The sequence below is a fragment of the Klebsiella sp. HC6 genome, from assembly GCF_022605325.1.
In the GTDB taxonomy this organism is placed as follows: Bacteria; Pseudomonadota; Gammaproteobacteria; order Enterobacterales; family Enterobacteriaceae; genus Klebsiella; species Klebsiella terrigena.
The window spans coordinates 1,988,606-2,103,948 of record NZ_CP093276.1; the positions used below are offsets into that span (position 1 = coordinate 1,988,606).

A 115,343-nucleotide genomic window follows, 5' to 3' on the forward strand; every position below is an offset into this window, starting at 1 on the left:
GCGGCATTATTAACGGTATTTTAAATAGCGCGACAGTGAATAACCGGCAGCGTAAATCCGCCGGTATCCCGGGGAAAAGTGCAGAGGTTCAGACGCGAAAGCATTTTGCTGACCTGACAGGGAATATTCCAGCTTTATTTCAGTTCGCCGTTTCTGTTGGTCATTACGGGCCAAAACCTTGCGACAGCGCCGCGGGCGGCCGGGATTGCGCCATAGGGTATATCACGAATGAAAGAGGATGGGAGAGAGCATTTTGTGATACCCGGCGCCCGGGCGGGCTGAGAATATCTTTTTATTTGCCGACGAGTTGGCGGATACGGGCGGCAGGAGAGCTTATCGCCTGATGGCAATCCGCAGCATTGACGGACAACGGGGCGGCCGAAAGTCCGGCCGCCCGCAGCGGAATTAGCTAAAGACCACCTGCGCCCAGCGGGCCAGACCGGCGGTGACCGAGCCAAAGTCATCGCCACCGGCAACGGGAATACCCGGCAGATGGGCCGCCAGCGCTTTCTTGATCAGCGGGGAGCGGGCGCTACCGCCGGTCAGATAGATGACGTCCGGCGTTTCGCTGCTGCTGTCCAGCGCGAGCTGAACCTGCTCCATGATCCGCGCCAGCGGCTGGTTCAGCGCGGCTTCCAGTCCCTGCTGGCTGATGGCCGTCGCCAGGTCGGCGCTGATAAACGGCAGTCCGGCGGTGACGCTATCCTGCGCGGAGAGGGCAATTTTGCTCTCCTCGGCACCGCGTACCAGGCGATAGCCGAGGCGCTGGCGCCACACCTTGGTCAGCAGCGCGACCTTCTCGCCGTCGCGGGCATCGCGGACTAAATCGTTGAGCAGCCTGCCGTTGGCGCTGCTGTAGAAATCCGTCTGCGCCGGGACGTCGTTAATCGCCACCGCGTTCCACCACGGCAGAACCGGCAGGGCAATCCCTTTTTCGGTTTCGCCGCCCATGCCGAGCAGCGGCATCAGGCATTTAAAGGCGAGGGCGATATCAAGATCGTTCCCGCCGACGCGACAGCCGCTGTGCCCCAGCAGGCTCTGCTGGCGATCGGCCTTTTGACGCCACTCCGGGCCCATCAGCAGCAGCGAACAGTCGGTGGTACCGCCGCCGATATCGACAACCAGCACGCGCTTTTCCGCGCCGAGCGTGGCTTCGAAATCCAGCCCCGCGGCAACCGGCTCAAACTGAAACACCACGTCGCGGAACCCGGCGCGCTGCGCCGCGCGTTCAAGGATCCCCTGCGCCTGGGCGTTAGCCTCATCGCCGCCGAGGCCCTGGAAGTTAATTGGCCGACCAATGACCGCCTGGTCGATGGTCTCCGAAAGCTGGGTTTGCGCCTGCTGCTTAATATGGACCATCATGGCGCAGACCAGATCTTCAAACAGCGCGACCTGCTGCGGCTTCAGGCCGCTGGCGCCGAGGAAGGATTTCGGCGATTTGACGAAGTACACTTCCTCCGGGTCATCGACGTACTGGTGCAGGGAGGCGAGGCCAAACTGCACGCTGCTATCGAGAACCTCGATATCTTCCTCGCGGTTAAAGTTCATCGCGCGGCGCAGCAGCGCCTGATTTTCATCACCGTTGGTCGGGACGCTATGATGCCGGTAGAGCCACTCGCTGACCGCTTCGCGGGTCGGCGCAGAGAGCATTGAAGGCAGCAGCTTGCTGCCGTTTTCCAGCGTTAACAGCTGCGGCGTATTGTCGCGCATTACGGCAACCGAACAGTTGGCGGTTCCGTAGTCAAAACCAATAAACATGACCTGAAAATCCCCATGCCTGTGAAGAAGGGGGGCGACTTTAGCGGATTGCCGCCACGGCGACAACTGGAATTTAAAAGCAAGGTGCGGCATCCGCACAGCGGCTATCATTGAGGCAATTCATCAGGAGAAACTATGACGCTATTACCCTGGCACCCGCCCTACGACGGGGAGTGGATACTCGGTTTTCTCGGCGCCCGCGCGGTTCAGGGAATCGAAACCTTTAGCGAAGGGCGCTACACCCGCAGCTTCTTCCTGGCGGGGCACGGCGGGCTGATAACGATCGCCCCGGACGATGCCGCGCAGGGGCTGCGGGTGACGCTCTCCGAGGGATTGCTGCCGGTCGCGGATGAGTGCCTGCGCCGCGTGGCGCGCATGTTTGACCTCGCCTGCGACCCGCAGGAGATTATGCTCGCGCTGGGCCCGCTGGCGCGGCCGCGGCCGGGACTGCGCCTGCCCGGCTGCCTCGACCCCTTCGAGCAGGCGGTGCGGGCGGTGCTGGGGCAGCTGGTTAGCGTAGCGATGGCGGCCAGGCTGACGGCGAAGGTGGTCGCCGCTTTCGGCGAGCCGCTGGCGCAGGCGCCGGGATACTTTCTTTTTCCGTCGCCGCAGAAACTGGCGCTGGCCGACCCGCTGGCGCTGAAGGCGCTGGGCATGCCGCTGCGGCGCGCCGAAGCGCTGGTTTATCTGGCGCAGGCGGCCATCAGCGGCGAGCTCCCGCTGACGGCGCCGAACGATATTGCGGCGGGAATGAAGCAGCTGCAAACCCTGCCGGGCATTGGCCGCTGGACCGCGAGCTATTTCGCCCTGCGCGGCTGGCAGGCGAAGGATATTTTCCTCGCCGATGATTATCTGATTAAGCAGCGCTTCCCCACCCTGACTCCGGCGCGTATTGCTCGCTATGCCAGCCGCTGGCAGCCGTGGCGATCCTATGCGCTGTTGCACATCTGGTACACCGAGGGGTGGAGCCCGGTCGCGGAATAGCCTAACGGGGCGCTTAGCGCTGGTATCGCCGCGCTGAAGCCCCTATAATTGCCGCGTTTGACGCTAAAACGTCACCCTTCCTGTACATAAAATCATTCGAGATGCGTCAAGGCGGTGGGGAAGTGAACCCCCGGAAGCGGGCTAAAGCCAGCGACCGAAGTGCACGACGCAGCTAACGCCGAGGCAGTTTGCAGGATGATGTGTATATATATCCAGGTTAATCAGGTCGCAAAAAGTTATGACTGATACGTCTCATCAGTGCGTCATTATAGGTATTGCCGGCGCATCGGCTTCGGGAAAAAGTCTTATTGCCAGCACGCTCTATCGCGAATTGCGCGAGCAGGTTGGCGACGAGCATATCGGCGTTATTCCGGAAGACAGCTACTACAAAGATCAAGGTCATTTGTCGATGGAAGAGCGGGTTAAAACCAACTATGACCATCCCAGCTCGATGGACCATAGCCTGCTGTTTCAGCACCTGCAGATGCTGAAAAGCGGCCAGCCGATTGAATTACCGGTTTACAGCTACGTTGAGCACACGCGGATGCCGGAAACTATCCATATTGAGCCGAAGAAAGTGATTATCCTTGAGGGGATATTACTCCTGACCGACGTGCGTTTACGCAATGAATTAAACTTTTCCATTTTCGTCGATACGCCGCTGGATATCTGCCTGATGCGCCGTATTAAGCGCGACGTTAACGAACGCGGGCGCTCGATGGATTCGGTGATGGCGCAGTATCAGAAAACCGTCCGTCCGATGTTCCTGCAGTTTATTGACCCTTCCAAGCAGTATGCCGACATCATCGTGCCTCGCGGCGGCAAGAACCGCATTGCGATTGATATTCTGAAGGCCAAGATCAGCCAGTTCTTTGAATAACACTAACGAATTGTGTAACGTGCAAAGAGAACCCATATTGCCCTTATCCCCGGAAGGTGTGAGGGCGCGATGCCTTAAAGGAGAAAGCTCATGCGTCTGTGCGACCGAGATATAGAAGCCTGGTTGGATGAGGGCCGGCTATCCATCAGCCCGCGTCCACCCGTTGAGCGCATTAATGGTGCGACCGTCGATGTCCGCCTGGGCAATAAGTTCCGCACCTTTCGCGGCCACACTGCGCCGTTTATCGACCTGAGCGGGCCGAAGGCGGAAGTGACCGCGGCGCTGGATCGCGTGATGAGCGAAGAGATCGTGCTGCCGGAAGGCGAAGCGTTCTATCTCCATCCTGGCGAGCTGGCGCTGGCGGTAACCTTTGAGTCGGTCACCCTGCCTGCGGATCTGGTGGGCTGGCTGGACGGCCGTTCGTCGCTGGCGCGTCTGGGGCTGATGGTTCACGTGACCGCCCACCGCATCGATCCGGGCTGGTCGGGCTGCATCGTGCTTGAGTTCTTTAACTCCGGCAAGCTGCCGCTGGCATTGCGTCCCGGGATGCCGATCGGCGCGCTGAGTTTTGAACCGCTGTCCGGCCCGGCGGCCCGTCCCTATAACCGCCGTGAAGACGCCAAATATCGCGACCAGCAGGGCGCGGTGGCGAGTCGAATCGACAAGGATTGATAACGTAAGCGGCTTGCTGAGGGTGCCATGAGACGAATTCTGACGACGCTGATGATCTTACTGGCGGTAGTTGTCGCCGGGCTTACCGCATTGGTATTGCTGGTCAATCCCAATGATTTTCGCGCCTATATGGTGCACAAGGTAGCGGAGCGTAGCGGTTATCAGCTCAAACTCGATGGCCCGCTGCGCTGGCACGTCTGGCCGCAGCTGAGCATATTGTCCGGGCGCATGACGCTAACGGCGCCCGGCGCGGCCGAACCGGTGGTTCGCGCCGACAATATGCGCCTCGACGTGGCGCTGCTGCCGCTGATTTCCCACCAGCTGCAGGTTAAGCAGGTGATGCTTAAAGGCGCGGTTATCCAGCTGACGCCAAAAACGGAAGCGGTGCGCGATCTGAATGCGCCGGTGGTTCCGCATGACAATACGCTGCCGCAGGTGTCGGAAGACAGCGGCTGGTCCTATGACGTGCGGCAGCTGAAGGTTGTCGATAGCGTGCTGTTCTTCCAGCACGAAAGCGGCGAGCAGGTGACGGTGCGTGATATTCGTCTGCAGATGGATCAGGATCAAAATCATCACGCGACGCTCGATTTCTCCGGGCGGGTCAATCGCGATCAGCGCGACCTGGCGCTCTCCTTCTCCGCCGAGGTGCAGGGCGGCGATTATCCGCACTCCCTGCAGGCCGAAATTTCCCAGCTTAACTGGCAGCTGCGCGGCGCCGAGCTGCCGGCTAACGGCATCAGTGGCCAGGGCAGCCTGCAGGCCAGCTGGCTTGAGGATCAGAAAAAGATCGGCTTTGATAAGCTGAATCTGACGGCTAACGGCAGCGCGATTTCCGGCAGTGCCAGCGTGGTTCTGGGCGAGCAGGCCGACTGGAAGCTTAATCTCCACGCCAGTACGCTGAACCTCGATAGCCTGCTGACGCACACCGAGGCCGCCGGCGATAGCGCGGCAAGCCAGCAGGGGCAAAGCCAGCCGCGTCAGATGCGTCCGGTGATTGCCGATAGCGACATTCAGCAGGATTACGATAGCCTGCGCGGCTTCAGCGCGCATATGGCGTTGACCGCCGATCGCCTGCAGTGGCGGGGAATGAACTTTACCCAGGTTAAGAGCGATATCACTAACCAGCAGGGGCTGCTGACGATTAATCAGCTGCAGGGCGAGCTCGACGGCGGGCTTATCTCTCTGCCCGGCACGCTGGATGCGCGCAAGGATACCGCTGAGGCTTCGTTCCAGCCAAAACTCGATAACGTCGAGATTGCCACCATCCTTAATGCCTTTAACTACTCGTTGAACCTCACCGGTAAGCTCTCGCTGGCCGGCGATTTTTCCGGCCAGCGTATTGATGCCGACGACTTCCGCCGCAGCTGGCAGGGGCAGGCGCATCTGCAAATGAGCGATACCCGCACCGAAGGGCTCAATTTCCAGCAGCTGGTGCAGCAGGCGGTTGCGCGCAGCACCAACGTGCAGACGCAGGAGAACTACGATAATGCCACCCGCCTCGATTCCATGAGCAGCGACCTGCTGCTGGATAGCGGCGAGGTGACGCTCAAGAGTATGCAGGGGCAGTCCGAGCTGATGGCGCTAACCGGGCAGGGGAGCCTGAACCTGCTAAAAGAAGATTGCGATATGCGCTTTAACGTCCGCGTGCTTGGCGGCTGGAAAGGCGAGGGCAAGCTGATCGAACGACTCAAGCAGACGGCGATTCCGCTGCGAATCTACGGCAAGTGGCAGTCGCTAAGCTACAGCCTGCAGGTTGACCAGATTCTGCGTAAGCAGCTGCAGGATGAGGCGAAGCAGCGCCTGAACGATTGGGTTGAACGCAATAAGAACAGCCAGGACGGCAAAGACGTGAAGAAGCTGCTCGATAAGCTTTGACCGCGGCAGGTCCCGTATCCCGGATAGCGCGATGCTTATCCGGGATACGGGCCCCGCGCTAACCCGAAGCCCCGGCGAGCGCTGCGCTACCGGGGAACGTCATCATCCTATACTTCGTAACTCAGCTCATCGTCCTGCGCCGGCGGTGGGATAATCTGCACCTTCTGCACCCGGTGGCTTTCAACCTGCAGGGTACGCAGAATGTAATCGCCAATCTTAACCTCTTCCCCGGCTTCAGGCACATGCTGCAGATACTCCATCAGCAGGCCGGCGATGGTGTGATACTCGCGCTTATCATCGAGCGGCAGGGGAACGTACTGGACTAAATCTTCGAGCGGCATATGGCCGTTGACCGTCCAGCTGCCGTCAGGGTCCCGGGTAATATCGTGGCGGGCGTCAATCTCTTCCGCCTCATTCGGCAGATTACCGGCAATCGTTTCCATCACGTCGCTGAGCGTCACCAGCCCTTCAACGGAGCCGAACTCATCGACCACGAAGGCAAAGTGGGTCCGGGCATGACGAAACTGCTCGAGGGCGGGAAGCAGCGGCAGCGTTTCGGGGAACACCAGCGGCTGGCGCAGCAGAACGCGCAGGTTGAGCGGCTCGTTGCGCAGCGACTGCTGCAGCAGGTCGATAACGTGCACCACGCCGAGCAGGTCTTCGTCATCTTCCCCGCCGGTGACCACCAGCCGGGTATGCTGATTTTTCTCCAGCAGCGCGCGGATCTCGGCTTCCGGTGCGCTCATATCGATATGCTCGATATCATGGCGTGAGGTCATAATACTGCTGACGGTGCGCTGGTTGAGGTTAAGCACCCGCTCAATCATCCGCCGCTCCTGGGGGTTGAACAGCGGGCCGTCCTGCTGATTGACAATGAGCGCCGCGCTATCCGTATTCAGCTCGGCGTTTTCCTTATGCCCGCTCAGCAGGCTCATCACCGCTTCCGTGGTGCGCTGGCGCAGCGTCAGATTGGCCGAGAGGAAACGACGGCGATTGAACAGCGCCAGCTGGTTGAGCGACTCAATGATCACCGAGAAGCCGATCGCCGCGTAGAGATAACCTTTCGGGATTGGGAAGCCAAACCCTTCGGCGATGAGGCTAAAGCCGATCATTAACAGGAAGCTGAGGCACAGGATAACGATAGTCGGGTGGCTGTTAACAAAGCGGGTTAACGCTTTACTGGCAAGCAGCATCAGGCTTATGGCGATAACCACCGCCGCCATCATCACCGCCAGATGGTCGACCATACCGACCGCGGTAATCACCGAGTCGAGCGAGAAGATGGCGTCCAGCACCACAATCTGCGTCACTACGCCCCAGAACCGTGCGCCTTTGCGTTGAACGGGATTATCGCTGTCCTTGCCTTCGAGGCGTTCGTTAAGCTCAACCGTGGCCTTAAACAGTAAAAATAGCCCGCCAAACAGCATGATCAGGTCGCGCGCGCTGAAGCTCAGGTCATGATAGGTCAGCAGCGGCTTCGTCAGGGTGACTAGCCAGGATATCGATGCCAGCAGCAGCAGGCGCATCAGCATGGCCAACAGCAGGCCAATGACGCGGGCGCGGTCGCGCTGAGCGGGAGGAAGCTTTTCGGCAAGAATCGCGATAAACACCAGGTTATCAATCCCGAGCACCAGTTCAATAACGACAAGCGTTACCAGACCGGCCCAGATTGAGGGGTCGGCAATCCATTCCATCATTCGTTAAAACCTTTACAACATAAGCGTGCCATACGTCGATCATGGATAAGCGACTGGTAAATTGCAACTCGAATTATGTCGTATACGCCCGCTCAGACCCCGCCTCCGCTGAGGTCGGAGACAAATAAAAGTAAACGTGATGAATATTCCAGCGGATAAAATATAAACGTTATGGCTTATATTTATGCGAATTAACCGACGTATAAGTGATTGAAATCAGGATTGCCGCCGGGAGGCGGCTTATTGTGATTCTGAGCGCCAGCGGCGTTATATCGCGGCTCACTGCCGGCTATCGTTACGCGATTACCGCTCACGCGGTACGATGAGCAGGCGGCTATTTGGCTGTATCATGGTGATGAATGGTTTTTCCTACTACCTGATTGCGTGGCTTGTGATATATCCGTTCATATATAAGTATATTTATAGATTTATATGGCAATGGCAGGCGTGTATCCCGGTCAGGTATAGGGCGAATATTTCAAAATATCTCACCTTAACGCTCATTTTAACGGAGCGCTAAGCGCTATTCAGTGGGCGGTTTTTGCGCTGTTGAATTGTAAAATATCAATATAAATCAAATTATTATGGTAATTTTGCGTTTGTTGACACATAGATTAATCTTATGGGTAGAGATGGAGGGATAAGTAGGGTCCGTCACGATGAGCGTGCCTTGCGATCCAACGAAATAAATGGCATAAGAATTTTCTTAAATCGGCCTGTCGGCCATCATACTTTAAGTGTATTCTCTGGTTAAACGCGTAAATTCAGAATTTGACGGGAAGTCGGGCCGGTCGCAAACCTGTATTATCAGCAATAAATGCCGTTGATACATGCGGTCTGACAGGCATAGAAAGATCTATAACTTACGGATGGATATGAGAATGGCGAGTTTGAAAGCGGTTATTCCGGTAGCAGGGTTAGGTATGCATATGTTACCGGCAACTAAGGCGATCCCCAAAGAGATGCTGCCGATCGTCGATAAACCTATGGTTCAGTACATCGTTGACGAAATTGTTGCCGCCGGCATCAAGGAAATTGTGCTGGTTACCCATTCATCCAAGAATGCAGTTGAAAACCATTTTGATACCTCCTACGAGCTGGAAGCGCTGCTTGAACAGCGCGTGAAGCGCCAGCTGCTGGCCGAAGTGCAGGCTATTTGTCCGCCGGGCGTCACCATTATGAACGTACGTCAGGGACAGCAGCTTGGTTTAGGCCACTCTATCCTTTGCGCCCGCCCGATTGTTGGCGATAACCCGTTTGTTGTCGTGCTGCCGGATATCGTATTAGACGATGCCAGCGCCGATCCGCTGCGCTACAACCTTGCGGCGATGGTGGCCCGCTTCAATGAAACGGGGCGCAGCCAGGTTCTGGCGAAGAGAATGCCCGGCGATCTGGCCGAGTATTCGGTTATTCAGACCCGTGAACCGCTGGAAACGGAAGGGCAGATTGGCCGCATCGTAGAGTTTATCGAGAAGCCGGATGAGCCGCAGACCCTCGACTCCGACCTGATGGCCGTAGGCCGTTACGTTCTCTCCGCCGACGTGTGGGGCGAGCTGGAGCGCGCTGCGCCGGGCGCATGGGGCCGTATTCAGTTAACGGATGCTATCGCAGAGCTGGCGAAAAAGCAGTCCGTCGACGCTATGCTGATGACCGGCGAGAGCTACGATTGCGGTAAGAAGATGGGCTATATGCAGGCATTCGTTAATTACGGACTGCGTAACCATAAAGAAGGCAACAAATTCCGCGAAAGCATTAAGAAGCTGCTTGCCTAACGACGTCACGGCGACGCAGAAAAAATAGCGGGCTACGGAAGCAAAATTAAGAAGGTAAATCCCTCGATGCTTCTGTAGCCGGTTAGATAGCCTTTAGCCTGAAAGAAATGTTTATCTAAAAAACATATATAATCAGAGTGTTAGCGGTTTTAGATAAGCATTTCAATGAATTTATCCGCAATACGTCGTGTGAATCAGGTTCTGCGCGGATAACGGCAAGATCGCGTAATGGTCAGACGAGCAGAATTTAATCTTAATGAAGAGTTACTTAGTGAGATTGTTCTTAAAACAAATGCGTAGTCCCGGCGAACATAAAAAAATAAAACTTGACTGAGATCATACTTACGCATTAAACAACGGTAATGCATGCATAAAAATGTGAAGTTTGTGGATATGCATGCCCACATAAACATCGTGGAAAAACGCTATGAACAGGAGATATCGTCAAAGGATGAAAAGTAAATGAGCTGGCAATTTGTCTCCTTTTTTGGCGATAGCACCGTGCTGCTACCTAGCGCGGCGGGACTGTTGATTGTGTTGTTCCTGCGGGCACCATCCCGGCAGGTGGCCTGCCACTGGGCACTCTTGTTCGGCATCACTGGCGCTATCGTTAGCGCATCTAAACTGGCCTTTATGGGCTGGGGCATCGGTATTCGTGAAATCGATTTCACCGGGTTTAGCGGGCATACCGCTCTGTCAGCCGCATTTTGGCCGATATTTTTATGGCTCCTTTTCTCTCGCGCTACGACAGGAGTGCGTCGCGCTGCCGTCGTTGTTGGCTATGCCATGGCGGCGCTGGTGGGTTACTCCAGATTAATGATTCACGCCCACTCCACCTCGGAAGTGGTCGCAGGCCTGCTGCTGGGCGCGAGCGGTAGCGCATTATTCCTCCTGCTGCAATCGCGGACATCGCGAGCGGGGAATGTACAGCTTTCGTGGAGCGGGGTGTTCAGCGTAATTATGATCCCCGTACTGCTGCTTAACACTGGCGTAAAGGCGCCAACCCAGTCCCTACTGGGTGAGATTGCGGTGAAAATTGGCCCGCTGGAAAAACCCTTTACCCGCGCGGATCTGCATAAGCACTTTTATTGATTGCGCCAAAGAGATGCGTTGAGCTTACGGGCATCGCTCAATATCACGGAGATAGCGCTAGCGTCATGATAGCTGCAGATTGAGTAAGTGGGCGGAGCAGATTCATATTCGTGAAATAAATAACTGCTACTACATCCTGTGCAATATCCATGATTTTTATAATGCTTGTGAGATGATTCCTAAATAGAGCGATAAGATTACCGTCTGATTTTAAATTAAGTTTGTCAAGTATAATAACCAAACTAAATCTATTAGATTTTGTAGTTGACTGGAGCACATAGGGAATGGATTTATTCGTTTCACTTTCTTTGGAAAGCTATAAAAAACAATGACTTTAGTGATTTTGCTTACAGCGATGAATGTTAAGTCTACAAATTTTACGGCGCAGCTTAATAAGCTTAATGCTAAGCGTGTGCATGGTTTTAGCGTCAAGGTAGATGGGTATTAATGAGTGAATAATTTTCATTTACTCTCCCATTTGACGGCAGAATCTCGTAAACTTAATGCCGCTAAAATTATAGTATGTGATTAATTATTCGACGGACATGAAGTCGGTCATTTGGCTTAAAAAAGGAAGTACAGTGCATTGGTAGCTGTTAAGCCAAGGGCGGTAGCGTTTCCGAAAGTGCTCGAATCCTTTCAGCAAAGCCTTCTTTAGACGTTCGAAAGTCCTAAAACCTGCCACGGCAGGTGAATATCCTGACGACCCGTATATACTGAGTTGCTTTCAGAGAATAGCCGGTGCGATCTGCAGCAACATGTCAGCCAAGGCTAAACACAGCAAAGAATAGTTCTTGATAACGCTACGCGCGTTTTTTGCTTGCATTATATGCGATATGAACGATTATCAACCGCTGAGGCGGCAACGTTTCACCGATGATTTACTCTATCGCTCCCCGGTGATCGTTGCTGCAGTATAGATGCGGCACAAACATACTGAAGGCTGGCGTCAGAGTACGCTCTCAATACCTACATTCCCCGCAACCGTGTCTGTTTGCTGGTGGGGCTAAAAAATGGATCTTGTATAATGATGAAGATTGCGCGTATCGCACTTGCTCTCGGGCTGCTTACCTCGGTGAGCTCGCCGGTTCTTGCCGCTGGTCTGGTCACGAATGATAACGAGCTGCGTAACGACCTGTCGTGGCTATCCGACCGGGGCGTTATCCAGCTTAGCCTTTCAACCTGGCCCCTGAGCCAGGAAGAGATTACCCGCGCATTGAAGAAGGCAAAGCCTTCCTATTCGTCAGAGCAGGTTGTCCTGGCACGCATTAACCAACGCCTCTCCTCCCTGAAAGCTGATTTTCGCGTCAGCGGCTATACCTCGACCGACCAGCCCGGAACGCCACAGGGCTTTGGCCAAAGCCAACCCGCGGATAACTCGCTCTCGCTGGCCTTCAATAATAGCGGCGAATGGTGGGATGTTCATCTCCAGGGAAATGTTGAAGGCGGAGAGCGTATCAGCAACGGCTCTCGCTTTAATGCGAATGGTGCCTATGGCGCCGTGAAGTTCTGGAACCAGTGGCTGTCATTTGGCCAGGTCCAGCAGTGGTGGGGTCCTGGCTATGAAGGCAGCCTGATCCGCGGCGACGCCGCAAGGCCGATGACTGGATTTTTAATGCAGCGTGCCGAGCAGGCCGCACCGGAAACCTGGTGGCTGCGCTGGATTGGCCCGTGGCAGTATCAGATCTCCGCCAGCCAGATGAATCAATATACCGCAGTGCCGCACACCAAGATTATCGGTGGCCGATTGACCTTCACGCCGTTCCAGTCTCTTGAACTGGGTGCGTCGCGCATTATGCAGTGGGGTGGGGAGGGGCGGCCACAGTCGTTTAGCAGCTTCTGGGATGGTTTCACCGGGCAGGACAATACTGGTACCGATAATGAACCGGGTAACCAGCTGGCTGGGTTTGATTTCAAATTTAAGCTTGAGCCTACCTTGGGCTGGCCGGTAAGTTTCTACGGACAGATGATTGGTGAAGATGAGTCCGGATATCTACCATCGGCAAATATGTTCCTTGGCGGTGTTGAAGGGCATCACGGTTGGGGTAAAGATGCGGTTAACTGGTATGTGGAAGCACACGATACCCGCAGCAATATGAGTCGAACGAACTATAGCTATAACCATCATATTTATAAAGATGGCTACTATCAGCAGGGCTATCCGCTGGGGGATGCAATGGGCGGAGATGGACAGCTGTTTGCCGGTAAAGTCGAACTTGTAACAGAAGACAACCAGCGCTGGAGTACACGCTTGGTCTATGCGAAAGTGAATCCTAAGGATCAATCAATTAATAAGGCATTTCCGAAATCCGACACGCTAAAAGGCGTGCAGTTAGGGTGGAGCGGAGACGTATACAAAACCGTACGACTGAATACCTCTCTCTGGTATACCGATGCTAATCATAGTGATAGCGATGATATCGGGGCAAGTGCAGGGATTGAAATACCGTTTAGTTTATAGGCTGAATGCTGCGGGTGATGAAGAGAATATGGTCTTCACTTTTTAGAGCCAGGTTGGAACCAACTGGTAACTGGACGGCAGCTCAGGGATTAGCAAATTTTGGTTTACTGATGATGTGACATTATGAAGAAAAAAATTGTTAGATTTTCGGCATTAGCGTTGGCAATAGGATTTTTAGCAGGCTGCACCATTATCCCTGGCCAGGGATTAAATAGCCTACGTAAGAATGTGGTTGAACTACCGGACAGTGATTACGATCTGGATAAATTGGTTAATGTCTATCCAATGACGCCAGGCCTGATCGATCAGTTGCGTCCGGAAGCGCTGACGGCACGACCTAACCCACAGTTGGATAACCTGCTTAAAAGCTACGAGTATAGAATTGGTGTGGGTGATGTACTCATGGTGACAGTGTGGGATCACCCTGAATTAACCACCCCTGCAGGCCAGTATCGTAGTGCAAGCGATACCGGCAACTGGGTGAATGCAGATGGTACGATCTTCTATCCTTATATTGGTAAAGTACAGGTTGCTGGAAAAACGCTAAGTCAGGTACGCCAAGATATTGCCAGTCGGTTAACTACTTATATTGAAAGTCCTCAGGTAGATATCAGCGTGGCAGCTTTCCGTTCGCAAAAGGCTTATGTTACAGGTGAAGTAGTTAAATCGGGACAGCAGCCAATTACCAATATTCCCTTGACCGTAATGGACGCAATTAATAATGCTGGTGGGCTTGCTCCGGATGCCGATTGGCGCAATGTTGTATTAACACATAATGGCAAAGACACCAAAGTTTCTCTATATGCATTAATGCAGAAGGGCGATTTGACTGAGAATCACTTACTCTACCCCGGCGATATTCTATTCATACCGCGTAACGACGATTTAAAAGTCTTTGTTATGGGAGAAGTTGGCAAGCAAAGTACGATGAAGATGGATCGCAGTGGTATGACTCTTGCAGAGGCATTGGGTAACGCTGAAGGTATATCCCAGGCAATGAGCGATGCGACAGGAGTATTTGTTGTGCGCCAGTTGAAAGGTGATAAACAAGGAAAAATTGCCAATATCTATCAACTGAATGCGCAAGATGCTTCAGCAATGGTACTTGGAACTGAATTTCAGTTGCTGCCATATGATATTGTCTACGTTACAACTGCTCCATTAGTACGATGGAACCGAGTGATATCTCAGCTTGTACCAACAATTACAGGTGTACACGATATGACTGAAACAGCTCGCTTTATCAGAACTTGGTAATCACTATGTTTGAATCAATTTTGGTTGTATGCACAGGTAATATCTGTCGCTCCCCTATAGGGGAACGCTTTTTACGACAAGCACTTCCGAATAAGAGAATCGACTCAGCGGGAACAGGTGCTCTTGTTGGCCATACTGCTGATAGCAGTGCGATTAAGATTGCCGCTCTAAATGACCTTTCCTTAGAGGGGCACCAAGGGCAACAATTTACTTCTGCGCTAGCGCGGCAATATGATTTGATCTTGGCGATGGAAAAATCTCATATCGAACAAATTGGCCGTATAGCTCCAGAAGCAAGAGGGAAAACAATGCTTTATGGGCATTGGTTAGGTCACAGAGAGATCCCCGATCCATACCGTAAAAGTGAAGAAGCATTCACTTCTGTATATCAATTAATAGAGCAAGCAGGTTTGCTCTGGGTTGAAAAATTAGACGTATAACTATCAGGGATTATTGCATGTCTCCAGTTACTAATAAATCTGTCGCGAAAGATGCAGATGATATAGATTTGGGTCGTTTAATCGGCGAACTAATTGATCATAGAAAACTAATTGTATCCGTTACTTCATTATTTACGTTAATTGCATTGATATATGCGTTGTTTGCGACGCCAATATATCAAGCGGATGCTCTGATCCAAGTTGAGCAAAAGCAAGGAAATGCTATTCTCAGTAATTTAAGTCAGATGCTACCAGATAGTCAGCCAAGCTCCGCACCAGAAATAACATTGTTGCAGTCTCGAATGATCTTAGGAAAGACAGTCAGTGATCTAAATCTGCAGGCTGTCGCAAGCCAGATCTATTTCCCTGTTTTTGGTAAAGGCTGGGCACGACTTATGGGTGAAAATCCAGGTCGAATTGCTATTTCTAGATTATATATACCAGACGATGGAAGTGACTCTCCTGAATTAGAGCTTGTTGTTAAGGACAAGTTTCACTATGTAATTAATTACAATGATAAACGACAAGAAGGAAAAGTAGGAGAACTACTAGATGGCAAAAATTTTTCACTGAAAATCGATGCTATCGATTCGGAACCAGGAGCAAGGTTTGCTATTTCTTATGTAAGTAAGCTAAAAACTATTACTGATTTACAAAATGTATTTTCAGTTGTGGATGAGGGTAAAGACACAGGGATGCTTACACTGTCACTAACAGGTGATGATTCAGAGTTGATTGTAAAAATTGTTGATAGCATCAGTAATAATTATTTGGCTCAGAATATCTCCCGTCAGGCAGCTCAAGATGCAAAAAGTTTGGATTTTCTAAACCTTCAGTTACCGAAAGTTAGAGCTGACCTCGATCTCGCGGAAGACAAGCTCAATCAGTATCGCCGTCAAAAAGATTCAGTCGATCTATCATTAGAAGCAAAGTCAGTGCTTGAACAGATTGTCAATGTTGATAATCAGTTGAATGAATTAACATTCCGAGAGTCTGAAATTTCTCAATTATATACAAAAGAGCATCCAACATATAAAGCTCTGATGGAAAAACGAAAAACTTTACAAGATGAAAAAGGAAAACTTAATCAGCGTGTATCAGCTATGCCCAAGACACAACAAGAGATTTTGCGTCTAAGCAGAGATGTTGACTCTGGACAAGCTGTATATATGCAGCTTTTAAACAGGCAGCAGGAATTAAGTATCGCAAAATCCAGTGCTATTGGTAACGTAAGAATAATTGATAATGCGGTGGCCCAACCTAAACCGGTAAAACCGAAAAAGGCACTTGTTCTGGTTGTTGGAGTAATATTTGGACTTATACTTTCAATAGGATTAGTCCTTCTTCGGGTATTTTTACGTCGAGGTATTGAAAGTCCTGAACAGCTTGAAGAACGAGGTATTAATGTTTATGCCAGTATTCCTGTATCAGAAGCATTTGCAAAGAAAATGGTCCAGGCACCTAGTTGGAGAAAAAAAGGGCATAGCGAATTTCAAGGATTCCTTGCTGTCGAAAATCCGGCTGATTTAGCGATCGAAGCGATTCGGGGATTACGTACTAGTTTGCATTTTGCGATGATGGAGGCCCGTAATAATGTATTAATGATTTCGGGGGCAAGTCCTAATGCCGGTAAGACCTTTGTCAGTACTAACTTGGCCGCTGTCATTGCACAAACAGGTAAAAAAGTTCTCCTCGTTGATACAGATATGAGGAAAGGTTATACCCATAAGTTATTTAGTGTATCAAATGACAATGGCCTTTCTGATTTCCTGTCGGGTAAAGCCGAGCTCTCTAAGACGGTTAAAAATGTCTCTCTTGTTGGATTTGATTTTATTTCACGGGGGATAGCACCACCTAATCCAGCTGAGCTACTCATGCATCGTAGGTTTGGTGAGCTAATAACATGGGCAAGTGAAAATTATGACATCGTTATACTTGATACTCCTCCAATTCTTGCAGTGACTGATGCCGCTATTATTGGCCATTATGCAGGTACAACGCTCCTGATTGCTCGTTTTGAGCAGAACACTGCGAAAGAGATTGAGGTTAGCTTCAAAAGATTTGAGCAGAGTGGTGTGGTAGTAAAAGGTTGCATCCTTAATGGTGTAGTGAAGAAGGCAAGTAGCTATTACGGCTATGGCTATAGCCACTATGGATATTCATATAAAGACGATAAATAGATCTATTAAATTAAGGCCGGACCATTACAGGTCCGGCTTACTTTACTTCTCTCTAAATCATTATTATTTAAATTAATATTTCCAAAATATGCGTTATAAACATTGAGAGGGAATCATGACGCTCCTCGGTAGAAATGTTTTAGTCAGCATGGCCTTGGCCTTGTCTGATTTTATTAGTTTTACAATATCTATATACTTGGCAATGGGATTACTCGCGCTTTCTCTAAGTGATTACAGTAAAGTAATTCCAGAAAGTCAAACGGATGGATGGGTAGCTCTACACTTATTATTGGCTTTTTGCAGTGTTGCATGGTATTCAATGCGCTTGCGTCATTATTTCTATCGCAAAACATTCTGGTTCGAATTAAAAGAAATATTAAGGACATTAGTTATTTTTGCCATTATTGAAATTGCAGTTATGGCATTTACAACTTGGTCTTTTTCGCGCTATTTATGGGTGCTGACTTGGGTGTTTGTACTATTCTTGGTTCCTGTATCTCGTATGATAACTAAACGTGTGCTGGATGCCTTCAATCTCTGGCGGCGCGATACCTGGATCGTTGGTAGCGGGATAAACGCACATGAAGCTTATAAGGCTATTAATAGTGAGAGGAACCTGGGATTAATCATTGTTGGGTTTATTCATAGCGATGGAGGAACTTCGGCTGGTGAGGAAATTGATGGGCTGCCTGTATTAGAAAATAATTTAAACTGGCTAACAACAAAAGACAAAAAAACACAGTTCATTGTTGCAGTCGAGTCTCACCAAAGTGAGATAAGGAATACATGGCTTAGAAATTTCATGATCAAAGGCTATCGCTATGTTTCTGTCATTCCAACATTACGCGGAATGCCACTTGATAGCACGGATATGTCATTTATATTCAGTCATGAAGTTATGATATTTCGTGTTCAGCAGAATCTTGCAAAATGGTCATCACGAGTTTTAAAACGGCTTTTTGATATTGTAGGTTCATTGGCCATCATTGCTGTGCTTTCGCCTGCATTAATTTATATCAGCCGTAAAGTAAAAAAGGATGGTGGTCCTGCTATCTATGGGCATGAACGTATTGGGAAAGACGGTCGCTCTTTTAAATGTCTAAAGTTTCGTTCTATGGTCATTAATTCAAAAGAGGTTCTGGCTGAGTTACTAGAAAAAGATCCCGCTGCGAAAGATGAGTGGGATGCAACATTTAAATTAAAAAATGATCCACGAATTACTAAGATCGGTAAATTCCTTCGGAGAACCAGTCTTGATGAATTACCTCAATTATTTAACGTGTTAAAGGGCGAAATGAGTCTTGTTGGACCTCGCCCAATTATTACTGCAGAACTAGAGCGATACAATGAAGAGGTTGACTACTATCTCCTGAGTAAACCTGGGATGACAGGCTTGTGGCAGGTCAGTGGACGCAGCGATGTTGATTATGAAACGAGAGTATACTTGGACGCATGGTATGTTAAAAATTGGTCCATGTGGAATGATATCGCTATTCTGTTTAAAACAATCGGTGTGGTATTGAAAAAGGATGGAGCATATTAAATATCTCCCAGTATTAGTAAATGACGAGTCATAATATGAAATACTATATTGCAATACCAACTTATAATGGTGGTGAAATCTGGAAATCAGCCGTGAACAATATAAAAAAATATGCACCCGCTGATTTGTTTGTCCATGTTATTGACTCCTCGAGCAAAGATGACACCGTTGCCGTCGCAGTAAAAGCTGGTTTTGATGTGTTGACCATCGCAGGTAGTGATTTTAATCACGGGGGTACCAGAAACCAAGCGGTCGAAAAGTACATCGCTGATTATGATGTAGTTATCTTCCTAACTCAGGATGCGATCCCGCAAGAAGATTTTGTCAAAGAGATAATGTCAATATTTTCTGATGATAGCATTGCATGTGCATATGGTCGGCAGTTACCTCATTTGGATGCTAATCCACTCGCAAAACATGCCAGAAGTTTTAGCTACCCAAGTAAAGGATATATCTGTGGGAAAGAAAATATACCTGAAATGGGGTTGAAAACCGTGTTCATGTCAAATTCTTTCTCAGCATATAGACTATCAATATTTAAAACGCTGGGCGGATTCCCATCAAATACTATTCTGTGCGAAGATATGTTTTTCACAGCAAAAGCTGTTTTAGCTGGTTATAAGGTAGCCTATGCTGCGAAAGCAGTAGTGCGCCATTCTCATAATTATACGCCATATGAAGAGTTCAGACGTTATTTCGATATCGGTGTTTTTCATAAAAATGAGCAATGGATTCGCCAAAGCATAGGAGGCGCCGGGGGGGAAGGGAAGAAGTTCATACTTTCTGAAGTTAGATTTTTACTAAAACATGCCCCTCACTGGATTCCTCTTGCGTGCATAAACAATTTCATGAAAATAATAGGTTATAAGTTAGGGCAACAATATGAAAAACTACCAAATAAAATGATTAAGCTATTTAGTATGCATAAGCGTTACTGGAGTTTTTGATCTGATAGTTAATTTACGAGTTTAATAACTAATGTTTCACATCGGACTATTTTGGTATAAGAGGACCGCATGAAAATAATTGTGACTGGTGGTGCTGGGTTTATTGGTTCGGCTGTAGTACGTCATATAATTAAAGATACTAAAGATGAGGTCGTAGTTGTTGATAGCCTAACCTATGCAGGTAATCTAGAGTCATTAAAGGAAGTTAATGGCAGCCCACGTTTCAAATTCGAAAAGGTGAATATCTGTGACAGGGCAGAACTTGACCGTGTTTTCAATGAACAACAGCCAGATGCTGTAATGCACCTGGCGGCAGAAAGTCATGTTGATCGCTCGATTGATGGCCCAGCTGAGTTTATTGAAACTAATATCATCGGTACCTATACGATGCTTGAGGCTGGTCGAACTTATTGGAATCAGTTAGATGAGGAAAAGAAACAAAACTTCCGTTTTCACCATATCTCGACTGATGAAGTTTATGGAGATCTTCACGGCACGGATGATCTATTCACTGAGACGACTCCTTATGCCCCTAGTAGTCCGTATTCTGCATCTAAGGCTTCTAGCGACCATTTAGTCCGAGCATGGTTGAGAACTTATGGATTTCCAACAATTGTAACAAACTGTTCGAACAACTACGGACCGTATCATTTCCCAGAAAAACTAATACCACTGATTATATTAAATGCATTAGATGGAAAAATGCTTCCAGTCTATGGCGATGGCGGGCAGGTTCGTGATTGGTTATATGTAGAAGACCATGCTCGTGCATTATATAAAGTTGTCACTGAAGGTGCGATAGGAGAAACATATAATATAGGCGGTCATAACGAACGTAAAAATATCGATGTTGTGAAAACTATATGCCAGCTCCTCGAAGAGCTCGTACCTGCTAAGCCTGCTGGTATTGGACTCTATACTGACCTTATTACTTATGTTAAAGATCGCCCCGGCCACGATATGCGCTATGCAATTGACGCAGGAAAAATATATAAAGAGTTGGGATGGAAACCACAAGAGACATTTGAAAGTGGGATTCGTAAAACTGTTGAATGGTATTTAGCTAATGAAGTATGGTGGAGTCGTGTAAAAGATGGCTCTTATGCGGGCGAACGTTTAGGTCTGTCTCATTAATTATTCCAGGGAAATAAAATGAAAGGTATCGTTCTTGCAGGTGGTTCTGGCACTCGTCTTTATCCTATTACTAAAGGTACTTCGAAACAGCTTTTGCCAATTTATGATAAGCCAATGGTTTATTATCCGATTTCTGTCCTCATGCTTGCTGGTATTCGCGATATATTAATAATCTCAACCCCAGATGATATGCCTGGATTCAAACGCTTACTCGGGGATGGTAGTCAGTTTGGTGTACGATTCAGTTATGCCATTCAACCAAGCCCGGATGGACTTGCTCAAGCTTTCCTGATTGGTGAAGAGTTTATTGCCGGAGACAGTTGTGCGCTGGTTTTGGGAGATAATATCTACTTTGGTGAAAGTTTTGGTCGTAAGTTAGAAGCCGTTGTGCAACGTACTGACGGTGCTACGGTGTTTGGCTATCAGGTAATGGACCCAGAACGTTTCGGTGTTGTCGAATTTGATGAAAGCAATCGCGCGGTATCTCTGGAAGAAAAACCATCTGAGCCTAAATCTAGCTGGGCAGTAACAGGGCTATATTTCTATGACAAGAATGTAGTAGAGATGGCAAAAAAAGTTAAGCCATCTGCTCGTGGTGAACTAGAGATTACTACGTTAAATGAAATGTATCTTGAATTGGGTACCTTACACGTTGAAAAACTTGGCCGTGGCTTTGCGTGGCTAGATACCGGCACCCATGAAAGTCTACTTGAGGCATCCCAGTTCATTCATACTATTGAACAGCGGCAAGGATTCAAAGTAGCATGCCTTGAAGAAATTGCGTTTCGTAAAGGTTGGCTCACTAAGGACGAAGTATTAGCTCAGGCTAAGATACTGTCAAAAACTCAATACGGACAATATCTCCAAATGTTAGTGGAGGAGAAATAATTATGCAGATTATTGATACGAAGATCGCCGATGTAAAAATCATTCAGCCTAAAATATTTGGTGATGCAAGAGGCTTTTTCCTTGAAACCTTTGAAAAAAAAAGGTATCAGGAATTGCTAAATATTAACCTCGACTTTGTCCAAGATAATCATTCGCGGTCAACAAAAGGTGTTCTTCGTGGATTGCATTTTCAGACTCAGAACCCTCAGGGTAAGCTTGTCCGTGTTGTCCGTGGAGAGGTATTTGATGTAGCTGTAGATATTAGACCTGAATCACCTACTTTCGGATTGTGGGAAGGTGTAGTCCTTTCAGAAGAAAATAAAACTCAATTCTGGGTCCCGCCAGGACTGGCACATGGCTTTGTTGTTTTATCTGATATTGCAGATTTTGAATATAAATGTACGGATTACTATAACCCTGCTTATGAGGGATGCGTTAAATGGGACGACCCCGATATTGCTATTGAGTGGCCTATTTCTTCCCCATTGCTTTCCGATAAAGATAAAAAAGGGAAATCACTCAAGGAACTTTACTCATGAAAGTATTATTAACTGGTGCCAATGGACAATTGGGGCGTTGTTTCCAGGATAGACTGCCTGAAGGGTGGGAAGTATGGGCAACAGATACATCTGAACTCGACATCACTAAAAAAGGAGATGTAATTGCTGCCGTTAGTAATTATAATCCAGACGTAATTGTGAATGCGGCCGCATATACTGCAGTGGATAAAGCTGAAAGTAATATTGAAATGGCCGAACTTGTAAATAAATTTGGACCGGAAAACCTAGCAATTGCTGCCAAAGCATGTTCAGCTTTGTTTTTTCATGTCTCAACTGATTACGTTTTTGATGGTTATTCAACTACTCCGTATGTAGAAACTGATAAGACAAATCCTCTTAGTGTATATGGTAAAACAAAGCTTGATGGTGAAATTGCGGCAGCATCTATACTTCCAGAAACGATCATAATTCGTACCGCTTGGGTTTTTAGTGAATATGGCAACAATTTTGTCAAGACTATGCTTAGATTGGGGCGGGAACGAGACTCAATAGGGATTGTTGACGATCAGCGAGGATGCCCGACTTATGCTGGTGATATTGCGCATGCAATTATCTCATTAACTAAAAATAATGCTAAAGGAGGGGTTTATCATTTCTGTGGCGATATTGAAGTATCTTGGTATGACTTTGCAAAAACAATTTTTGATGTGGCGAGAAAAAATGAAATAATAAAAGTAGTCCCTACTATAAAACCTATTAGAACAGAAGAATATCCAACCCCAGCGCATAGACCCTCTTATTCAACGCTTGATTGTACTAAAATAAAAAATGTAGGCATAAATCCATCATCCTGGGAATGTGCGTTAATTGATGTAGTTAATAAACTATAATGAAAATGGGCCAGAGGCTTCTGGCCAAACTTAGTGTGCTATTTATTTTAGAGAAACTTTATGCAAGATAACGATAACGTTGATGCTCCTAAAGTAAGTATCTATGTCTCAACATTTAATAGGATTGATAGGTTAAAAAGGGCAATCGATTCAGTATTGCGACAAGATTACACAAACTGGGAGCTTTTAATTTGTGATGATGCATCTTCAGATGGAACAGAAGGCTATTGTCTTGAGCTAGAAAAGCAAGATTCCCGAATTCGTTATTTTCGTAATCCTACTAATTTAGGTGCATGTGCAGCAAGGAATCTGGGTATCTTTAATGCACAAGGTATGTTTATTACTGGACTTGATGATGATGATGAGTTTACGTCCGAGCGGTTATCATTTTTTGTGAAAAACTGGCGCGAAAATTTCTCATTTATTTGTTGTAATTTTATTAACAAATATACAAATACAGAGTCAATTTATTATAAAAATAGAGATGAAAAGAGGGTGTTTTCATATAAAGATCTTCTTTTTGAAAATGAAGCTTCAAATCAAGTATTTACATTGACATCGAGACTACAAGGGATTGGGGGATTTAATAAAGATGTTAAGCGACTTCAAGACTGGGATACTTGGTTAAGGTTGGCATTCAAATATGGAAGTTTCAAACGGTTTAACAAACCAACTTACATAATGAATCATGACCACAGCCCTCATGAAATTCGTGTTTCGCAGAATGCAAAGATTACCGAGTCTTTATTGCAACTCGCCTCTCGGAATTCCGACATTTACAGAAAATATGACGTTAAATATATGGAATACCTTGTAGATTCAATGAATAAAAAAGCAAAATTAAAAGATGCCATTTATTGGTTTTATAAGAAGAAAAATATCAAATTCATTATAAAATATTTCCTTCAGTGATTTTGGACTAATTATGAAAAAATTGGATGTAATCCTTGCTTCTTATAACGGTGAACGTTATATAAAAGATCAAATTTTCTCTGTACTGACATGCTTTGAGCATGTCCATAATATGGAATGCAGAATATTAATATCCGATGATAGCTCGCTAGATAATACGGTTCCAGTTTTACAGGAAATATGCAATCATGATTCTAGAGTGCAATTATTAGATAGTGATAAGAAAGGAGGAGTAAAGTTTAATTTTCATCACCTTATGCTAAATACTGATGCAGATTATATTTTCTTTAGTGATCAAGATGATTATTGGCTTCCTGAGAAAATAAATTTATTCCTTAACAAAATGATGGAAAGTGAAAGTGAAAATCCGGGGCCAGTTTTAGTTCATTCAGATTTGTGTGTTACGGATGAAAACCTTTCTCCAGTAAACGTATCAATGTTTAATTATCAAAATCTGAATAAGACGCCTTCATTTACAGAACTGTTAATTAGTAACTCTGTCACAGGTTGTGTTATGGCTTGTAATAAAGAGCTTATCGATTCTGTTAAACGTGGAAAAATTGAAGAATCAATTATGCATGACTGGTATGTGGCATTATATGCTTCAGCTTTCGGGCGTATTGAGTTTATTGATCATTCTATGATACTTTATCGTCAACATAGTAATAATCAAGTTGGGGCAAAGGCATTTACACTAAAAAAACTGATTTCGTCAGATGGTTATAAAAATCAGATAAAAAATGCCCGAGACTCCGTTTATAAGACGAAGGCCCAAGCACAGTTATTTTATGATGACTTTGGCTTATTATTAAATGTTTCAGATAAGAATATCCTTGAGAAATTTATCTCGACGTTTGATGGTTCATTTTTAGGTAGGTTGAATCTTTTTTTAAATAAAAAAATCAGGAAAAAAGGTTTTTTACGTAATTTGGTTTTCTTCTTTATATATGTTGTAAAGATTTAGTTAAATATAAAGCGATGCTACTGTTATAATAGGAGTTGTAATGCCATCTACTAGCAAAATTTATGCATTAATGACAGTTAAAAATGAATCGGATATTATTATTGAAACCCTAGACAAAGCATCGGTATGGGCTGAGAAGATTTTTATTTTAGATAATAATAGTGAGGATACAACATGGGAACTGTTGACTAAATATGCTGAGGAAAATCCTAAAATCGTACTTTGGGGGCAGTATGGAGGGCGATTTTATCTAGAGTTACGACAGGTCATTTTCAGAGAGTATCGTGAAATTGCAAAACCTGGGGACTGGTGGTGCAGGTTAGATGGCGATGAGTTCTACATTGATGACCCTCATCAGTTTCTGTCATCACTTGATGAGGACGTGGACCATGTATATAATGCATCTTTCCAATATTATTATACTCCAGATGATTATGAGAGAGAAAAAAACTGTGGGGTTACTAATAGTGTCACACAACGATTAAAGTGGTATAAATGTAACCACTCTGAAATAAGGTTTGTCCGCCATTGGGATCTTATTTGTTGGCCGCAGAATACTGAATGGCCTTGTAATCTAAAAAAACCATCGCCAGGAAGAATTAGACTGAAACATTATCAGTATCGCGATATAAAGCAAATAGTTGGAAGACTCCAGGCTCGTAATGCCCCTAATTCCGGTTCCTCTTTTTCGCATGAGAAAGTCTCAATTAGCGATTGGTATAAAAAAAGAGGTTTTCAATTACCCGAAGATACTAATCTCGCAGAGTTACGTATTGTCGAAAAGGAAAATTTATCTGATAGCAATGAATTTGCTTATGATGACAAAGTGCTACCTCCCATCTATTTCCTCTCATTTAAGAAAAAAATTAAAAATGGAGTTGTTAACTTTTATATGAAGTGTTTAAATAAGTTTCTTTTTAAGCTTTAGTTGTTTATGGCACAATCAAAATTCTTTCTTAAATTAGATTGTGCTTTGCTCTATATCCTTATTTATAAGTGTGTTTAGGGCGAGGATAATAATCCTTGGGGAGTTGAATTGAATAAACGTATTATGACTAATTCACTTTGGATGATGTCAGAAAAAATAGTGGCAATTTTTGGTCTTATTTTTGTAACTTCTTTTGTTGCAAAGTATGTAGGGCCTGGGGTTTTTGGCAGCATTGCTTTGGCAATGTCGATATTTCAATTAATTCAACTGGTGGCTCAACTAGGCACGGATGTATTAATCTTTAAACGATTAAGCCGTAATAGGCAATCTGGGGTGAATTTAATTAATGTTACTGTCCCCATAAGAACTATCGTTTATATGGTTTTATCTTTGCCAGTGCTCTTTTTCTATATTTATAAAGCAGATCACTCAGCTTTGTATTATCTTGTGGCTGCATTTGTTGCTTGTTTTATTCAGTCAATGGACGTGTATTCCATTTACTATGATGCAACTCTAAATTCAAAAATAAACACATATGTAAATGTCATCGGTTTAGTTTTCTCATTGTTGATTAGATGGCTTATTGCGTTCTTGAAACTTGATCCATTATGGTTATGTTTTCCGATAATTTTAGCTCCTTTAATTCCATGTCTTATTCGTTATTTTTATTATATTAATAATACGCACAAAAAAAATATTTCCAGTAAATTTAAAAGGAAGTATGTCAAGTATATTATTGGCGCAGGTTCAGCGTTTGTTATTTCCTCGTTATCGGTAGCGATTTATACGCGGCTGTCATTGTTAATGCTTGGTTTTTTCGATGGTGAGTCGGCTGTAGGCATATATTCTGTTGCTGCTACTCTTGCCACATCTTGGTCATTTGTTCTAAATTCCCTGGTAACATCTTCATTGCCTTCAATATTTTCTGAAAATGATGATGAAAAGGCTTTGACGAAAGCCGCTAAACTAAACCTCATTGTTATCGGTGTTTCAATGCCGATTATATTTAGTGTTTATTTTGTTGGTGAATGGTTTATTAAGACATTCTACGGTGATTTGTATATGTCATCTTACCACCCTTTATTAATTCTGACATTTTCCACATTGCTAGGTTCCCTTGGTACGGTTTCTGCTAGAATAATAGCAAAATATTCAGGTTATTCATTTTTATCAAAAAAAATGTTTTTGGTCGCTATTTTTAGTTTTATTGTTAATTTTGGGTTGATTATGCAATTTAATATCATTGGCGCAGCTGTTGCAAACGTATTAACACAGTTTTTTTCGTTAACAATTTTTAACTATCCGTTCAAAAAGGGAGTGGTCTTTAAACTTCATTTGAAAACTATCTTTTTTAGAGTTAAAGGCTAAATTTTTTCTTTTTGAAATATTTAAAAGGAATAATGTTTAAAATTAGCTTGTCTCTAAAATGTTGAAAATTATTTTGTTGCATTTTTTTTATTTTGTTGCATTTTTTGCTTTTCTTCTAGGTTCATGCATATCTTTGAGCTAATATATTTAATACTTTCTAAGCTGCGAAAAGTCGCAGCGACCACACCAGACAGGAGTATGTAATGTCCAAGCAACAGATCGGGGTTGTCGGTATGGCAGTGATGGGGCGCAACCTCGCGCTCAACATCGAAAGCCGTGGTTATACCGTCTCTGTTTTCAACCGCTCCCGTGATAAGACTGAGGAAGTGATTGCCGAGAACCCTGGCAAGAAACTGGTCCCACATTATACCGTCAAAGAGTTTGTTGAATCCCTCGAAACTCCGCGCCGTATCCTGTTAATGGTGAAAGCAGGTGCTGGTACGGATAGTGCTATCGACTCCCTCAAACCGTATCTGGATAAAGGCGACATCATCATTGATGGTGGTAACACTTTCTTCCAGGATACCATCCGACGCAATCGTGAACTGTCTGCTGATGGTTTTAACTTCATCGGTACCGGTGTTTCTGGTGGAGAAGAGGGCGCACTTAAGGGCCCATCTATTATGCCTGGCGGCCAGAAAGAGGCCTATGAGCTGGTAGCGCCAATCCTTGAGCAGATCGCCGCCCGTGCGGAAGACGGGGAACCTTGTGTTGCCTATATTGGTGCTGATGGTGCTGGCCACTATGTGAAAATGGTTCATAACGGCATTGAATACGGTGACATGCAGCTCATTGCTGAAGCGTACGCTTTGCTGAAAGGCGGCCTTGCACTGTCAAATGAAGAACTGGCTACGACCTTCACTGAGTGGAATCAGGGTGAGTTAAGTAGCTATCTGATAGATATCACTAAAGACATCTTCACTAAAAAAGATGACGAAGGTAAATACCTGGTTGACGTGATTCTTGATGAAGCGGCGAACAAAGGTACCGGTAAATGGACTAGCCAGAGTTCTCTGGATTTGGGGGAACCTCTGTCCCTGATCACCGAGTCCGTATTCGCTCGTTACATCTCTTCTCTCAAAGATCAGCGTGTTGCCGCTTCTAAAGTGTTGACTGGTCCGCGGGCACAACCGGCTAGTGATAAAACAGAATTTATCGAGAAAGTGCGTCGTGCTCTTTATCTGGGTAAAATTGTTTCCTATGCGCAGGGCTTCTCTCAACTGCGTGCTGCATCTAATGAATACGGCTGGGACCTGAACTACGGCGAAATTGCCAAAATATTCCGTGCGGGTTGCATTATTCGAGCCCAATTCCTGCAGAAAATTACTGATGCTTACGAAGAGAATGCAGGGATTGCTAACCTGTTACTGGCACCGTACTTCAAACAGATTGCGGATGAATACCAGCAGGCTCTGCGTGATGTAGTTGCTTATGCTGTGCAGAATGGTATTCCGGTACCAACTTTCTCTGCTGCTATTGCATACTACGACAGCTATCGTTCTGCAGTTCTGCCGGCTAACCTGATTCAGGCTCAACGTGATTATTTCGGTGCCCATACTTATAAGCGTACTGATAAAGATGGAGTATTCCATACTGAGTGGATGGAATAAACATCAATCGTTAAAGTAATTAAATCCCGGTTATTTGAGAACCGGGTTTTTCTATGAATATCTTTCAACCTAAAACTATTGTTACGATTATTCATCTCCTCTTTAAAGCTTTGCTATTTGCTCTCACCCTGAAATCTATGACCTTGACATACACCAAGTTGAAGCATAAAACTGCTACAAGTATTGATTACCTGGGTGGCCAGCTGCCATTATCCCGTTAACTGATTAAAGTGTGAACGAATGAAAATTACTATTTCCGGTACCGGTTATGTTGGTTTATCGAACGGCATCCTTATTGCGCAAAACCATGAAGTGGTCGCGCTTGATATCGTTCAGTCCAAAGTAGATATGCTTAACCAGAAAATTTCTCCGATTGTCGACAAAGAGATTCAGGAATATCTGGCTGAAAAAACATTGAATTTTCGTGCGACAACTGACAAGCAGGACGCTTATCGTAATGCGGACTATGTCATTATCGCTACCCCGACTGACTACGATCCAAAAACGAACTATTTCAATACTTCTACCGTTGAAGCCGTCATTCGTGATGTCGCAGAAATTAACCCTGCTGCGGTGATGATTGTTAAATCAACCGTTCCTGTTGGTTTTATCCGTGATATTAAAGAGCGTCTAGGGATTGATAACGTTATTTTCTCTCCAGAGTTCCTGCGCGAAGGCCGTGCGTTGTATGACAACCTGCACCCGTCCCGTATCGTTATTGGTGAGCGTTCCGAACGTGCTGAACGGTTTGCCAATCTTCTGAAAGAAGGGGCGATTAAACAGGATATCCCAATGCTGTTTACTGATTCGACCGAAGCCGAAGCGATTAAATTGTTTGCTAATACCTATCTTGCACTGCGTGTTGCCTATTTCAATGAACTGGATAGTTATGCTGAGAGTCAGGGCCTTAACACTAAACAGATCATTGAAGGTGTGTGCCTGGATCCGCGCATTGGGAACCACTATAACAATCCGTCGTTTGGCTATGGTGGCTACTGCTTACCAAAAGATACCAAGCAGCTGCTCGCAAACTACGAATCGGTACCGAACAACATCATCGGCGCTATTGTTGATGCTAACCGTACTCGTAAAGACTTCATCGCCGATTCTATCCTCGCCCGTAAGCCAAAGGTGGTTGGTATTTATCGTCTGATAATGAAGAGTGGTTCTGATAATTTCCGTGCTTCATCGATCCAGGGAATAATGAAACGCATCAAAGCTAAAGGGATTTCTGTTATTATTTATGAGCCAGCCATGCAGGAAGATGAGTTCTTTAATTCCCGAGTGATTAGCGACTTGAACGTGTTTAAGCAGGAAGCGGATGTTATTGTCTCTAATCGTATGGCTGAAGAACTGGCTGACGTCAAAGATAAGGTTTACACTCGTGATCTGTTTGGTAGCGACTGATTTTTACTGACAGATAAGGCTGGCGACTTGTGTCGCTGGCCTGTGCTAATTACCTAATACAAACATTTCTGCATGATATATCTCAGTATAAGCTTTAATTGTGATAAGATCCTCGCGATTAGCGAGATAGTTTGAAGTGAGTTTTGTTTGCTACTAACAATGCTTTTAAAAGTAATTGCTGAGGTTTCTTTTAACTCTATCCTATGCATTGACCTATGTCATATATGATTTCTGCATCGGAACGACCTTCATGATACCGTTCATTTACACAAAGAATATGAACCAATATGCTAAGTGAATATGGAATACTATAAATTGTCAAATATAGCGGCCGGAGTTTTTTTATTTTTATTGGTGTTAATGCCAGCAGGTTCTTTTCTTGGTATTAACTTTAAAATATTAACATTGCTACTTTTTTTAGGTGCGTTAGTTTTTGATGGGAGAAGTGAAGTTATCGTTTCTGCCATTAAAAAGATATTTTTACCTGCGGTATTGCTTTTAATTTTTATTGTATATGCAGTCATTGCTAATGACCAAGGTATATTGTATTTGTATCAGGCGAAGGATATTATCATTTTTTTTGTTGTTTATGCGATCCTGTCATCTTATTTTTATGATAATGAGAAAAGAGATAAGGCGTTTAAAATAATAATATCAGCATTGGTTTTTTCCGCTTTTATAAAAATAGCGATGCTAGCTTATAGTCAAGTCACAGGTCATCCCATTGTTTTATTAGTTAAGTCTTATGGTCAATTATTTGGTATGTCTCTTATGACGTACGCTATTGATGGGAGTTCACTCGGAAGAATTCAATTTCTTTCTGATTTTATAATCCCACTTGCATTGTTCTATATGTTAAAAGATTTTGGAGCGGGAAGGTTTAGGAAAAGAGATTATATTTACTTCGTAGCGATATGTTTTTCTGTTTTTATCGGAATGTCTAGATTTTACTGGGCTATAAGCGCTCTGTTTATATTTCTTGGTGTCCTGTTTAATGTGAAAGGTAAAGGTATATTATCAATTTCTATACTTGTTGTGTTGGTTGTTGGTGCTGCTTCTTTGAATGAATCAGTACAGAATTCGCTGGAGGCAAGGTTTTCAGCTCAAAAATCCACGGCATCTGATAATATTAGAACGCAGCAGTTAGAATTGTTTTCAAAGCGAATTGAACAGTCTCCAATTCTTGGTAAAGGTTTAGGGTATTTTGTTCCTGAATATCAGCAGGAAGGAGATATGAAGTATAATTATGAATTGCAGGTTCCAGCGCTAGCTATGCAGATAGGGTATTTGGGAGTGTTTGCACTATTATTGGTTTTGCTTATTCCATTTGCCATGATGCTAAAAAAATCCACATTCAGAGCATTGATTGTGGCTAGCATTGCATTTTGGAGTTGGTTTTTATCAGGATTCTTTAACCCAGTATTATTTTCTTCTGCAGGTGGTGTGTGTTACGTGGCATGTTTATTTTTAATGGCTTTGATGTGCAAAGAAAATGAGAGAGTAATACTACATTAGTGTAGGAGTAGATATATTATCTACTTGAAAATTTTCGTAGATATAATAACTTTTCAAAGTTAAAGGGATGTTAAGCGCTATGTTTTCGATTCCAGAACATGTAGCCGATTAATCTAAAGATGAACGGATAATATCATGTTCGTTTCTTGTCGTTAATAGCATAGAAGATAGAGGTTCCATGATGAAGATGACTCATATTATTATAGTTGTTGGCGCTTTTTCTGTCGGGTTCTGTGATATATCTTTAGCAGATGTCGGGATAGGAACAATGGGGAGAATAGTGCAATCAGTAGGAAATAACACTATCACGTCAGGTGTCTATGCTGCAAAAGATACTTATGGCATGAGGGCGAATGCCGTTGTTCTGGCTGCTAGGGCTAATGCAGAAGATGAGGATAGTTATCCGGTTAATGGGTTCAACTATACTAAAGCACTATCCAATTATGGTGGAAGGGACTCAGTAGGTCTTTATGCAGATAATACATCTAACCCTTTTAAGGCTTGGGAACGAGTTGGAGCAACCAAATATAGCCCAACCTCCGTTTCATCCCCTGTTCTGAATGCCAAGGATATAAAGCCAGGAATGCTTCTCGATACTGGTGGAGAACCTAAATGGTCTGCTTACGTCATCTCTGTTCAAGAGCATAAAATAATAACAAATGGGTGGGTAAATAATAAAACAAAAAGCTTGGGTATACCTCCTGATGGACAGGAGTTAATTATAAATCCTGTAACTAAAATATGGGCAACAAATTTTAATGTATTTTTAAAAAATGGTGGGAGAGCTAATGCCGGTGTAATCCAAGAAAATGGACTCATTAACAATTCGAATAAAAATCCAAATGCTATCAATGGCCTTGATACAGTGGTGCTACCGGGATCTACGTATGGAGGTACAGCCGCATATCTTGCCCGTTCAGCAATAACTGGAAATAAGCAGCAGTGGCAAATTGGTTTTATGTCTCAAGGCGCCAAAAATGCTAATTTTTATAGTGCTGATGCCTCCCCCGATAAATCAACTAATTCAGGTTTCTTGGAGAATTCATCTGCATCTTCAGGACTTACATTTTCCGGAAAAAATAAAGATAGCTCTATAGAGTGGAGATCTAAGGGTAAAATTATATCTAGAGTATCACCTGATGGCCAAATAATGAAGATTTCTTATCGAACTCTAGTTATCAACGATTCAAAAAAACTTTCTGATGATTACTATAGATACATAGTAAATGCGAAAAAAGATGTTTCTATTACGCTTCCTGATACAATTAACGTATCTGATGGTTTTACAATGGAAATAGATAATTTTAGCAATCATGAAATTAATTTGAATGGCAATGCCAAAATTAACAAAAACATTGATAGTCAAAAAAGAATGGTTGTAACATTCGCCAGCGGCGAATGGTATGTGATGTGATAACTGGCTAGTTAATATAACAACACCATATTTTGAACGACAGATATCATACATATGCAAGTAACCTTATGACACAGATATTATCAGTTTGCCGATTATACTATATATAAATTGACCCCAAAAAAATGATACTGGAGGGATTAAGTAGAGCTGCTCTTTCCCAGCGTCGTAAATAATTCTTAACTTCTTTATGTGCAACGAACAAGGCGCGTAAACTGATTTGAACCATTTTGTTGAATCCTTTGAGATATAAAATATATATTATATGCTTCTCTATTCACAAGGCTTGTTCTGATTAAGAACTATCTATAGCAATTTACTGAATCTCTCGCAAAAAAGACATTAATTCGAGTGCTGGATAGTAATGTGAAGGGCCGAACGTTTTGTTTGAAGACTTGGTTAGATAACTGTCCTGAAAGAATAATGCTGGATCTTGTTAAATCCTGGAAATAATTTTGAACGCTTTAGGAGATATTGTAATCGAAGGTCAAGAAAAAAATGCCGGGTTATCTTCGTGAGTATATGGAATATCATACCCAGTTCCGCTTGAATACCTATCCTTGTAAGTGCAGAGCCTAATGACTAACGTCGGGGATAAATATGACTGTAACAAAAATCAGAAAATTTAAAAGAAATATTTATCACTAAAATTGTGATGTAACCCATGATCTTGCACTTCATCAGTTGCACCGCGTGAAGTGGTCGGGTATGTTAAATCTACCTTGTAAAGAGCTACCGTCACTGTGATGTAGATGCTGGAGATAAGCGCCGGAAGGTCAAACGAAGCCTGCAGTGCAGGCTTTTTTTATTTCTATTATATTATGAACTACAAGCTTCTTAAAACTCTCAATCCTTCTCTCAAAAGAGTCTGTACCGGAATAAGACGATACCCCTGACTTTATTAAAATTAATCTTCCCTTCAAGTTTACTGATACTCCAGTTACCATTTACGTTTATTAAACGTTAACTTTGTTCTTTTTCTATCCTTTAAATAAGAAATTAAAAAGTAAACGGAAACGGCAAGTAGTATGGCAGCAACAACCAAGAAAAATAAGTTTTCCATATGATCTACCAGAGCGAAGTTATGGGAGTAAATGATTAGATTGCAATTAAAAGATCGATAAAAATTATCTTTATCGCACTAACATAGCTTCTTTATAAGAAGATTCCTATACGCTAATTGTGTTTTTTTTATGGAGAATGAAAAACTATACTTTCAAAAGAAAACTGGCTCGTGCTCCGGCTCTTTGGCGAAAGTGACAATTTTAGTCTGCCATAACGAGGTAAGCACGCTTCTATTGAAAGCTTCTATTGAAAGAAGGGCAAGGATACTGTGGTTGAAGATATGAGGCTTTCCGCACCAGTGAACGAGGTAACGCACAAAAGGGACGGAGCTATACCAGAAGAGAGAACCGCAGCTATGCCGCTGCGGTTGAGAAACTGATTGCGCGATTATGCCTTGTAGTAGGCCTTATACCAGTCGACAAAATTCTGCACGCCTTCTTTGACGGTGGTCTGTGGCTTGAAGCCAACAAGATCGTACAGCGGTTTGGTATCCGCGCTGGTTTCTAGCACGTCACCCGGTTGGATAGGCATCATGTTTTTCTCAGCGACCATTCCCAGCGCTTCTTCCAGGGCGGTGATGTAATCCATCAGTTCAACCGGAGAGCTGTTGCCGATATTATAAACCCGATATGGAGCCGAGCTGTCTGCCGGAGAGCCATTCTCGACGGTCCACTCCGCGTTCGGCTGCGGGATAACATCCTGAACGCGTACAATGGCTTCCACAATATCGTCAACGTAGGTGAAATCACGCTTCATCTTGCCGTAGTTGTACACGTCAATACTCTTACCTTCCAGCATGGCTTTGGTGAATTTGAACAATGCCATGTCAGGGCGGCCCCAAGGGCCGTACACGGTGAAGAACCGCAGACCGGTAGTCGGTATGCCGTAAAGATGGGAGTAGGTATGCGCCATCAGCTCATTGGCTTTCTTGGTGGCGGCATAGAGTGAAACCGGATGGTCGACCGAGTCGTCGGTTGAGAACGGCATTTTACGATTCAAACCGTAGACGGAGCTGGACGATGCGTACAGCAGGTGTTCGACCTTATGGTGTCGGCAACCTTCCAGAATGTTCAGATAGCCGATCAGGTTGGAGTCGGCATAGGCATGAGGATTTTCCAGCGAGTAGCGAACGCCAGCCTGAGCGGCCAGATGGATCACGCGGTTAAACTTCTCTTCTGCGAACAGCTCTGCGATGCCCTGGCGATCGGCAAGATCGACTTTATGGAAACTGAAAAGGGAGGATTGCAGTAAATCCAGACGCGCCTGCTTAAGATTGACGTCGTAGTAATCATTCATGTTGTCGATACCAACAACCTGATGACCCGCCTCAAGAAGGCGCTTGCAGGTGTGGAAACCGATAAATCCTGCGGCTCCAGTGACTAAAAACTTCATGTACATCCTCCGGGTTCGTTGTTTCCCGCTATATATAATCGTCGATTTTACACCGGGTTGCCTTAGGGGTCATCTGCTTTCCCGTTTCGAGCTATCTAACGACCTCCTGTTAGCGGCTAGTACTAACCGTTGTTTATTATCTTTGAGTATTCTCGTACAGTAATAAGTGCAAATGAAAATCATTATCAATGAATAAAAAATTAGCGTAATAATAATACCCATAGTTTCTTATATCAATTATTTATGGTTAGGCGGAAAATTACCCAGTTTGGGATAGATGTATCCTGTCGTCTATATTGTTACTGACTATGAGTTTGCCGAACATTCCTCGCTCGAATGCTCGGGATTTTCATGGTGTTGGTGTGCCGTTATGTATTTTCCTATAGATATCAATGGCTTTTGTTTGTGGTTGGTAGTTGTACTAATAATGTATCCATATTGTTTTATCTTTACTTGAATTGATTCACCACGCTTTTTGATTTTTTATTCTTGCCTCGCAGCGCTATAATGCGCCGGCATTTCTGCGGTCTAAGGGCGTGCTATCGAGTTTTGAGCTAACGTCAGCTTGTATAAGCGGCTACTATGGCGGGTTAATGGCGACTAAGCTGTTGAGGCAGGTAATTGAGAGCAGGGAATTTGTGCCAGTTTGTTGCTGAGTATTACGTTCGGTGCTTTGAGCATATGGGCTCTTGTTAGAGAAATGCTGTCCGGGGAGGACAATCCCTACCCAATAGCGCAGCACTTTGTCATGCAATTGAGAAAGTCCCGATGGTGAGAATGTGCCAAACTGATCACAGTATTGCCATTCCGTAGATGCATAAGCAAGTCCCAGTGGTTGAACAAAGGGATTAGAGCAGCAGGTATTTTGCCTCGTGGTCTTCAGATGGGCCGCCGGCCGGCGTTGCCTGGGTTTTGATGAGGATGTAGGAGTTTTACGCACCTTAAGTCAGATAGTGGCGAACATCGCTGAGATGGCGCGTAAAGCTTGAGTAGTGAACATGGCGGTAGAGCAGTGCGCATTTTGGTTGCGATAGCCAATGGCGGTAGCGTGCTTGAGCCCAATGAAGCTGCATGTGTCGGGATCATACGCTCTTCCTATGTAGTCATGTGATTGGAAGATTGTGCTCATAGAAGAAGGGCGTAGGGCGCGATAAATTTTATACCGTGCGATCTTATAGGGTTGACTGAAGATCTGGTTCCAGGCAAAAAATGTGGGAATGACAAACTACGGATGATGGTTGCGAGTACGATAGGTTGTTGAGCGCTTGCATTGCAAATCGGTCAAAATATACACGATAACGTTTTTTGATGTACATATGAGTACATATAATTTAGCAGAATAATTTATGAGTCTAAAAATGAAGTATAATTTAGGGTATTTGTTTGATCTGCTTGTTGTAATAACAAACAAAGATCTGAAGGTAAGATATAAAAGCAGCGTATTTGGTTATTTATGGTCCATTGCCAACCCGCTTCTTTTTGCTATGATTTATTATTTCATCTTTAAACTTGTGATGCGAGTTCAGATACCCAATTATACACTTTTTCTAATTACCGGGCTTTTCCCGTGGCAGTGGTTTGCTAGTTCGGCAACTAACTCACTTTTCTCTTTTATAGCTAATGCTCAGATTATAAAAAAGACGGTGTTTCCTCGCTCGGTTATTCCTCTAAGTAATGTGATGATGGAGGGATTACATTTTTTATGTACCATCCCTGTTATTATTGCATTTCTATTTGTTTACGGTATGCGTCCATCGCTGTCGTGGCTATGGGGTATCCCCGTTATAGCCATTGGTCAGGTTATTTTCACGTTTGGTATCTCGATAATTTTTTCAACACTCAATCTGTTTTTTCGTGATTTAGAGCGGTTTGTTAGTCTCGGTATCATGTTGATGTTTTACTGCACGCCGATTCTATATGCATCAGACATGATCCCTGAGAAGTTTAGCTGGATCATTACTTATAACCCTCTGGCGAGTATGATACTTAGCTGGCGTGAGCTGTTCATGAATGGGGTGCTAAATTATGAATATATCTCTATACTCTATATTACAGGCTTTATCCTGACCATCATCGGCTTGGCCATCTTTAATAAATTAAAATATCGATTTGCAGAGATTTTGTAATGGAACCAGTGATCAATTTCAGTAACGTTACGAAAGAATATCCTCTTTACCATCATATTGGTTCAGGAATTAAAGACTTAGTATTTCATCCTAAGCGAGCTTTTCAGCTGCTGAAAGGGAGGAAGTATCTCGCGATCGAGGATATCTCTTTTACCGTCGGCAAAGGTGAGGCAGTTGCGCTGATTGGGAGAAACGGCGCCGGTAAAAGCACCTCGTTAGGACTAGTCGCAGGCGTAATAAAGCCAACGAAGGGATCGGTGACTACGCATGGTCGGGTTGCTTCGATGCTGGAACTCGGCGGTGGTTTTCATCCCGAGCTGACGGGCCGTGAGAATATTTACCTTAACGCCACCCTTCTTGGGCTGCGGCGGAAGGAAGTTCAGCAGCGGATGGAGAGTATTATCGAGTTCTCCGAACTGGGAGAGTTTATTGATGAACCAATCCGTGTATATTCAAGCGGGATGCTTGCTAAGCTAGGATTCTCCGTCATTAGTCAGGTTGAACCTGATATTCTTATCATTGATGAAGTACTGGCCGTTGGTGATATATCATTTCAGGCCAAATGCATTAAAACGATAAGAGAGTTCAAGAATAAGGGCGTGACGATATTATTTGTCAGCCATAATATGAGTGACGTAGAAAAAATTTGTGATCGAGTTGTGTGGATCGAAAATCATCGGCTCCGGGAAATTGGTTCTGCCGAGAGAATCATTGAACTTTATAAGCAAGCAATGGCTTAAACCTGGTAATAATATGAATAGCATTAAAATTTATACCTGTCATCATAAACCGAGTGCATTTCTTGATGCCTCTATTATCCAACCTCTGCATGTCGGTAAAGCAAACTCTTATAATGATATTGGCTGCGCAGGTGATGATACTGGAGATAATATCTCATTTAAAAATCCATTCTACTGCGAGCTGACGGCTCATTACTGGGTATGGAAAAACGCATCTCTATCCGACTATGTCGGCTTTATGCATTATCGTCGACATTTAAATTTCTCCGCGCAGCAGGATCATGCGGAAGATAACTGGGGTGTGGTGAATTACCCGTTAATCAACCCGGATTACGAAGCGCAGTTTGGATTAACCGATGACGCTATTCGTACATGCGTTGAGGGGAGTGACCTTTTATTACCTAAAAAATGGTCGGTAACATCCGCAGGCAGTAAAAACAATCTCGATCACTACAGCAAGGGTGAGTTTTTACATATTAAAGACTACAACGCTGCGCTAGAGGTTGTTGAAGAACTTTATCCAGAATATAAGATAGCGATACAGCAGTTTAATAATGCCACTGATGGTTATTATACAAACATGTTTGTTATGCGCAAAGAGATGTTCATTGATTATTCGGAGTGGTTGTTTAGCATTCTGGATCGTCTGGAAGAACGTATCTCCATGGATAATTATAACGCGCAAGAAAAACGAGTGATTGGCCATATCGCTGAGCGTTTGTTTAACATTTATATTATCAGATGTCAGCAGGTTAGCGAATTAAACATAAAAGAACTACAGCGTACCTTTGTGACAAATGAAACGTATAACGGTAAGCTTGAACCCGTTTTTACAACCGGCACACCAATTGTTATTAGCTTTGATAATAACTATGCGGTAAGTGGCGGCGCTTTGATTAATTCAATTGTCCGTCATGCGGATGAAAATAAAAACTATGATATTGTTGTTCTCGAGAACAAGGTCAGTAATTTAAATAAAAAACGTCTGTGTCATCTCGTAGCCGGACATAGTAATATTTCGCTACGTTTTTTTGATGTTAATGCATTCACCGAAATTAGCGCTGTGCATACCCGCGCGCATTTTAGTGCATCAACATATGCCCGTTTGTTTATACCACAGTTGTTCCGCAGCTATGATAAAGTTGTCTTTATTGATTCTGATACGGTAGTTAAAGCCGATCTGGCGACGCTGATGGATGTCGATATCGGAACTAATCTGGTTGCTGCTGTTAAAGATATCGTCATGGAAGGGTTTGTTAAGTTTGGCGCGATGTCTGAATCGGATGATGGCGTCATGCCGGCTAAAGAATATCTGCAAAAAACCCTGGGAATGACCAATCCGGATGAGTATTTCCAGGCCGGGATTATTGTTTTCAACGTAGGCCAGATGGTAAAAGAAGATACTTTCTCGTTACTGATGGCGACGCTAAAAGCTAAAAAATATTGGTTTTTAGATCAAGATATTATGAACAAAGTATTTTTCGGTAGAGTTAAATTCTTGCCGTTAGAATGGAACGTTTATCACGGCAATGGCAATACCGATGATTTTTTCCCTAATCTTAAATTTTCGACATTCATGCGATTTTTGCAGGCAAGATCCAATCCTAAAATGATTCACTATGCTGGCGAAAATAAACCATGGAATACCGATAAAGTCGATTTCTATGATGATTTCTTCGAAAATATTGCGCATACCCCTTGGGAACAAGAAGTCTATTACCGTCAGCTACCCGTGACGTCGGTTATGCATAGCCATGGCGCTGAAACACAGCCGGCTGTTCTTATGCAGACTAAAATTAAAAGAGCTCTGATGCCTTATGTTAACAAATATGCTCCTGTTGGTTCGCCGAGAAGAAATACACTGACAAAATACTACTATAAAGTACGACGCTCTATTCTTGGCTAACTTAATCGGAGAAAAAATATGAATAACAAAAATATCATGATTGTGGGCGCCGGTTTTTCGGGCGTAGTTATTGCGAGGCAACTTGCTGAACAGGGTTATACTGTAAAAATCATCGATCGCCGCGATCATATCGGCGGCAACTCTTACGATACGCGAGATCCGCAAACTGACGTCATGGTGCATGTTTACGGCCCCCATATTTTCCATACTGATAATGAAACCGTGTGGAACTATGTGAATCAGTATGCGGAAATGATGCCTTATGTTAACAGAGTCAAGGCTACAGTTGACGGACAGGTTTTTTCTCTGCCCATTAATCTACATACTATTAATCAGTTCTTTGCTAAAACGTGTTCACCTGATGAAGCCAGAGCGTTAATTTCCGAAAAAGGTGATAGCTCGATTGTGGAACCACAAACCTTTGAAGAGCAAGCCTTGCGCTTTATCGGTAAAGAATTGTATGAAGCATTCTTTAAAGGCTACACCATAAAACAATGGGGGATGCAGCCTTCTGAATTACCGGCTTCGATACTTAAGCGCCTACCGGTTCGATTTAATTACGATGATAACTACTTCAATCATAAATTCCAGGGAATGCCAAAACTTGGCTATACACGGATGATTGAAGCCATCGCCAATCATGAGAACATCAGTATCGAACTGCAGCGTGAGTTCCTTCCTGAGGAACGGGAAGATTACGCTCATGTCTTCTATAGCGGCCCGCTTGACGCCTTCTATTCATATCAGTACGGTCGATTAGGCTACCGTACCCTGGATTTCGAAAAATTTACCTATCAAGGTGACTATCAGGGCTGCGCTGTGATGAATTATTGCTCTATCGATGTGCCATATACGCGCATCACTGAGCATAAGTATTTTTCTCCATGGGAAAGCCATGAAGGTTCTGTCTGCTATAAAGAATACAGTCGTGCTTGCGGCGAGAATGATATTCCTTATTACCCCATTCGGCAGATGGGGGAGATGGCTTTACTGGAAAAATACCTTTCTCTTGCCGAAAGTGAAAAAAATATTACCTTCGTCGGTCGGTTAGGTACGTATCGGTATCTTGATATGGACGTAACCATTGCGGAAGCGCTGAAAACAGCCGATGATTTTTTATCATCAGTGGCTAAGCAGGAAGAGATGCCGGTATTTACGGTTCCTGTACGATGAAATCTACCGCGTTAATTGTAACGTTTAACCGTCTTGATAAACTAAAAAAGACGGTGGCGGAAACGCTCAAAGTCGATTTTACAACTGTTCTGATTGTTAATAATGGGTCCACGGATGAGACTCAAGCCTGGCTTGAGTCTATTACCGATCGCCGCGTCATTGTCTTGAATCTTCTTGTTAACAGCGGTGGCGCAGGGGGCTTTAAGGTAGGTAGTCAGTATATTTGTGACACGATTGATACGGACTGGGTCTTCTTTTACGATGATGATGCTTTTCCTGCCAGCGATATACTGAACAAGTTTATTGCTCTTGAAAAAAAGGAATGCCAGGTTTTTACTGGCTTAGTTAAAGATCTTCACGGCCGCCCTTGTGCCATGAACCTTCCTTTCAGGAAAGTACCTACATCTCTTGCTGATACTTTACGTTATATTCGCAATCCTCAAAACTTTGTTCCTGCCATTGATGAAAGTGTCATGGTTGAGACGGTTTCGTTTGTTGGCATGGTTATTAACAGTAAAATATTGCAAAAACATATCGATCACATACATGATGAACTGTTTATCTATTTTGATGATCTTTATTTTGGCTATGCTTTAACATTAGATGGTGAAGGTATTTTCTATTCACCGGAGCTCATTTTTTACCATGACGTCAGTATCCAGGGGAAGGTTATCTCTCCGGAATGGAAAGTGTATTACCTGTGCCGAAATTTAATTTTAGCCAAGGAAATATTCCCGAAAGTTAAAGTGTTCAGTAATTTCTCTATCCTTATACGCCTATGTAAATATTTATCCATATTGCCATGGCAGCGCAGAAAATCGTCATATCTGTGTTTCATGTATCGTGGAATAGTTCATGGCATACGGGGAATTAGCGGTAAGCAACATTAAGTGGATATAGTAATGAAGAGACTGTGTTATTTCATAAACTCGGATTGGTATTTTGATTTGCATTGGACCGACCGAGCAATAGCCGCTCGTGATGCTGGTTATGAGATTCACATCATTAGTCATTTTGTCGATGGTAAAATAACCAAAAAATTCAAATCATTAGGGTTTATCTGCCATAACGTTCCGCTTGCTGCCCAGTCATTCAACGTATTTACTTTCATTCGAGCGTTTTTGGATTCTCGGAAAATAATTAAAGAAATAGACCCGGATCTGCTGCACTGCATCACTATCAAACCTTGTTTAATTGGCGGCTTTTTTGCGAAAAAAACACAGCGTCCAGTTATTTTGAGCTTTGTTGGCCTTGGTCGGGTGTTTTCGGCAAATTCTGGGGTTATTAAGCTACTTCGTCATTTTACAATTAAAGCATACAAGCATATCGCGAGTAATAAACGCAGTATGTATATGTTTGAGCATGATAAAGACAGGAAGAAAATTGTTGATCTTCTCGGTATTGATATCCAGAAAACCATTGTTATTGATGGTGCCGGTATCAATCCGGAAATCTATAAATACTCATTGGAACAAAAACGAGATATCCCCGTTGTGCTGTTTGCCAGCCGGATGCTCTGGAGCAAAGGATTAGGCGATCTTATCGAAGCAAAAAAAATACTGAGCGAAAGGAACATTAGCTTTACTTTAAACGTTGCCGGTATCCTGGTTGAGCATGATAAGGATGCCATTCCTCTCGATGTAATACAGCGTTGGCATGAAGAGGGCGCAATCAACTGGCTGGGGCATAGCTCAAATGTATTTGATTTGATCGAGGAGTCGAATATTGTCGCTTTGCCCTCCGTATATTCTGAAGGCGTCCCTCGTATCTTGCTGGAGGCGTCATCGGTAGGGCGAGCCTGTATTGCTTATGATGTGGGGGGATGCGATAGCCTGATTGTTGATAATGACAATGGCTTAATCGTGAAGAGTAATTCAGTTCATGAATTGGCGGATAAACTCGGTTTTTTGTTGGATAATCCCGAGGCTCGTGTCGAGATGGGTATTAAAGGAAGGAAACGTGTTCAAGATAAATTTTCTAGCGTGATGATTATTAATAAAACATTAAAAACATATCATGATGTGGTAGAAGGATAGTAGTTAAACGCGCATGACTGTTAGTTCATCTTATTTCTGATAATTATAATTATTACATGTAATTCTTTGATGGCTGGCATCAGCTATGATAATTCTGAGTATACGTGCTGTGAAGGTGATGATATGTCTGATGAAACCAGTAAAATTGTCGTTTCCGTTGTTATTCCCGTTCACAATGCGGCTGAATATATTTCTGATACACTGACCGCGGTATTATCTCAGACATTAAAAGAGATTGAGATTATCGTAATTGATGACTGCTCTACCGATAATACGTTAGACATCATCAGAGATATTTCTCAGAAAGACGCGCGTGTACAGATCATTGGCAATGTAGTGAATCTTGGCGGCGGTGGTTCCAGAAACGTCGGATTAGATATCGCGGTTGGCGAATATATTATATTTCTCGATGATGATGACTATATCGAGAGTGATATGCTGGAGAAAATGTCCGCACATGCCGCTGAAACGCAGGTCGATGTGGTCGTTTGCCGCTGTCAGTCATTCGACCCGCACTCAGGCATATATGCTCCAATGGTCGAATCTATACGTGCAGATTTGCTACCGCGCGAGGCTGTTTTCCACCCGCAAGATATCACAACTGACTTCTTCCGTGCTTTTGTGTGGTGGCCGTGGGATAAGTTATTCCGTCGTGAGGCCATTATCTCCTCCGGGTTGCGTTTCCAGGAAATTCGCACGACGAATGATTTGTTTTTCGTTTGTGCTTCCACGTTGATTGCTCGCAACATTTCTGTTTTAGATGAAGTCCTCATTTCGCATACGATTAACCGCAGTGGCTCATTATCGGCTACCAGAGCCGACTCTCACCGCTGCGCACTGAACGCACTTATTGCGTTGAAAGAGTTTATGCAGCAAAAAGGCCTGCTCGATGGACGAATTAAAGACTATAAAAATTATGCCGTGGTTTTTCTTGAATGGCATTTGAATACCATATCCGGGCCAGCTTTCTCGCCGCTTTTTGATGATGTAAAAGCTTTTATTATTGATCTTGATGCCAATAGGAAAGATTTTTACGATGATTTCATTGCTGCCGCATATCAGCGGATTGCGACGTTGTCTGCAGATGAGTATCTATTTTCCCTCAAAGATCGTGTGCTGAAAGAACTCGAATTCTCGCAAGCAAACAGTGCCCGCCTGGAGCAGACAATCGACATTCTGGAGCATAAAAACAGCCAGTTAGAGCAAGAATTGGCCGCTCAACATGAAGAAAAACAAAATTTTTATAATCAGTTAACAAAACAGGATGTACAGCATCGCGCTCTACAGCATCGTTATGATATACAAGAGCGCGAAATGTTCGACCAAAGAGCAAAACTGGAATCGTTGCAGCAACATAATGTTAATATGATTGGTTCTTTATCATGGCGCCTGACCAAACCGTTGAGACTAATTAGACGTTTTTTTAAATAAATATTTACTTGACCTTAAAAATGTCGCTGTTATTAAAATTATTCTATGCAATTTGTTGTTATCTTTTTTTCTGTTTAGTGTTTTAAAATATTGAACGAATAAAATAGTTAAGCATTCCGTCTTTGTGATTATTGCTGGGGGCAGCATGGTCACGATCGAGTTTAACTAAGTAGTTGTTCATTTTTATAATTATATTGTTAAATAATGGAAAATCATTCCATTTATAAATAAAAAGATTTTGCTCATTGAAACGTGGGGTGTAATTTGTCTGTTAATAGATTTGATGCCATTGATGGCACTCGTGGCATCCTTGCCTGTATGGTTATGCTGAGCCATATGTTCGGCAGCTTTATGGGATGGCCAGCGGTCAGGCCCTTTAGCGGGGCCTATCTGTGCGTCGTGTACTTTTTTATTATGAGTGGGTTTGTTTTATCCTACGCGCACTCATCAGGAAGTTTTATTAAATATATTCTTACCCGGCTTGCACGATTATGGCCACTGCACTTTTTCTCGACAGTACTGATGGTCTTGATTTATTATTACAATGCCCATCACGGCGGTTATGTTTCGAGTCCGGATGTTTTTTCTGTTTCTGTTATTCTAAAAAATATTGCGTTTCTCCACGGTATCTATTGGCATGAATTTCAGCTAATCAACGAACCCTCGTGGAGTATTAGTATCGAGTTCTGGGCATCGCTGCTCATTCCTCTTATATTTGTCAGGCTAAATACGACGTTACGCGGTGTTATAATCATTGCAGCTTTTGCCTTCCTGTGCAATAGACATCCATCAGGAATACCACCATCAATGCATACAGCAATGTTGTCCATGCTGGTTGGTTCTTTCTTTTACTCTATTTCGCGAACAGAATATTTTAGCCGTATTATAAAGGAGCGATTTTCGGCATTCTTTGTTACCTGTGCTGTAATCATCAGTATGGTGGGGGTTTATGCGATGAATCATAGCCGACTTGATTATTTTCTCTTTATTGCCTTTGTCCCTATGCTGTTTATAGATCATCTGGCGGACGATAAAATAATAAAGAGAATATTTACCTCAGATCTTTTCCTTTTTTTAGGGTACATCAGTTTCCCTCTCTATTTACTTCATGAGCTGGTAATTGTCTCTGGTTTTATTTTTGACCCGAATAATGCCTGGACGTCTATCTCGATTGCGGCGCTGACATCAATTTTAATTTCTTACGTATATGCGCGCTTTATTGACTACCCGCTGTACAAAGCGTTAAAACGGCTAATATCAAAAATGTCCTGGCCAAGTGCTAAAAAAGATTATCGTGGTAATCTTTTAAATCAATAATAGTAGTTTCCCGCCTAAAAGTAGGGAGGCAGATTCGCCTCCCTACCACCAATCACTTATGCCGATTGCGTAAATTCTCTATCACCGCCGTCAAATCCAGCTCCTGATCCTGCAGCAGCACCATCAGGTGATACATCAGGTCCGAGGCCTCGTTCTTCAGCTCAAACCGGTCATGCACCGTGGCGGCCAGCGCCGTTTCCACGCCTTCCTCGCCAACCTTCTGCGCAATGCGCTTGGTGCCGCTGGCGTACAGCTTCGCGGTATAGGAGCTCTCCGGGTCGGCGTGTTTACGCTCGGCCAGCAGCTGCTCGAGCTGATACAGGAACAGCCACTGGTGTCCCGCTTCGCCGAAGCAGCTGGACGTGCCCTTGTGGCAGGTTGGGCCAATCGGATTAACCAGCACCAGCAGGGTATCGTTGTCGCAATCCGGCGTGATGCTCACCACGTTGAGGAAGTTGCCGGAGGTTTCGCCCTTGGTCCACAGACGCTGTTTGGTGCGCGACCAGAAGGTCACCTTTCCGCTCTCTTCGGTCTTCGCCAGCGCTTCCTGATTCATATAGCCAAGCATCAGTACTTCGCCGGAAATAGCGTGCTGTACGATGACCGGCATCATGCCGTCGGTTTTTTGCCAGTCCAGCTGTTCAGTTAACATACCCTAATCTCCACGCCCTGTGCTGCCAGGTACGCTTTCAGTTCACCAATATTAATAATCTGCTTGTGGAACACCGATGCGGCCAGCGCGCCGTCGACGTTGGCGTCGCGGAAGGCCTCAAGGAAGTGTTCCATCGTGCCGGCGCCGCCGGAGGCGATCAGCGGCACGTGGCACACGGCGCGGACTTTGCTCAGCTGCGCAAGATCGTAGCCGTTACGCACCCCGTCCTGGTTCATCATGTTCAGCACGATCTCTCCGGCTCCGCGCTTCTGTACTTCCTCTACCCAGTCGAGGGTTTCCCACTGGGTCACCCGGGTGCGGGCTTCGTCGCCGGTGTACTGATTAACGTGGTACTTGCCGCTATCGACGTCGAACCAGGTATCGATACCCACCACGATGCACTGCACGCCAAAGCGATCGGCGAGGCGGGTAATCAGCGTCGGATCGGCCAGGGCAGGGGAGTTAATCGAAATCTTGTCTGCGCCAAAAGAGAGGATCTGCGCCGCGTCTTCCAGCGATTTAATCCCGCCGGCGACGCAGAACGGAATATCGATAACTTCCGCCACCCGGGAAACCCAGCTTTTATCGACCACCCGACCGTCGCTGGAGGCGGTGATATCGTAGAAGACCAGCTCATCCGCGCCTTCGTCGGCGTAGCGCTTCGCCAGCGGGACGATATCGCCGATGATTTCATGATTACGGAACTGCACGCCTTTCACTACCTGGCCGTCGCGAACGTCGAGGCAGGGGATTATCCGTTTTGCCAGCATTGAATGGCCTCCGTTACGTTGAATTTATCTTCCAGCAGGGCGCGCCCGACAATGACGCCGCGAACGCCGGTTCCGCGCAGCGCGGCGATATCGTTAAGAGCGCCGATGCCGCCGGAGGACTGGAACGCGACCTGCGGATAGCGAGCGCACACCTCTTCATATAAAGAGACGTTAGAACCGGCCAGGGTGCCGTCGCGGGAGATGTCGGTGCACAGCACGTGCTGCAGGCCAACCGGCAGATAGCTTTCCACCAGCTCCTCAAGGGTTACCCCGGAGTTTTCCTGCCAGCCGCTGACCGCCACCTGCTTATTACCTTCTGCATCGATACGTACGTCGAGCGCCAGCACCAGATGCTGCGGGCCGAAACGTTTGAACCAGCCCTTCACCGTCTCCGGCGATTTCACCGCCGTAGAGCCTACCACCACGCGCGCGACGCCGGCATCGAGCAGGGCCGCGACGTCCTCTTCCGTACGCACGCCGCCGCCGACCTGTACCGGTACGTCAACGCCGGCAACCAGCGTTTTGAGCAGCGCAATCTGACGCTTTTCGGGATCTTTCGCGCCGGTCAGGTCGACCAGGTGCAGTACTTCCGCGCCCTGGGCGGCGTAGGACTGCAGGCGCGGCAGCGGATCGTTGCCGTAGTCGCGCTGCTGGCCGTAATCGCCCTGGTGGAGACGGACAACCGTACCGTCAATTAAATCTAAAGCCGGAATTATCATCACATCTCCAGGAAATTTTTCAGCAGCTGGGCGCCGGCGCTGCCCGAGCGCTCCGGGTGGAACTGCACGCCAAAAAAGTTATCTTGCTGTACCGCGGCGGTGAACGGCTCGCCGTAGTTGCACTGGGCGATGGTGTGCGGATTGACCGGCATCGCGTAGCTGTGGACGAAGTAGAAATAGGCCCCGTCCTCGATGCCGCTGAACAGGCGATTCCCCGCTTTCGGGTACACGCGGTTCCAGCCCATATGCGGCAGCGGCAGCCCGTGATCGGTCATCTTCGGCACGTCTTCGTCAATAATGCCCAGCAGATCGACGCCGTTGCTCTCTTCGCTGCGGCGGCCAAGCAGCTGCATGCCGAGGCAGATCCCCAGCACCGGCTGGGTGCAGGCCTTCACCAGCTCAATCAGCTCGCGGTCGCGCAGCTGGTCCATCGCCGCCTGGGCGGTGCCCACGCCGGGTAAAAACAGCTTGTCGGCGCGCAGCACCACGTCCGGATCGCGGCTCACCGCCGGCTGATAGCCGTGGCGGAGAATTGCCGACTTCACCGAATTGAGGTTGGCGCATCCGGTATCGAGGATCACCACGTTCATTACAGCACCCCTTTCGAAGATGGCAGCGTGTCGCCCTGGACGCGGATAGCCTGACGCAGCGTGCGGCCAAAGGCCTTAAACAGGCTCTCGACGCGGTGATGGTCGTTCTTCCCTTTGGTTTTCAGGTGCAGCGTCACCGCCATGGTGTAGGAGAGCGAGCGGAAGAAGTGCTCCACCATCTCGGTGCTCAGATCGCCGACGCGCTGATAGGCAAAATCGGCCTTATATTCGAGGTGCGGACGCCCGGAAATATCCAGCGCGCAGCGGGCCAGGCACTCGTCCATCGGCAGCACAAAACCAAAGCGATTGATGCCGCGCTTATCGCCCAGCGCCAGCTTCAGCGCTTCGCCCAGCGCCAGGCCGGTATCTTCCACCGTGTGGTGATCGTCAATATAGAGGTCGCCGCCGACGTTAATCTCCAGGCGGAAGCCGCCGTGGGTGGCTATCTGATCGAGCATATGATCGAAGAAGCCGACGCCGGTGTGGATTTTGCTGCCGCCTTCGCGATCCAGCCAGACTTTCACATCGACCTGGGTCTCTTTGGTGATGCGCTCAACGTGGGCATAGCGGTCGCGGCGGGTGAGCTGCTCGCAGATGGTCGGCCAGTCGAGGGTCTCGCGGTCGTAGCGCAGGCCGATAATGCCCATATTTTCCGCCAGCTCGATGTCGGTGGCGCGATCGCCGATGACGTAGCTGTTGGCTTTGTCCAGCACGCCTTCTTCCAGCCACGGCAGCACCAGCTGGGTTTTCGGCTTGCGGCAGTCGCAGCCTTCCGTCGGCAGGTGCGGACAAATCAGCACCTCTTCAAAGTTCACGCCCTGGGAAGCAAATACCTGCATCATCAGGTTGTGCGGGCCGTCAAACTCATCCTGCGGCAGGCTGTCGGTGCCCAGACCATCCTGATTGGTGATCATCACCAGCCGATAGCCTTCCTGCTGCAGCTTCAGCAGCGCGGGGATCACCTGCGGCTCAAAGGCCAGCTTTTCAAAACGGTCTACCTGAAAATCAACCGGTGGCTCGGAAATCAGCGTACCGTCACGGTCAATAAAGAGAAACTTCTGGGTCATACATTCTCCGCAGTCAAAGCGTCAATCACGCGCTGGCTCTCTGCTCGGGTACCGATAGTGATACGCAAACAGCCGCTTAATGAGGGTTGTTTATTCTGGTCTCGTAAGATAATGCCCTGATCCCACAAAGATTTAAATACCGCGCTGGAGGCTTTGAAGCGCACGAGCACGTAGTTGGTCTCAGAGTCGAACACGCGTTCAACGCAGGCGATGTTGCGCAACTGGCCAACCAGGTACTCACGCTCGTCAACGATCTGCGCGACGCGTGCACGCATGGCGGCAATACCCTGCTCGTTGAGCGCCTGGGCGGCGATATCGGCGACCGGGGTGGAGAGCGGGTAGGGGGCGATAACCTTCATCAGCAGGTTGATCACCTCGGCGTTGGCCAGCGTAAAGCCGCAGCGCAGCCCGGCGAGCGCAAAGGCTTTCGACAGCGTGCGCAGCACCACCAGGTGCGGATAGTCGCTCAGCCAGCCGGCCAGCGTCGCCTGCGGGCAGAATTCGATATAGGCCTCATCGGCCACCACGATCGCCTTGCCGCGGGTCATCTCCAGCAGGGCGCGCAAATCGTCCGGGTTAATTATCTGTCCGGTTGGGTTGTTGGGGCTGCAGACGAAGACCACCTTCACGCCGTCGAGGCTGGCGGCAATGCCCGGCAGGTCGAGCTGCCAGTCGCTCAGGCTCGGCACCGTCCGGCAGGCCACGCCGATAGTCTCGGCGCTGACGCTGTACATGCCGTAGGTCGGCGGGCAGTAGAGCACCGCGTCCTGTCCCGGCTCGCAGAAGGCGCGGATCAGCAGCTCGATACCCTCATCGGCGCCGCGGCTGACCAGCACCTGCTCGGGCTTAACCCCGGCATAGCGGGCATAGTTCTCAATCACCGCTTTTGGCTGACATTCCGGATAGCGGTTGAGGGTCTGCTGGGTCAGCTGAAACTCAACCGCGGTCGGGAATTCGTTGGCGTTCAGCCAGACGTCGCCGTTACCGCCCAGGCGGCGAGCAGACTGGTATGGCGTCAGGTCACGGACGTTAGCGCGGGCTAAATCTTCGATGCTCATGCTTGCTCCTTAAGCGCTGCAACGCGCAGCGTAACGGCATTTTTGTGGGCGGTCAGGCGCTCGGCGGCGGCGAGAATTTCAATCGTTGACGCCAGGGCGGCAAAGCCTTCGCGGGACAGCTCCTGCACCGTCATACGCTTCTGGAAATCCGCCAGGCCGAGGCTGGAACAGGTAGAGGTATAGCCGTAGGTCGGCAGCACGTGGTTGGTGCCGGAGGCGTAATCGCCCGCCGACTCGGGCGACCAGTCGCCGAGGAATACCGACCCGGCGCTGGTGATGCTGTCAACCAGCTCGCGCGCCCTGCGGGTCTGAATAATCAGGTGCTCCGGGCCGTACTGGTTGGAGATCTCCACGCACTGCGCGAGATCGCGCGCCACGATAATACGGCTGGCTGAGAGCGCCTCGCGCGCGGTTTCCGCCCGCGGCAGCTCCGCCAGCTGGCGCTCAACGGCCTGGGCGACGCGGCGGCCCATTTCAGCATCCGGGGTCAGCAGAATAACCTGCGAATCCGGGCCGTGCTCGGCCTGCGACAGCAGGTCTGAGGCCACGAAGTCCGGCGTCGCGCCGCTGTCGGCAATCACCAGAACTTCTGACGGACCGGCGGGCATGTCGATCGCCGCGCCGTCGAGACGCTGGCTGACCTGACGCTTAGCCTCGGTCACGAAGGCGTTACCCGGGCCAAAGATTTTGTCCACTTTGGCAATTGATTCGCTGCCGAAGGCCAGCGCCGCAATCGCCTGCGCGCCGCCGACGTTAAAGACGTTACGCACGCCGCACAGCTGGGCGGCATAGAGAATTTCGTCGGCAATAGGCGGCGGGGAGCACAGCACTACCTGCTGACAGCCGGCGATACGCGCCGGCGTTGCCAGCATTAATACGGTAGAGAACAGCGGCGCCGAGCCGCCGGGAATATAGAGGCCGACGGAGGCGATGGGGCGGGTGACCTGCTGGCAGCGCACGCCCGGCAGCGTCTCAACGTCCACGCCCGGAAGCTGCTGGGCGTTGTGGAAGGTTTCAATATTGCGTACCGCAACCGCCATCGCCTGCTTGAGCTCGTCGCTCAGGCGCTCGCCGGCGGCGGCAATCTCTTCGTCGCTGACCTTCAGCGCCTTGACGTCGGTCTTATCAAACTTTGCGCTGTACTCGCGCAGCGCCGCGTCGCCGTTTTGTTTAACGTTATCAAGGATCTCAGCAACGGTGCGCGTGATGCTGTCGGAAGCGGAAATTGCCGGGCGCATTAATAGTTGTTGCTGTTGTTCGGCGCTACGGCTATTCCAGTCGATGATTGTGTTGAAGCTCATGATCGTTTCCCCTGTTTAATCTCTGAGACAGGCCCGGTGGGGCCCGTGCTGGCTGGATTACTCCATCATCTTCTCAATCGGCAGGACCAGGATCGAGCTGGCGCCGAGCGCTTTCAGTTTTTCCATGGTTTCCCAGAACAGGGTTTCGCTGCTGACCATGTGCATCGCTACGCGCTGCTTATCGCCCGCCAGCGGCAGGATCGTCGGACGCTCGGCGCCAGGCAGCAGGGCCACGACTTCTTCCAGACGCTCGGTCGGCGCGTGCATCATGATGTATTTCGATTCCCGGGCCTGGATAACGCCCTGAATACGGGTCAGCAGGCGGTCAATCAGCTGCTGTTTGGCATCGGCGATGTCGCCGTCGCGCTGAATCAGGCAGGCTTTGGAGCGGAACATCACTTCCACTTCGCGCAGGCCGTTGGCTTCGAGGGTGGCGCCGGTAGAGACCAGGTCGCAAATCGCGTCGGCGAGGCCCGCGCGCGGGGCGACTTCAACGGAGCCGTTCAGCAGGCAGGACTTAAACGAAATGCCTTTCTGATCGAGGTAGCGCTTCAGCAGGTGCGGATAGGAGGTGGCGATACGCTTGCCGTCCAGCGCCGCCGGGCCGTCCCAGCGCTCGTCCGCCGGCGTGGCCAGCGACAGGCGGCAGCCGCCGAAATCCAGACGACGCAGGGTGAAGTAGCGCGGATCTTCGCCCTGAGCGCGGCGGCTCAGCAGCTCTTCTTCCAGCACGTTTTCGCCGATAATGCCCAGATCGACCACGCCGTCCATAATCAGGCCCGGGATATCGTCATCACGCACGCGCAAAATATCGATCGGCATATTTTCTGCCAGCGCAATCAGGCGCTGAGTGTGCAGATTCACTTTGATGCCGCAGCGGCTCAATAATTCGCGTGAATCTTCGCTCAGGCGGCCTGATTTTTGAATAGCTATGCGTAAACGGCTGTTGTCTAACATTCTTCTTTTCCTCTTATACCTGTCTGAATCTGTCCGAATTTAATTCAAAAAAAAGCCCCCGGAAGTAAATCTTCCGGGGGCTCTCTTTGCGTTCATGCACCTCTGGAAGATCCAAACGTCTTCCAGCACACATCGCCTGAAAGACTAGTCAGGATGATGGTGATGATGGTGGTTTTTAGATTGAACGCAGTTCATAAAATTCTCTTTGAATGACTATGCATTTGATGCCTTTAACCTAAACCAGTTCAGCGGCATAAAGCAAGGGCTTTTTACTATCATTAATTCATTTCATATTCACCGAAGAAATTGTCAGCCGCCGCCGGCTGGCGTAGCCTTAAGTCAGCACAGCGAAAGAGCCAGGAGCCAGAGTATGAAAAAGGTCGCGATTGTCGGATTAGGATGGTTGGGTATGCCCCTTGCGCTGTCGTTGATGGCGCGTGGGTGGGAGGTGACCGGCAGTAAGACGACGCAGGATGGCGTGGAGGCGGCGCGGATGTGCGGAATTGACGGCTATCCGCTGCGTCTTGAACCGCAGCTGGTTTGCGACACCGAAGATCTGGATGCATTAATGAACGTCGATGCGCTGGTGATCACCTTGCCGGCTCGCCGTACCGGGCCGGGGGAGGATTTCTACCTGCAGGCGGTGCAGGAAATTGTGGATACCGCGTTAGCCCACCACGTTCCGCGGATAATTTTTACCAGCTCCACCTCAGTATATGGCAACGCCAGCGGCACCCTGAAAGAGGGGGCCCCCCGCAATCCGCAAACCGCCAGCGGCAGGGTGCTTAAAGAGCTGGAGGACTGGCTGCATAACCTACCGGGAACCTCGGTCGATATTTTACGCCTTGCCGGGCTGGTGGGGCCATCGCGCCATCCGGGACGTTTCTTTGCCGGTAAGTCGGCGCCGGACGGCCAGCAGGGGGTCAATCTGGTCCATCTGCAGGACGTTATCGCCGCGATTGAGCTGCTGCTGCAGGCCCCGAAGGGCGGACACATCTATAATATATGTGCGCCAAAGCATCCCGCTCGCGGCGTCTTCTATCCGCAGATGGCCCGCGAACTTGGCCTGCCGGCACCGGTGTTTGCCGATAACCCGGACGGCGGTAGCGGCAAGATTATCGACGGCAACCGCATCTGCTACGAGCTGGGGTTTGAGTATCAGTACCCGGACCCGCTGGTCATGCCGATGGAGTAATCAGTCAGCGGGAAATCGCGAACCGTAAGGGGGCGGCGATGAAACCACTGCTGGATGTCCTCGTTATTCTCGATGCGCTGGAAAAAGAGGGGAGCTTTGCCGCGGCGTCGGCAAAGCTTTATAAAACGCCCTCCGCGCTGAGCTACACCATTCATAAGCTGGAAAGCGATCTTAATATTCAGCTGCTTGACCGCAGCGGACACCGCGCGCGCTTTACCCCCAGCGGCCAGCTGCTGCTGGAAAAGGGGCGCGAAGTGCTCCACACCGCGCGGGAGCTGGAAAAACAGGCGATTAAGCTGCACCAGGGCTGGGAAAACGCGCTGGTCATTGCCGTGGACGCCACCTTTCCCTTCTCTTTACTGGCGCCGCTGGTGGGCCAGTTTTATCAGCAGCACCAGCTGGCGCAGCTGCGCTTTAGCCGCGAGACCGTTAGCGGCCGCTGGGAGGCGCTGGTCGAAGGGAGGGCGGATATCGTGGTCGGCGCGTTAAGCGATCCGCCAGCCCTCAGCGGCTACGGTTTCACTTCGCTAGGCGAGCTGGAGCATATTTTTGTCGTCGCCCCGCAACATCCGCTGGCGCAGCTGCCGGAACCGCTGAGCTGGCGGGTGATGAAGCGCCACCGGGCCATTATCTGCGGCGGCGGCTGGCCGTCCGCTGACGATCGGGAGAATCTGGAGGCGTTTGATTTTCCCGGCCTGCTGGCGCTGGTTTCCGCCGGTCTTGGCTGGGGCTATCTGCCTCGCTACCTGGCCCAGACCCAGCTTGACCGCGGCGAGCTGATAATGAAGGAGGTTGCCGCCCATCAGCCGCTATACCGGGCGTGGATTGGCTGGCATGAGGACGCATCCGGCCTCGCCAGCAAATGGTGGCAGAATGCTGTTTTAGCAAATAATGCTATTCGCAGGATATACAATACTAAAATTGTATGAATATTAGGCTGTTAAATGATTTCTGCAATTTTTTGGCTCTTCAACGGCTTGTCATCCGGCCAGTAAATGTTGCAAAATACGCGGCCTGAAAAACAGAAACTAGCCGACGCTTTTTAAAGTGTCGGTTATTTTTTTGCTTTAAAGACACATCATTCAATACCAAGAGGCCGGGCTTCGTACCGGATAGATATTTACTAAAAACCGACAGTTGTTGTCGCTGAGGAATACACAGAAATGGGGCAATTTTTTGCTTACGCGATGGCTTTCGCCGTAAAAGGGGATGACCACAATGTCGCATAACGCTACTCCAAAAACCTCTCGCGTGGAATTACGTAAAACCCTTACGTTGATTCCGGTTGTCATGATGGGCCTGGCCTATATGCAGCCGATGACGCTGTTCGATACGTTTGGTATCGTCTCTGGATTGACTGACGGTCACGTTGCGACGGCCTACGCCTTCGCGCTGATCGCAATTCTTTTCACGGCGCTGAGCTACGGTAAACTGGTTCGTCGTTTTCCGTCTGCAGGCTCCGCCTACACCTACGCTCAGAAATCTATCAGCCCGGCCGTTGGCTTTATGGTTGGCTGGTCATCGCTGCTCGACTATCTGTTTATGCCGATGATCAACATCCTGCTGGCGAAGATTTACTTTGAAGCGCTGATGCCTTCCGTTCCGTCGTGGATCTTCGTGGTTGCGCTGGTCGGCTTTATGACCGTGTCCAACCTGCGCAGCATCAAGGCCGTGGCGAACTTCAATACCCTGATTGTGGTTCTGCAGATGGGCATCGTGGCGGTTATCGTCGGCCTGATTATCTACGGCATCATGCACGGTGAAGGCGCCGGTACGCTGACCAGCACCCGTCCGTTCTGGTCCGAAGGGGCCCACGTGGTGCCGATGATTACCGGTGCGACCATTCTGTGCTTCTCGTTCCTCGGCTTTGACGGTATCTCTTCTCTGTCTGAAGAGACCAAAGACGCCGAGCGCGTGATCCCGAAGGCTATCTTCCTGACCGCGCTGATTGGCGGGATGATCTTCATCGGCGCCTCTTACTTCCTGCAGCTGTACTTCCCGGATATCTCACGCTTTAAAGATCCGGACGCGTCGCAGCCTGAAATCATGCTGTACGTGGCGGGCAAAACCTTCCAGTGGGGCGTGCTGATCTTCTCCAGCGTGACCGTTCTGGCTTCCGGTATGGCCGCACACGCGGGCGTTTCCCGTCTGATGTACGTGATGGGCCGCGACGGCGTATTCCCGACCAGCTTCTTCGGCTACGTTCACCCGAAATGGCGTACCCCGGCGTTTAACGTGCTGCTGGTTGGCGCAATTGCGCTGCTGGCGATTAAATTCGACCTGGTGACCGCGACGGCGCTGATTAACTTCGGGGCGCTGGTGGCCTTCACCTTCGTTAACCTGTCGGTTATTTCGCAGTTCTGGATCCGCGAGAAGCGTAACAAGACTCTGAAAGACCACGTTAACTACCTGGTGCTGCCAACCTGTGGCGCGCTGACCGTTGGCGCACTGTGGGTCAACCTGGAGCAGAGCTCTATGGTGCTGGGTCTGATTTGGGGCACCATCGGCCTGGTTTATCTGGCCTGCGTGACCCGTCGCTTCCGCAACCCGGTTCCGCAGTACGAAGACATTGCCTGATCGCGCATTAGAATGAAAAAAGCCGGGGGGAGACCTCCGGCTTTTTTGTTTCCGTCACTTCTGCGCTTCCTGGCGCATCACTCTGAGTAGCGTATCCAGCAGTCCGGGAAAACGCGCCTCCAGATCCTCCCTGCGTAGCGAAATCATATTCTCCCGCCCCTGCGGGCGCTGCCATATCACGCCGCTATCGCGCAGCACGCGCCAGTGGTGGGTCATGGTGGACTTGGCAACGTCTTCATGGCGCAGGGCGTTGCAGCTCTGTTCGCTGCCGTCGGCGAGGATGCGAATAATCTCCAGCCGCATCGGATTGCCAAGGGCAAAAAGAACATTTTCAAGGCGGATTTGTTCACGTTCGGGGTGATTGGCGATCATAATATTCCTGTGTCGGCGGTTGCTCTGTTCCGCGGAACAGCAGCCCGTATCGGCGGCTGGCCGGTAATATACCCAAACTCAATCGCTAAAGCCACGCGCGGTGCTGCAGCTTCACCGATAGTAACGATAGCAAAAATAGTTCGAATATACTCGTACAGTTGTACTATGATGGATGCCGTTGAACGAACCGCGGCCGTTTCGCCGCTCACTGACAATCAAAATGACTAAGGACGCATCATGCCCCGACCCATCCCCCTCGAACGTTATCGCAACATCGGTATCTCCGCGCATATCGATGCCGGTAAAACCACCACCACTGAGCGCATTCTGTTTTATACCGGAATGAGCCATAAGCTGGGTGAAGTGCACGATGGCGCGGCAACAACCGACTGGATGGCGCAGGAGCAAGAGCGCGGCATAACCATTACCTCCGCCGCGGTGAGCTGCTTCTGGCCCGGCATGGACCGCAGCTTTGAGCCGCACCGGATTAATATCATCGACACCCCAGGGCACGTCGATTTTACCATTGAAGTCGAGCGCTCCATGCGGGTGCTCGACGGCGCGGTGATGGTCTACGACTCCGTCGGCGGCGTGCAGCCGCAGTCGGAAACCGTCTGGCGGCAGGCGAATAAGTATCACGTCCCGCGGCTGGCCTTCGTCAATAAAATGGACCGCCCCGGCGCCGATTTCTTCCGCGTGGTGCAGATGATGATCGACCGCCTGAAGGCCAACCCGGTGCCGGTGGTGATTCCCGTCGGCGCCGAGGAGCATTTCGTTGGGGTCGTGGACCTCATCAAAATGCGCGCCATTTTGTGGGACGATGCGACCCAGGGGATGACCTTCAGCTATGCGCCGGTGCCGGATGCGCTGCTGGCAACCGCCCGCCAGTGGCGGGAGAAAATGGTTTCAGCGGCGGCGGAGGCCAGCGATGAGCTGATGGACAAATATCTGGAAACGGGCGATCTGAGCGAAGCTGAGATCGTCGCCGGGCTGCGTAAGCGCACCGTTGCCGGAGAGATCCAGCCGGTGCTGTGCGGCAGCGCCTTTAAGAATAAAGGCGTCCAGCGGATGCTCGATGCGGTCATCGAACTGATGCCGTCCCCGCTGGATATCCCGGCGATTCAGGGCGTTGATGAGCAAGGCCGGCCGGCGGAGCGTCATCCTGCCGACGATGAGCCGCTTTCGGCGCTGGCGTTCAAGCTGATGACCGACCCCTACGTGGGCCAGCTGACCTTTATCCGCGTCTATTCCGGCACCCTGAAGAAAGGGGATGCGGTCTATAACCCGGTTAAAGGCAAAAAAGAGCGTATCGGCCGCATCGTGCTGATGCATGCCAACGATCGCCACGAGGTGGACGAGCTGCACGCCGGCGATATCGCCGCCTGCGTTGGCCTGAAAGACGTCACCACCGGCGATACGCTGTGCGATCCGAATGCGATCGTCACCCTGGAGCGGATGGAGTTTCCGGAGCCGGTGATTTCGCTGGCTATCGAGCCGAAAACCAAAGCGGATCAGGAGAAAATGGGCATCGCGCTGCAGCGCCTGGCAGCGGAAGATCCGTCGTTCCGCCTGCACACCGACGAGGAGTCCGGGCAGACGATTATTTCCGGGATGGGCGAGCTGCATCTGGAAATTATCGTTGACCGGATGCGGCGCGAATTTAGCGTTGAGGCGAACATCGGCCGTCCGCAGGTGACCTACCGGGAGACGATCCGCAAAACGGTGAAAGAGGTGGAAGGCAAGTTCGTCCGCCAGTCCGGCGGCAAGGGGCAGTACGGCCACGTGGTGCTGACTCTCGAACCGCTGGAACCCGGCAGCGGCTTCGTCTTTGAAGATGCCACCAAAGGCGGAGTAGTGCCGCGGGAGTACATTCCTTCGGTGGAAAAGGGCCTGCGTGAAGCGATGGGCACCGGCGTGCTGGCAGGCTATCCGGTGGTGGACGTCAAAGCGACCCTGACTTTTGGTTCGTACCACGACGTCGACTCCTCGGAAATGGCCTTCCGCATGGCGGCCATTTTCGGCTTCAAGGAGGGGGCGCGCAGGGCCGACCCGGTGATCCTCGAACCGGTGATGCATGTGGAAGCGGAAACGCCGGAAGAGTACGCCGGTAATATTATGGGCGATCTCTCCTCCCGCCGCGGCATGGTGCAGGGGATGGAAGAACGCTTCGGCAGCCAGATTATTCGCGCCGACGTGCCGCTGGCCGAGATGTTCGGCTATTCCACGACGCTACGCTCGATGTCCCAGGGGCGGGCGACCTACAGCATGGAGTTCCATCATTACGCGGAGGCCCCGCGTAACGTGGCGGAGGCGATTATCGCCAGCCGCGCGAAAGGGTAAATAACCGTTCCCGGCCTGCGTTGTGCAGTCCGGGAATTTATTTATTCTAAACAATATCCTGCGCGTGCTGCCACAGCGCTTTCACCAGCATCAGCTTCTCGTTATTGTCAGCATACTGCTGCTGCAAGGTCTGCAGCTCATCGGCATAAGCCTGCAAAAACTCCGGCGTAAACACCTCCCGACGATGCTCTAACCAGCGCTGCTGCTCGGCTTCATCAAGGCTGCCCGGGAAGTTTCGCGCGCGATAGTTAAACAGCAGGCGTTCGATACGCGGATCGGCGAAGGTAATGTCCAGCGCCGGCAGGTTGCGCGGCTCGGTCTCCAGCACAATCTTCATCGCCGCGCGGTCGGCATCGCTAAAGAAGCCGTTATAGAGCTGAGTATCGACGTTGTCGGAAGGAACGAACGGCTCCGCCTCGGCAAAGATCGCCACCACTTTTTCCCGCACCTGCGGCTGGCCGCGCAGCAGCTGCAGGTTATCCAGACAGCGCTGACGGTCGATGCCCAGACGCTCCGCATCTTCCGGGCGCAGCGTATTGGCCTTGGCCAGCACCGGGCACTTATTGAGGTGGACCAGCTTGATCGGTACCGCCGGCAGGTCGCCGAGGTCGGCTTTGGCGGTATACAGCCGCTCGCGCAGCGCGTCGGCGTCCAGCTCCAGCAGCGGCGACATATCGCCGGCAAGGTCGACCATAATCACCGCATTGCGGTTATCCGGATGCCACGCCAGCGGAGCCACCCAGCTGGTGTTGCCGCGCGCGGCGCCGAACATCCCGGAGACGTGGACCAGCGGCGTCATCTGCGGCACGTCAATCAGCGGCGCCAGCTTGCGCTTGTTGCGGAAGGTGTAAAGGTAGTCGAACAGGCGAGGCTGTCGGGTTTTGACCAGTTTCGCCATGGCGATAGTGGCATACACGTCGGCCATCGCATCGTGGGCGTTGCTGTGCTCGATGCCGTTGGCCACGGTCAGATGCTCAAGGCGAAAGCTGGGCAGGCCGTCGTCGTTTTCCGGCCAGTTGATGCCTTCCGGGCGCAGCGCGTAGCAGGCGCGCATCACGTCCAGCAGGTCCCAGCGCGAGTTATCGTGCTGCCAGCTCCAGGCGTAGGGATCGTAGAAGTTGCGATAGAAAATATTGCGGCTGACTTCGTCATCGAAACGCACGTTGTTGTAGCCTACAATGCAGGTCTTTGGCACCGTGAACAGGTCGTGAATGCGGCGGGCAAAGGCGGCTTCGTTGTCGCCTTTGGCGATCGCTTCCTGCGGCGTGATGCCGGTAATCATTACCGCCTGCGGCTGCGGCAGATAGTCGTCAGCCGGCTTGCAGTAGAAAACCTCGGGCTCGCCGATAACGTTAAGATCCGCATCGGTGCGGATAGCGGCAAACTGCGCCGGCCGGTCAAGGGACGGGCGGGTGCCAAAGGTTTCGTAGTCGTGGAATAAAAATCCGGGCTGATTGGCGCTATCTTGCATAGTCTGTCTATTTTCCGTGGTGGTTGGCGTCCGTACTCTAAATCGTTCGCGGTAAGCGACAAATCTGTCCGCAACGGATCTGCACGCCGTGTCGCAGCGGCCCGTAAGGCCGGTGCTCAGGGAAGAGCCGTGTCATAACGCCAACGCATATGCTGCTGAAGTATGATGCGCTATGGTAAACGATTTGCCCGGGCATCAGAAGGGCGTCGGCCGCGCAGGGCGTTTATCGTGTCATATTTTCTTGCAATTAAACCATGATATGAAAGGAGAATTTCCGTAAAAAGGACGGCGGATCTGTAAATCTTGAGGATATGCCGTTGAAAGGCCGTTTTTTTATTGCTGTAACTTTGCTCGCTTCGAGCGTTTCTTGCGCCTTTGCCGCGAATGATTTTCCCGTCACCGTGACGCCGCCTTCCATTCAGGCAGGCTCCTGGGTGCTGATGGACTACACCACCGGTCAGATCCTGACCGCCGGTAACGAACATCAGCAGCGTAACCCCGCCAGCCTGACGAAATTAATGACCGGCTACGTGGTCGATCGCGCCATCGACAGCCATCGCATTACCTTTGACGATATGGTCACCGTCGGCAAAGATGCCTGGGCGAAGGGTAACCCGGTATTCGATGGTTCATCGCTGATGTTCCTCAAGCCCGGCGATCGGCTCAGCGTCCGCGATTTAAGCCGCGGGCTTATCGTTGACTCCGGGAACGACGCCTGCGTGGCGCTGGCCGACTACGTTGCCGGCGGCCAGCCGCAGTTCGTCGCCCTGATGAACGAATACGTGCAAAAACTGCACCTGCAGGATACCCATTTTGAAACCGTACACGGGCTGGACGCGCCGGGGCAGCATAGCTCGGCCTACGATCTGGCGGTCCTGTCGCGGGCGATTATTCACGGCGAGCCTGACGTGTACCACATGTACAGTCAGAAAAGCCTGACGTGGAACGGGATCACCCAGCAGAACCGCAACGGCCTGCTGTGGGATAAAACCATGAACGTCGATGGCCTGAAAACCGGCCACACCTCTGGCGCCGGTTTTAACCTTATTGCTTCTGCCGTTGACGGCCAGCGCCGCCTGATTGCGGTGGTGATGGGGGCCGAGAGCCCGAAAGGGCGCGAGCAGCAGGCGGCCAAACTGCTGCACTGGGGCCAGCAAAACTTCGACACCGTCCAGGTCCTGCAAAAAGGCAAAAAAGTCGGCAGCGAGCACATCTGGTATGGCGATAAGGACCAGATCCAGCTCGGCACCGACCAGGACTTCTGGTTAGCGCTGCCGAAGTCGGAGGTTTCGCGGATCAAGGCCAAATATGTGCTGGATCAGAAAGAGCTTGAAGCGCCGATCGCCGCCAATCAGCGGGTCGGCGAAATTTCGCTCTATGACGGCGACAAGGTCGTGGCCCACTGGCCGCTGGTGACGCTGGAAAGCGTTGGCAAGGGCGGCGTATTCTCACGCATGAGCGATTATCTGCATCACAAGCTGTAGCTCCCGGGGCCGCTCTCCTGCGGAGCGGCATCCTTTCTCGCCCCACGCCGTTGTGGCGCTGGTTGGCGATTCGTTTAGTTTCAGTCAATTACCTTACCTGCTCACCCTTTAAGGAAATTCTCCGGCGCCCGTGCGCCTGAAATGGAGCTGGGAAGATGAAATTTTTCGCGCGTACTGCGCTTTCTCTGGGGCTTGCGGCCGTTTTGAGTCCCGCAGGCTTTGCCTCTGGTCTGGTTCTGGCCGATAACGACGTCCGCAATGATTTAGCCTGGCTATCCGATCGCGGAACCCTGTCGTTGAGTTTATCGACCTGGCCCCTGAGCGAAGAGGAGATCGGCCGCGCGCTGGCCAACGCTCATCCGGCAACATCCGCAGAGAGGGTGGTGCTGAGCCGGGTGAACCAGCGCCTGAGGGCGCTAAAAGCCGACCTGCGCGTCACCGGCTATAGCTCAACCGACCGGCCGGGAACGCCGCAGGGCTTTGCCGGGTCTTATCCTGCCGACCACTCGCTCTCCGTCGCGCTGAATAACAGCGGCGAATGGTGGGATCTGCACCTGCAGGGCAACGTTGAAGGAGACAAGCGCATCGGCAATAGCTCTAACGTCAACGCCAACGGCGCCTACGGGGCGCTGAAGATGTGGAACCAGTGGCTGGCGTTTGGCCAAATTCCGCAGTGGTGGGGGCCCGGCTATGAGGGGAGCCTGATTCGTTCCGACGCCGCGCGGCCGATGACCGGTTTTCTGCTGCAGCGCGCCGAACAGCGGGCTCCGGAGAACGCCTGGCTAAGCTGGATTGGCCCCTGGCAGTACCAGCTTTCCGCCAGCCAGATGAGCCAGTACGCGGCGGTACCGCATACTAAAATTTTTGGCGGCCGCCTGACGGTATCCCCCTTTACCTCCCTGGAGCTGGGCGCCTCGCGCATTATGCAGTGGGGCGGTGAGGGTCGCCCGTCCTCCTTTGGCAGCTTCTGGGAGGGGCTTACCGGGCGAGATAACACCGGCGATTCGGCGGACGACCCGGGCAATCAGCTGGCGGGATTTGATTTTAAACTCAAGCTGGCGCCGACCACCGGCTGGCCGGTGAGCGTCTACGGGCAGATGATCGGCGAGGATGAGGCCGGGTACCTGCCGTCCGCCCATCTTTACCTCGGCGGCGTCGAAGGGCATCACCAGTGGAACAGCAGCGCGATTAACTGGTATCTGGAGGCGCACGATACCCGCTCGAATATGGGGCGCACCAACTACATCTATAACCATTTTATCTACAAAGACGGCTACTACCAGCAGGGCTACCCGCTTGGCGACGCGATGGGCGGCGACGGGCGCCTGTACGCCGGCAAGGCCGAACTGGTGACGGAGGAGAATCAGCGCTGGAGCGCGCGGCTGGTTTACGCCGAGGTGAACCCGAAAAATCAGCGGATTAATAAAGCCTTCCCGCACGCCGATACCCTAAAAGGCGTGCAGTTAGGCTGGAGCGGCGACGTGATGCCCACCGTGCGCCTCAGCACCTCCCTGTGGTATACCGACGCTAACCACAGCGACAGCGACGATCTGGGCGCCAGCATAGGGATTGAGCTCCCTTTTAGCCTGTAACCGCCGGCGGCGTTTTTCGCCGCCACGTTGCGCCTCTTCCCAGCGCAAAGCAGGCCAGCGGCAGAGGCAGGGTGACGATCAGCAGCATCCACAGCAGGGTATAAACCGCGTCAACGCCGTCGTTTTGCAGATTGGTATAGAGTTTGACCGGGATCCCCTGGGGGAAATAGGCAAAGATCATCACAATGCCAAACTCGCCGACGGCGCGTACCCAGGCCAGCGCCACCGCCGAGGCCAGCCCCGGCAGCGCCATCGGCAGGGCGAGAAAACGAAAGCGATTCCAGCCCGTAGCCCCCAGCGTTTGTCCGGCCTCAAGGATCGCCTTCGGCACCGTGGCGAAGGCGGAGCGGGCGACCACGATAAAGTAGGGCAGCGCGCCGTAGACCTGCGCCAGGACAAAGGCGGCGGGATTGTTCACCAGCGTGATCCCCACCCGCGTCAGCCACTGTCCGGCCAGCCCGTAAGGGCCGTAGGCCGAGACCAGTAAAATCCCCATCGCCAGCGGCGGCGTCAGCAGCGGGATCATCAGCAGCAGTTCCGCCAGCAAACGCCGACGACCGCTGGCCTGCGACAGCCACCAGGCGGTCGGCAGGCCTATCGCCACGATCGTCGCCAGCGCCAGGCACCCCAGCCCCATCGACACGAGGATCGCATCGTCGTCACGCCAGGCCAGCCGCAGATGCTGCCACGGCGTGACGCTAATGAGGGTAATAAAGGGGACGCTGAGCAGCAGAAGAGCCGGTAGCGCGAGCCAGCCGGCAATGCGTCCGGCGCCTTTTACCTGGCGTATAGGTTTTCCCCTTTTGCCGCGGCGTAGCCGTACTGTTTAAACAGCTGCTGCCCCTGCGCGCTTTGCATGAACTGGACGAATTTCTCTCCTTGTTCCACGCCGTTCGGCGCATTTTTCAGCACTGCGGCGTAGAACACCAGCGGCTGGGTATGCAGCGTCTGGTCTTTACCGGCGCTGTCCTTAATGGTGAAGCTGACGGTGTCGTACCACTGCTTCGCCATCGCCGGGTTGCTGAGGTTAATCTCATCGGGCAGGGCGACGTAGGGCAGGTGGGCGGAGAGCACTTCGCTCTCGTAGCCCGCCGCGGCGTCAACCTGGCCGCTCTCCAGACGGCTCAGCAGGCCGCCCTCCTGATGGGTCTGCGCCGGGTTTTGCAGCTCGCCGAGGATTTTGTTGCTGATGCCAGGCTGGCGGTAATACTTCTCGGCCAGCAGCAGGGTAAAGACGATATTCTGACCCTTAGGATCGACGTACGGGTCGGTGCGGCCAAAGCTGACGTCTTTCTGCGCCAGCAGCTTCAGCCACGAGGCGTCCTGGTTTTTATTCGCCGCGGCAAACTGCGCGGCATATTTTCCTTTGGGGCTGTACGCGACCACCATGCTGGTGCTGGCGACCGGTATCGCCTCGTCGATCAGCCCGGCGTCTTTGAGGATTTGCATCGGACCCGGGGTAATGGAGACGAAAACGTCGGCGGTCAGCTTGTGGCTGGCCAGCAGGCGCGCCATGCCGTAGGCGCCCTGGCCTTGGCCCTGATAATCGCCGCTTTGCGCTTTGGCAAACGCCGGGCCTAGCCCCTGATCCATCACTTTACCCATCGAGCCGGCGTAGGTGACGCGAATATCCTGCGCCATCGCCGCATGAGCAAACTGCAGTGCCAGCACGGCGGCCAGCGTAAACTTCATTTTTCCTTGCATCGATATTCCCACTCGTTATGTTTTTATTTACATAACGATTATCAATAATCAGCGCGGCGAAAACAATTTATCCAGAGGTGGCATTGAGGCGCGGTTGAAGTAACCGTCCTGCGTGCCGGCTTCCTGAATCATTTTTTCAACGCCGGCCAATGGCGACTCTGTGAATCCGCGCACATACTGTTTTTTGGCTGCCTGCTACATTGCATGTATATTTATACAGTGTTTCAATCAATCGCGGAGGCAATATGAACTACAGCGTTAAGTCCGTCGGCGCGCGTAAAATCGCCGGTTTTCATATGGTTGGGCCCTGGGAACAGACCGTTAAGCAGGGCTTTGAGCAGCTGTCGGCGTGGGTCAGCAGCCGCCAGATCCCGGCCCGGGAGTGGATCGCCGTCTATTACGACAACCCGGAGCAGGTTGCGGCAGAGAAGCTGCGCTGCGACACCGTGGTTACGGTGGATGACGACTTCGTCATTCCTGCTAATAGCGAAGGGGCGATCCTCACCGAGATCGCCGGTGGGGAGTACGCTTTTGCCAGCGCGCGGGTGCTGAATCATGATTTCTCCACGCCCTGGCTGCAGTTCTTTGCAAGCCTGCTGCAAAGCAAAGAGTATCAGCTGGCGGCAAAACCCTGCTTTGAGCGCTATCTTAACGACGGCAATCACGATGGCTACTGGGATATCGAAATGTACGTGCCGGTTGAGCACATCGGCAGGTAGGCGCTTATCCCCGAGATGTACAAGGTTTCTTACATTAGCGTGAGGCGTGCGGTGAAAAAACAGTTACAATCGGCCTTTTCTTCTTAGCGGAGAGGGTCGTGCGCGCTGATAAATCACTTAAGCCTTTCGAAATTCGCCTGTATCGACATTACCGAATCGTGCATGGCATTCGTATCGCGCTGGCTTTTGTTCTCACTTTTTTACTGGTACGGCTGCTGAAGGTACCGGAAGGCACCTGGCCGCTGATTACGCTGGTGGTGGTGATGGGGCCGATATCGTTCTGGGGCAACGTGGTGCCGCGCGCGTTTCAGCGGATCGGCGGCACCATCCTCGGTTCTGCGCTGGGGCTGGTGGCGCTCAAGCTGGAGCTTATCTCCCTACCCGTGATGGTGCTGTGGTGCGCGGCGGCGATGTTCCTCTGCGGCTGGCTGGCCTTAGGGAAAAAGCCCTATCAGGCGCTGCTGATCGGCATTACGCTGGCGGTGGTGGTAGGGGCGCCGCCGGGAGACATGAACACCGCGCTGTGGCGAAGCGGCGACGTTATCTTCGGTTCCCTGCTGGCGATGCTGTTTACCGGTATCTGGCCGCAGCGGGCGTTTCTGCACTGGCGTATCCAGATGGCAAATTACGTTACTGCCCTTAATCGCCTGTATCAGGCCGGGATCTCACCAAACCTGGTCGAGCGTCCGCGGCTGGAAAAACACCTGCAAAAAGTCCTCAACGACGTGGTAAAAATGCGCGGCCTGATTACGCCGGCAAGTAAAGAGACCCATATCCAGAAGGCCATTTTCGAGGCGATTCAGACCGTCAGCCGTAACCTGGTCTGTATGCTTGAGCTGCAGGTCAACGCTTACTGGGGCTCTCGACCGGGGCACTTTGTGATGCTAAATTCCCGTACGCTGCGCGAAACTCAGCAGATGACCCAGCAAACGCTGCTGACCATCGCCCACGCCCTCTATGAAGGTAACCCGCAGCCGATCCGCGCCAATACTGAAAAGCTTAATGAAATCGTCGCCGAACTGCGTCAGCTTATTAGAGAGCATCCGGGCGAAAACCTCTCGGAAACGCCGATACACGGCTACGTCTGGCTGACGATAGAGCTGGCGCGCCAGCTTGAGCTGCTGTCGAATTTGATCTGTCGGGCGTTGCGTAAATAAAAGCCAGATGCGCGAGAACGACCACAGGTTGCTTCGATTCAGCAACATTTAGGGGTATGATAACCCTAAAGGAAAAAACATTGTCATCAGCGGCTGCTAACAGTTATGTTAGCCCTATATTGCAGTCGCTTTAGCGAATCCGAATCTCAAATATTAGGGGTATAAAAATGGAAACAACTAAGCCTTCTTTCCAGGACGTACTGGAGTTTGTTCGTCTGTATCGTCGTAAGAACAAGCTGCAGCGTGAAATTCAGGACGTTGAGAAAAAGATCCGCGATAACCAAAAGCGCGTACTGCTGCTGGACAACCTCAGCGATTACATCAAACCGGGCATGAGCGTTGAAGCTATCCAGGGCATCATTGCCAGCATGAAGAGCGATTACGAAGATCGCGTTGATGATTACATCATCAAAAATGCTGAACTCTCTAAAGAGCGCCGCGACATCTCCAAAAAGCTGAAAGTTATCGGCGAAGCGAAGGTCGAAGAGTAATCTCCTCGACCCTACCCGGCGGCGGTTCTCGTCGCCGGGAGTTATCCCCGGCATTCCCTCTGAACGACTCCTTTCTTCCGTATGGCGAACCGCCGTATAACGCAGGCTGCTGGCCCGAACGCAGAGAATACGGGCGCAACGGTCCGCTCCCTTTAAGCGCTACGAGGAACATCATGGACACACTTTCGGCCCTCATTGCCGACATTCCGCAGCCGGATCGGGCGGCGATGGCCCAGGCGCAGCAGCATCTTGATGGTTTATTAAAACCGCCCGGCAGCCTCGGCCGCCTGGAGGCGCTGGCGGTGCAGCTTGCCGGCATGCCGGGGCTGAAAGGCTGGCTGCGGCTGGCAGAAAAAGCCATCGTGGTGATGTGCGCCGATCACGGCGTCTGGCACGAGGGCGTGGCTATCTCGCCCCAGGCAATTACCGCGATTCAGGCGAGAAACATGACCCGGCAAAACACCGGCGTTTGCGTCCTGGCGGCGCAGGCGGGGGCAAAAGTTCGGGTGGTTGACGTTGGGATCGACGCGGATCCGATCCCCGGTCTTGTCGACCTGAAAGTCGCGCGAGGCAGCGGCAATATTGCGCAAACGGCGGCGATGAGCCGCGAGCAGGCGACGGCGCTGCTGCTCTCGAGCATCGCCTACACCCGCGAACTGGCGGCTCAGGGCGTGACGCTGTTCGGCGTCGGCGAACTGGGAATGGCGAACACCACGCCGGCGGCGGCGGTGCTGAGCGTGCTGACCGGACGCGATGCGCAGGAAACCGTCGGCATCGGGGCCAACCTGCCGGTATCGCAGCTGGCGCATAAGGCGGAGGTGGTGCGTCGGGCCATTGCCGTCAATCAGCCGCGGGCGGAGGATGGCCTCGAGGTGCTGGCGAAGGTTGGCGGTTTCGATCTGGTTGGCATGACCGGCGTGATGCTGGGTGCCGCCTCCTGCGGGCTGCCGGTGGTGCTGGACGGATTCCTCTCCTACGCATCGGCGCTGGCGGCCTGCCGCATTGCGCCAGCCGTTCATCCCTATCTGATCCCCTCCCATCTGTCGGCGGAAAAGGGGGCGCGCATTGCGCTTGAGCATCTGCAGCTCGAGCCGTATCTGGATATGGGGATGCGTCTGGGCGAGGGGAGCGGCGCGGCGCTGGCGATGCACCTGGTGGAGGCGGCCTGTACGGTGTTTAACGAGATGGGAACCCTGGCGGAGAGCAATATCGTCCTGCCGGAGAGTCGCTAAACTGCAAAGCAGGGCGCCGTCAGGCGCCCTGCTGTCATCCGGGCTACAGCGCTTTTTGCCACACGCTCTGCGGCAGCAGATAGACCTCGGCCTCGGCCTGCATGCCGTCGGTCACGATATGGTTGATACCGCTGGTCATCACCGCCAGGGTAACGTCAAAGGCGTTCAGGCTATCGCCAAAACCGGCGGTCAGGTTGAGCATCGAACCGTTGGCCATCAGGTAAAGGGTTTTAGCGCCCATTTGATAGGCGTTGATATACGGCATCACCTCTTCATGGCTGAACTGGCGCAGGTAGCCGCAGTCAATCTCTTCCGCAACGTGGCCGACGTTAAGGATAAATACCCCGTCTTTCGCTTTATCCAGCGCGCTGCTGTTAACCACCTTTTTCGCGCCGGTTGCCGTTGCGACGACGTCAGCTGAAGCCATGGCGTCCTGCAGTTCGACGACATGCCAGCCGTCGTAAGCCGCCTGCAGGCGACGGGCGGGGTCGATTTCGGCGACCATCACCTGGCCCCCAAAGGCCTTCGCGGCGGCGGCAACGCCCTGGCCCACCAGGCCATAGCCGATCACCAGCACTTTTTTCTCATGCAGCGTGAGATGGGTGGTCTGGAAGAAGGTGTGCCATGCGGTCAGGCCGACCATGTGGCGGTTATGCAGGCCCTCTTTAACCGGCAGATCGTCCCAGTTAAAAATCGGATAGCCCGGGCGAATATCGCCCAGCCGGCTGACGCCGGAACCGGTGGCTTCCAGCCCGGCCACGATATTGCCAAATTCACCGCGCTGGTGGAGCAGGGTGGTGATATCGGCCCCCATTTCACACAGATGCGTCGGCCCCCAGGCGATGGCCTTTTCCCACGACTGCCGCCAGTCGGCATCGCTCATATCGCGCCAGGCGCTGGCTTCTGCGCCGCGCGCCACCAGCCAGCTAACGACCTCGTCCTGTACGGTGGTTGGATTGCAGGTTGTTAAAAAGACCTGCGCGCCCTTTTCCAGGATACCCTGCACCAGCGGGATCATTTTCATATCCAGATGCATACAGCAGGCCAGTCGTACCTGGCTCAGGTCGGGAAGCGCGGCCACCTGGCGCAGGGTGCGCGGCATGTTCTGGCTGGCCCATGCCACTTCTTTCTCTAAATTAATATTATTATTCAACGTATTATGCCTTCAATCCGTAGAGTGGGGGAAATTCCGAACGGGGATGATTCTAGCGCAGTACGCTGAAATCACATAGCCAGGGTCAATGGCGGGCCGCCGGACAGGGCGAGGGTGAATAGGCATGATAAATGCGTGGTTGTTAAAATATGGTTAAAAAAAGAAAATAAAATATAAGTAATTTATATGACGTGAGTGAGCAGTGAAATGTTAAGCGTTTTACCTTCCGCGCTGTTTTCGCGGATCCGCATTTTTATCGGCCGCCTGAAGCCGCACGCGCTGCCGGTTGCCAGAAAGCATATTCTCCTCGGCTCCATCGGCGCAGGGACGGGGCTGGCGGTCACCAGTATGTTCAGCCACTGGCTGCTGGGCGAAGTCAACCTGTGGTTTATCGCCCCTATGGGCGCTTCGGCGGTACTGCTGTTTGGCGTGCCCAGCAGTCCGCTGGCGCAGCCGTGGTCGATTGTCGGCGGTAACGTGCTGTCGGCGCTGATCGGCGTGACCGTGGGCGTGCTGGTGCCCAACCTTGCGCTGGCCTGCGGACTGGCGGCCGGGCTGGCGATTGCGGGCATGTATTTCCTGCGCTGCCTGCATCCGCCGGGCGGCGCCGTGGCCCTGACGGCCATCCTCGGCGGCGCCGGCGTACACAGCGAAGGCTATCACTTCGTGCTGACTCCGGTACTGCTGAACTCCGCCATGCTGGCCCTGCTGGCGATCGTATTTAATAACCTCGTCGGGCGCCGCTATCCGCACCCGCTGGCGGCGGAAGAGGTGAAAAGCAAGGTCGTTCCGCTGGGGCTGTCGGTGACCCGCGAGGACATTCACGCCGCGCTGCTCGATGGCCAGTTCCTTGATATTGATGAAGATGACGTCCAGGAGCTGCTGGAAAATATTGAACAAAAGGCGCGCAGGCGCATGGCCGCTGCGCCGAGGGCGTAGCGCCGCCGTCGGCGAGGGCCGGCGGTGAGCGGCTAAAGCTCGCCGGTCAGATACTGCGCCACGCCGCGGCCAAAACTCCAGTCACCTTTTTGGTTGCTCATCACCGAAACCATGAGATCCTCGGGGCTCAGCCCGCAGTGTTCCTGCAGTTCGGCGAGCAGCGTCGCGTAGAACAGCTGTTTTTGTTCTTCGCTGCGTGGGCTGGTGAACACCCTCACTACCACCAGCCGGTGGCTTCGCGACAGGCCTAAACCGGTATCCTCAATCACCATATGGTGAGGCTTGTTTTCATGAACAATCTGGTAGCGATCGCGTTCCGGTACCTTGAAGGCATGCAGTACGGCGCGGTGGGCGGCATCGAGCAGCGTTTTTATTTCATCTTCACTGCGACCTTCGATCACGTCAAATGTCAGGAGCGGCATAGCAGGTCATCCTTATTGTCTTATGTACGATGAGTGGGCAAAACCGATGCTATCTAATGTGACGACGGGCAAAAACCGCTATATTTGAATTCATTGTTTTTACAGGTGAACAATCGAGATGAGCGATCCGCGCCCCGACGTTTTCTGGACCCATTTGTACTGGCTCACGGTGCTGGAAGAGCAGAAGAGCTATACCCGCGCGGCGGAAAAGCTGGCGGTCAGTAAATCGGCAGTCAGCCAGAAAATAAGCGAGCTGGAGCGGGTCACCGGCAAGACGCTGGTCCACCGGACCACCCGCAGTGTGACGCTCAGCGAAGACGGGCTCAGGCTGGTGGCTGAGCTGAACGCGCCCTTCGGCCAGCTGCGCGATATCTTTAACGGCACCCGTGATGAGGCGGGGCCGCTGCGCGGTACGCTGCGGGTGACGGCCCCGGTTGCCTTTTCGCGCCAGCAGCTGGTCCCGGCGATGACGCCGTTTCTGCATCAGCATCCGCAGCTTGAGCTGCAGCTGGAGGTCACCGACCGGCTGGTATCCCTTGCCAGCGAAGGATTTGACCTCGCGATCCGTCACTGCCGACGCGAGGCGCTGCCGGATACCCACGTCGCGTGGACGCTGTGTCAAACCACCACGCTGATTGTTGCCTCCCCGGCGTATATCCGCCGCTTTGGCGCCCCGGAGTCCCCCGATGCGCTACGCCATCACCAGTGTCTGACCTACCCGCGCGGTTCGCAAATCCCGCAGTGGACGTTTGAATCTGACGACGATCGCGCCGAGCGCGTCAGCGTCCCGGTGCGCGGCCCCTTTGCCACTAATAACAGCGAATCGCTTCGCGATGCGGTGCTGTCGGGGCTTGGGATTGCGCTATTGCCCGATTTTAGCGCCCGGGAGGCGATAGCGCGCGCAGAGGTACAGGCGCTGCTGCCCGGCTGGCGGCCGGTGGACGTGTTTGCCGGGAGTCTGTACGTCATCCGCCCCTACGCGCCGCGCGTATCGCGGGCGGTAGAGACCTTCAGCCGCTATCTGAAAAGTACCTTCAGTTAAGATTTTGCAGCTCGATCGCCAGCGCCTGGCGGAAGCGGGAAAGCAGATCTTTTTCACCGGCCAGGTGCTGGGCGAGGGTGATGGTTTTATCCGCGTGGTAAATCCGCCCGCTGCCCAGCTGTGACTCAAAATCATTGGCCGCCCGATGCGCGGCGATCGGATCGGCATCGATCAGGATCACCGCATGCGCGAGCACCACATGACCGCGGCCCTCCGCCATCGGCCGCCAGTACTGCGCGGTCCCGGCAATTTTACGCGCCTGCTCCCCCTGACCGCAGGCGAGGTTATAGCGTCCGTCGCAAAACGAGCCGCTTACCGCCTGGAAGTGGGCATCGACGCCAAAGGTCGCCAGCGCGCGCTGCAGCAGACCGCAGAGCATCAGATAGATAGGTTCAGCGGCCTCGCCCAGCGGCTGATAGACCGGCCAGGCAAGGCTGAGATTGACAATCCCCGGCCCCTGCGGCACGAGGCCGCCGCCGGAGCGGCGCAGCCAAACCGGCCAGCCGCGCGCGGCAAAACGTTCGCTAACGGCGGAGAGCTGGCTAAATTTTCGGTAGCTGCCGGGAACGACGAATCCCTGCGGGGCCTGCCATAGCTGGGCCAGCGCTTCGCCGCCGCGGGCCCGCTCGAACAGCGGCAGCTCGGCAAGCGTCGGGTCAGCGTGGTACTGCAGCGGCAGCTGTTGATGAATGAAGCGCTGCGGCCAGCAGGCCGCTCTGTTGTGCTGGTTCATGGGGTCTCCTTAGGGACGACGGTCTCCCGCCGTCCCTGGCGCTATCAGGCGTGCTGAGGTTTTTTCATCAACATGGCCGTGATGGCCGAGAGCAGGCAGCCGGCGGTCAGATAGATGGCGACGCTGTGCCAGGAGCCTGCGGAGAAGGTGACCAGCGCGGCGGCGATGAAGGGGGTAAAGCCGCCTCCGACGACGCTGGCGACCTGGTAACCCACGCCGGCGCCGCTGTAGCGGTAGCTGGCGCCGAACATTTCGGTGAACATCGGCTGCTGCACGCAAACCACCATATCGTGGGCGATATTGGCCAGCATCAGCGCGAAGAACAGGATCCAGAAATAGGACTGGCTTTCGAGGGCCATAAAGAACGGGAAGCCGCTCAGGGTGCCGATCAGCGCGCCGGTAATATAGATGCGCCGACGGCCAAAGCGGTCCGCCAGCCAGGCGAAGCACGGAATGGTCAGGCAGCTGATCCCGCCGACGAGCAGGCCGATGTTGAGGAACAGCTCCCGCGGCAGGCCGAGGTTTTGCGTGGAGTAGTTGAGGGCGAAGGCGGTCACGATATACATCGTCAGCAGTTCGCACAGGCGCAGGGCGATAATCAGCAAAAAGGCGCCGGGATGGCGGAATAACGCTTCGACGACCGGCAGGCGCTTTTTCGCCGCGGCGGGCATATTTTTCTGCTGCTGATGCTCAAACTCAGCCGATTCGCTCATGCCGTTGCGGATCCACAGCGCCGCCAGCACCAGCACCACGCTGAAGAGGAAGGGGAGACGCCAGCCCCAGCTCAAAAACTGTTCGTCGCTGGTATTGGCGCTGATGAGCGACACCAGGCCGGTTGCGAGCAGCAGGCCGACGCCATAGCCAATCTGGACGCCGCTGCTGTAGAAGGCTTTTTTATGCTTTGGCGCGCTTTCTACGGCCAGCAGCGCCGCGCCGCCCCATTCGCCGCCCACGGCAAAGCCCTGGATTGCGCGCAGAAGCACCAGCAGCACCGGCGCCCACCAGCCGATTTGATTGAACGAGGGCAGCAGGCCAATGCAGGCGGTGGCGATCCCCATCATCCAGACGGTCATCATCAGCATCCGCTTGCGCCCGAGGCGGTCGCCAAAATGGCCGAAAATAATGCCGCCCAGCGGGCGGAAAAGAAAACCGACGCCAAAAGTGGCAAAGGCCGCCAGCGTGCCCATTGCCGGGCCTATCTGCGGGAAAAACTCCTTGTTAAACACCAGGGCGGCGGTGATGCCGTAAAGTAAAAAGTCGTACCAGTCGACTACGGCACCGGCGAAGCTGCCCCACGCCGCTCTTCGCGCGCGATGAAGTGAGTGGGCTTCCCCGGCGGGGCGGGGGGATGTAAGCGTTGAGTCCATACCTGTCCTGTCAATCTGTGCTGTTGCTACGTTATCGTTATTGGAATGAGACGCACTCTTAACGGCGTCATCAAAGAGACTACCGCGCCGCCGGGCGAGAGAAAAGATTTTTACCCATCGTCATGCATTAACGGCAAAAAATGTGCATTCTACGGCCTGCCATCAGCGGGCGATCGGAAGGTTCTGAAATTATGGATTCTTTTTTAATTGAACAGCTCACAACCTTCCGATGACATCTTTTAAGAATTGCTGTAAATGGTTTACAATTAACAAATCTCCAATCCTGGAAAGGGTGAGTTAAATGCGTTTATTTTTCGCAGTTTTATTTTGTTTCATAGTTTTACCAAATGCATTTGCAGAAAAACTGCCCGCGCCTGAGGGCAAGCCCGTTTTAACCATTTCCGGCCTTATTGGAAATACAAATGAAGGCGATACCGCGGTGTTTGACCGCGCGGCATTAGAGAAGCTGGGCATGCAGACCGTCGAAACCACCACCCCGTGGTACTCCGGGAAAATCCGTTTTGACGGCGTTTCCCTTAGCAAGCTCATGGACTTAGTCGCGGCAAAGGGTAAGTCGGCGCGGGTTATCGCCCTCAATGACTATACGACGGTCGTGCCGATTGATGATTTCCATAAATTCCCCGTTATTTTGGCTTTAAAAATGAACGGTGAATATATGCGCGTCCGCGACAAGGGCCCGCTGTTTATTGTTTATCCTTACGACAGCAGTCCTGATTTACAAAATCAAATCTATTATTCCCGCTCGGCGTGGCAGGTTTCGAAAATTATTATCGAGTAATAGCCTGTCCCGCCAGGCGTAATTGTTGCAAAGGGTTTGGACACCGGTAGGGCTCAGGAATCAAGGCGTACGCCGGGGTTTAGGGCTCGGCCCAGGAGCAAACTGATAAATAAAACAGCCTAATGGGATAGGCTCTAAGGGTTTGATCTTGAATCGAATACTCACTGCCATTATTTTGTCGCTTTTCGTTATCACCGGATACATTACCTATCTGGTGCATGAGCGACAGAGCGAGCTGCAAAAGTTGACCCGCTACACCGATTCGTGGTCAATCGCGCAGATAGTCTCTGAGTATATGCGGCTGGAAGCGCATCTGGGCTCCTATGCCCTGGGCGTTGAAGGGGTCGATCGGGATGATGTCCGGCTGCGTCTGGAGATCATGATGGGTCAGATCAAACCGTTAGAGCAGGGGGAGCCGAGCGAGTTTATTCGTAAGGATGCGGGGCGCCGGGCGACGATTGAGAGCCTGATCGCGATTCTGTATCAGCTTGATAAGCAGCTGGATACCATCACCCCGCAGCAGGCAAAGCCGATTTTGCAGCGCATGGGCGCGCTCGATGGCCCGATGACCGGGCTGGCGTCAATGTCGCTGGCGCAGGATATTAATATTGTTAACCTGACCCACGATAAAATACAGAATCTCTATTTTATTTATTCGATCATTTCCATTCTGCTGATCACCATGTGTATTTCTTTAGGGCTGTTAATGCTGCGGCAAAATAACAACCTGCGCCGCGCTCACGTCCGCATGAAGCTGCTGGCGAACGATCTGCAGGCGTCAAAAGAGAAGCTCCAGGTGCAGAACCGGCGTTTGCAATACGACGCGTATCATGACTCCTTGACCGGGATGCCGAACCGCCTCTCCTTCTGGCAAAAGCTGCAGGAGATCGTCAATCAGGTTCGGCCCTACAACGGCTCGGCGGTGGTGATGCTGTTCGATCTGGACAATTTTAAGGACGTTAACGATACGCTGGGCCACGATTCCGGGGATAAGCTGCTGCAGGATCTTGCCAGCCGGCTCTCCTTTTTCCGCAGAACCTCTGAAACCCTGTACCGCCTCGGGGGAGATGAGTTTGCGCTGGTCTCCTGTGATTTAAGCGAAGAGCAGGCTCTGGCACGGGCGACGGTGATCCGCGAAAAGATTAGCCAGCCGTATCAGGTCTATGATTCGCTGATCAATATCGATGCCTGTATCGGGATTGTTATCTCTGACCGGGAAACCCGTACCGATTATTTATATAAATGCGCCGATCTTGCGCTTTATGAGGCGAAAAAAGAGGGTTCGGGCACCGTCCAGATCTTCCGCCCAGGAATGCTCCAGCGTCTGCAGGAAAATAAATCCTTTGAGGACGACCTGCTGCAGGCGCTCGATAACGGTGAATTCCGCGTTTACTACCAGCCGATTGCCGATACGATGAGCGGCGAGATTTATGGCTATGAGGCGCTGGTGCGCTGGTTCCATCCGGTGCGCGGCATGGTGCCGCCGACAATATTTATTCCCGTCGCCGAAAAGATTGGCATGATTAATCCGCTCGGGGAGTGGGTGCTTAAAACTGCCTGTGAGGAAGCGGCGAGCTGGTCATCGCCGCTGAAAGTGTCGGTTAACGTATCCCCCGTTCAGCTGATCAACAGCTCGTTGACCGATACCGTTATCTCGGTGCTGAAGCACACGGGGCTGGATCCGCACCGCCTTGACCTGGAAATTACGGAATCAGATGTGTTTAATGAAAACACGCGCTCTTTAGAAATCCTCAGCCAGCTGCGCGAGCTGGGGATCCAGATTTCTATTGATGATTTCGGTACCGGATATTCCTCATTATCACGACTCAGTTATTTCCCGTTTGATAAGATTAAAATCGATCGCTCGTTTGTGATTAATATTCCCGCGCAGAAAGATGACCTGGATATTGTCCGGCTGATTATCAGCATGGGTAAAAGCTTGCATATGCGCATCGTAGCGGAAGGCGTCGAAACGGATGAGCAGTTAAAATCTCTCCAGCAATTAGGCTGCGACCTGGTGCAGGGCTACCTGATTGGTAAACCGGGGCCGCTGAATACCGTCAGTAATAAATAGCTCAGGATGCATTCTTTACTGCGGGTCGGTTAATACCGATCCGCCTGACCTTATATTCAATAAAGATAATCCTTGTTGGGTATAAATAGGGGTAGGGTGAAATTTCTTAAAAAATAATACCCTCAGTGATTAAAAGGGGTATATCATATGCAATATATTTCCCCGTTCCCGACCGTGCTCAATGGTGCGGAAAGAGAGGCCGAATCATGCAGCGTATCGTTATTCCTACCCACTACGTGCATACCCGCACAACTCCGCTATGGACCAAAGAAACGGCACCGGCGTCAATCTGGCAGCGACATCTTGATGCCGGCACGCGGCAGGGCGTTTACCCTCGTCTGGCGGTCATGCAGGGTGCTATACGCTATTATGGTTATACGGATGAAACCGCCCCTGAGCCTGTCGAAACGATGACGATAGAGGCCGGACAGTTCGGCGTCTTTCCGGCGGAAAAATGGCACCGTATTGAAGCGTTGACGGAAGATACCGTTTTTAACGTGGATTTCTATGTCGATCCTAAAATTCTGATAGAGGGATAAAGCTGAACTTATGAACAGTGAAAATAAAGGCTATTCATTGGCGGTTGCTAACGGCAACAATGATGAAAAACAAGCAAAAGTCTATCTGAAACCGATGGCGCTTTATGTTCCCGATATTGCGGTGCAGGCAGTAGCAGAGCTTATTGGTTCACTGTCGGTGGATAACGAACAGGGCAAAGGCTTTATTCTGTCGGTGACCAATAATAATAACGGCATATCGGTAGATAAAGAATTTTCTACCCTCGTCGAATTACAGGATCCGCTCATTGCCGCCGATGCGGTGAAGGATCTGGTTAATATCGTCCGCGGCTATGAATCGGACGAAGAGACCAACGTCTGCGGCTGGTAGCCTCGGCCCCGATAAATCAGGCAGACCTCCCCGGCGTCTGCCATTCCCCATGCCACCTCTAGCCCTCGCTGTTTTCCAGCGCCAGCTGACGCTGCACCGCAAGCAGGGTTCGCCGACGGATCCAGCCGCTTGCCGGGCGGATAACTCCCCAGTAGCAGGCGAAGCGCCGTTTTACCTGCGGGGTAGGGCAGTGCACGAAGGTCTCGGTGACCAGCCGGTGCTCGCCGTCGGCCGTGACGACCCGAAAGTACAGGATAAGCTTCGCGGCATCAGCCTCGTTAAAGCGGGCGAACGCTTCGGCGTCGGCGAGGCGATGAACCGCCATCGTGGGCCGCCAGAACTGGCCGGTAAGTCCGAGAACCAGCTCCCGGTTGGTTTGATGCAGCGGGGTGAATGTGGCAAAGCCAAAATCATTGACGTCAACGGTGTGGGGGGAGGGATGCTGCGTAAAGCGTTGATAGCATCTGCCGGGTAATTTACGCAGTTTTAGCAGCGCGCTAATAATCGGGTCCGCCGTCATGTCCAGGTTCTGTACCGCCTGAATTATCGTGCCGGGCTCAGCCGCAATAGGCGCGGATTGATGATGCTCATAAAAGCTAAAGTTGGCTAACCAGCGCGGAGGATCGGGCCATTGCAGGTATGTCCGCGAAGTGACGTAGCCCAAAAAAATCATGATAACCTCCGTTTAGTGCATGAGCGGCAACGACAGCCAGCAGACCATATCGTCAGCGACATGGTTTAGCATAATACGCCAGCGCATGCGACTGCCAGCAATGAGGAGGAGCTTAAAGACAGGCGTTATGACGGGATGGAATCAGCTCCGGTCATGACCGTACAGGGCTGAATTATCCCAGGAAACGGGGACGAGGTCGTCACTCAGGAGTCGATTGATACAGGAGATCAACGCAGTAGATACGAAAAGCAGATACAAAAAAGCCCTGACCGTTGCAGCCAGGGCTTTTAAGGAACTACTGATTTAAGATTTAACATTCATGGACTTAATATGGATACTACTTATGATACTGCTTTAAATGTACACGTTTATCACAGATAATATTGGGTGCTGGTACTAACTAAAACCTCCCTCTATTTTCTCGTTACTTTACCCCACCATTTTCATTACCTTCAAAAATGGCACTTTAAACAAGTACATCCCCTCGCGACATATACTCTTTGATGCGTGGCCTGACTTCCGTTGCGATCGCTTCACTTAACTAACGTACCTAACTCAATCGCAAGAAATAACTTTAAAAAACATAGCCTTACATCGTCGCGCTGCTTCCCCCAGATTTGCGATTAACTACCCTAACTACGTGGCCTTAAAACATTACCGATGTAAAAAAACGCTTCTTAACATCCGTAATCCCATACAACAAAATACGTGACCTTTATCGCAAATTACTTTTGTTACCTTACTAACACTTTCAACTTATAACAGCGAACTACCACTTCACCGCTGTTAAATCCTAATTTAACCATTTTAAAAGTAGTGTCAATACTGTTTTTAAAGACATGCTTTTATTTACAGTAAATATATTCTGCGACCGTTAGGCTGTATCTCAATGTTCCCTTATTTATGGCTCGGGAAAGCATACCGATGACCTATTTTCTGAGCGCTTCATCAACGGCGGAAAACCTTTTCTGCGAGGAAGGAGTGCCGTAGGCTTGCAGGCCATCCGCACGCGAAGTCTTCCCGACATAGCCCAAATCGCGGCGCGCGGCGGAGTCGTCGAGGTTAAACTCTCGCCCGATCATGCGCATCATCGAGCGGGAAATCGGCGGATCGTCTTTTTTTCGCGTAATGGTCCAGACGGCATCCATCACCCGGCCCGCGGCCGAGGCGAGCCAGTAGGGCATCGAGCGCAGCTCCTCAATAGAGAGCCCCTGAGCGCCTGCAATAGACGCGATGAATTCGCGGAACGTCCACTTTTCCCGATCTGTGATGAAGAAGGCGCGACCGCCAGCGCTGCGCTCAAGCGCGCATTCAATCGCTTCCACCACATTGTCAACGTGGCAGGTCGAAAAGGCATAGTTACCGCGATCGATGAAGGCGAACTGCCCGGACTTTATCGCGGCGGGAAGCTGGCGGCTGAAGGGATCGCCCGGCCCCCAGATCGCCGGCGGGCGCAGGGCGATTGTAGTAAAGTCGGGCCTGTTGGCTGCCAGTACCAGCGATTCGGCCCGCGCTTTGCTGGCCAGATAGGCTGAAAAATGGTGCGGGTAGGTGAGGGCGCTTTCATTGGCGTTGCGGATCGGCGTGCCGGCTTCGTCCTGTATGACGCCCGCAGCGCTGATGTAGATAAACGTCCGCGCTGCGGAATTCCCGGCGGCTTTCAGCAGCGCGGCGGTGCCATCGACATTGGTGCGGAAGAAGGGGTCGCGCGAACCTGAAAAGCGGAACATGGCGGCAGCATGCACCACCGCGTCGGTCGCCGGCAAAATCAGGGGAGCATTGCTTTCCAGATCGGCGTCAAACGGCGTTGCGCCCATTGCCCGCAGCCTGGCGTGAGAGGCGGCGGCGCGGGTGAGGGCGAAGATCTGGTGACCCGCGCCCGCAAGTTTTGGGATCAGGCGGCTGCCAAGCAGTCCGGTCCCGCCCGTGACAAGAATTCTCATGACGATCCTCCTTTCTATTCAGGGTTCAAAATAGACTGCATGGCGCTGTCGCGGATTTGCTCAAGGACGGCAGGCGTGGGCGGGGCGACCTTGCGCAGCTGGGCCGTGACGTAAAGAAAGGATGCGGCGTGCGCCGATGCCCACATGAGATCGGCGGCCACTTCGACGGAACGGCGAAGTGGCCGCCTGGCCGCAATAGCCTCAATGCGCTCGATCAGGTGCGCGAAGGCCTGCGTAGCGGCCGGGATTTCCGCGCCATCAAGAACGCGGCTCATCATCGCGGCATAGAGTCGGGGACGAGCCGCCGCGAAGCGCACGTAATCGTCCCAGCCGTCGCGTAGCGCTATCACCGGGTCGGTGGGGTGAACCGCAGACTTTTTGCTTTCGAGGAACTGCGAAAAGGCTTCGGCTATGGCGGCGCTCAATAGCCCATCGGCACTGCCATAGTGATGGTAGAGCGTGGGGGCGGTGACGTTCGCGAGCGCGCAGACGCTACGTGTCGAAAAATGCGCCTCGCCTTCTGTTTCGAGCACTTTGAGTGCGGCATCAAGCAGGATATCTCGTGTTTTCATGGTGGGAGTATAGCAGTGCTATAGTGAGTGTCTATAGCGCTGCTATAGAAAGGGGCAGTTTACGGAGTTCTGTCACCTTAGACGGCGTCAGGCTACAGGCTGTTTTTGCTGATGCAGCCAAAACGGCGGCGATAATCCGTGGGTGTGAGAGCGACAACCCGCCGAAATCGTGCGCGGAAGGCCACCGCAGAACCGAATCCGGCAAGAAATGCGATTTGGTCTATTGGCAGCTGGCTCTGCTCAAGTAATTCGCGTGCTCGTTCAATACGAGCGGCAAGAAGCCACTGTAAAGGGGTTGTGCCGATCTGCTCCTGAAATCGACGCGCAAAGGTTCGCGGGCTCATATTGGCGCGAGCCGCAAGGCTATCGACCGTATGCGCAGCATGCAAATTGTCGCGTATCCATTCGACTAAGGGATTCAAACTCGTTGGCGAGCCGGGGATTTTCTGGCGAATAAATTGCGCCTGGCCACCGTCCCGGTGCAATGGGGCGACCATCAGACGAGCCGTGTTTGCGGCAACCGTCTGGCCATAATCTTGTTGCACGAGGTGCAGGCACATATCCGTTCCCGCGGACGCGCCAGCAGACGTTACGATGCTCGCTTCATCGACGAACAGAACGTTAGGCTCGACGTTTATTTCCGGGTAAAGCCGGGCGAGGTCGTCGGCCAGGCGCCAATGAGTGACGGCGCGCTTTCCGTTAAGAAGGCCGCTGGCGGCAAGGATAAAGGCCCCGGAGCAAATTGATGCCAGCCTGGCCCCGCGCGCATGGGCCCGCCGAAGCGCGATGCTGACCGTCGTTGAAACCATCCCGAGAGGGTCTTCACTCCCCGGAATAACAATAGTGTGCGCTAGCGCAAGACGGTCAAGGCCGTAGCGTACGTGCATATCAAGTCCGGCGACCCGAATTGTCGACTCAGGGCCGCATACCTCCACCTCGTAAGCTCTGCTTCCATCGGCCAGACGAGCGAGGGTGAAAGCCTGCCAGGCGATGCCAAAATCCAGCGGTACCACATCATTAATAGCCAGAACCGCAACCTTACGCATGTCATTGAGCTCCGCTGGAGAATTTGAAAATACCATCCTGTTGGCAGAAACCGGTCTGTTTTTGTCGTCCTTGCGACTCACGCAGCCCTGCAGGCGGAATTATTATTGAGTCGAATTTAACGCAAAGGGGAACATAATGTCTGACGAATTGGGTAACGGTGTTGAAGGTCGAGAACTACAGATTGGCATGGTGATTTTCCCGGGGTTTACTCTGCAGGATTTAGCAGGGCCGCAGACGGCCTTTGGCCTTCATGCCAAAACACACATAATCTGGAAAACCATGGATCCTGTGCCAACGGACATGGGCGTCACCGTGAATCCTACCATCACGATTAATGAGGTTCCAGACAACCTCGACGTGCTGTTTGTTGCGGGCGGCGCAGGCACTCCCGAGATTATGAAGGATCGGCAGTTCCTGGATTTCATCTCCCGCGCGGGAGCAACGGCTACCTATATCACCGCCGCATGCACCGGCTCCGTGCTGCTTGCCATGGCCGGGCTGCTGGAAGGCTATCGCGCCGCCACCTATTGGCCATTTTACGAGCCGCTGATCGCCCTGGGCATTGAGCCCAGCTACGAACGCGTCTGCGTCGACGGGAACCGCATCACCGGCGGCGGCGTCACGGCAGGTATCGATTTTGCGCTCCGGGTTATCGCCGAAATCAAAGGGCAGGAGGCGGCAGAGTTCACGCAGCTGGTGCTCGAATATGACCCGCAGCCGACAATGAATTCAGGGAATCCACGTACCGCACGGCCAGAAATCGTTGCGCAGATAAAGGGGCTGTGGGGGCGAACGGATGAAGCCGTCAGGGTTGCCAGGGAGCATATGAAACGCCTGGCGCAGACGTCCCAATCGTAGCGCCCTGCAGCCCCCGAAGAACCGCCCGCAACCGCTCTACAACGGCCACCTGAAACTGGCCGCTATAGAGCGTTTTCCTGAACCCGCTGCCAATTCGTTTGCCGGCCATCCGGCCCCTAAGCGGGCGATGAAAACATAGGCATTCATGCTGGCGGCGCTTATGTCTTCATTCCGGCAGCAGTCAGCATCGCTCTGAGTATTAATGAAACTACGCCCAGCGCCAAAACGCTCAATGACCAAATCACTATCAGCCAAAATAATCGCTTCAGGAAAGATGTCCCTTTCGGGGAAATACGCATATTAAGCATCAGTGATATCCTTCATCCGCTTTCGTCTTGCCGCGGAAAACGTAATAACTCCAAAAGGTATAAACCAGGATGACGGGTATAATGAAAAGGCTGCCAGTCAGCATAAATACCTGACTGCTTCGCGGGGCCGCGGCATCCCATATGGAGACCGATGGCGGGATGATATTTGGCCAGATGCTAATTCCCAGGCCTGAGAATCCCAAAAATATCAGCCCGAGCGTCAGCAGGAAAGGGAGGTAATGGGCATCGCTTTTGACACTGCGGATTATTCCCCACGCAAAAATTAACACCAATACGGGAACGGGCATAAACCAAAACAGATTGGGCAGCGTAAACCACCGCTGCGCAATATTTTCGTGAGCCAGCGGGGTCCAGATGCTGATCAAAAATATAACCCCAAGCAGCGCGTACAGGATGGGGCGTGCCACCGCCTGCATCCTCTGATGGATCCGGTGCTCGGTTTTCATGATAAGCCATGTGCAGCCCAGCAGGGCGTAGGCAATAATCAATCCGGCGCCACAAAACAGTGGAAAAGGCGATAGCCAGCCCATCGATGAGCCGGTAAAAGTACGGTTCAAAACCGGTAGTCCGCCCAGTAGCGTACCGACGGTAATCCCTTGACAGAACGTCGCCAGAATTGAGCCCGCGATAAACGCGCTATCCCAGAACGGGCGGTGGGCTTCAGTGGCTTTGAAGCGAAATTCAAAGGCGACGCCGCGGAATATTAATCCGATGAGCATTATCGTTAAGGGTATAGATAGCGCATCGGCAATAACGGCATATGCCAGCGGAAAGGCGCCAAATAATGCCGCGCCGCCTAAAACGAGCCAGGTTTCATTACCATCCCATATCGGCGCAACGGTATTTACCATCACATCGCGTTCGGCTCTGTCTTTAATAAAGAGAAAGATAATGCCAATACCCAGGTCAAATCCATCCATAACGATGTACATCAGCGTTGCGAAAATGATGATGGAAAACCAGATAATGGAAAAGTCGCTCATTTAATTACTGTCCTTTCTCGTCCGTAGAATAAGACGCGCGTGCCGATAGTTAGTTATCTGCAAATGCACGCGCCCTTTATCTTACCGGGGATAATAATAATAGAAATAGCCGCCTCGAGAATTACGGCTGGTCATTGTATCGGTCTGCCGCAGAAAGCGGGCGGGCCGGAGTTCTTTTTTGCCCAGGTCCACCGTCTACTACCGTTTTCCCGGAACCTCCCTTTGGCCCTTTTTTAATCAAGCGCATCATATAGTAATAGCCGGCACCGAAGACCGCACTGTAGACTGAGATAAATACCAACAAGCTAATGCTCATCTGCAGAGATCCATGTGCGGAAACTGCATTAATGGTTCTCTGAACGCCATATACAACCCACGGCTGGCGCCCAATCTCGGTAGTAAACCAACCGGCAAGAATCGCCAGTAATCCGGATGGTCCCATTAATAGAACGAACCAGAGAAAAGATCGTGAATGATATAAGCGTCCTCTGTAGCGCATCCATAAGCTCGTTATCCCCATGGTGACCATTAGCAATCCCAGGGCAACCATAACGCGAAATGACCAGAAAATAATGGATGAGTTAGGTCTGTCTCGCTTAGGAAAACTTTTCAACGCCGGGATTTGCTTATCAAGGGTATGGGTTAAAATCAGACTACCCAGGTAAGGAATAGATAACGTATATTTTGTCTTCTCTTGAGCCATATCGGGCAGACCAAACAGGATTAGAGGCGTAGGCTCAGCGCCCACGTTTTCCCAGTGCCCCTCGATTGCAGCTATTTTTGCCGGTTGATATTTAAGCGTATTCAGGCCATGCGCATCGCCGATCAAGGCCTGGACTGGCGAGGCCACCAGTACCATCCATAAAGCCATTGAAAACATCTTACGGATCGCCGGGCTATTGTTTCCGCGTAATAAATGCCAGGCGGCGGAGGCCCCAACAAATAGTGCGCTGGAGAGAAAGGCCGCCGTTGTCATATGCGCCAGGCGGTACGGGAAAGAGGGGTTAAAAATAACCTTAAGCCAGTCGATTGGCACCACGATATCATTCTGGATGATATAGCCTTGCGGGGTATGCATCCAGCTGTTGGAAGCCAGTATCCAGAACGTGGAGAATAGCGTGCCTAACGCGACCATACAGGTAGCGAAGAGATGAAGGGCAGGGCCAACCCGGTTCCAGCCAAACAGCATCACCCCAAGGAACCCCGCCTCAAGGAAAAATGCGGTGAGCACCTCATAGGTGAGCAAGGGGCCCGTGATGCTGCCCGCAAACTGAGAAAAGCCGCTCCAGTTAGTTCCAAACTGGTAAGCCATGACTAAGCCAGAAACGACTCCCATACCAAAATTGACGGCGAATATTTTCGACCAAAAATAGTAGAGGTCGCGATACGTTTCGTTGCGCGTCTTTAGCCATAATCCCTCCAGTACGGCGAGGAAACAGGCGATACCGATGGTTATCGCCGGGAAAATAATATGGAATGAAACCGTGAATGCAAATTGAATTCTGGCCAGGTGAAAAGCGTCTAGTCCAAACATAATGCCCTCATTATACCTACTTTTTAACCTGCCAAATTTATTCGGCAAAAAGTCTGTCTTAGCCCCGCGAGTGGGCTAATCTATTGCCGCTATTTTTGTGCTATTCCGCTGCCGCGTATTTTGGCGTGGCTCTTTGCGCTTAAGGCGCGTGGCGATTAAAATAGTACCGGTTTAAACTTAGCCAGGAAAATTATTACGGAAATCGCCAGGATAATAATCGATGCGCCGCGGCGAATCGTCAGCCTGGCGTTAATATGTTCACCGCTTGCCAGCATTCGTATCGATTTCGAGAGCGTGCCGTGCAGGGCCGACAGAAAAATAAGGATCGCCAGTTTCATTAAAATCCATGAGTGAAACAGGCCGGCTTTAGATATTAATATAATGCCGCATCCCCAAAGCACAAGCATAGCCGGAGTGATAACCTTTCGATTCCATTTTAAAATATGCCTGAACCACGATTTATCAACCGCGTTGCCGTGTTGATTCTCGGAATAAATATAAGTCGTGATTGCGAGCAGCAGCAGTCCGCTAACCCAGACCACGGCCGCAATCAAATGAATGGCGCCGAACCAGCGGTAATCCATATTTCCCTCTGTTGGTTGTTTAAAAAATATACCTGAGTATTTAACGGCGTTCGCCGTTTCGGTCAAATAGATGAATCGCCGGAATGACTCTCCGCCGTCGCCATTCTTCGAATACTTTGCGGGGGCATGCCCGTAACCCGAATAAACGCTCTTCTCATTCGCTCAGGATCGGCGTATCCCACCCGGCGGGCGATAACCTCAACGGGTTCGATGCCTTCCTCAAGATGCTGTTTTGCCACCTCCGTACGCAGCTTTTCTACGGCTTTTGCCGGGGTATATCCGGTTTCAGCTCTGAAAATTCGACTAAACTGACGCGGGCTCAGGCAGGCGATCGTCGCCAGCTTTTCAACCGACAGATCGTTCGCAATATTGCTGCGCATATAGCCCAGAATGCTGCGGATTCTGTCCGATTGCGGTGCCATATCGGCAAGCGCGGAAAACTGCGACTGTCCGCCCGGCCGCCGGTGGTAAACAACGAGCATCCGCGCCGTCGCGCGCGATATGGCGGCTCCCATATCCTCTTCAATCATGGCGAGGGTCATATCGATCCCGGCGCTGATACCCGCCGAGGTCCATATGTGGCCATCTTTGGTAAAAATATGGTTGCCGTTAACCTTAATCCGCGGGAAGAGCTGCTGCAGTTGGGAAGCGTATTTCCAGTGCGTTGTCGCCTGACGCCCGTCCAGCAGCCCGTCTGCGGCGAGGATGAATGCCCCGGTACACACGCTCGCAATACGTCTGATTTCACCGGTCAGTACGGACTTCAATTGCTGAGAAACATCAAATAGATCGGTTAGATCGGCTAAAACGTCGCCGCCTACGACAATCAGCGTGTCATATTTCCCGGGGCGCAGCCGTTTTGTCACAACCTCGAGGCCCGCAGAGCTGGCTATCGCTCCTCCGGTTAACGAGGCGACGTGCAGGTGGTAGGAGCCTGCGCCAGCCAGGTTGCCCGCCGTTTCAAAAGCGGCGAGCGGCCCGCTTAAATCCTGGATCTGAAATCCGGGAAAGACGACAAAAGCGATGTCACGTTCGATAACCGCACCCTTCAGTTTTTCTTTCATAGCAGTGTTCAACATAGTCGCATGGGTCAGGCAACCGCCTGAGCTCTTACCTTCGCCGTGTCCCTGCAGACCATCACCACAGCGCAGCCGGCAGTCATGGCGCGATTTTCCAGCCCGGCACCAGGGCATGAAAACGGCGCCGTCTGGATCCGCAAACGCGGCAGCCGCTTTAATTTTCTCATCCGCCTGACGATAGTGCATCAGCACCAGAATATCCGAAAGGACACATATCCCTCATTAACAGACATATAGTGATAATGGTTTGAAAAATATACTAATTATTTGATTAAACGGTGTCGGCTTTGTTATCGCAGCAATCTGGCTCCTCTAACCGGGTGCGCATTTTACTGTAACTAGCTAATAAATAAGCTAAAATATGGAGTTAATGAATTAATGCGTTTGTACGGTTTTGCGGGTTATGCTACCGTCAGCAGCAAAGGAGGGCGAAGTGACAAACGAGAACCGTAAAACCTGGCAACAGGATCCGCACCGCAAGGCGCATATCTTGCGGGCGACGCTGGATTCTATTGCCTTAAACGGCGTTGCCGGAACAACCTACAGGAAAATTGCTGAAATATCAGGCATTCCGCTGGGCTCGCTGACCTACCACTTCTCCAGTATGCAGGAACTGCTGCTGGAGGCGTTCAGCAGCCTGGCGCGTGAGGTTTCGGCACACTTCACCGCAGCCCTGAGCAGCGCCGGAAATCAGCAAGAGGCGCGTCACGCCATCGTGGAGATCATTTTTGGCGCCGTCACTTCCGGGGAAAAAACCAGCCAGCTGAGCTACGAGCTATATAGCTTTTCATGCCGCACGCCGGTGATGAAATCGGTGATGGCGGAGTGGATGCACAACAGCCGCCAGGCGCTGGAATTGCACTTCTCGCCGCTGGCAGCCGTGGCGCTTGATGCACTGATTGAAGGGGTGATGCTACATCGCTCGGTGATCCCGGTGACCCGCGAGGAGGTACACAAAATGGTCGCCCAATTGGCAATGTTATAAATCGAATGCGGCCGCGCCGCTGGCAAACTATTGGGCAGAAGACGCGAGGAAAACGTTATGAACAGCCATTTTTACTGGGTGAATGAACCGAAAGTCTGGCATCAGGAAGGAGAGGGGCTCGCCGTAACGACCGACGAGCACACCGATTTCTGGAGTAAAACCTGGTACGGGTTCGAACGGTTCTCGGGGCATTTTTACGGCCGCGACGTTGCCGGCGACTTCACCTTTCAGGTGAAGATAAAGGCCGACTTTAGCGCGCTGTACGATCAGGCCGGGATAATGCTGGTGGCCGATAAGGCGCACTGGCTAAAGGCGGGCATTGAATTTAATGACGGCAAGCCGGCTATCGGCAGCGTCCTGACGCTTGAGCACTCAGACTGGGCTACCGGCCTGTTTCCGGGGCGCGCCGACGTTTTCTGGATGCGGCTGACCCGCAGGGGAGATAGCCTGCGCCTGCAGTATTCTGCCGATGGTCAGTGCTGGCCGCTATTGCGCCTTGCTCATTTCCCTGCGGCGCAAAAATGCGCGGTGGGCGTCATGTGCTGCACGCCGGAGCGCGGCGGGCTGGTGGTCAAATTCGAGGACTTTCAGCTCACCGACGCGCTGGATAAAGCGCTCCACGATCTCTCCTGAGCGCTATTTTTACCTGCTGCCTCGCCGATAGCCGCTCAGGCGGTTAACCCGCCGTCAATGGTCAGGCTTGAGCCGGTCATATATCCTGACTCGCTGCCGGCGAGCCAGGAGACCAGCGAGGCGATTTCCTCAGGCTGGGCTATCCGCTGTAGCGGGCTTGATGCGGCCAGGCGCTCTACCATATCTGCGGTGATATCCGTTTCGGTGGGCCCCGGCTGAACATTATTCACCGTAATGCGGCGCGGGGCCAAATCCAGCGCCAGGCCTTTAACCAATCCTGCGACGGCGGCTTTTGTCATTGCGTATACCGCTGCGGCGCCGATAAAGCTGCGCACGGCGGTATTGCTGCCCATCGTGATCACCCGGCCTCCGTCGTTCATTTGCGCCGTCGCGGCCTGAACGGCGAGGAAAACCCCGCGAATATTGACGTCCAGCATTGCGTCGAGGTCGTCGAGACTGAAAGACGACAGCGGCGCAACGCGGATGATCCCCGCGTTAACCACCGCCGCGTCAAGAGGGCCGAAGCGCTCTACGGTCAGCGCTACGGCCCGCTGCAGCGCCTCAGCGCTGGCGCTGTCTGCGGCAATGGCGAAGGCCTGCCCGCCGGCGGCCGTAATCTCCTCGACAACCTGCCCGGCTTTATCCGGGCTGGATATATAGGTTAGCGCGACGGCAAAGCCATCCTGCGCCAGGCGTTTTGCCGCCGCCGCGCCAATGCCTCTCGAACCGCCGAACACCAGCGCGACTTTCTGGGAATGGGATTGATTTTTCATGCCGCCTCTTTATGGATTGATTAGTCAAAAATGGGGTGTAAAAAAATGAGCCGAAGCAGGAAAATTAACGAATGCTCAGGCGTTCAACGATAAAATGCGCCATTGCGCGCAGGCTGTCGGCCGGCAGACCGCCGCGGGCCGCAACCTGGATTCCGCTCATACTGGTGAGCACAAAAGCCGCGGCCTGGCCGGCGTCCATCGTCGGATCCAGCTCGCCGCGGGTTTGGCCTTCTTCTATCTTCAGGCTGAGCCGGGACAGCAGCCTGGCGCCCAGCACGTTCCGCTGCTCAACCAGCTCCTGGTCCGAGGTGCCGAATTCGCAGGCAGAACTGACGCCCATGCAGCCCATGGCTCGCTCGGCGTCATCGTCAACCGCCAGGGCCAGTAGCATATTCAGGATGCCCTCTTTTGGCGACGCGGGCGCATTCAGCCGTTTGATATGCGCTGCGGTAGACATTTGCTGGTAGTGGGACAGGGCGGCGCGGTACAGCTTTTGCTTATCGCCGAAGGTGTTATACAGGCTCTGGCGCCCAATCCCCATGGCGGTAAGCAGATCTTCCGTCGACGTCGCGGCGTAGCCTTTTTGCCAGAAGACGCGCATCGCTCGTTGCAAAACAACCTCGCTGTCGAACTCTCTGGGTCTGACCATTCTACGTCTGCCTTTTCATTATGGAACGAACAGTCAATTATATATGTCATATATAACGCGGGAGCAAGGGAAAGATGCCAGACCGAGAAACTTCGAGCGACGCGAGAGAATTATCCTTGTTGCAAAGGATCTCTGATTTGATTTAAATTGACTGACTGGTCACTCATTTAAAGGAGGGGTATATGGCAAGACCTTTGAGCGAGGAAAAACGTAAAGCACTGCTGAGTGCGGCTCTGGAAGTGATTTCCGCGCAGGGGCTTTCGGCGCCTACGGCCCTGATAGCCAGGCTTGCCGGGGTAGGGACCGGCACGCTGTTTGTTTATTTCCCAACCAAAGAGCACCTTTTTAATGCCCTTTATCTCAGCATAAAAGAAGACGTGAGGCAGGCCGTCAGCATCGCTTCTGCGGGCAGTGTAGAAAACGAACTCAGGGCGTTTTGGGGTTCTTATATCGATTGGGGAATGCAATTTCCCCAAAAATACCGGGTGGCGCGCTATTTGAACGCTTCGGACAAGCTGCGGGACGAAACCCGGGAGGCTTCATGGGCAATATTTTCTGATTTTAGCCATCTGGTGAATGAAGGCCTTGAGAAAAAGATCCTCCGCCCGCAGCCGGAAGAGTTTATTGGGCAACTCGTTGATGCTACGGCGAATATGGTTATCGAACATTGCCAGCTCCATGCCGGAGAGTTAGATGCATGGCGCATGTTGGGGTGGCAGGCTTTTTGGCACGCCGTGCGCGCGTGAGCGCGATAGCTAACCCGGCGTTCTCTTTTTCCCTTACCTGTGAGCAAGCGAATATATGTCTGACATTATCCTTCATCATTTTGACGCCTCTCCGTTTGCGGAGAAGATCCGCCTTATCTTCGGCCTGAAGCAGCTAGCCTGGAAATCTGTGATTGCAGAACTGATTATGCCGAAGCCTAAACTGACTGCTCTGACGGGAGGATACCGAAAAACGCCGGTGATGCAGATTGGCGCCGACGTTTACTGCGATTCCCGCCTTATCGCCCTTGAACTTGAGCGACGTTTTCCCACGCCGACCCTTTTCCCGGGCGCGGATCGGGGGTTGGCGCAGGCCCTTTCTGCCTGGAGCGACCGCGATGTGCATATTGCCAGCTCCGGCCTGGCGATTGGTTCGAATATCCATCAATTTCCGCAAGAGTTGATGCGGGACAGAAAGGCCTATTTTGGCGACTTTATGGATATTGAAAAGCTGGAGCAGGATCTTCCCCACTTAACCACTCAGCTGCGCGCCCATGCTGATTTGGTCGAACAGCAGCTTGCCGATGGCCGACGTTTTCTTTCCGGCAGCGAGCCCGGGCTGGTTGATTTTCATGCTTACGTCGAGATTAAAACGGTGCTTGAGCACGTCCCCGGCGTGAAAGCGCTGTTTGAGCCGTTCTGGCACCTGTCGGATTGGCTGTCGCGGGTGAAATTACTCGACCAGGGACAGCGTGCTGAGATCTCCTCAGAAGAGGCGCAGGCCATCGCACGGGCGGCTGCTCCTCAGCCGGACAGGCGGATCGATCGCGCCGATGCTCTCGGATTGTCCGCAGGCGATACCATAACGGTCACTGCGGATGACTACGGGCGTGAACCCGTTACGGGACGTTTGGTGACTCTGACTACGCATGAAGTCGCCATTGAGCGCGAGCATGTGGCGACAGGAGCGGTAGCGGTGCATTTTCCGCGCATAGGCTTTCGTATTGCAAAAAAGGGATGAGCACAAGGCCGGTAGCAAAGAAGGTTTTTCCAATCAAAACGCATATATAACACACGGCCTGGACAGGGTGGGATTGACTCAACCAGGGGGCGGTTGAGTCAATCACTACTATGGCTACGCTGGTGGAATAGTCATGGCGTTTACGCAGCGGCGGGTAATCTGCTGCGGGCGGGTGATCGCACCGCCACCACAACCTCATGAGCGCCTGGTCTCAGACAGTTTGCGGCCCTCTCAGGCCTCTCAACGTTGCCTTCCGCGATACCGGGTAAGTCAACCGTGTCCATAATTTTCTGTACGTCAAGCAGGCTGTTTGCCCTGATAGCGGCGGCAGCGGCCATTTTTGACATGATAAATAGGCTATGCAACGGTTCGTTTTCCAACGCCTGACAGGAGACGATGAGTTTTCCCCGAATCAGCGACAGCATGGATGGCTTCATAGCGCGAGTAACTCCTCAACTTCATTTTTTATAATGGTAACGTGAGGTCCATAAATGACCTGTACGCCGTTGCCACGTACGATGACTGCCCGGGCACCCGTACCTTTCAGTAACACTTCATCTACTTTGCTTCCATCAACAAGCGTAATGCGCAAGCGGGTAGCGCAGCAGTCCAGTTCAGCGATGTTCTCTTTACCCCCGAGCGCGGTAATAACCTGCTGCGGACGTTCGCCTGACTGAATCGGTGCACTTTCAACACCGGCTTGTTCACGACCTGGGGTTTTAAAATTGAAGCGGGTTATGACAACGCGGAAAGTGATGTAGTACAGGAAGAACCATGGAATACCAACCAGAGGAACGTATAACCAGTGGGTCTTATCCTCCCCCTGCAACACGCCAAACAGGATGAAATCGATAAGCCCGCCTGAGAATGTTTGGCCGATAGTGATATGTAGAATGTGTGCAATCATGAACGCCAGACCGTCAAACACCGCATGGATGACGTACAGCACCGGCGCAACGAACAGGAAAGAGAACTCAATAGGCTCAGTGATACCCGTCAGGAATGAGGTGAGTGCCGCAGACAACAGCAGACCGGCCACGAGTTTACGATTCTCGGGTTTGGCGGTGTGGTACATCGCAAGGCATGCACCCACCAGGCCGAACATCATGGTAATGAAACGCCCGGACATAAAACGCGAGGTACCGACATAGAACTGATGCGTATTGGGATCGGCAAGTTGAGCGAAGAAGATGCGCTGTGTGCCTTCAACCAACTGCCCGTTGACGATTTCGCTACCGCCCAGAGCCGTCGTCCAGAATGGCAGATAGAAAATATGATGCAGGCCGAACGGACCCAGCATACGTAGCACAAAACCATAGATAAAAGTGCCAAAGTAGCCGGTTGCATCAACCAGACTACCCAGACCGAAAATCAGTTTCTGGAAATGTGGCCAGATAATAGTCATCGCGGCGCCAACCAGAATGGCGATCAGTGAACTGATAATCGGTACGAAGCGTGACCCTCCGAAGAAGCCCAGAAACTGTGGCAACGCGATTTTGTTATATCTGTTATGCAGCAGTGAGGTGACGAGTCCAATCACCACGCCTCCAAACACCCCGGTCTCCAGCGTCTGAATGCCCAGCGCCATACCCTGACCCACTGAGCTCAGGTTAGCCGCTGCCAGCACTCCGGTCAGTTTAAGTAATGCATTAATAGTGGCATTCATCACCAGGTAGGCCAGCAGGGAAGCGAGGCCGGCGGTACCTTTATCACTTTTTGCCAGACCGACCGCCACCCCGACGGCAAACAGCACGGCGAGGTTGGCAAAGACTACCGATCCCGCGCTCGCCATGATAGTAAAAACGCCCTGCAGCCAGGCAACGTCAAGGAAAGGGTATGCCTTAATGGTATTTGGGTTTGAAAGTGCGCCACCAATACCAAGTAACAACCCTGCCGCAGGCAGCACGGCGATGGGGAGCATAAAGGATTTCCCGAAACGCTGTGCTTTCTCGAACCAGCCTCCCGAAGAGGCACCGCTGAAAAGTGACATTTTTTTCCCTCGATAAGTTGTGTTGGTGAAAATTATTATCACAATATGCATTGATTGGTGAAAATTAACATCAACTTTTTGACGGATTTCACATCTGAGCGAATCTGCTGGCTTTATCGGGGGGCTTTCCGCCACACTATGGCGTGAGTTGAGATAATAGAGACGGGTCCGATGACGGAAAATGAGAATATCTTGCTGCATTTGCGGCAAGGCCTGCCGGGCTATAGCCCGACATTGCAAAGACTCGGGGATTTTATTCTCTCCGGGCCCCAGAAAGTGCTGTATCTGACCATCACTGAACTGGCGAGAGAGAGTGAAACCAGCGAAGCGAGCGTGACCCGACTGTGCCGTCACTTAGGTTGTAAAGGGTATACCGAGTTTAAAATGGCGATGGCCATGGACATTCAGCAGAATCAGCCGGATGCCCCGACCGGAGAGGACAGTATTGGCGAACTGGTTGAAGAATCCGTTCAGGCGCTGAGGGATACCGGTAAATTTATCAATCGTGAGGTTCTACGACAGGCAGGAATTGCCCTGCATGAAGCGGCATCAGTACAAATTTATGGCGTAGCGGCCAGTGCCATCACCGGGGACTATCTGCACTACAGATTACTTAGGTTGGGCAAAGCCGCTCTGATGTTTAACGATATGCACCGTGCTGCGATGAACGCATCCACGCTCAGAGAGGGGGATCTGGTTGTTGCTATTTCCAGCTCCGGCTCGACTAAAGACCTGTTGCACGTGGTCAGGCTTGCCAAAAAACGTAAGGCACGCGTGCTGATGCTGAGCAATACTCTGCGTAGTCCGCTGGGCGATCTGGCTGATATGCTGCTGGTGGCAGCCAGACCGGAAGGGCCACTGAGCGCGGGCTCGCTAAGCGCCAAGGTTGGCGCGATGCTGCTGGTCGAGGTTTTGGTCGGAGAGCTTATTACGCATGACAATCGCTACATCACGGCAAGTCAGCAGACGGCCAGTGCAACCCTGCCAATGCTTATTTGACGCTCATTGGCGCAGTGCCTGACCTGATAGGGTGAATCATTCATTGTGCGATTGCCTGTCATTGTGGCTTGTAGCCATACCAGAAGATACCAGTTGGACAAAATGGTATCATCAGCGCTATGCCGGACTGGTAACATCAGGTAATCTTCAAGTATGTCTGGGGAATGGATGGTGAAGGCGTGGAACGAAAATTCATTGAGACACTGAAAACGTATTGCGACGACGCGAATCGTGGGGCCGGACCGCTTTATCTGCGCCTGGAGAGAGGTTTTCGTGACATGATCGGCCGTGGTGAGCTCAAGCCGGGTTATGCCATTCCCAGTGAACGTGAACTTTCGGAACAGTTGAGCCTATCCAGAGTCACGGTACGGCGCGCATTAAGTGAGCTGGCAAACGCACAGGTCATCGTACAGCGACGTGGGGCGCGCAGTACCGTAGCCGGAAGGGTAGAAAAACCGCTCTCATCGCTGACCAGCTTTAGTGAAGATATGATTTCACGTGGTTATCAGCCCGGTGGCCGCTGGCTGGAGAAGGAACTGACGTATGCTTCTCCTTCCGAGATTATTGCCCTGAATCTGTCTCCCGGAGCGATGGTATGGCGGCTTAAGCGCCTGCGTACCGTCGACGACCGGCCGATGGCAGTGGAAATCGCGGTGGTGCCGCAGATATTTATTCCTGATATGGATGAACTGAGCGATTCATTGTACGCCGTGCTCCAGCTGCACGGTTTCATGCCGGCACGCGCGTTACAGCGCATTCGGGCTGAGCCGCTAAATCGCGATCACAGCCAGTTGCTGGATATGCCCGTACACAGTCCGGCGCTGCACGTTGAGCGTCACTGCTACCTCGAGGATGGTCGCCCGATTGAATATACCCATACCTGGTATCGGGGCGACAGCTACGATTTTCTTGTTGAGCTCCAGCGCGATATCTCGACGGGTATGTAACGATCGTTACTGGTGTTGTGCCCAATCAGCAACACCCAGTAACCCTGCATCGCCGCCTCCCAGCGCGGGAGTCACTGGCAGCTTAAACAGCTCGGGAAGTTCCTGCAGTGCCTTTTGCACCCGGGCAAGCATGCCATCTGCCAGACCCACGCTTCCCCCAATCACCACCTCTTCAATATCGACAACCATCAGCGTATCGGCTATCGCCTGGGCGACCGCTCTGGCGGCGTTATTAAGAATGGCGTCGGCCTGCGGGTTTGTACCGGCCAGCGCAAAAAGCTGGCGGCTGTTGGAAGGGCGTCCGAAGAGTGCCGTGGCCTGTCGCGCCAGCGCGGTGCCGGACGCAACGTGCTCCAGGCAACCGGTACGGCCGCAGCCGCAGGTGCCTGACTCCGGGTCCATTGGTGCGATGTTCACCGTCGCATGACCGATATGTCCGGAGAGTCCGTGCGGACCAATACGCAGCTTCCCGTCACAAATCAGCCCTCCGCCGACGCCGGTAGAAAGCGTGATAAATAGCAGGTTAGCGCGTTGCTCGCGGCGCGGCAGAAACTCTCCCCACGCCGCGGCCTGCGCGTCATTCAGCATGATAACCGGACAGGTAAACAACTGCTCTAACGCCAGTCCGAGAGGAAAGCCTTTCCAGAATGGGATCGTGTTCTGGTTCACCGACCAGACCCGCCCCTCCCGCAGGTAGCCCGTCGCCGCTACCGCGACGCGTTCGATCGGATAATCCGACTGCGTGACTTCACGAAGGGCGGTAAGAAACCCCGCTTCATCATAGCGCATGGCGACCTGCCGACGGTCAATGCAGCGTTGACCCTCGAACCAGGCTGCGGAAAGCTTGGTGCCACCAATATCCAGAGCCAGGATCATGCTGACGTTCTCCCGTGAACAACCGCGGCGAGGGCGCTGTTGTACCACTCAGTAATATGTTCAACACGCGTGATAGCCGAACCCACCGTTACCGCAAAGGCCCCGGCCTGAAGCGCCGCCGCCGCATGAGCGGGAGTTCGGGTGCGGCCTTCGGCCATAACACGATAACCACGGCCGGCAAGTTGCGCAATAAGTTCGAGGTCCGGGTGTTCCATTGGCTGATCCGAGGTTTCGGCGGTGTAACCGGAGAGCGTTGTGCCAATCAGATCGAATCCCAGCTCTGCGGCTGCGATACCCTCCGCTAACGTTGAGCAATCGGCCATTACCAGTACGCCAGACTGACGGGCAAGCCGGTAAAGTTCCGCCACGGCTACCGGACGGGGACGCGCCGTAGCGTCAATCGCAATGATACTGGCTCCGGCAGCAATCAGGGCTGATACATCGTTCAGGAAGGGAGTGATGCGCACCGGCGAATCGTCCAGATCGCGCTTAACAATCCCGATAACGGGAATATCCAGGTGTCTGGAAACCTGACGGACATTATCCACTCCTTCAATGCGCACCGCGCCGGCTCCGGCCCGTTCCGCACTACGCGCCATCGCGACCACGATATCTGTGCGGTCCATCGGTCCATCGGTTACCGGCTGGCAAGATACAACCAGCCGATCTTTGAGTCGATTTATGTCGATCGCCATTTTTTCACTCCTGTTGGTTTTGTCATTGCCAAATAGATAATCACAATAATACCAGATGTGTAAATTGGTATTTTTATTTAATACCTGACGCTTCGTGATGGTGCTCTAATTTTGATCAAAAGCACCATGAATGTGCTGGACAACACGAAAAAGCAGGCAGTATAACAGGTTAAATATGTTGAAATAATGTACCTTAAAATGTTAATTGCTTTGATTTTAAAGGATTTTACATTATTGGTATTAATCTGGCATTTTTCTGGCATGTTAATTGAATTACCGAACAGGTTGCAGGAAGCGTTACTCAATTTTTCAAACCCGGTACTGAGGAAAGTGAAATGACAGACAGCGTGATTAAAGTGTGCGTCATCGGCGCAGGTTTCATGGGGGCAATGCATGCCAGAATCTGGCAGCAGATGTACGGCGTAGAGGTGGTTGGCGTGGCCGATCCGGACTTATCCCGCAGCGAAGCGCTGAAGGAGTGGATCCCGCAGCTGAACTGCTATGAAGATTTCAACCAGATGCTGGAGCAGGAAAAACCGGCCATCGTAAGTATCTGCACCAAAGATGACTTCCATCTTGCCCCCGCGCTCGCGGCGGCTAAAGTGGGGGCCCATATTTTTCTCGAAAAACCGATCGCAGCCACAATGGAAGATGGCGAAGCCATCATCCGGGCAGCGCGTGACGCCAATGTGAAGCTGGGGATTGGCTTTTTGCTGCGCTTCGATCCGCGCTACTCCCGTGCTCAGGAGATCCTGGCGACCGGCAGTGCAGGAGAAGTGAGCCATATTACCGCCCGTCGCAACAGCCCTGCGATTGAAGGACCGGCCCGTTACGGCGGCAGCCTGCCGTTGCCGCTGCACGTCACCGTTCACGACGTTGATATGATCCTCTGGCTGCTGAAGCACACCAGTCCGGTAAGCGTTTATGCGCAGACCACTAACAAACTGCTGGGTCACCTGGGTACAGAAGATTCAGTCTTCGCCATCATCCGCTTTGACGATGGAACCGTGGTGAATCTGGAAAGCTCGTGGGCGCTGCCGGCGGGTTCACGCACGCTGCTTGATGCCAAAATGACGATTCTTGCGACCAGGGGCCTGATTGAAATTGAATGTGGGGAGTCCGGTCTGTATCACGCCTCTGAAAATATGAACCGCTATATCGACACCCAGCACTGGCCGCTGAGTCAGGGGGAAATCAAAGGCGATCTGCGCGAGGAACTGATGGCATTCCTGGCCGATGTTCGCAGCGGTTCAACCAGCGTGGCAACCGGCGAAGAGGCTAACGAAGCCCTGCGCATTACCCTTGCCATTATGGACTCTGCCCGTACCGGAGAGATCGTCCGGGTCTGACATTCTGACTGAATAACCAGGTGATGAGATGAGCATAAAGAAAATCGCGATCGCAGGTATGATCAGCACGTTGCTGCTGGCGGGTAACGCCAGCGCGCAGGAAACCATTCGTGTCCTGCTGGAAGGCCACAGTACCAGCGATTCCATAAAAGCATTATTACCGGAGTTTGAGAAAGAGACCGGCATTAAGGTCCAGGCTGAGATTGTGCCCTACAGCGATCTGACCTCCAAAGCCCTGCTGGCCTTCTCCTCGCACAGCGGACGCTATGACGTCGTCATGGACGACTGGGTCCACGCGGTCGGTTATGCCTCGGCAGGCTATATTGTCCCCGTCGATAAGTGGATGAAGAGTGATAGCACATTTTATGACGGTGGGGATTTCGTTCCGAGCTATGCCGGGACGCTGCGGTATAACGAGGGTTACTACGGGCTGCCGGTTTACGGCGAAAGCACCTTCCTGATGTACCGCAAAGATCTCTTTGCGCAGTACGGTATTGCGGTACCGAAAACCTTTGATGAGCTGACGGCTGCGGCGAAGACCATCAAAGAGAAAACCAACGGTCAGGTTGCCGGTATCACGCTGCGCGGAGCGCAGGGGATTCAGAATACTTTCGCATGGGCAGCGTTCCTGTGGGGCTACGGCGGCCAGTGGATCGACAGTAGCGGCAAATCTGCCATCTCATCGCCGCAGGCGATTGAGGCGACGAAAGCTTTTGTCAATGTCCTGAAAAATTATGGCCCGATCGGCGCGGCTAACTTTGGCTGGCAGGAAAACCGTCTGGTATTCCAGCAGGGCAAAGCGGCCATGACTATCGACTCAACCGTCAACGGCGGCTTTAACGAAGATCCGAAACAGTCCTCTGTCGTCGGTAAGGTGGGCTACGCGCCGGTACCTGCCCAGCCTGGCGATCGTCCGGGTAACAGCGGCGCGCTTCAGGTGCATGGCCTGTATATCTCCAGCGACAGCAAGAACCAGGATGCAGCCTGGAAGTTTATCAGCTGGGCGACCAACAAGCAGACGCAGGTGAAGTCGGTGGAGCTGAACCCGAACGCAGGCGTGAGCTCACTCAGCGCCATTAACAGTGATGCTTTCACCCAACGCTACGGCGCTTTCAAGGATGGCATGCTGGCGGCGCTGAAGAATGGTAATGCGAAGTACCTGCCGACCGTTCCGCAGTCCACACAGATCATCAACATTACAGGCATCGCCCTGTCCGAAGCGCTGGCCGGTACGCGGTCAGTTGAAAGCGCGCTGAAGGCAGCGAACACCCGTAACGATAAAGCGTTGTCCCGTTAACCATTTTCAGCCGGTGCGTTTGTGCGCACCGGCTGAAGTGAATTCCTTACGCAGGTCCAGGTAAAACTATGAAAGCAAAACTCACGCAGCAGGCGTTTACACTGCCGTTACTGGTTGTATTGCTGCTGGTTTCGTTCTACACGCTGGGTTACGCCATCTACCTGTCAGTGTACGACATCGATTTGATGTCGCCACCGCCGTTTGATTTTATCGGCCTGGCGAACTTTATCGAGGTGCTGAAAGAACCACGCATGTGGCTCTCTCTGTGGCACACGCTGGTATATGTCGTGGGCTCCACGGTAGCAGAGCTGGTACTTGGCAGCGCCATTGCGCTGTTCATCAGCCGTGACTTTGTTGGCCGTAAGCTGGTACGAGCGCTGTTACTGTTGCCGATGATTGTCACGCCCATCGTAGCCGGGCTTATCTGGCGTATTTTTTATGATCCCAACGCCGGTTTGTTCAACTGGCTGGCTGGTTTTTTCGGCATCGCACCGATTGACTGGCTAGGCAACACAAACACCGCAATGGCATCGCTGATCCTGGCGGATATCTGGCAGTGGACGCCGTTCATTATTCTGCTGGTCTCCGCGGGTCTGGATGCGCTGCCGAATGAGCCTCTGGAAGCGGCAGAGCTGGATGGCGCTCGCGGCTGGCGTCTGCTGGCGTTTATTAAATTACCGATGATGAAACCGATCGTCCTGATGGCGTTGTTTTTGCGCATGATTGATGCCTTCAAATCTTTCGATCTTATCTACGTGATGACCCGTGGCGGCCCGGCGCTCGCAACGGAAACGACCAACATGTATGCCTATCTCACCGGATTCCAGGATTTCCGTATTAGCGCGGCGGTGGTGATTGCCATTATCAATACGCTGCTGGTGATCGCGGTCCTGTCATTTGCCAGTAAAAAGGTGATGAAAGATGAGTGATTCCTTGAAGTTTATCTGCCGGAGAGCCGGATTTTACCTCGTGCTGGCCGTGATTCTGGCGTTCTTCCTGTTGCCGATTTACTGGCTGGTGACGATGTCGTTTAAAACCTATATCGACGCCTTTGCCATGCCGCCAAAGCTGTGGTTTACGCCGATTCTTGATAACTACAGACAGGTATTGAGCAACGGCGACTTTGTCCGTGCGTTTGGCAACAGCCTGCTGATCTCGCTGGTGTCGACGTTTCTGTGTCTGGTGTTTGGCGCACTGTTTGCCTACGGCCTGGTGTTCTTCATCGAACGTAAGGGCCAGGCTAAGCAGTTCATTATGAGTTTGCGTTATGCGCCAGCGATCATGCTGGTAATACCGGTCTATTACCTGATAACCCGGCTGGGCATGACTGACAGCTATCTGGTGCTGATTCTGGTGTACACCGTGGCGAATGTGCCTTTCACCATCCTGATGATCACCACCTTTTTTGAAGATATTCCGCCTGAGATCCGCGAGGCAGCCCGCGTTGACGGCGCCAGCGAGTGGCGCGTGTTCCTGAGCGTTATGCTGCCGCTGGCACGTACCGGGCTGGCGGCATCGGGTGTCCTGACGCTGTTCTTTATCTGGAATGAATTCCAGATTGTCCTGACGCTCTCCGGTGACTCCACACAAACGCTACCCGTCGCGATCACTTCATTCCTGACCTTCCAGGGAACGGAGTGGGGGCCGCTGACGGCAGCAGGAACGCTGGTGATGTTGCCGATGCTGGTACTCGGTCTGATGGTACAAAAACATTTGGTGCGCGGTTTAACCATGGGCGGCGTTAAGTAGCTCAGAAGAGAGGAGTTGTAAATTATGTCTGGTATACGTCTGAGCAATGTATTTAAGCGCTTCCATGACACGCAGGTGATTAATCAGGTCGATCTCGAAATCAAAAACGGTGAGTTTTGTGTGTTTATCGGGCCATCGGGATGTGGCAAATCGACGCTATTACGCATGATTGCCGGGCTGGAAACCATTACTTCTGGAGAGATCTCGATTGGTAATAAGGTAGTAAATCGTCTGGCTCCGGCCGATCGTGGTGTGGCGATGGTATTTCAGAGCTATGCGCTTTATCCGCACATGACTATTTATGACAACATGGCGTTTAATTTGAAGCTGGCGAAAACCGAACCGGCTGAAATTGAACGTCGCGTTATGAATGCGGCGAAAATTTTGCAGCTTGAGCCGCTGCTACAACGTCTGCCAAAGGCGCTTTCCGGTGGTCAGCGCCAGCGTGTTGCCATCGGGCGGGCTATCGTTCGCGCGCCCGATGTTTTCCTGTTTGATGAACCGTTGTCTAACCTCGATGCTTCACTGCGCGTCGCAACGCGGGTGGAAATTGCCAAACTGCACCACCAGCTTGGCAACACCATGATCTATGTGACTCACGATCAGGTTGAAGCGATGACGCTGGCGGATAAGATAGTGCTACTGAACAGCGGAGCAGCAATGCTAAATGAGGGCTCGATCGCGCAGGTCGGTCATCCGCTGGAGTTATATCACCATCCGGTGAATGAATTTGTGGCCGGATTCATTGGTTCACCGAAAATGAATTTCCTGCCGGGGGAACTGGTTAAAGGAACGGGCCAGAGCGCCAGAGTACGTCTGGGAGGGGGCGGCAAAGAAATTGAAGTACAGGTCAATACGGCCGCCACGCGTTCAGGCGAGCGGGTAAAAGTGGGGATTCGCCCCGAGCACTTACGCCTCGTCGATAAACGGGAAGCGCATCTGGTCGGAAAGATTCAGCATATCGAACACCTTGGTGAAGCCGCTTACTTCTATGTCTCCGTTGACGGATTTGATCCTCTGTTGGTAAGGCATTCCGAAGAGCAGGATCTGGGGCTGGGTGATGAAGTCGGGTTAGCGATCCCGGCAAATCATGCGCATCTGTTTGATGATAAGGGCGTAGCATTCCGTCGCACAGCCGCCGCGGTACAGAAGCAATTTGCAACTGTATAAGAGTTGAACTAAGTTTTTATCGAAAAAAAGCCCGCTTAAGTTTCCTTAAGCGGGCTTCTCGAATATGGCTCCTCTGACTGGACTCGAACCAGTGACATACGGATTAACAGTCCGCCGTTCTACCGACTGAACTACAGAGGAATCGTGTGGGGTCGTATCTTAGCGGCGAAAAAATTTTTGTCAAACATCTATTCTGCCCCTGTCGACCAACCGCCGCTTCTATCAACAATTTGTTGTAATTACCGACAATTTAGAAGGAAAAATGCTTTGCAGGATTAGCATTTCTCTATCATCATTTGAAATGTAGTTTCAACTTTTCTCACTAAGGTCTCCCTTGAACGTCACATCCGCAGCACGCAGGGTCGTAGAACGAACATCCTGGTTCAAAAAACGTAAGAGTTATCGCGTACTTTACTGGCGTGAAATCAGCCCGCTAGCGGTCCCCATCTTGCTGGAAAATAGCTGCGTTTTGCTGATGGGCGTAGTCAGCACGTTCCTGGTGAGCTGGTTGGGTAAAGAGGCGATGGCCGGGGTTGGGCTGGCCGACAGCTTTAATATGGTGATCATGTCGTTCTTTGCCGCCATCGATCTCGGTACGACGGTGGTGGTTGCCTTTAGCCTCGGCAAGCGCGATCCGCGACGCGCGCGCGCGGCCGCGCGGCAGTCGCTGGCAATTATGACGCTGTTCTCCATTCTGCTGGCGGTGGTGATACACGCCTTCGGCAAAGAAATTATCAATATTGTCGCCGGCGACGCCTTGCCCCAGGTTAAGGATATGGCCTTAACCTATCTGGAGCTGACGGTGCTGAGCTACCCGGCGGCGGCGATTGCGCTGATCGGTAGCGGCGCGCTGCGCGGGGCAGGCAATACCAAAATTCCGCTATTGATTAACGGCGGGATGAACATCATCAACATTATTATCAGCAGCATCCTGATTTACGGCGTTTTCTCGTGGCCAGGACTCGGCTTTGTCGGCGCAGGTTTGGGGCTGACCATCGCCCGTTACATCGGAGCGGTGGCGATCGTGTGGGTATTAGCCGTCGGGTTTAATCCCGCGCTGCGCATCTCGCTGAAGAGCTACTTCAAACCGCTTAACTTTGCCATTATCTGGGAAGTGATGGGCATTGGCATCCCGGCGAGCATCGAATCGGTGCTGTTCAACGGCGGCAAGCTGCTGACGCAGATGTTCGTCGCCGGCATGGGCACCAACGTGATTGCCGGCAACTTTATCGCTTTCTCCTTCGCCGCGCTGATTAATCTGCCGGGAAACGCGCTGGGCTCCGCGTCGACCATCATTACCGGCACCCGGCTGGGAAAAGGCCAGATTGGGCAGGCGGAGCGCCAGGCGTGGCACGTATTCTGGCTATCGACCATCATCCTGACGGTAATTGCGTGGGGAACCGCGCCGTTTGCTAACCTGATCGCCTCGTTCTATACCAGCGAAGAGGATGTCAAAGTGGTGGTGAAAGAGCTGCTGTGGCTGAACGCCTTCTTTATGCCGATTTGGGCGATGTCCTGGACCCTGCCGTGCGCCTTTAAAGGCGCTCGCGACGTACGCTACACCATGTGGGTGTCGATGCTGGGGATGTGGGGATGCCGCGTCGTGGCGGGCTATACGCTGGGCATCGTACTCGGTATGGGTGTGATTGGCGTCTGGCTGGGGATGGTGCTTGACTGGGCGGTACGCGGCGCGCTGTTCTACTGCCGGATGGTCAGCGGGCGCTGGCTGTGGAAATATCCGCGCAGCAAAAGCCAGGTGCGCGAAACCTAACCATTTTCTGGGCGAAACGACAAATTTCGCCCAAAGTGGAGAATAAATCGGCAAACGGTTTGAAATGTGCGAAACAGCCTTTGACAAGGCCGGGCGTCGCCGTTAATATTCGCCCCGTTCACACGATTCCTCTGTAGTTCAGTCGGTAGAACGGCGGACTGTTAATCCGTATGTCACTGGTTCGAGTCCAGTCAGAGGAGCCATATTCGAGAAGCCCGCTTAAGGAAACTTAAGCGGGCTTTTTCATGTTTCTTTGAGAATCCCTTCGTGATTTTGATTCAATGAGCAAGCGTGGAAAATCTTCCCGGTGCATTTTCAGTTTTCCCTCCATATCGGGCAAATTTGGCGCCCAGCACGGAACACGGCGCGGACATAAAAACAGCCGGATACCCTGAACGGCGCCAGCGTTGCACCAGATGCAAAACTACGTTGTATATTCCCCGGATTATCACCTCTGACATTGTCGTTTAAGTTAACTGCACCCGACACGGGGTGTAGTTTCCTAATTAATGCCGTTAATTTCAGGAGAACGATAATGAGCCATTTCACTACCTCAGATAATGTTCGCATCGCGTATAAAGATTGGGGCAAAGGTCAGCCGGTTGTTTTCTCTCACGGATGGCCGCTTTCCGGAGATGCCTGGGACGCACAGATGCTTTTCTTTGGGCAGAACGGTTTCAGGGTTATCGCCCATGACCGCCGCGGGCACGGCGCATCCGAGCAGCCGTGGGAAGGCAACAACATGGACCGTTACGCGGACGATCTGGCAGAGCTGATCGACCATCTTGATCTGCATGATGCGATACTGATTGGCCATTCAACCGGCGGTGGGGAAGTCGCCCGCTATATCGGCCGCCATGGATCATCCCGCGTGGCAAAAGTGGTGTTAGTCGGCGCGGTTCCACCGCTAATGCTGCAAACGGCTGATAACCCGCAGGGCACGCCTCTGGAGGTTTTCGACAATATCCGCACCGGCACCGCAGCCAATCGTTCGCAGTTCTTCCGCGAGCTAGCGGTACCGTTTTATGGCTTTAATCGCGAAAATATCGCCACTAATGATGGCCTGGTCGAATCGTTCTGGCGGATGGGGATGCAGGGCGGCATCAAAGGGGAGTATGACTGTATCCGTGAGTTTTCCGAAGTCGACTATACGGACGATCTGAAAAAAATCGATAAGCCAGCCCTGATTATTCACGGCGATGACGATCAAATTGTGCCCATTGCTGCGGCAGGCATTAAGAGCGCGAAGATAATCGCAGACGCCGAGCTGAAAATCTATCCCGGCGCCAGCCACGGTCTGGCTCAGCTAAATGCCGGGCAGTTTAATCAAGATGTGCTGGCGTTTATCCGCCGCTAGTTTAGATAAATAACCAGGCGTGCTGCTTTAGCCTGGCTTCCCGCAGAAAATATCAGCTTCCTCTGCCGCCTGCTGGTTGAGGAACTGATAAATAAAATCGACAAATAATTTCACCATTTTAATGTCGCGGCGGCTTGGATGATAAAGTGCATACACCGCTGATTCATCCTCGTCAGCGGTCACATCAACGCGTATATCCGGAAACAGCGCTAACAGGTCGCCGCGCTGAACGTCGTTATTCACCAGCCAGTCCGGAAGCAAAGCAATACCCTGTCCGCCCAAAGCCGCCTGCCTGAGTATCTGAGAATTGTTGCATCTAAGGTTTCCCTCAACGCTGACGCCTTCCGTTTTATCGCGGAAGAAAAACCATTTTGTCTGACCGGAAGAGTAGGAGAAAAGCAGGCAATTATGGCGTCGTAAATCGGCAGGCAGCAATGGCACGCCTTTTTCAGCAAGATAGGCCGGGCTGGCGCAAAGAACGCGCTTTTGCAACAGCAGCTTTTTGGCAATGACGTTTTGCGCAGAAATTTTCCCCAGCCGGATGCTGAGATCCAGCCGGTTCTCAGCCAGATCCACCACATCGTCAGTAAAAGTGAGTTCAAGCCGGATAAGCGGATATTGCTTCATGAATTCAGGCAGTAAAGTGGCTAAATATTGCAGTGACCAGGATACCGGCAGGCTGGCTCTGAGGATCCCGCGAGGCATACCGGAGTGGTCGCGGGCTTCGTAGTTAGCGTAGGAGAGATCGGCCATAATCCTGCAGGCATGCTGGTAGTACCGCTCTCCGGCCCCGGTTAACGATACCTTTCGGGTTGAGCGAACCAGCAGCACCGTTCCAAGATATTGCTCAAGCGTGTCAATTTGCCGGGTGACGGAAGAGGTGGCAAGCGACAGGCGCCGCCCGGCGGAAGAGAATCCGCCTTCCTCAACCACCGCGACCAGCGCCTGTAAGGACGAAAACATATCCATAGCTTTAACTTTCTCGTATAGGAAAAACGCCTGGGTGAGTCCTTACATTAGCCTGTTTTGAGTGAGGAATACCAGTCAGCTTTGCGTGCTATGCAATAGTGTTTCCGGTTTTGCTGGTATTCTCCGCTAGCGCTGAGGCTGTTATGGTTAACGTCAGCAGCCAGACAGTTAATTATTATTTATGCCCTTACCTGAGTGGCATAAATAAAATGCGGAGGTGCCTGTGTCAGATATTACCCGACCTAAAAAAGCCATTATTATCGGCGGTTCCCTTGGTGGACTTTTTGCCGGAAATATGATGAAAAAAGCCGGATGGGATGTGGATATTTTCGAACGCTCGGCAAAAAATCTCGATAGCCAGGGCGGTGGGATCGTGCTTCAACCGCAGGTGGTGGAGGTGATTCAGGAAAGCGGCGTTAATAAAAAATGGGATGAGATGGGCGTTCGTTCCCAATACCGCATTTTTTATAATCCCGACGGTACGGTTGAATACAAACAGTTGGCCCCACAAATGCAAACCTCATGGTCATTAATTTATTCGACATTACTGACCACCACCGGCAAAGAGAATTACCATCAGGGGAAAAAACTGCAGCGTATCGATTCGCAAAAAGAGGGCGTTACCGCGTGGTTTGAGGACGGTAGCCATATAAAAGGCGACATTCTGATTGGCGCTGATGGCAATAACTCCACCGTCCGCCAGCTGCTCTGGCCGGGTGAAACCCCGACCTATTCTGGCTATATCGCCTGGCGAGGGCTGATTCGTGAAGATCGGCTGCCGGAGCGCGCGCGCCTCGATCTTCATGGCAACTTTGCGTTTGCCGATAATAAGGGATCGCAGATTCTGGGCTACCTCGTTCCGGGGATAAATAACGATCTGCGTCCGGGGCACCGGCTTTATAACTGGGTGTGGTATCGCGTTATGGACGACGCGACTCGCGAATCCGTGATGACCGATAAAAATGGCGTAATGCGCGGGCATTCTCTACCTGAAGGCGTCATCGCGCAAAAATGGAAAAGCCATATTTATGAAGAGGCCGCGCGGATGTTGCCGCCAGGGTTCAGAGACGTGGTGCTGGCGACAGAAGAGCCTTTCGCGCAATCTATTCGCGATCTGGCCGTTGATAGCATGGTGAAAGATCGGGTGCTATTGCTTGGCGATGCGGCGTCTATTCCACGTCCACACACGGCGGCAAGCACTTCCAAGGCGGCGGCAAATGCCCTGGCGTTACGGTGGGCATTTCTGAATTATCCTGACGATATCGATGCCGCTTTGGCGCGCTGGGAGCCGGAGCAGCGCCATCTCGGTAAATACCTGAAGCAGGTGGGAATGAACATGGGCAACCGCCTGATGTCAATTGATATGTCACCATCATCAGGAGATTAAATATCAATACGCCGTAGCCGTCCGTTAATGTATTTCATCTTTCGCGCCAATCATCTTTTAAACGCAATGTTGTTCCCGACCCACTCATAGCCAGCAGGAGTCAATATGAATATTACCGTCAAGCTCACTTCTGATTTTATTTGCCCGTGGTGCCTTATTGGCGAACGCCGTCTGCAAAAGGTGATTCGTCGTTTACCCGATGGTGTGGAGGTGACAATTCTCTGGCAGCCCTACGAGCTGAATCCCACGATGCCGGTAGAAGGCGTCGATCGTAAGAACTACCGTTCCGCCAAATTTGGCAGCTGGGAGTACAGCCAGTCGCTGGACAGAAAAACCATTCTGGCTGCCGCGGAGGATGATATCGCGTTTAATTACGACGCAATGCAGAAGACGCCGAACACCTTCCGCGCGCATCGTCTGATGAATCTGGCCCACCGGCATGGCGCCGCTGATGCCGCCGCCAATGGGATTTTCCATGGCTATTTTGAGCAGGGCCGCGATATCGGCGATGTGGACGTTCTGGCTGATATCGCTGCGGAAAATGGCCTCAACAGAGCGGAAGCGCTGGCTTACCTCTCCGGCGATGCTGGCGTAAAAGAGACCAGGGCAGCAATCAGCTTCGCCACCGGGATCCGCGGCGTACCGAATTTTGACATTGAAGGCGAGACGATTTCCGGCGCGCAGCCGTTAAATCTCATCGAGGATGCCATCATGAGGGCGATTGCCCGTAAATCTCAAGAGAAGCCCGCGCTCTGAACGTCTGATGCTCTTCAATCCCTGCATGATGAGGTTGCTAAAAATGATCGATAAAGAAACAAACAGCATACGCATTTATGGCCGGGCGGGATCGCCGGAAGGCTATCTGCTTCGGGACTATCTGGCGCGTAGCGCGGTTACCTTTGAATGGATTGAACTAAATAGTGAAGAAGAGTGTTTATCGGCATTAGGGGTGTCAGGGTTCAATGACCTGCGTCTTCCCGTTGTTGAATTTCCGGGACAGGTTCGCCTGTTCGCCCCGGGAGTGCATGATATCGCCGCTTATTTAGGCCACATCACGTTGCCCAAATATCGCGAATATGACGTCTCCATTTACGGCGCGGGCCCGGCAGGACTAAGCGCCGCCGTCTATGCCGCATCCGAAGGTCTGCGAACCATATTAATTGAGCGCCAGGCTCCAGGCGGCCAGGCGGGTACCAGTTCATTAATCGAAAATTATCTCGGTTTTCCCGAAGGGATCTCCGGGGCTGCGCTGGCGGACCGGGCCCGCAAGCAGGCGATTAAGTTTGGCGCTGAGCTGGTGACCATGAGTGAAGGAGTGAAGGCCCATTTTAAGGATGGCAAAATCCATGTTCGTCTTGCCAATGGCGAGACGCTGACCGCCAGAACCAATATCTGCGCCACCGGCGTTGAGTATCGCCGCCTTAATTTACCCCGCGAAGATAAGTTCCTCGGGCACGGCCTGTTTTATGGCGCCGGAGCAGCAGAGGCGCCTTATTGCGCGAATGACCATGTTTATGTGGTGGGGGGCGGCAACTCGGCAGGCCAGGCGGTGATGCACTTTGCTGAATATGCTGCTCAGGTCACGATGCTGGTACGGGGAAGCAGCCTGTCTCAGACATTATCGACGTATTTAATCCAGCGTATCGCCGCAAAAGCCAATATAAAGGTCATCTTCAATAGCGAGATAGCTGAGCTGGAAGGCGAAGATTCCCTCGCAGCGATTACTCTTCACGACCGGTTATCGGGTGGAAAAAGTCGCCACGCCTGTTCCCGACTTTTTGTCTGCATTGGCGGCCAGCCCAACACCGACTGGGCCAGCGAAACGCATATTTTGCGCGACTCTGAAGGCTATCTGCTAACCGGGTCCGATCTCTTCGGAGAGAGCCGCTGGCCCGAGAACTGGCCATTAGCCCGCCAGCCTTTTTATCTGGAAACCAGCGTGCCCGGCTCTTTTGCCGCGGGGGATGTCAGACATGGTTCCGTGAAGCGCGTTGCGTCCGCCGTTGGCGAGGGGGCGATGGCCGTGACGTTTGTCCATCGCTACTTACAGGAACAGGGGTGAGCGCATGTCAGCAACCGTATCCTCACCGAAGGCATCTTTCCCGCGCTATGCGGGTAGCCGGCCCTACGTCTCATCACGATCTTCTGCCGGCCTTCCGTTTACTGACCGCTTAATTGCCGTTCTTAGCTTTGCGCACTGGGTTAATAACCGACAAAATAATCGATTGAGAATGCAGAAAATCTGCCGGGAAGATGCAATCAAAAATCCCCAGGCGGCGCTTATCATACCGATTATCCGACGTTTATCCCCTAAGCCGGCCTTGTTTTTGCCAGATTTGCTCCAGCGTGCGGTTGCATTAGCGACTTTACCGCCGGCAAGGACAGAAAGTAAAAAGTAGAAAAACCAGCGTATATGCTTTTGTTCGGAAGATGCGCTGACTTTCTTCGTTTCACTAGCAATTCTTTTTTGTAAAAGGACTAACGTTGGAATAATACATTCGTTTGCAACGATCGTTTGGTGGTGAGAATAATCATAAAAATTCTTTGGCGGATCGCTGATTATACAATAAACGGACGGTGTCCTTACACAATCGTACGAGCCAGGGCCATTTTGACAGGTTGCTTGATTATATGTATCAAGCTCCTCGCGGATTTTTTGGGCAGTATTATTGTCGGCATCTCTGTTATAAATAATGTAGATTTCGCGGGTTGTTTTCGGCACCAGCGCGAGAATTAATTTATCATTGTAAGTGGCATATTCTGCCAACTCTTGCCGCATACGATGAGCCCAGGCACACGATGCCAAATTTAGCTTTTCTTGAGCACAATGCCGATCGTACTGGCGAAGCTGATCTGCCAGATAGGTGCTTGCCTGTTGGAACTGTTGAGTGTCATCCTGCAGGTGCCGTTGATTCTCTCCAGCGCCGGTATCAGCAACAAAAAATACCGCTGCGACAATCGCCATTGAGTACCAAACATGATCGTAGAAATGGCGAAATCGGTCCTGTAAGCTAAAGATATCCGTAAGAATGATAAATAAGTTCCAGCCGGTAATTAATCCCATGATGAGCAGGCAGGTCATGCCCACCGCGCTACCTAAATAGCCTGCACCCCATACGTTATAAATCTCTGGCAAGAATTGAATTTTAGGCCAATACCCTAAGACCGAAAGCGTTCCCGGAACGCACCAAATAAATACCCCAGCCAGCAATCCTTTCCATCGTCCAACGCAGTAGGCGGCGACCATAGAAAAAACAAAAAGCAACATCAAATATATCAACAGAAAGAAAACTAAAAACCCGATACCATATTGGATATCAAAGGCCGTGATCATGGCATAGCCGCTGGAATCGATTGCTGGAGGTGTAACAAGGGATATTTCTGTGGCATCTAACGTTTGCTGGATGTTATAGGCAACACCAATAATAAATATTACGTATGGGATTGTGAAGGTTACCATCATTTCGCGCTCCTGCTCTTTCCTGATATCTTCAGGGCCCCTTTGAAACCGCAGCGGCTCGGCGGCCTGTAGGCAATCCTGCCCTGGATTATGAACAAGGGTCAACCAATCGCGAAAAAAATCACATCGCAAAGAATACTTCATCTTTGGCTCTTAATAAGCGATCCATTTAAGGCGAAAAATTCAGTTTTTGGGGATCAAATGAGAGAGACAAACATTGCATTTAGTCCGCGAAGATATATTTAAAAAGCCCGCTTAAGTTTTCTTAAGCGGGCTTTTTTGTCGTTTGCCGCTCTCTCAACCCAGAGCATTAATTTTCCCTGCGCGCTGACCCGCCAGGCGCCGGCAGAGCAGTGCCAGGCCCTGGGCCGCAGCGCGCCTGTTTTTACGAGCGCGGCTCGTTGCCCGCGCGCTCATCTTTCCCGCGCCGGTCGTCGAACTGCAGCAGCCTCCCGGTATTGAGCAGCACCAGCAGGGTGCTGAGGTTGTGCAGTATCGCCGCCACCAGGGCGCCCGCCGCGCCGAGCAGCCCCATCGCCGCGGCAATCACGATTAAAATCGTCCAGCCAAGGCCGATAAAGACGTTGACCCGCAGGGTGGCGCGGCACCGGCGGCTGAGCCTTACCGCCAGCGGCAGACGGCGTAAGTCGCTGCCGGTCAGCACCACGTCGGCGGAGGCCAGCGCGATATCGGCGCCGTTGCTGCCCATAGCAATACCGACGGCACCGGCCTTGAGCGCCAGCGCATCGTTGATCCCGTCGCCAACCACCATCGGGCGCCATCCTTCACTGACTGCTTGCTGCACCTGCAATAGCTTTTCGGCCGGCAGCGCTTCGGCCGCCAGCTCGTCAATGCCCGTCCGTTGTGCCACGCGCTGCGCGACGGCCAGGCGATCGCCGGTCAGCAGCAGGAAGCGGCCGATGCCGAGATTTTGCAGCATCCCGATGGCCTCCGGCGCCTCGGGGCGGATCGTATCGTCGAGCAGCAGCCAGCCGAGAAAAACGCCGCCTTCCGCGAGACCGACCGTCGGGCCGTCGTGGTCGGGGAGCGGGGCGACCGCGACCCGATAGCGGTCAAAGAGCTCTTTTCGCCCCAGCAAAGCCCGGCCGGCAGCGGTGGTGGCGACGACCCCCAGCCCCTGAATCTCCTCCACCTCCCGCAGCGTCATCTCTTCATTATCTGCAGGAAGGGCGCCAGCCATCGCCCGGCTCACCGGGTGATTACTCGCCGCGCCCAGCGCCGAGGCCAGCCGCAGCAGAGATTCGCGCGGGCGCGAGGTTGCCGGAACCACGTCAACCAGCCGCAGCCGTCCCTGGGTCAGGGTGCCGGTTTTATCAATAATGACCGCATCAACGTCCGCCAGCTCTTCAAGAAAGGCCGCGTTGCGGATCAGGATGCCGTGCCGGGCAGCAACCGCGATCCCCGCCATCGAGGTGGCCGGGGCGGAGAGCACGAGGGCGCAGGGGCAGGCCGCGACCAGAACCGCCAGCATCGCCTGGCTGTCGTAGGTCAAAAACCAGGTCGTCGCGGCGATCAGCAGCACGAGGATCAGATAGTGTCCGGCATAGCGTTCCAGCATTCGGGTGATGGGCGGTTTTGCCTGCTCGGCGTCCTGCATCAGCGCCAGCACCTTCCCGAGGGTGGAGTGCTCGCCCGTATGGGTAATCTCGACGCGCAGCAGACCGTTGAGGTTCAGCGTTCCGCCGAAGACCGACATTCCGGGGCAGACCTCCGCCGGGACCGATTCACCGGTAATGGACGCCACGTCGAGGCTGGCGTTACCGGAGAGGATCTTCCCGTCGGCGGGAATTTGATCGCCAG

104 protein-coding genes, 2 tRNA genes, 1 pseudogene and 1 other annotated feature (1 of these 108 cut by a window edge) are annotated in these 115,343 nt (G+C 51.5%); of the genes and pseudogenes, 67 read left to right on the plus strand and 40 right to left on the minus strand.

Annotation, left to right across the window (positions count from 1 at the left end; genetic code table 11):
- Positions 1 to 405: 405 nt before the first annotated feature.
- Positions 406 to 1,758: a molecular chaperone gene (gene yegD, locus MMW58_RS09715; RefSeq protein ID WP_045855748.1), complete on the minus strand. Its 1,353-nt coding sequence runs from the start codon at positions 1,756 to 1,758 to the stop codon at positions 406 to 408.
- Between the two features lie 135 nt (positions 1,759 to 1,893).
- Here yegD and alkA point away from each other — a divergent pair, with 135 nt between their 5' ends.
- The 4 genes from alkA to asmA all read left to right on the plus strand — a co-directional run bounded on the left by alkA (position 1,894) and on the right by asmA (position 6,169).
- Entirely contained in the window at positions 1,894 to 2,742 is an 849-nt protein-coding gene (alkA, locus tag MMW58_RS09720; RefSeq protein WP_241723205.1) for a DNA-3-methyladenine glycosylase 2, read from the plus strand.
- 238 nt (positions 2,743 to 2,980) lie between these two features.
- Positions 2,981 to 3,622 (plus strand): uridine kinase, encoded by a 642-nt coding sequence (udk, locus tag MMW58_RS09725; RefSeq protein ID WP_041146397.1) that lies wholly within the window; start codon positions 2,981 to 2,983, stop codon positions 3,620 to 3,622.
- A gap of 90 nt (positions 3,623 to 3,712) precedes the next feature.
- Positions 3,713 to 4,294 carry a dCTP deaminase gene (dcd, locus tag MMW58_RS09730; RefSeq protein ID WP_133598978.1) on the plus strand — a complete coding sequence of 194 codons (582 nt, stop codon included), beginning with the start codon at positions 3,713 to 3,715 and terminating at the stop codon, positions 4,292 to 4,294.
- Positions 4,295 to 4,321: 27 nt separating this feature from the next.
- Positions 4,322 to 6,169: an outer membrane assembly protein AsmA gene (gene asmA, locus MMW58_RS09735; protein ID WP_241723206.1), complete on the plus strand. Its 1,848-nt coding sequence runs from the start codon at positions 4,322 to 4,324 to the stop codon at positions 6,167 to 6,169.
- 107 nt (positions 6,170 to 6,276) lie between these two features.
- On the opposite strand, the gene MMW58_RS09740 is transcribed toward asmA, so the two are convergent.
- Positions 6,277 to 7,863 (minus strand): TerC family protein, encoded by a 1,587-nt coding sequence (locus tag MMW58_RS09740; RefSeq protein WP_133599443.1) that lies wholly within the window; start codon positions 7,861 to 7,863, stop codon positions 6,277 to 6,279.
- A gap of 884 nt (positions 7,864 to 8,747) precedes the next feature.
- Between MMW58_RS09740 and galF the strand changes: the two genes are divergently transcribed.
- The 20 genes from galF (at position 8,748) to MMW58_RS09840 (ending at position 33,088) form a co-directional block, all read left to right on the plus strand.
- On the plus strand, positions 8,748 to 9,638 hold the full coding sequence (galF, locus tag MMW58_RS09745; RefSeq protein ID WP_118842237.1) for a UTP--glucose-1-phosphate uridylyltransferase GalF: 891 nt from the start codon (positions 8,748 to 8,750) through the stop codon (positions 9,636 to 9,638).
- A gap of 462 nt (positions 9,639 to 10,100) precedes the next feature.
- Positions 10,101 to 10,730 carry a phosphatase PAP2 family protein gene (locus MMW58_RS09750; protein WP_118842236.1) on the plus strand — a complete coding sequence of 210 codons (630 nt, stop codon included), beginning with the start codon at positions 10,101 to 10,103 and terminating at the stop codon, positions 10,728 to 10,730.
- Between the two features lie 1,027 nt (positions 10,731 to 11,757).
- Positions 11,758 to 13,191 (plus strand): capsule assembly Wzi family protein, encoded by a 1,434-nt coding sequence (locus MMW58_RS09755; RefSeq protein ID WP_241723207.1) that lies wholly within the window; start codon positions 11,758 to 11,760, stop codon positions 13,189 to 13,191.
- Between the two features lie 123 nt (positions 13,192 to 13,314).
- Positions 13,315 to 14,448, plus strand: coding sequence for a polysaccharide export protein (locus MMW58_RS09760; RefSeq protein WP_118842234.1), 1,134 nt, complete (start codon positions 13,315 to 13,317; stop codon positions 14,446 to 14,448).
- 5 nt (positions 14,449 to 14,453) lie between these two features.
- On the plus strand, positions 14,454 to 14,888 hold the full coding sequence (locus tag MMW58_RS09765) for an arsenate reductase/protein-tyrosine-phosphatase family protein (protein ID WP_118842233.1): 435 nt from the start codon (positions 14,454 to 14,456) through the stop codon (positions 14,886 to 14,888).
- A gap of 17 nt (positions 14,889 to 14,905) precedes the next feature.
- On the plus strand, positions 14,906 to 17,068 hold the full coding sequence (locus MMW58_RS09770) for a polysaccharide biosynthesis tyrosine autokinase (protein WP_241723208.1): 2,163 nt from the start codon (positions 14,906 to 14,908) through the stop codon (positions 17,066 to 17,068).
- A 115-nt stretch (positions 17,069 to 17,183) separates the two neighbouring features.
- Positions 17,184 to 18,611, plus strand: coding sequence for an undecaprenyl-phosphate galactose phosphotransferase WbaP (wbaP, locus tag MMW58_RS09775; protein ID WP_241723209.1), 1,428 nt, complete (start codon positions 17,184 to 17,186; stop codon positions 18,609 to 18,611).
- Between the two features lie 35 nt (positions 18,612 to 18,646).
- Positions 18,647 to 19,558 carry a glycosyltransferase family 2 protein gene (locus tag MMW58_RS09780; RefSeq protein ID WP_118842246.1) on the plus strand — a complete coding sequence of 304 codons (912 nt, stop codon included), beginning with the start codon at positions 18,647 to 18,649 and terminating at the stop codon, positions 19,556 to 19,558.
- A 69-nt stretch (positions 19,559 to 19,627) separates the two neighbouring features.
- Positions 19,628 to 20,692, plus strand: coding sequence for a dTDP-glucose 4,6-dehydratase (gene rffG, locus MMW58_RS09785; protein WP_118842230.1), 1,065 nt, complete (start codon positions 19,628 to 19,630; stop codon positions 20,690 to 20,692).
- Positions 20,693 to 20,710: 18 nt separating this feature from the next.
- Positions 20,711 to 21,580: a glucose-1-phosphate thymidylyltransferase RfbA gene (gene rfbA, locus MMW58_RS09790; RefSeq protein WP_118842229.1), complete on the plus strand. Its 870-nt coding sequence runs from the start codon at positions 20,711 to 20,713 to the stop codon at positions 21,578 to 21,580.
- A gap of 2 nt (positions 21,581 to 21,582) precedes the next feature.
- On the plus strand, positions 21,583 to 22,119 hold the full coding sequence (gene rfbC, locus MMW58_RS09795) for a dTDP-4-dehydrorhamnose 3,5-epimerase (RefSeq protein ID WP_118842228.1): 537 nt from the start codon (positions 21,583 to 21,585) through the stop codon (positions 22,117 to 22,119).
- Positions 22,116 to 22,970 (plus strand): dTDP-4-dehydrorhamnose reductase, encoded by an 855-nt coding sequence (gene rfbD / locus MMW58_RS09800; RefSeq protein WP_241723210.1) that lies wholly within the window; start codon positions 22,116 to 22,118, stop codon positions 22,968 to 22,970. Before rfbC ends, rfbD begins: the two co-directional genes overlap by 4 nt.
- Positions 22,971 to 23,030: 60 nt before the next feature.
- The gene (locus MMW58_RS09805; protein ID WP_118842226.1) at positions 23,031 to 23,882 is read left to right on the plus strand and encodes a glycosyltransferase; all 852 of its coding nucleotides are present in this window, start codon (positions 23,031 to 23,033) and stop codon (positions 23,880 to 23,882) included.
- Between the two features lie 13 nt (positions 23,883 to 23,895).
- Positions 23,896 to 24,846, plus strand: a complete 951-nt coding sequence (locus tag MMW58_RS09810; RefSeq protein ID WP_241723211.1) for a glycosyltransferase family 2 protein — start codon at positions 23,896 to 23,898, stop codon at positions 24,844 to 24,846.
- 40 nt (positions 24,847 to 24,886) lie between these two features.
- Positions 24,887 to 25,774, plus strand: a complete 888-nt coding sequence (locus tag MMW58_RS09815) for a glycosyltransferase family 2 protein (protein ID WP_241723212.1) — start codon at positions 24,887 to 24,889, stop codon at positions 25,772 to 25,774.
- A 108-nt stretch (positions 25,775 to 25,882) separates the two neighbouring features.
- A complete protein-coding gene (locus MMW58_RS09820) occupies positions 25,883 to 27,142 on the plus strand; it encodes an oligosaccharide flippase family protein (RefSeq protein WP_241723213.1) in 1,260 nt (419 codons plus the stop codon).
- 203 nt (positions 27,143 to 27,345) lie between these two features.
- Positions 27,346 to 28,752, plus strand: a complete 1,407-nt coding sequence (gndA, locus tag MMW58_RS09825; protein WP_118842223.1) for an NADP-dependent phosphogluconate dehydrogenase — start codon at positions 27,346 to 27,348, stop codon at positions 28,750 to 28,752.
- A gap of 240 nt (positions 28,753 to 28,992) precedes the next feature.
- Positions 28,993 to 30,159, plus strand: coding sequence for a UDP-glucose 6-dehydrogenase (ugd, locus tag MMW58_RS09830; RefSeq protein ID WP_241723215.1), 1,167 nt, complete (start codon positions 28,993 to 28,995; stop codon positions 30,157 to 30,159).
- A gap of 300 nt (positions 30,160 to 30,459) precedes the next feature.
- Positions 30,460 to 31,674, plus strand: coding sequence for an O-antigen ligase family protein (locus MMW58_RS09835; RefSeq protein WP_118842220.1), 1,215 nt, complete (start codon positions 30,460 to 30,462; stop codon positions 31,672 to 31,674).
- 178 nt (positions 31,675 to 31,852) lie between these two features.
- Entirely contained in the window at positions 31,853 to 33,088 is a 1,236-nt protein-coding gene (locus MMW58_RS09840) for a hypothetical protein (RefSeq protein WP_241723216.1), read from the plus strand.
- A 940-nt stretch (positions 33,089 to 34,028) separates the two neighbouring features.
- On the opposite strand, the gene MMW58_RS09845 is transcribed toward MMW58_RS09840, so the two are convergent.
- Positions 34,029 to 34,151 (minus strand): small membrane protein, encoded by a 123-nt coding sequence (locus tag MMW58_RS09845; RefSeq protein WP_162893480.1) that lies wholly within the window; start codon positions 34,149 to 34,151, stop codon positions 34,029 to 34,031.
- Positions 34,152 to 34,540: 389 nt separating this feature from the next.
- Entirely contained in the window at positions 34,541 to 35,545 is a 1,005-nt protein-coding gene (locus tag MMW58_RS09850) for an NAD-dependent epimerase (RefSeq protein ID WP_241723217.1), read from the minus strand.
- Between the two features lie 1,358 nt (positions 35,546 to 36,903).
- Here MMW58_RS09850 and MMW58_RS09855 point away from each other — a divergent pair.
- The 8 genes from MMW58_RS09855 to MMW58_RS09890 all read left to right on the plus strand — a co-directional run bounded on the left by MMW58_RS09855 (position 36,904) and on the right by MMW58_RS09890 (position 46,274).
- Positions 36,904 to 37,671, plus strand: coding sequence for an ABC transporter permease (locus MMW58_RS09855; RefSeq protein WP_241723710.1), 768 nt, complete (start codon positions 36,904 to 36,906; stop codon positions 37,669 to 37,671).
- Positions 37,671 to 38,411 (plus strand): O-antigen export ABC transporter ATP-binding protein RfbB, encoded by a 741-nt coding sequence (gene rfbB, locus MMW58_RS09860; protein WP_045859528.1) that lies wholly within the window; start codon positions 37,671 to 37,673, stop codon positions 38,409 to 38,411. The genes MMW58_RS09855 and rfbB overlap by 1 nt, the downstream gene beginning before the upstream one ends.
- Positions 38,412 to 38,424: 13 nt before the next feature.
- Positions 38,425 to 40,317, plus strand: coding sequence for a DUF4422 domain-containing protein (locus tag MMW58_RS09865; protein WP_241723218.1), 1,893 nt, complete (start codon positions 38,425 to 38,427; stop codon positions 40,315 to 40,317).
- An 18-nt stretch (positions 40,318 to 40,335) separates the two neighbouring features.
- Complete coding sequence (glf, locus tag MMW58_RS09870) at positions 40,336 to 41,490, plus strand: UDP-galactopyranose mutase (protein ID WP_241723219.1); 1,155 nt, start codon at positions 40,336 to 40,338, stop codon at positions 41,488 to 41,490.
- Complete coding sequence (locus tag MMW58_RS09875; protein WP_241723220.1) at positions 41,487 to 42,380, plus strand: glycosyltransferase; 894 nt, start codon at positions 41,487 to 41,489, stop codon at positions 42,378 to 42,380. The genes glf and MMW58_RS09875 overlap by 4 nt, the downstream gene beginning before the upstream one ends.
- Before the next feature lie 12 nt (positions 42,381 to 42,392).
- A complete protein-coding gene (locus MMW58_RS09880; protein ID WP_118842213.1) occupies positions 42,393 to 43,526 on the plus strand; it encodes a glycosyltransferase family 4 protein in 1,134 nt (377 codons plus the stop codon).
- 123 nt (positions 43,527 to 43,649) lie between these two features.
- Entirely contained in the window at positions 43,650 to 44,957 is a 1,308-nt protein-coding gene (locus tag MMW58_RS09885; protein WP_118842243.1) for a glycosyltransferase family 2 protein, read from the plus strand.
- Positions 44,958 to 45,221: 264 nt separating this feature from the next.
- Complete coding sequence (locus MMW58_RS09890) at positions 45,222 to 46,274, plus strand: acyltransferase family protein (RefSeq protein WP_241723221.1); 1,053 nt, start codon at positions 45,222 to 45,224, stop codon at positions 46,272 to 46,274.
- A gap of 52 nt (positions 46,275 to 46,326) precedes the next feature.
- On the opposite strand, the gene hisIE is transcribed toward MMW58_RS09890, so the two are convergent.
- The 9 genes from hisIE to hisL form a co-directional block, all read right to left on the minus strand.
- Positions 46,327 to 46,926 (minus strand): bifunctional phosphoribosyl-AMP cyclohydrolase/phosphoribosyl-ATP diphosphatase HisIE, encoded by a 600-nt coding sequence (gene hisIE / locus MMW58_RS09895; protein WP_045859517.1) that lies wholly within the window; start codon positions 46,924 to 46,926, stop codon positions 46,327 to 46,329.
- Positions 46,920 to 47,696: an imidazole glycerol phosphate synthase subunit HisF gene (hisF, locus tag MMW58_RS09900; RefSeq protein WP_159235575.1), complete on the minus strand. Its 777-nt coding sequence runs from the start codon at positions 47,694 to 47,696 to the stop codon at positions 46,920 to 46,922. The genes hisIE and hisF overlap by 7 nt, the downstream gene beginning before the upstream one ends.
- Positions 47,678 to 48,415 (minus strand): 1-(5-phosphoribosyl)-5-[(5-phosphoribosylamino)methylideneamino]imidazole-4-carboxamide isomerase, encoded by a 738-nt coding sequence (gene hisA / locus MMW58_RS09905; RefSeq protein ID WP_241723222.1) that lies wholly within the window; start codon positions 48,413 to 48,415, stop codon positions 47,678 to 47,680. Before hisA ends, hisF begins: the two co-directional genes overlap by 19 nt.
- Positions 48,415 to 49,005, minus strand: a complete 591-nt coding sequence (hisH, locus tag MMW58_RS09910) for an imidazole glycerol phosphate synthase subunit HisH (protein WP_076945657.1) — start codon at positions 49,003 to 49,005, stop codon at positions 48,415 to 48,417. Before hisH ends, hisA begins: the two co-directional genes overlap by 1 nt.
- The gene (gene hisB, locus MMW58_RS09915) at positions 49,005 to 50,072 is read right to left on the minus strand and encodes a bifunctional histidinol-phosphatase/imidazoleglycerol-phosphate dehydratase HisB (protein ID WP_118842210.1); all 1,068 of its coding nucleotides are present in this window, start codon (positions 50,070 to 50,072) and stop codon (positions 49,005 to 49,007) included. Before hisB ends, hisH begins: the two co-directional genes overlap by 1 nt.
- On the minus strand, positions 50,069 to 51,130 hold the full coding sequence (gene hisC / locus MMW58_RS09920) for a histidinol-phosphate transaminase (RefSeq protein WP_118842209.1): 1,062 nt from the start codon (positions 51,128 to 51,130) through the stop codon (positions 50,069 to 50,071). Before hisC ends, hisB begins: the two co-directional genes overlap by 4 nt.
- Complete coding sequence (hisD, locus tag MMW58_RS09925) at positions 51,127 to 52,431, minus strand: histidinol dehydrogenase (protein ID WP_241723223.1); 1,305 nt, start codon at positions 52,429 to 52,431, stop codon at positions 51,127 to 51,129. The genes hisC and hisD overlap by 4 nt, the downstream gene beginning before the upstream one ends.
- Positions 52,432 to 52,488: 57 nt before the next feature.
- Entirely contained in the window at positions 52,489 to 53,388 is a 900-nt protein-coding gene (gene hisG, locus MMW58_RS09930) for an ATP phosphoribosyltransferase (protein ID WP_041146363.1), read from the minus strand.
- A 46-nt stretch (positions 53,389 to 53,434) separates the two neighbouring features.
- Positions 53,435 to 53,557 (minus strand) — a sequence feature (His leader region).
- Complete coding sequence (hisL, locus tag MMW58_RS09935; RefSeq protein WP_115193915.1) at positions 53,533 to 53,583, minus strand: his operon leader peptide; 51 nt, start codon at positions 53,581 to 53,583, stop codon at positions 53,533 to 53,535. (Overlaps the previous feature by 25 nt.)
- 175 nt (positions 53,584 to 53,758) lie before the next feature.
- On the opposite strand from hisL, the gene MMW58_RS09940 reads away from it, so the two are divergent.
- The 3 genes from MMW58_RS09940 (at position 53,759) to MMW58_RS09950 (ending at position 57,160) form a co-directional block, all read left to right on the plus strand.
- Positions 53,759 to 54,583: an SDR family oxidoreductase gene (locus tag MMW58_RS09940; RefSeq protein WP_133598909.1), complete on the plus strand. Its 825-nt coding sequence runs from the start codon at positions 53,759 to 53,761 to the stop codon at positions 54,581 to 54,583.
- A gap of 38 nt (positions 54,584 to 54,621) precedes the next feature.
- Positions 54,622 to 55,512 (plus strand): LysR family transcriptional regulator, encoded by an 891-nt coding sequence (locus MMW58_RS09945; RefSeq protein ID WP_133598907.1) that lies wholly within the window; start codon positions 54,622 to 54,624, stop codon positions 55,510 to 55,512.
- A gap of 289 nt (positions 55,513 to 55,801) precedes the next feature.
- Entirely contained in the window at positions 55,802 to 57,160 is a 1,359-nt protein-coding gene (locus MMW58_RS09950) for an APC family permease (protein ID WP_041146360.1), read from the plus strand.
- Between the two features lie 54 nt (positions 57,161 to 57,214).
- On the opposite strand, the gene MMW58_RS09955 is transcribed toward MMW58_RS09950, so the two are convergent.
- Complete coding sequence (locus MMW58_RS09955) at positions 57,215 to 57,532, minus strand: ArsR/SmtB family transcription factor (RefSeq protein WP_045859498.1); 318 nt, start codon at positions 57,530 to 57,532, stop codon at positions 57,215 to 57,217.
- A gap of 237 nt (positions 57,533 to 57,769) precedes the next feature.
- Between MMW58_RS09955 and fusA the strand changes: the two genes are divergently transcribed.
- On the plus strand, positions 57,770 to 59,872 hold the full coding sequence (gene fusA / locus MMW58_RS09960) for an elongation factor G (protein WP_241723225.1): 2,103 nt from the start codon (positions 57,770 to 57,772) through the stop codon (positions 59,870 to 59,872).
- Between the two features lie 46 nt (positions 59,873 to 59,918).
- Here fusA and sbcB read toward each other — a convergent pair whose 3' ends face one another.
- Positions 59,919 to 61,343 carry an exodeoxyribonuclease I gene (gene sbcB, locus MMW58_RS09965; protein ID WP_241723227.1) on the minus strand — a complete coding sequence of 475 codons (1,425 nt, stop codon included), beginning with the start codon at positions 61,341 to 61,343 and terminating at the stop codon, positions 59,919 to 59,921.
- Positions 61,344 to 61,660: 317 nt separating this feature from the next.
- Between sbcB and dacD the strand changes: the two genes are divergently transcribed.
- Together dacD and MMW58_RS09975 are read left to right on the plus strand one after the other, a co-directional pair.
- Positions 61,661 to 62,827 (plus strand): serine-type D-Ala-D-Ala carboxypeptidase DacD, encoded by a 1,167-nt coding sequence (gene dacD / locus MMW58_RS09970; protein ID WP_045859491.1) that lies wholly within the window; start codon positions 61,661 to 61,663, stop codon positions 62,825 to 62,827.
- Positions 62,828 to 62,982: 155 nt separating this feature from the next.
- A complete protein-coding gene (locus MMW58_RS09975; protein WP_241723228.1) occupies positions 62,983 to 64,419 on the plus strand; it encodes a capsule assembly Wzi family protein in 1,437 nt (478 codons plus the stop codon).
- Here the strand turns inward: MMW58_RS09975 and MMW58_RS09980 are convergent.
- Positions 64,409 to 65,182, minus strand: a complete 774-nt coding sequence (locus tag MMW58_RS09980) for a molybdate ABC transporter permease subunit (RefSeq protein ID WP_241723711.1) — start codon at positions 65,180 to 65,182, stop codon at positions 64,409 to 64,411. The two genes, MMW58_RS09975 and MMW58_RS09980, sit on opposite strands and share 11 nt — an antisense overlap.
- 14 nt (positions 65,183 to 65,196) lie before the next feature.
- A complete protein-coding gene (locus tag MMW58_RS09985; RefSeq protein ID WP_159235583.1) occupies positions 65,197 to 66,111 on the minus strand; it encodes an extracellular solute-binding protein in 915 nt (304 codons plus the stop codon).
- A 257-nt stretch (positions 66,112 to 66,368) separates the two neighbouring features.
- On the opposite strand from MMW58_RS09985, the gene sbmC reads away from it, so the two are divergent.
- The 4 genes from sbmC to cobT all read left to right on the plus strand — a co-directional run bounded on the left by sbmC (position 66,369) and on the right by cobT (position 69,722).
- Positions 66,369 to 66,842: a DNA gyrase inhibitor SbmC gene (sbmC, locus tag MMW58_RS09990; RefSeq protein WP_241723229.1), complete on the plus strand. Its 474-nt coding sequence runs from the start codon at positions 66,369 to 66,371 to the stop codon at positions 66,840 to 66,842.
- 98 nt (positions 66,843 to 66,940) lie between these two features.
- The gene (locus tag MMW58_RS09995; RefSeq protein WP_133598889.1) at positions 66,941 to 67,999 is read left to right on the plus strand and encodes an FUSC family protein; all 1,059 of its coding nucleotides are present in this window, start codon (positions 66,941 to 66,943) and stop codon (positions 67,997 to 67,999) included.
- A 167-nt stretch (positions 68,000 to 68,166) separates the two neighbouring features.
- Complete coding sequence (locus MMW58_RS10000) at positions 68,167 to 68,490, plus strand: DUF496 family protein (protein WP_041146350.1); 324 nt, start codon at positions 68,167 to 68,169, stop codon at positions 68,488 to 68,490.
- 173 nt (positions 68,491 to 68,663) lie between these two features.
- Positions 68,664 to 69,722, plus strand: coding sequence for a nicotinate-nucleotide--dimethylbenzimidazole phosphoribosyltransferase (cobT, locus tag MMW58_RS10005; protein ID WP_241723231.1), 1,059 nt, complete (start codon positions 68,664 to 68,666; stop codon positions 69,720 to 69,722).
- 43 nt (positions 69,723 to 69,765) lie between these two features.
- Here the strand turns inward: cobT and MMW58_RS10010 are convergent, their stop codons facing one another.
- On the minus strand, positions 69,766 to 70,875 hold the full coding sequence (locus MMW58_RS10010; protein ID WP_133598885.1) for an adenosylhomocysteinase: 1,110 nt from the start codon (positions 70,873 to 70,875) through the stop codon (positions 69,766 to 69,768).
- Between the two features lie 207 nt (positions 70,876 to 71,082).
- Here MMW58_RS10010 and MMW58_RS10015 point away from each other — a divergent pair, with 207 nt between their 5' ends.
- Complete coding sequence (locus MMW58_RS10015; RefSeq protein WP_123709227.1) at positions 71,083 to 71,814, plus strand: HPP family protein; 732 nt, start codon at positions 71,083 to 71,085, stop codon at positions 71,812 to 71,814.
- 32 nt (positions 71,815 to 71,846) lie between these two features.
- On the opposite strand, the gene MMW58_RS10020 is transcribed toward MMW58_RS10015, so the two are convergent.
- On the minus strand, positions 71,847 to 72,236 hold the full coding sequence (locus MMW58_RS10020; protein ID WP_241723233.1) for a tautomerase family protein: 390 nt from the start codon (positions 72,234 to 72,236) through the stop codon (positions 71,847 to 71,849).
- A 118-nt stretch (positions 72,237 to 72,354) separates the two neighbouring features.
- On the opposite strand from MMW58_RS10020, the gene MMW58_RS10025 reads away from it, so the two are divergent.
- Positions 72,355 to 73,278: a LysR family transcriptional regulator gene (locus MMW58_RS10025; protein WP_133598881.1), complete on the plus strand. Its 924-nt coding sequence runs from the start codon at positions 72,355 to 72,357 to the stop codon at positions 73,276 to 73,278.
- On the opposite strand, the gene MMW58_RS10030 is transcribed toward MMW58_RS10025, so the two are convergent.
- On the minus strand, positions 73,271 to 74,011 hold the full coding sequence (locus MMW58_RS10030) for a lipoyl protein ligase domain-containing protein (protein WP_159235587.1): 741 nt from the start codon (positions 74,009 to 74,011) through the stop codon (positions 73,271 to 73,273). The genes MMW58_RS10025 and MMW58_RS10030 overlap by 8 nt on opposite strands.
- Before the next feature lie 44 nt (positions 74,012 to 74,055).
- Positions 74,056 to 75,378, minus strand: a complete 1,323-nt coding sequence (shiA, locus tag MMW58_RS10035; RefSeq protein ID WP_241723234.1) for a shikimate transporter — start codon at positions 75,376 to 75,378, stop codon at positions 74,056 to 74,058.
- A gap of 301 nt (positions 75,379 to 75,679) precedes the next feature.
- Here shiA and MMW58_RS10040 point away from each other — a divergent pair, with 301 nt between their 5' ends.
- The 4 genes from MMW58_RS10040 to MMW58_RS10055 all read left to right on the plus strand — a co-directional run bounded on the left by MMW58_RS10040 (position 75,680) and on the right by MMW58_RS10055 (position 79,139).
- A complete protein-coding gene (locus tag MMW58_RS10040; RefSeq protein WP_045859463.1) occupies positions 75,680 to 76,177 on the plus strand; it encodes a putative pterin-binding protein in 498 nt (165 codons plus the stop codon).
- Between the two features lie 148 nt (positions 76,178 to 76,325).
- Complete coding sequence (locus MMW58_RS10045) at positions 76,326 to 78,251, plus strand: putative bifunctional diguanylate cyclase/phosphodiesterase (RefSeq protein ID WP_241723236.1); 1,926 nt, start codon at positions 76,326 to 76,328, stop codon at positions 78,249 to 78,251.
- Between the two features lie 206 nt (positions 78,252 to 78,457).
- Positions 78,458 to 78,790: a TehB family protein gene (locus tag MMW58_RS10050; RefSeq protein ID WP_041146340.1), complete on the plus strand. Its 333-nt coding sequence runs from the start codon at positions 78,458 to 78,460 to the stop codon at positions 78,788 to 78,790.
- Positions 78,791 to 78,800: 10 nt separating this feature from the next.
- Positions 78,801 to 79,139 carry a DUF1869 domain-containing protein gene (locus tag MMW58_RS10055; RefSeq protein WP_241723238.1) on the plus strand — a complete coding sequence of 113 codons (339 nt, stop codon included), beginning with the start codon at positions 78,801 to 78,803 and terminating at the stop codon, positions 79,137 to 79,139.
- A gap of 58 nt (positions 79,140 to 79,197) precedes the next feature.
- Here MMW58_RS10055 and MMW58_RS10060 read toward each other — a convergent pair whose 3' ends face one another.
- The 4 genes from MMW58_RS10060 to MMW58_RS10075 form a co-directional block, all read right to left on the minus strand.
- Positions 79,198 to 79,812: a hypothetical protein gene (locus MMW58_RS10060; protein WP_241723239.1), complete on the minus strand. Its 615-nt coding sequence runs from the start codon at positions 79,810 to 79,812 to the stop codon at positions 79,198 to 79,200.
- Between the two features lie 929 nt (positions 79,813 to 80,741).
- Positions 80,742 to 81,755, minus strand: coding sequence for an NAD-dependent epimerase/dehydratase family protein (locus MMW58_RS10065; RefSeq protein ID WP_159235604.1), 1,014 nt, complete (start codon positions 81,753 to 81,755; stop codon positions 80,742 to 80,744).
- A 14-nt stretch (positions 81,756 to 81,769) separates the two neighbouring features.
- Entirely contained in the window at positions 81,770 to 82,327 is a 558-nt protein-coding gene (locus MMW58_RS10070) for a TetR/AcrR family transcriptional regulator (RefSeq protein WP_133598836.1), read from the minus strand.
- A 92-nt stretch (positions 82,328 to 82,419) separates the two neighbouring features.
- Complete coding sequence (locus MMW58_RS10075) at positions 82,420 to 83,454, minus strand: GlxA family transcriptional regulator (protein WP_200851413.1); 1,035 nt, start codon at positions 83,452 to 83,454, stop codon at positions 82,420 to 82,422.
- A gap of 55 nt (positions 83,455 to 83,509) precedes the next feature.
- Here MMW58_RS10075 and MMW58_RS10080 point away from each other — a divergent pair, with 55 nt between their 5' ends.
- Positions 83,510 to 84,232, plus strand: coding sequence for a DJ-1/PfpI family protein (locus MMW58_RS10080; RefSeq protein ID WP_159235605.1), 723 nt, complete (start codon positions 83,510 to 83,512; stop codon positions 84,230 to 84,232).
- 158 nt (positions 84,233 to 84,390) lie between these two features.
- Here the strand turns inward: MMW58_RS10080 and MMW58_RS10085 are convergent, their stop codons facing one another.
- The 5 genes from MMW58_RS10085 to MMW58_RS10105 all read right to left on the minus strand — a co-directional run bounded on the left by MMW58_RS10085 (position 84,391) and on the right by MMW58_RS10105 (position 88,726).
- Positions 84,391 to 84,531 carry a DUF2474 domain-containing protein gene (locus MMW58_RS10085; protein ID WP_241723712.1) on the minus strand — a complete coding sequence of 47 codons (141 nt, stop codon included), beginning with the start codon at positions 84,529 to 84,531 and terminating at the stop codon, positions 84,391 to 84,393.
- 8 nt (positions 84,532 to 84,539) lie between these two features.
- Complete coding sequence (cydB, locus tag MMW58_RS10090; RefSeq protein WP_159235606.1) at positions 84,540 to 85,544, minus strand: cytochrome d ubiquinol oxidase subunit II; 1,005 nt, start codon at positions 85,542 to 85,544, stop codon at positions 84,540 to 84,542.
- Between the two features lie 121 nt (positions 85,545 to 85,665).
- On the minus strand, positions 85,666 to 87,078 hold the full coding sequence (locus tag MMW58_RS10095) for a cytochrome ubiquinol oxidase subunit I (protein ID WP_241723241.1): 1,413 nt from the start codon (positions 87,076 to 87,078) through the stop codon (positions 85,666 to 85,668).
- A 155-nt stretch (positions 87,079 to 87,233) separates the two neighbouring features.
- The gene (locus tag MMW58_RS10100; RefSeq protein WP_241723243.1) at positions 87,234 to 87,662 is read right to left on the minus strand and encodes a CopD family protein; all 429 of its coding nucleotides are present in this window, start codon (positions 87,660 to 87,662) and stop codon (positions 87,234 to 87,236) included.
- Between the two features lie 62 nt (positions 87,663 to 87,724).
- Entirely contained in the window at positions 87,725 to 88,726 is a 1,002-nt protein-coding gene (locus MMW58_RS10105) for a GlxA family transcriptional regulator (RefSeq protein WP_241723245.1), read from the minus strand.
- A gap of 448 nt (positions 88,727 to 89,174) precedes the next feature.
- Between MMW58_RS10105 and MMW58_RS10110 the strand changes: the two genes are divergently transcribed.
- The gene (locus MMW58_RS10110) at positions 89,175 to 89,726 is read left to right on the plus strand and encodes a TetR/AcrR family transcriptional regulator (RefSeq protein WP_133598824.1); all 552 of its coding nucleotides are present in this window, start codon (positions 89,175 to 89,177) and stop codon (positions 89,724 to 89,726) included.
- Between the two features lie 57 nt (positions 89,727 to 89,783).
- Positions 89,784 to 90,359, plus strand: coding sequence for a DUF1349 domain-containing protein (locus tag MMW58_RS10115; protein WP_241723247.1), 576 nt, complete (start codon positions 89,784 to 89,786; stop codon positions 90,357 to 90,359).
- Positions 90,360 to 90,394: 35 nt separating this feature from the next.
- On the opposite strand, the gene MMW58_RS10120 is transcribed toward MMW58_RS10115, so the two are convergent.
- Positions 90,395 to 91,132: a 3-oxoacyl-ACP reductase family protein gene (locus tag MMW58_RS10120; RefSeq protein WP_241723250.1), complete on the minus strand. Its 738-nt coding sequence runs from the start codon at positions 91,130 to 91,132 to the stop codon at positions 90,395 to 90,397.
- Positions 91,133 to 91,196: 64 nt separating this feature from the next.
- Positions 91,197 to 91,781, minus strand: coding sequence for a TetR/AcrR family transcriptional regulator (locus MMW58_RS10125; protein WP_241723252.1), 585 nt, complete (start codon positions 91,779 to 91,781; stop codon positions 91,197 to 91,199).
- Between the two features lie 182 nt (positions 91,782 to 91,963).
- Between MMW58_RS10125 and MMW58_RS10130 the strand changes: the two genes are divergently transcribed.
- A complete protein-coding gene (locus MMW58_RS10130; protein ID WP_241723254.1) occupies positions 91,964 to 92,527 on the plus strand; it encodes a TetR/AcrR family transcriptional regulator in 564 nt (187 codons plus the stop codon).
- A gap of 55 nt (positions 92,528 to 92,582) precedes the next feature.
- Positions 92,583 to 93,506, plus strand: coding sequence for a glutathione S-transferase family protein (locus MMW58_RS10135; protein WP_241723256.1), 924 nt, complete (start codon positions 92,583 to 92,585; stop codon positions 93,504 to 93,506).
- 257 nt (positions 93,507 to 93,763) lie between these two features.
- Here MMW58_RS10135 and MMW58_RS30290 read toward each other — a convergent pair.
- Both MMW58_RS30290 and MMW58_RS10145 read right to left on the minus strand, forming a co-directional pair.
- Positions 93,764 to 93,943, minus strand: a pseudogene (locus tag MMW58_RS30290) (N-acetylmannosamine-6-phosphate 2-epimerase); the annotation flags it as partial.
- Positions 93,940 to 95,496, minus strand: a complete 1,557-nt coding sequence (locus tag MMW58_RS10145; RefSeq protein ID WP_241723713.1) for a maltose/glucose-specific PTS transporter subunit IIC — start codon at positions 95,494 to 95,496, stop codon at positions 93,940 to 93,942. The gene MMW58_RS10145 and the pseudogene MMW58_RS30290, both read right to left, overlap by 4 nt.
- Positions 95,497 to 95,667: 171 nt before the next feature.
- On the opposite strand from MMW58_RS10145, the gene MMW58_RS10150 reads away from it, so the two are divergent.
- Positions 95,668 to 96,495, plus strand: a complete 828-nt coding sequence (locus MMW58_RS10150) for a MurR/RpiR family transcriptional regulator (protein ID WP_133598813.1) — start codon at positions 95,668 to 95,670, stop codon at positions 96,493 to 96,495.
- Positions 96,496 to 96,659: 164 nt separating this feature from the next.
- Entirely contained in the window at positions 96,660 to 97,442 is a 783-nt protein-coding gene (locus tag MMW58_RS10155) for a GntR family transcriptional regulator (protein ID WP_133598811.1), read from the plus strand.
- A gap of 6 nt (positions 97,443 to 97,448) precedes the next feature.
- Here the strand turns inward: MMW58_RS10155 and MMW58_RS10160 are convergent, their stop codons facing one another.
- Both MMW58_RS10160 and MMW58_RS10165 read right to left on the minus strand, forming a co-directional pair.
- Complete coding sequence (locus tag MMW58_RS10160) at positions 97,449 to 98,318, minus strand: ROK family protein (RefSeq protein ID WP_241723259.1); 870 nt, start codon at positions 98,316 to 98,318, stop codon at positions 97,449 to 97,451.
- Complete coding sequence (locus MMW58_RS10165; RefSeq protein ID WP_241723260.1) at positions 98,315 to 99,013, minus strand: N-acetylmannosamine-6-phosphate 2-epimerase; 699 nt, start codon at positions 99,011 to 99,013, stop codon at positions 98,315 to 98,317. Before MMW58_RS10165 ends, MMW58_RS10160 begins: the two co-directional genes overlap by 4 nt.
- Positions 99,014 to 99,348: 335 nt before the next feature.
- On the opposite strand from MMW58_RS10165, the gene MMW58_RS10170 reads away from it, so the two are divergent.
- The 5 genes from MMW58_RS10170 (at position 99,349) to MMW58_RS10190 (ending at position 104,578) form a co-directional block, all read left to right on the plus strand.
- The gene (locus MMW58_RS10170) at positions 99,349 to 100,362 is read left to right on the plus strand and encodes a Gfo/Idh/MocA family protein (RefSeq protein ID WP_241723261.1); all 1,014 of its coding nucleotides are present in this window, start codon (positions 99,349 to 99,351) and stop codon (positions 100,360 to 100,362) included.
- Positions 100,363 to 100,390: 28 nt separating this feature from the next.
- The gene (locus MMW58_RS10175) at positions 100,391 to 101,659 is read left to right on the plus strand and encodes an ABC transporter substrate-binding protein (protein WP_241723262.1); all 1,269 of its coding nucleotides are present in this window, start codon (positions 100,391 to 100,393) and stop codon (positions 101,657 to 101,659) included.
- A gap of 68 nt (positions 101,660 to 101,727) precedes the next feature.
- Positions 101,728 to 102,588: a carbohydrate ABC transporter permease gene (locus tag MMW58_RS10180; RefSeq protein WP_133598802.1), complete on the plus strand. Its 861-nt coding sequence runs from the start codon at positions 101,728 to 101,730 to the stop codon at positions 102,586 to 102,588.
- Positions 102,581 to 103,408 carry a carbohydrate ABC transporter permease gene (locus MMW58_RS10185; protein WP_133598800.1) on the plus strand — a complete coding sequence of 276 codons (828 nt, stop codon included), beginning with the start codon at positions 102,581 to 102,583 and terminating at the stop codon, positions 103,406 to 103,408. Before MMW58_RS10180 ends, MMW58_RS10185 begins: the two co-directional genes overlap by 8 nt.
- 24 nt (positions 103,409 to 103,432) lie before the next feature.
- On the plus strand, positions 103,433 to 104,578 hold the full coding sequence (locus tag MMW58_RS10190) for an ABC transporter ATP-binding protein (RefSeq protein WP_241723263.1): 1,146 nt from the start codon (positions 103,433 to 103,435) through the stop codon (positions 104,576 to 104,578).
- 65 nt (positions 104,579 to 104,643) lie between these two features.
- Here the strand turns inward: MMW58_RS10190 and MMW58_RS10195 are convergent.
- A tRNA-Asn gene (locus MMW58_RS10195) sits at positions 104,644 to 104,719 on the minus strand.
- Positions 104,720 to 104,724: 5 nt separating this feature from the next.
- Here MMW58_RS10195 and MMW58_RS30295 point away from each other — a divergent pair.
- From MMW58_RS30295 to MMW58_RS10210, 4 genes are all read left to right on the plus strand, one after another.
- Positions 104,725 to 104,817, plus strand: coding sequence for a DUF5951 family protein (locus tag MMW58_RS30295; RefSeq protein WP_367575711.1), 93 nt, complete (start codon positions 104,725 to 104,727; stop codon positions 104,815 to 104,817).
- Positions 104,818 to 104,912: 95 nt separating this feature from the next.
- On the plus strand, positions 104,913 to 106,349 hold the full coding sequence (locus tag MMW58_RS10200) for an EmmdR/YeeO family multidrug/toxin efflux MATE transporter (protein WP_133598796.1): 1,437 nt from the start codon (positions 104,913 to 104,915) through the stop codon (positions 106,347 to 106,349).
- Positions 106,350 to 106,476: 127 nt separating this feature from the next.
- Positions 106,477 to 106,552, plus strand: a tRNA-Asn gene (locus MMW58_RS10205).
- Between the two features lie 332 nt (positions 106,553 to 106,884).
- On the plus strand, positions 106,885 to 107,706 hold the full coding sequence (locus MMW58_RS10210; RefSeq protein ID WP_241723264.1) for an alpha/beta fold hydrolase: 822 nt from the start codon (positions 106,885 to 106,887) through the stop codon (positions 107,704 to 107,706).
- 27 nt (positions 107,707 to 107,733) lie between these two features.
- Here MMW58_RS10210 and MMW58_RS10215 read toward each other — a convergent pair whose 3' ends face one another.
- On the minus strand, positions 107,734 to 108,675 hold the full coding sequence (locus MMW58_RS10215) for a LysR family transcriptional regulator (RefSeq protein WP_133598792.1): 942 nt from the start codon (positions 108,673 to 108,675) through the stop codon (positions 107,734 to 107,736).
- 223 nt (positions 108,676 to 108,898) lie between these two features.
- On the opposite strand from MMW58_RS10215, the gene MMW58_RS10220 reads away from it, so the two are divergent.
- The 3 genes from MMW58_RS10220 (at position 108,899) to MMW58_RS10230 (ending at position 112,124) form a co-directional block, all read left to right on the plus strand.
- Positions 108,899 to 110,062 (plus strand): FAD binding domain-containing protein, encoded by a 1,164-nt coding sequence (locus tag MMW58_RS10220; protein WP_133598790.1) that lies wholly within the window; start codon positions 108,899 to 108,901, stop codon positions 110,060 to 110,062.
- A 105-nt stretch (positions 110,063 to 110,167) separates the two neighbouring features.
- Entirely contained in the window at positions 110,168 to 110,818 is a 651-nt protein-coding gene (locus MMW58_RS10225; RefSeq protein ID WP_241723265.1) for a DsbA family oxidoreductase, read from the plus strand.
- A 43-nt stretch (positions 110,819 to 110,861) separates the two neighbouring features.
- Complete coding sequence (locus MMW58_RS10230; protein WP_133598786.1) at positions 110,862 to 112,124, plus strand: NAD(P)/FAD-dependent oxidoreductase; 1,263 nt, start codon at positions 110,862 to 110,864, stop codon at positions 112,122 to 112,124.
- Positions 112,125 to 112,187: 63 nt separating this feature from the next.
- Here the strand turns inward: MMW58_RS10230 and MMW58_RS10235 are convergent, their stop codons facing one another.
- Together MMW58_RS10235 and MMW58_RS10240 are read right to left on the minus strand one after the other, a co-directional pair.
- The gene (locus MMW58_RS10235; protein WP_241723266.1) at positions 112,188 to 113,666 is read right to left on the minus strand and encodes an ATP synthase subunit B family protein; all 1,479 of its coding nucleotides are present in this window, start codon (positions 113,664 to 113,666) and stop codon (positions 112,188 to 112,190) included.
- 241 nt (positions 113,667 to 113,907) lie between these two features.
- Positions 113,908 to 115,343, minus strand: partial view of a heavy metal translocating P-type ATPase gene (locus tag MMW58_RS10240; RefSeq protein WP_241723267.1) — the 3' portion only. 511 nt of this gene lie beyond the right edge of the window; only the last 1,436 of its 1,947 coding nucleotides appear in the window; its start codon lies off the right edge, out of view — the gene reads right to left on this strand; the stop codon is at positions 113,908 to 113,910.

Excerpts from the sequence above, each read along its gene's own strand:
- MMW58_RS10135 (WP_241723256.1), top strand. The coding sequence starts at position 92,583 with ATGTCTGACATTATCCTTCATCATTTTGACGCCTCTCCGTTTGCGGAG.
- MMW58_RS10180 (WP_133598802.1), top strand. The coding sequence starts at position 101,728 with ATGAAAGCAAAACTCACGCAGCAGGCGTTTACACTGCCGTTACTGGTT.
- MMW58_RS10175 (WP_241723262.1), top strand. The coding sequence starts at position 100,391 with ATGAGCATAAAGAAAATCGCGATCGCAGGTATGATCAGCACGTTGCTG.
- MMW58_RS09850 (WP_241723217.1), bottom strand. The coding sequence starts at position 35,545 with ATGAAGTTTTTAGTCACTGGAGCCGCAGGATTTATCGGTTTCCACACC.
- hisF (WP_159235575.1), bottom strand. The coding sequence starts at position 47,696 with ATGCTGGCAAAACGGATAATCCCCTGCCTCGACGTTCGCGACGGCCAG.
- MMW58_RS10115 (WP_241723247.1), top strand. The coding sequence starts at position 89,784 with ATGAACAGCCATTTTTACTGGGTGAATGAACCGAAAGTCTGGCATCAG.
- MMW58_RS10210 (WP_241723264.1), top strand. The coding sequence starts at position 106,885 with ATGAGCCATTTCACTACCTCAGATAATGTTCGCATCGCGTATAAAGAT.
- MMW58_RS09885 (WP_118842243.1), top strand. The coding sequence starts at position 43,650 with ATGTCTGATGAAACCAGTAAAATTGTCGTTTCCGTTGTTATTCCCGTT.
- MMW58_RS09740 (WP_133599443.1), bottom strand. The coding sequence starts at position 7,863 with ATGGAATGGATTGCCGACCCCTCAATCTGGGCCGGTCTGGTAACGCTT.
- MMW58_RS10145 (WP_241723713.1), bottom strand. The coding sequence starts at position 95,496 with ATGTCACTTTTCAGCGGTGCCTCTTCGGGAGGCTGGTTCGAGAAAGCA.
- MMW58_RS10015 (WP_123709227.1), top strand. The coding sequence starts at position 71,083 with ATGTTAAGCGTTTTACCTTCCGCGCTGTTTTCGCGGATCCGCATTTTT.
- yegD (WP_045855748.1), bottom strand. The coding sequence starts at position 1,758 with ATGTTTATTGGTTTTGACTACGGAACCGCCAACTGTTCGGTTGCCGTA.
- MMW58_RS09845 (WP_162893480.1), bottom strand. The coding sequence starts at position 34,151 with ATGGAAAACTTATTTTTCTTGGTTGTTGCTGCCATACTACTTGCCGTT.
- MMW58_RS10170 (WP_241723261.1), top strand. The coding sequence starts at position 99,349 with ATGACAGACAGCGTGATTAAAGTGTGCGTCATCGGCGCAGGTTTCATG.
- MMW58_RS09805 (WP_118842226.1), top strand. The coding sequence starts at position 23,031 with ATGCAAGATAACGATAACGTTGATGCTCCTAAAGTAAGTATCTATGTC.
- rfbC (WP_118842228.1), top strand. The coding sequence starts at position 21,583 with ATGCAGATTATTGATACGAAGATCGCCGATGTAAAAATCATTCAGCCT.
- fusA (WP_241723225.1), top strand. The coding sequence starts at position 57,770 with ATGCCCCGACCCATCCCCCTCGAACGTTATCGCAACATCGGTATCTCC.
- shiA (WP_241723234.1), bottom strand. The coding sequence starts at position 75,378 with ATGGACTCAACGCTTACATCCCCCCGCCCCGCCGGGGAAGCCCACTCA.
- MMW58_RS10150 (WP_133598813.1), top strand. The coding sequence starts at position 95,668 with ATGACGGAAAATGAGAATATCTTGCTGCATTTGCGGCAAGGCCTGCCG.
- MMW58_RS10125 (WP_241723252.1), bottom strand. The coding sequence starts at position 91,781 with ATGGTCAGACCCAGAGAGTTCGACAGCGAGGTTGTTTTGCAACGAGCG.
- MMW58_RS10055 (WP_241723238.1), top strand. The coding sequence starts at position 78,801 with ATGAACAGTGAAAATAAAGGCTATTCATTGGCGGTTGCTAACGGCAAC.
- wbaP (WP_241723209.1), top strand. The coding sequence starts at position 17,184 with ATGACGCTCCTCGGTAGAAATGTTTTAGTCAGCATGGCCTTGGCCTTG.
- rfbA (WP_118842229.1), top strand. The coding sequence starts at position 20,711 with ATGAAAGGTATCGTTCTTGCAGGTGGTTCTGGCACTCGTCTTTATCCT.
- glf (WP_241723219.1), top strand. The coding sequence starts at position 40,336 with ATGAATAACAAAAATATCATGATTGTGGGCGCCGGTTTTTCGGGCGTA.
- MMW58_RS09975 (WP_241723228.1), top strand. The coding sequence starts at position 62,983 with ATGAAATTTTTCGCGCGTACTGCGCTTTCTCTGGGGCTTGCGGCCGTT.
- MMW58_RS10105 (WP_241723245.1), bottom strand. The coding sequence starts at position 88,726 with ATGAAAGAAAAACTGAAGGGTGCGGTTATCGAACGTGACATCGCTTTT.
- MMW58_RS10235 (WP_241723266.1), bottom strand. The coding sequence starts at position 113,666 with ATGAAGTATTCTTTGCGATGTGATTTTTTTCGCGATTGGTTGACCCTT.
- MMW58_RS09840 (WP_241723216.1), top strand. The coding sequence starts at position 31,853 with ATGATGAAGATGACTCATATTATTATAGTTGTTGGCGCTTTTTCTGTC.
- alkA (WP_241723205.1), top strand. The coding sequence starts at position 1,894 with ATGACGCTATTACCCTGGCACCCGCCCTACGACGGGGAGTGGATACTC.
- ugd (WP_241723215.1), top strand. The coding sequence starts at position 28,993 with ATGAAAATTACTATTTCCGGTACCGGTTATGTTGGTTTATCGAACGGC.
- MMW58_RS10020 (WP_241723233.1), bottom strand. The coding sequence starts at position 72,236 with ATGCCGCTCCTGACATTTGACGTGATCGAAGGTCGCAGTGAAGATGAA.
- MMW58_RS10095 (WP_241723241.1), bottom strand. The coding sequence starts at position 87,078 with ATGTTTGGACTAGACGCTTTTCACCTGGCCAGAATTCAATTTGCATTC.
- MMW58_RS10080 (WP_159235605.1), top strand. The coding sequence starts at position 83,510 with ATGTCTGACGAATTGGGTAACGGTGTTGAAGGTCGAGAACTACAGATT.
- cobT (WP_241723231.1), top strand. The coding sequence starts at position 68,664 with ATGGACACACTTTCGGCCCTCATTGCCGACATTCCGCAGCCGGATCGG.
- hisH (WP_076945657.1), bottom strand. The coding sequence starts at position 49,005 with ATGAACGTGGTGATCCTCGATACCGGATGCGCCAACCTCAATTCGGTG.
- hisIE (WP_045859517.1), bottom strand. The coding sequence starts at position 46,926 with ATGTTAACTGAACAGCTGGACTGGCAAAAAACCGACGGCATGATGCCG.
- MMW58_RS09815 (WP_241723212.1), top strand. The coding sequence starts at position 24,887 with ATGCCATCTACTAGCAAAATTTATGCATTAATGACAGTTAAAAATGAA.
- MMW58_RS10230 (WP_133598786.1), top strand. The coding sequence starts at position 110,862 with ATGATCGATAAAGAAACAAACAGCATACGCATTTATGGCCGGGCGGGA.
- MMW58_RS09955 (WP_045859498.1), bottom strand. The coding sequence starts at position 57,532 with ATGATCGCCAATCACCCCGAACGTGAACAAATCCGCCTTGAAAATGTT.
- MMW58_RS10085 (WP_241723712.1), bottom strand. The coding sequence starts at position 84,531 with ATGCGTATTTCCCCGAAAGGGACATCTTTCCTGAAGCGATTATTTTGG.
- MMW58_RS10025 (WP_133598881.1), top strand. The coding sequence starts at position 72,355 with ATGAGCGATCCGCGCCCCGACGTTTTCTGGACCCATTTGTACTGGCTC.
- rfbB (WP_045859528.1), top strand. The coding sequence starts at position 37,671 with ATGGAACCAGTGATCAATTTCAGTAACGTTACGAAAGAATATCCTCTT.
- MMW58_RS09880 (WP_118842213.1), top strand. The coding sequence starts at position 42,393 with ATGAAGAGACTGTGTTATTTCATAAACTCGGATTGGTATTTTGATTTG.
- udk (WP_041146397.1), top strand. The coding sequence starts at position 2,981 with ATGACTGATACGTCTCATCAGTGCGTCATTATAGGTATTGCCGGCGCA.
- hisA (WP_241723222.1), bottom strand. The coding sequence starts at position 48,415 with ATGATAATTCCGGCTTTAGATTTAATTGACGGTACGGTTGTCCGTCTC.
- MMW58_RS09770 (WP_241723208.1), top strand. The coding sequence starts at position 14,906 with ATGTCTCCAGTTACTAATAAATCTGTCGCGAAAGATGCAGATGATATA.
- MMW58_RS10120 (WP_241723250.1), bottom strand. The coding sequence starts at position 91,132 with ATGAAAAATCAATCCCATTCCCAGAAAGTCGCGCTGGTGTTCGGCGGT.
- MMW58_RS10165 (WP_241723260.1), bottom strand. The coding sequence starts at position 99,013 with ATGGCGATCGACATAAATCGACTCAAAGATCGGCTGGTTGTATCTTGC.
- MMW58_RS09950 (WP_041146360.1), top strand. The coding sequence starts at position 55,802 with ATGTCGCATAACGCTACTCCAAAAACCTCTCGCGTGGAATTACGTAAA.
- MMW58_RS10130 (WP_241723254.1), top strand. The coding sequence starts at position 91,964 with ATGGCAAGACCTTTGAGCGAGGAAAAACGTAAAGCACTGCTGAGTGCG.
- MMW58_RS09855 (WP_241723710.1), top strand. The coding sequence starts at position 36,904 with ATGAAGTATAATTTAGGGTATTTGTTTGATCTGCTTGTTGTAATAACA.
- MMW58_RS10100 (WP_241723243.1), bottom strand. The coding sequence starts at position 87,662 with ATGGATTACCGCTGGTTCGGCGCCATTCATTTGATTGCGGCCGTGGTC.
- MMW58_RS09865 (WP_241723218.1), top strand. The coding sequence starts at position 38,425 with ATGAATAGCATTAAAATTTATACCTGTCATCATAAACCGAGTGCATTT.
- MMW58_RS09750 (WP_118842236.1), top strand. The coding sequence starts at position 10,101 with ATGAGCTGGCAATTTGTCTCCTTTTTTGGCGATAGCACCGTGCTGCTA.
- MMW58_RS10160 (WP_241723259.1), bottom strand. The coding sequence starts at position 98,318 with ATGATCCTGGCTCTGGATATTGGTGGCACCAAGCTTTCCGCAGCCTGG.
- MMW58_RS10215 (WP_133598792.1), bottom strand. The coding sequence starts at position 108,675 with ATGGATATGTTTTCGTCCTTACAGGCGCTGGTCGCGGTGGTTGAGGAA.
- MMW58_RS10000 (WP_041146350.1), top strand. The coding sequence starts at position 68,167 with ATGGAAACAACTAAGCCTTCTTTCCAGGACGTACTGGAGTTTGTTCGT.
- MMW58_RS10050 (WP_041146340.1), top strand. The coding sequence starts at position 78,458 with ATGCAGCGTATCGTTATTCCTACCCACTACGTGCATACCCGCACAACT.
- MMW58_RS10185 (WP_133598800.1), top strand. The coding sequence starts at position 102,581 with ATGAGTGATTCCTTGAAGTTTATCTGCCGGAGAGCCGGATTTTACCTC.
- gndA (WP_118842223.1), top strand. The coding sequence starts at position 27,346 with ATGTCCAAGCAACAGATCGGGGTTGTCGGTATGGCAGTGATGGGGCGC.
- MMW58_RS10225 (WP_241723265.1), top strand. The coding sequence starts at position 110,168 with ATGAATATTACCGTCAAGCTCACTTCTGATTTTATTTGCCCGTGGTGC.
- MMW58_RS09985 (WP_159235583.1), bottom strand. The coding sequence starts at position 66,111 with ATGAAGTTTACGCTGGCCGCCGTGCTGGCACTGCAGTTTGCTCATGCG.
- hisD (WP_241723223.1), bottom strand. The coding sequence starts at position 52,431 with ATGAGCTTCAACACAATCATCGACTGGAATAGCCGTAGCGCCGAACAA.
- MMW58_RS09810 (WP_241723211.1), top strand. The coding sequence starts at position 23,896 with ATGAAAAAATTGGATGTAATCCTTGCTTCTTATAACGGTGAACGTTAT.
- cydB (WP_159235606.1), bottom strand. The coding sequence starts at position 85,544 with ATGAGCGACTTTTCCATTATCTGGTTTTCCATCATCATTTTCGCAACG.
- dcd (WP_133598978.1), top strand. The coding sequence starts at position 3,713 with ATGCGTCTGTGCGACCGAGATATAGAAGCCTGGTTGGATGAGGGCCGG.
- rffG (WP_118842230.1), top strand. The coding sequence starts at position 19,628 with ATGAAAATAATTGTGACTGGTGGTGCTGGGTTTATTGGTTCGGCTGTA.
- asmA (WP_241723206.1), top strand. The coding sequence starts at position 4,322 with ATGAGACGAATTCTGACGACGCTGATGATCTTACTGGCGGTAGTTGTC.
- MMW58_RS09945 (WP_133598907.1), top strand. The coding sequence starts at position 54,622 with ATGAAACCACTGCTGGATGTCCTCGTTATTCTCGATGCGCTGGAAAAA.
- MMW58_RS10060 (WP_241723239.1), bottom strand. The coding sequence starts at position 79,812 with ATGATTTTTTTGGGCTACGTCACTTCGCGGACATACCTGCAATGGCCC.
- MMW58_RS10155 (WP_133598811.1), top strand. The coding sequence starts at position 96,660 with ATGGATGGTGAAGGCGTGGAACGAAAATTCATTGAGACACTGAAAACG.
- hisB (WP_118842210.1), bottom strand. The coding sequence starts at position 50,072 with ATGACCCAGAAGTTTCTCTTTATTGACCGTGACGGTACGCTGATTTCC.
- sbmC (WP_241723229.1), top strand. The coding sequence starts at position 66,369 with ATGAACTACAGCGTTAAGTCCGTCGGCGCGCGTAAAATCGCCGGTTTT.
- MMW58_RS10030 (WP_159235587.1), bottom strand. The coding sequence starts at position 74,011 with ATGAACCAGCACAACAGAGCGGCCTGCTGGCCGCAGCGCTTCATTCAT.
- MMW58_RS09755 (WP_241723207.1), top strand. The coding sequence starts at position 11,758 with ATGATGAAGATTGCGCGTATCGCACTTGCTCTCGGGCTGCTTACCTCG.
- MMW58_RS09760 (WP_118842234.1), top strand. The coding sequence starts at position 13,315 with ATGAAGAAAAAAATTGTTAGATTTTCGGCATTAGCGTTGGCAATAGGA.
- MMW58_RS09835 (WP_118842220.1), top strand. The coding sequence starts at position 30,460 with ATGGAATACTATAAATTGTCAAATATAGCGGCCGGAGTTTTTTTATTT.
- rfbD (WP_241723210.1), top strand. The coding sequence starts at position 22,116 with ATGAAAGTATTATTAACTGGTGCCAATGGACAATTGGGGCGTTGTTTC.
- MMW58_RS10065 (WP_159235604.1), bottom strand. The coding sequence starts at position 81,755 with ATGAGAATTCTTGTCACGGGCGGGACCGGACTGCTTGGCAGCCGCCTG.
- MMW58_RS09875 (WP_241723220.1), top strand. The coding sequence starts at position 41,487 with ATGAAATCTACCGCGTTAATTGTAACGTTTAACCGTCTTGATAAACTA.
- MMW58_RS10040 (WP_045859463.1), top strand. The coding sequence starts at position 75,680 with ATGCGTTTATTTTTCGCAGTTTTATTTTGTTTCATAGTTTTACCAAAT.
- hisG (WP_041146363.1), bottom strand. The coding sequence starts at position 53,388 with ATGTTAGACAACAGCCGTTTACGCATAGCTATTCAAAAATCAGGCCGC.
- MMW58_RS10190 (WP_241723263.1), top strand. The coding sequence starts at position 103,433 with ATGTCTGGTATACGTCTGAGCAATGTATTTAAGCGCTTCCATGACACG.
- galF (WP_118842237.1), top strand. The coding sequence starts at position 8,748 with ATGGCGAGTTTGAAAGCGGTTATTCCGGTAGCAGGGTTAGGTATGCAT.
- MMW58_RS09765 (WP_118842233.1), top strand. The coding sequence starts at position 14,454 with ATGTTTGAATCAATTTTGGTTGTATGCACAGGTAATATCTGTCGCTCC.
- MMW58_RS10070 (WP_133598836.1), bottom strand. The coding sequence starts at position 82,327 with ATGAAAACACGAGATATCCTGCTTGATGCCGCACTCAAAGTGCTCGAA.
- hisC (WP_118842209.1), bottom strand. The coding sequence starts at position 51,130 with ATGAGCATCGAAGATTTAGCCCGCGCTAACGTCCGTGACCTGACGCCA.
- MMW58_RS09940 (WP_133598909.1), top strand. The coding sequence starts at position 53,759 with ATGAAAAAGGTCGCGATTGTCGGATTAGGATGGTTGGGTATGCCCCTT.
- sbcB (WP_241723227.1), bottom strand. The coding sequence starts at position 61,343 with ATGCAAGATAGCGCCAATCAGCCCGGATTTTTATTCCACGACTACGAA.
- MMW58_RS09780 (WP_118842246.1), top strand. The coding sequence starts at position 18,647 with ATGAAATACTATATTGCAATACCAACTTATAATGGTGGTGAAATCTGG.